The organism is Pseudomonas sp. JC1203 (assembly GCF_056175065.1).
Window position 1 is genome coordinate 115,344 of sequence record NZ_JBWCAM010000011.1, and the last position, 113,120, is coordinate 228,463.

Genomic DNA, 113,120 nt, shown 5'->3' on the forward strand with positions numbered 1-113,120 from the left:
TGAACGCCGGGCTGGACGTCACCGTGTGGAACCGCAGCCCGGAACGCGCCAGTGGCCTGGTGCACGAAGGGGCCCGCCAGGCGGCCAGTGCCAGTGAAGCGATCCAGGCCAGCCCCCTGACCATTGTCTGCATGATCGACAAAGCGGCGGCATTGAGTGTACTGCAGGCCCTCGAACCAGGCCTGAGCTTGAGTGGCAAGACCCTAGTCAACATGAGCACCGGCACGGTCGACGACGTGACCCTGAGCGCTGCCTGGGTGGACCGCCACGACGGCCACTACATTGACGGCGGCATCATGTGCTACCCCAAGGATATTGGCGGCGCGGCCACCACCATCCTTTATTCAGGCAACATCGACGCCTACCACACCCACGGCCAGACCCTGAAACTGCTGGCCGGCAACCCGAAATTCCTCGGCGCCGACCCTACGGCCTGCACGCCCGCCTACCTGGCGCTCTACGCGTTCTACTTCGGTGCCTTCGCCGCCTGGATCGAAGGCGCAGTGCTGGCCTCCACCGCTGGCGTGTCGGCTGAAGCGTTCAAGACCCTGTCGCCGATCATGACCGACATGCTGGTGGAGGGCATCAACACCGCTGCCGACCGCATCACCGCCGGCAACTACAGCGGTGAGCAGGCATCGGTGGATGTCCACGTGGCCGGACAGGAAGTGGTGCTGGATGCACTGGTGCGCGCTAAGGCGCCGCATGCCAGCACTGACGCCTATCTGACCTATTGCCGCCAGGCTCAGGCCGCCGGCATGGGTGACTGGGACATCGCCGCCCTGTTCAAAGCCATGCACCCCTGACCCACCCTGCGCCAGGAGCGCCCCATCCCCACCGCCCCTACACGCGTCGCCATCATCGGCCTGGATAACGTGGGCCGCACCATCGCCCGCACCCTGGCCAACCAGGGTTTCGAAGTGGCCGGCCTGGACCCGCTGCGGATCAACTAGGTGGCGCCTGCGAGCTGCTGTGCTCCGGGCCGTTGAAGGCCTACCAGCGCTTTGCCACTGTGCCGCAGCCTGAGCCCTGCCCTGACCTACCTGGGCAGCGACTGCGGCGCCACCCTGGGCGCTTGACTCTCCCGCCCGCCGTAACCCTGTAGCCGCTGCCGGCAGGCTGCGCGGGCCCTCCCCACCTGAAGATCTTCAGCGCGCGCCGGGGCCCGCGCAGCCTATCGGCAGCGGCTACAGCCGTTCATCGAAATAAAACAGGCGATCGAATATCTGTCACTTGACCTAGGTCGTACGACCGTATTTAATCGGTCATACGACCTAGCGAGTATAACAATATTTGTTTCGGCTCGTTTTAATGCATTGCCTACCTGATAGACCAACAACAAGAGAGGGCGCTCAATCGCAGCCCTGAAAAAGGTCAGGAGATAAAAATGAGGTCAAAGACCCGTCCCGGATCCGTGGTGGTGCCACGCCCGAACCTGCTGTGCATTGCCCTTGCCTGCTACCCGTCAAGATCACCCCCGGCCTGCCCACGCCACCCCTGAAGATTTGAATGAACCGACGCGGATGATCCGTAGCCACGGCGATCGTTCGCAGTCACATTGGCTTTGCTACACCGTGAGGGCAGTACGATGGGACAGATCGAAACCACACCTATAACCTTGGATGACAAGGTCTTTTCCACTGCGGAAATCCTCGCGGCAGCCGGCCTGCTGGAGAGTGAAACACAATTGGGCGAATGCCTGGCCGCAGGGGGCATATCCCTGGCTGACCTGGCCAATCCGCATAGCAAAATCTCGCTCAATCAGCAGTCCTCGATCCATGCTGCCTTCAATCGCGCCGCCGCCAACCCGCTGCTGAGCCTGCAGGTAGGCAAGCGCTTGCACCTCACGTCCTACGGCATTGTCGGTTTTGCCATGCTCAGCAGCGCCACCTTGCGCGAAGCACTGGAAACCGCCAGCCACTTCGGCCTGTTGATCAACCTGAAGATGAGCCTGCACCTGCAGGTGGAGAATGATGTTGCGCTGCTGCAGCTCAGTGACCAATACGGACTGATCAGCCCGGAGAACGCCTTCTGGTACCACCTGGAGGTGTCCAAGTTGCTGACCCTGCTGCAAGACATCCTTGGCCGCGAGTTCGCCTGCGAAGGCATCGAACTGGTGGTGCAAGCCAACGCTCAGGAGCAAGCCGATATTCAAGCCAGCTTCGGCGTTCCGGTCAGTTTCAACCGCGAGCGCACGGCCATTCGACTGGCCGCTCACTGGCTGGACAGTAAGCTGCCACAGTCCAACAGCATCACCCACAGCAGTTGCAGGGCCAACTGCCAGGCGCAACTGCGCGAGATCGTGCAGAAGTACGACATCAGCTATCAAGTGCAGAACCTGCTGCTCAATTCCGGTGACTGCATTGCCTCGCTGTCCGACATTGCCGACCACCTGCACCTGTCGCCGCGCACCCTGCGCCGTCGTCTCGACGCCTTGGGAACCTCGTACAACGCCCTGCTGGTGGAAGTGCGCAAGAAGCTCGCAATCCGCTACCTGCTGAACACGCCCATGACCACCGAAGCCATCTCCGAACAATTGAACTACAGCGATGCCGCCAATTTTCGCCATGCCTTCAAGCGCTGGACCGGCCGTTCACCACGTGAATACCGCGTACTGAACAACGGCGGCAAATACGCTTCGCGCTTTGCTCAGCCTGCCGCCTATGGCATGGCCTGAACACCCGAGCACCACCCCCGGCATCGACCCCTTCCACGAACAGGGGGTTGGATGCCGGTCTTATTCTGAAGCGCCCATTCAACCTGACGTGGAGCCATTAGATGGACATGAATCTGGCCGGAAAAGTGGTTATCATCACCGGTGCCAGCACCGGTCTAGGCCGTGGTATCGCCCTGCGTCTTGCCGAAGAGGGCGCCAGCCTGGTAATCGGCGACATCAACGAAGCCAGCCACCCTGGCGGGTACGATGAGCACCCCGACCTCACCACGGCCGCGCTGATTGCCGAGCGTGGCGGCCGGGCTCTGTTCCAGCATTGCGATGTCACCCGCAGTGGCGACCTGACTGCCTTGGTAGAGGCTGCCACCCGCGAATTCGGTCGTATCGACGTCATGATCAATAACGCCGGGGTTTATCGCGATGGCAAGCTGATCCATGATTTCAGCGAAGAGGAACTGGACCTGTGCCTGAACGTTAACGTCAAGGGCACTTTCTTCGGCGCCCAGGCTGCGGTTCGAGCATTCCTGCAACAGGGCGGTGGCGGCAACATCATCAACCTGGTTTCAACCGCAGGGCTTGGCGGCCACCCGTGGCAGTCGGTGTACAACATTTCCAAGGCCGCGCAGGCCAACATGACCCGTTGCCTGGCCATTGAATACGGCCATGAAGGCATCCGCGTCAACGGCATCTGCCCCACTTACGCGAAGACTGCACTGACCCGCGCCCTGCTGGAACAGCCAGGCTACGTGGACGACTTCAGCGAAAGTATCCCTCTCAAGCGCTGGGGCGAAATCAGCGACGTCGCCGACCTGGCCGTGTTCCTCGCCTCCGACCGTTCCAGCTACATCCACGGCGCGTTGGTGCGCATCGATGGCGGCGAAACCCTGTCGCGCTACTCCGTATGACCCAGTAGCTCAAGACAAGCACCCTGCAGCAGCTGCCGCCAGGCTGCGCGGGCCGGGGTGAACACTGGGGATTTTCAGTGAGCCATAGGGCCTGCGCAGCCTTCGGCAGCGGCTACAGGGTTGAGACCAGGTGGCCGCCGTCTACTGCCAGGGTGGCACCGGTCATGAAGTTGCCGGCCTCGCTGGCCAGCAGCAGCAAGGGCCCATCAAGCTGCGGTAGCTGCCCCAGTTTGCGCATGGGCACTGCCGATTTGATGTAGGCCTGGCCCTTCTCCGAGTTGAAGTAGCTGTCGTTCATCTCGGTCTGGAAATATCCGGGGGCGATGGCGTTGACGCGGATGTCGTATCGCGCCAACTCCAATGCCAAAGCCTTGCTCAACTGCAACACACCGGCCTTGGCCGCGCAGTAGTGGCTCAGGCCAGTGCCCACGCGCTCGCCCAGTATGGAAGCGATGTTGATGATACTTCCCCCCTGCCCGGCCTTCGCCAGACGCTGGGCCGCGCACTGGGCCACGCGCCAGACACCGTCGAGGTTGGTGGACAGCATGGTGCTCCACTCCGCCTCGCTGACCTCCAGCGCTTTCACCGCACCGCCAACACCCGCATTGTTGACCACCACATCGACCACGCCAAAGGCGCGCTGCGCCGCATCGAACGCCGCCTCAACGCTGCCGCGTGAGGTCACGTCCAGCGCCACCGCCAGCACCTCGCCGCCTTGCTCACGCAAGCGTGCGGCCAGTGCCTGCAAGCGCTCCTGGCGACGCGCGGCGATCACTACCCGCGCGCCGGCGGCGCTGATCACCTGGGCAAAGTGCTCGCCCAAACCGCTGGAAGCCCCTGTGACCAGCACCACCTTGCCCTGCAACGAAAACAGAGTATTCATCACAACACCTCGAACAGGCCGGCGGCACCCATGCCACCGCCCACACACATGGTAATGACGACGTACTTCACGCCGCGCCGTTGCCCTTCCAGCAGGGCGTGCCCGACCATCCGCGCGCCGCTCATGCCGTAAGGGTGGCCAATGGCGATAGCACCGCCGTTGACGTTGAGTCTTTCATTGGGGATGCCGAGCTTGTCCCGGCAGTAGATCACTTGGCAGGCAAACGCCTCGTTAAGCTCCCACAAGCCGATGTCTTCCACCCGCAAGCCATGCTGCTTGAGCAATCTGGGCACCGCCAGCACGGGCCCGATGCCCATTTCCTCCGGAGCCAGGCCGACCACTGCAATCCCACGGTATAGCCCAATAGGCTCTAGATTGCGCCGCTGCGCCAGGCGCCCGTCCATCAACACACAAGCACTGGCACCGTCGGACAACTGGCTGGCGTTGCCAGCGGTAATGCTGCCGCCCTCCACCACCGACTTGAGCTGGGCCAGGTCCGGCAACACCGTACTCGGACGGTTGCCCTCGTCCAGGTTGAGCGTCACCGGTTGCAGGGTAACCAGCCCGCTGGCCTTGTCCTGCACTGACTTCAGGTTGCTGACTGAAATGATCTCGTCGGCAAACAGCCCCTCCTGCTGAGCGGCTGCAGTACGCTGCTGGGATTGCAGCGCATAGGCGTCCTGCTGCTCCCGACTGATGCGGTAGCGTTTGGCCACCCACTCAGCCGTCTGCAGCATCGGCATGTAGGCATGAGCGGCATGCTGTTCCACCCGCGGGTCACGCTCGGCGAATGCCCACTCCATGTTGCGCGCCTGGACCGCGCTGATGTTCTCTTGCCCGGCGCCGATGGCCACGCGCATGCCGTCATGTATGATCTGCTTGGCCGCTGTGGCAATCGCCATCAGCCCCGAAGCGCACTGACGATCAATGGTCTGCCCGGCCACGCTTAGCGGTAAGCCCGCTGCCAGCGCACTCATGCGTCCCAGGTTCCAACCCGCCGTGCCGCCAGGCATGGCGGTGCCCATGACCAGGTCCTCGACTTCGCCCGGCTCGATACCAGCCCGCTCCACGGCGGCCGAAATGGCCAGCGCCGCCATGCTGGGTGACTTGAGGGCGTTGAAAGCACCCCGGTACGCCTTGGCGATCGGCGTGCGGGCGGTTGAAAGAATGACAGCGTCCGACATAAATGGATCTCCTGACTAGAACGATCAAAGACGCTGAATATGAGTGCGATGTTCAGCCACCAGACGCTGCAGCAAGGCAGCAGGCTGGAACCACATCTGGCCGTGATCGCCCAACTGCTCGCGATAGCGCTCGATACCGGCCAATACCCGCTCAAGACCTAGTTGCTCGGCATAGTGCAGCGGCCCGCCCAGCCAGGCGGGGAAGCCGTAACCGTTGATCCACACCAGGTCGATATCACCGCTGCGCTGGGCGATGCCTTCATCGAGCAACTGCACGCCCTCGTTGATCAACATGAACAGGCAGCGGTCATGGATCTCCTGGTTGGAGATCACCCGACGGGCAATGCCCAGTTCGCTGGCCAACACCTCGGCGCACGCCACCACTTCATAGTCCTCGATACGCTCGCGGCCGTTGTAGCGGTAAAAGCCGCGACCGGTCTTCTGCCCGTAATGCCCCTGGGCAAACAGCTCGTCCGCCAGCCTGCAGTAGCTGGGATCATGGGCAATGGCCTCGCGCCGTGACTCGCGCACGCGGTAGCCGACATCAATGCCGGCCAGGTCGTACATCGACAGCACGCCCATGGCCAACCCCAGATCGGTGAGCACACCGTCGACCTGGGCCGGGGTGGCACCTTCCAGCACCAGCCGATGGGCTTCCCGCGCGTAGGGTTCGAGCATGCGGTTGCCGATAAAACCGAAACACACCCCCGACACCACGGCAATCTTGTCGAGGCGCCGCGCCAGGTCCAGCGTCGTGGCGAGGACCTGGGCCGAGGTGTCACGGCCGCGCACCACTTCCAGCAGGCGCATGATGTTGGCCGGACTGAAAAAATGCAGGCCAATCACGTCCTGAGGCCGGCGAGTAACTCCCGCAATCAGGTCCACGTCCAGGGTTGATGTGTTGGTGGCCAGGATCGCCCCCGGCTTGCACACCTCGTCCAGAATGCGGAAAACGTTCTGCTTGATCGACAGGCTTTCGAACACCGCCTCGATCACCAGGTCAGCCTGGGCGATATCGGCGTATTCCAGGGTCCCAGTGATCAGCGCCATGCGCTCATCCAGTTGCCTGGCGTTGAGCTTGCCGCGCTTGACCGCGCCATCGTACTGCTGGCGGACATGGGCCAGCCCACGGTCCAGGGCTTCGCCCTTGAGTTCCAGCAAGGCCACGGGGATGCCGGCATTGGCGAAATTCATGGCAATGCCGGCACCCATGGTACCGGCGCCGATCACCGCCACGCTCGCCACTGTGCGACGCGGCGTGTGTTTGTCGACACCCGGCACCTTTAGGGCCTCGCGCTGGGCAAAGAATTGATGGCGCAGCGCTGCCGACTGGGGCGACGACTCCAGCTGGGCGAACAGCGCCTGTTCCTTGGCCAGGCCCTGGGCCAGGCTGCCCTCGCAGGCGCCGCGCACCGCTTCCAGCGCCAAAAGGGGTGCCAATTGCCCGCGCCAGCGATGGGCATTATTAGCGGCGTGTGCGCTGAAGAAATCTGCTGACAGGCCCTGGGCAGGGTTGGCATAGGGCCAAGGCCGCTGCGCGGGAGCGGAGGTTTGCAGCACATCGGTGGCAAAGTTCACCGCTGCGCCAAGCAGCTCATCGTCATTATCGACGACAACGTCTATAAGCCCCAGCGCCAGGGCCTTTGTCCCGCTCACCGGTTCGCCTGAGAGAATCATCTCCAGCGCTGCCTGAGCACCAATCAGGCGCGGCAGGCGCTGGGTGCCGCCGGCACCGGGCAACAGGCCGATGCGGGTTTCCGGCAAGCCCAGGGCAGCACTGGCCGTGGCCAGGCGATACCCGCAGGCCAAGGCCGTTTCCAGGCCGCCCCCCAGGGCTATGCCTGAGATCGCGGCGATCACCGGTTTGGGCGACTGCGCCAGCCGTTCCAGCAGCCCGGCCAATCCAGGCGTGGCAAAGGCCGCCGGGGTGCCGAACTCGCTGATGTCGGCGCCAGCGCTGAACGCCCGTCCTTGGCCATGGATGACCAGGGCCTGAACATGTGGGTCATCAATAGCGCGTTCTAAGGCCTCGGCCAACGCCTGGCGCAGCGCTTGGTCCAACGCATTCACGGGCGGCCGGGCCAGTCCGATCAGTACTACCGAGCCCTCGCAGCGGTAGTCAATCAATGCAGTCATGGGAAGGCTCCAACAAAAAGGTCAAAGGTCAGAACCAGTGGTTCTGCATGTCATGGCAACTACGGTTGCCCGCGCATAGCAGCTGGGCGATGCCCGGCAGTACGGCCAGTTCCCACTCCAGGTAGTAGCGCGCCGTGTGCAGCTTGCCGCGGTAAAAATCTGCCTCCGCGCCTTGCGCGCCCTGGCTCAGGGCGGCTTCAGCGAGCATGGCCTGGCGCAGCCACACCCAGCCCACCAGTACCCGACCGAATAGGTCCAGGTAGGCGGTGGCGTTAGCCAGGCCGCGGTCGACGTCCTCGGCCACCTGCTGCTGCAGTGCGGCGGTCACCTCGCGCAGCACCGCCAGGCCCGAGGCCAGGTGCCGCGCCAGGGGCTGGCAGTGTTCCAGCCGGGCGGCTTGGTGCAGGCTGTCCTGCACCTGCGTCAGAAACAGCGTGTAGCCCCGGCCGCCCTTGAGCCTCAGCTTGCGCCCCAGCAGGTCGAGGGCCTGAATGCCTTCAGTGCCTTCATGAATGGGGTTGAGGCGGTTGTCCCGGTACAGCTGCTCCAGGGGGTACTCACGGGTATACCCGGCGCCGCCAAGAATCTGGATGCCCAGGTCCGAGGCCACCAGGCCGTAGCGCGACGGCCAGGTCTTGACCATAGGCGTCAGCAAGTCCAGCAACTGCGCCGCGTCGTCGCGGGCCTGGGGCGTGGTGCCGGTGTGGAGATCCTCCACCAGGCTGCTGGCATACAGGCACAGCGCCAGGGAGCCCTCGGCATAGGCTTTCTGCGTCAGCAGCATGCGCCGCACATCGGCGTGCTCAATGATCGGCACCTGGCGGATGGCCGGGTCCTTGCAGCTGGCCAGGCGGCCCTGGGGCCGTTCGCGGGCGTAGTCCAGGGCATGCAGGTAACTCTGGTAGGCCAAGCTGGCCGCGCCCAAGCCCACGCCGATGCGCGCCTCGTTCATCATCTGGAACATGTAGCCCAGGCCCTTGTTGGCCTCGCCCACCAGATAGCCCACGGCGCCCGCGCCCTCGCCGAAACTCAACACAGTGGAGGTGGTATTGCGGTAACCCATCTTGTGCAGCAGGCCGGCCAGGGCCACGTCGTTGCGGGTGCCCAGCGCGCCATCGGCGTCGACGTTGAACTTGGGCACCACGAACAGCGAAATGCCTTTCACCCCCGCCAGGGCGCCCTCGATGCGGGCCAGCACCAGGTGCACGATGTTCTCAGTGAGTTCATGGTCCCCGCCGGAAATGAACATTTTCTGCCCGAACACCCGGTAGGTGCCGTCTTCAGCCGGCACCGCGCGGGTGCGCAGGTCGCCCAGCGCCGAGCCTTGGCCAGGTTCAGTCAACGCCATGGTGCCGCTGAAGCGCCCGGCGAACATCGCCGGCAGGAAGCGCTGCTGCACCTGCGGCGCAGCAAAGCTTTTGATCAGATTGGCCGCGCCAATGCTCAGGAACGGGTAACCGGTGGTGGCGATGTTGGCCGCGTTGAAATATGCCATGCAGGCGCGCAGCAGCACTTCGGGCAGTTGCAGTCCACCGTCGGCAAAGTCATGGTGTGCCGCCAGGAACCCGGCATCGGCGAAGGCATCCCAGGCGTGCCGGGTTTCGGGAATCAGAGTCACCCGCTCGCCATCGAAAGTGGGTTCGTGCTGATCGGCCTTGTGGTTGTGCGGGGCGAAAAATTCCGCCGCTACCTGGCGGGCCGTGGCCAGGGTGGCGTCGAACACCGACCGGTCGTGCACGGCGTACCGCTCACGCTCAAGCAAGGCCAGGGTATCGAGGAATTCGTACAGCAGAAAGCTCAGATCGCGTTCGTTGAGCAACATAAAGGTAAGTCCCGCCGAGAAAAGTCATGAGCGAAAACGACCATCATGTTGTAACAGCGCCCGCCCCCGGTTGCGTCGAACCGGGGGGTGGAGTTTGGGATGGATTTTGCCTGCAGGGAGGGTGGAGTGCCCTGCCCCGTCAGCTCAACAGCCCGACACTGCGGGCCTTGCGCAGGGCTTCATCGCGGTCGTTGACCTCAAGCTTGCGGAACAGGTTGTTGATGTGGGTCTTGACCGTACTCAGGCTGACGAACAGCGACTCGGCGATTTGCGCGTTGCCCTGGCCACGGGCCATGCGTTGCAGCACCTCGCGCTCGCGACGGGTGACCGGCTCGATCAGGCGTTGGGCGGCCTGCAATGGCTTCACCAGGCCAGGCAACCATTGTTGCAATAGCTGGGCATCGGGTAACGGGCGTTGCAGTTCATACTGCTTGCGAGCGTCCGGGGCCAGCAGTTGCTGAAACAGGTCGCTCAGGGCCACGCCTTCGTAGTGCAACAGCTGGCCGAACTGATGCTCGCAGGCCAGCGCAACGGCCTCGTCCAGCAGGTGCATGGCCTGTGGCTGGTCGTGCTGGTCCAGTGCCACACTGGCCTGCAACAGCACAATGTCCAGGCGCAGCCGGTGGTGTTGATGCTCCTGCGCCAGCTCACCGAGCGCCTGCACGTACTGGTTCACCACGGCCCGCTGCCCCAGGTGGCGCTGCACCCAGGCGTAGGCCAGCAACTCATCGGGTTGCAGGTCTTCACCGTACTGCCGGTTGCACCAGTGCCACTCGTGCAGCCAGCTCAGCAGGAAGGCCTGATCGCCATGACGCACCGCGTGGCGTACCCGCCATGCCCCGGCCAGGCGGTACACCCGCCATTGGCCAAAGTCCTGTGCAAGGCGTCGCGCCTGGTCCCACTTAGCCACGGCACGCAGTGCGTCGCCCAGCGCATCGAACAAGCAGGCTTGGTGATGGAAAATAAGTGCCAGCGCCGCGCCGTGGGGGAAGTCCATGGCAATCTTTTCGGCCCGGGCCAGGCTCAGGGAGGCGGCGCTCAAGGCGTTGCGCTGCATCAGCACGAGGCCTTGCCCCAAGTGCAGGAAGGCATCGTAGAAGTTCCCTGCGACCTTGCCTGCGCCCGACGCCAGGTCGCCTTCAAAGAACCGCTGGCGTGCCTGCTCGGTCTTGCCCTGGGCTAGTTCGATCAGCCCTGCCTGCAGATGCAGCCGGTGGGTATAGCCTTTGAAACCCAGCGCCGACAGCTGCAGCAGGGCCTGGTCATTCTGCAGCCGGGCATCCTCCAGGCGCCCCAGAGCGGCCAGGCAAGCGGCGCTGTTGGCATTCAGGATGGCGGTGGCCGCGTTGGCCTGCGGGTACCGCTCCAAGGCCATGCGCGCCACGTCCACGCCATGGCGCAGGTTGCCGCCCAGCCAAGCCAGGTGGCTGCGCAGGAAAGCGATGGTTTGCATGACCCGCTCGGCCGACGGGCCGCCCAACCGCTTCAACGCGCCGATACAGGCGCGGGTGCGCTGGATGTCATTGGTGACGATCAGCGCCGAGGCCTCGGTCATGGCCAGGTTGAGGTGGTCAGTTTCACTGTCGCGCAGCGCGTGGCCGAGGAAGTCGACGATGGCGTTGATCTCGCCCTCGCGCAGCAGGTCGAAGGTGTGCTGCTCCACCGTGCGCATCACCGCCTCGGTGTTTTTTGCCCGGCCATACTGGGACACCGCCTGGGCATAAAAGGCATTGGCCAGCAGCCAGTCGGCTGCACGCTGATGCAGCTGCAGCAGCCGATCGGGACGCCGCCTGCGCAACCGTTGCAGCGCCGTCAGACGCAAGGCCGGGTGGTATTGGTAGCGCAGGCGCTCGCCGATCCGATCCTCGATGAACAGGTCAAGTTGCAACAGCTTGCGCAGCGGCGCTTCGACCTGGGCATCGTCGGTCAGCACCGTGGCCAGCTCCAGGTCGAACGCGCTGACCACCGAGGTGTGTTCGATGAAACGCACCAGTGCCTGGGGCAAACAGCGCAGCACGTCTTCCTCGATGAACTCGCCGATGTGCTGGTAGGAGCCGAGCACCGCCTGCTCCAAATGCTCGGGCGACGGATCGAGAAAGGACAATTCCCGATACGCCGAACACCAGAACAGCACGCCGCTGATCCAGCCTTCACTGCCCGCCTGCAAGCGATAGACGAAGGCGGGTTCCAGTATTACGCCCTGGGCCAGCAGCACCTGCTGGGTTTCTTCAGCGTCCAGGGCCAGTTCCCGCGGGCCCAGCAGCCGCACACGGTTGTCGCGCCGCAGGTGGCTGAGGCCCAGCGCCGGTGCGCCCTCGCTGGCGACAACCAGGTGCAGGTGCCGGGGCGGCTGGTGCAGCAACGCCTCCAGGTAGCCTAGCACCCGCGCCGAGCGCAGCAGGTGCAGGTCATCCAGGCACAGGGTGAAGGGCGCGACCAGGCCGTCGAGGTGGCTGCGAATGGCGGCCCATGCCTGGTCTTTGTCCATGTCCACGGGCACCGCGCGCTTGAGCAGCAGGTGGTACAGGTGGCCGATGAAATGCACGGGGTCATTATCTGCGCGGTCGATGCGCAGGAACCCCAGGGTGGTGCCGCGTTGCTCGGCCAGTTGGCTGAGCAGCAGCGACTTGCCATAGCCCAGGGGCGCGCGCAGCAGTACCAAGGTGGCGTCGCCCTGCAACGCCGTAGCAATCTGGGCCATGGCCCGGGGCCTTGGGATCAGCGTGCGCGGCATGGGCGCAGGGCGGAACTTGCTGGTATCGATGGGTAACTTCACAGCGACTGCCTTGTACCACGGGTGGTGTTGAAACGATCTTACCCCGAAGGGTCAGAACTGCGCGCGAATCAGTTTTTTGTCCAGTTTGCCGACGCTGGTGCGTGGGATCGCGGCCACCACCCGCACCTCCGTGGGAATGGCCCATTTGGACAAGGCCCCCTGGGCGACGAAGCCGGTCAGGTGCAGTTTGAGCGCCTCGGCATCCAGGGGCGGCGATGCGGCGGCCTGCACCAGCAATGCCACCGGTCGTTCGCCCCAGCGTGGATCAGGCACGCCCACCACGGCGCATTCGCTGACATGGGGGTGACGGCTGATCAGGCTTTCGATGTCCAGGGACGAGATCCATTCACCACCGGTCTTGATCAGGTCCTTGAGGCGATCATGGATGTGCACCAGGCCGTGGGCGTCGATGCTGGCCACATCGCCGGTGTGCAACCAACCGCCTTCCCAGAGGGTTTCGCTGTTGACCGCGTCTTTGAGGTAGCCGGGGGTCAGCCAGGGGCTGCGGATCAGCAACTGGCCCACCTGCTGGCCGTCCTGGGCCACCAGCTGCTGGTGTTCGTCTACCAGCTTCATCTGCACCAGCGGCGCGATCACTCCAGCACTGCAACGCCAGTGCAGTTGTTGCTCGGCCTCCAACTCGGAAAACTCGGCCGGCAGGCAGGTGAGGGAAACGATGGGGCAAGTCTCGGACATGCCATACGCGCCACGCACGTCCACGTTCATGCCTTGCGCCCGGCGGGCCAGGCCTGCGGACAGCGCTGAACCACCGATCAGCACGTGCCAGCCGGACAGGTCGGCCCCACTGGCCTGGGCGGCATCCAGCACCATGGCCAGCAAGGTCGGCACGCAGTGGGAGTAGTCGACCCGTTCATCGACAATCATGGACGCCAGCAGCCCAGCCTCGTAACGGCCGGGGTACACCTGCTGGCAGCCCATCATAGTCGCAATGTAGGGCACACCCCAGGCGTGAACATGGAACATTGGCGTGATAGGCATGTAGACCTTGTCGCGGTTGAGCAGCGCGGCCCCGGTACTGGCATGGGCATGGCCCCCCGCCAGGGTGTGCAGCACCAGCTGCCGGTGGGTGAAGTACACGCCCTTGGGGTTGCCCGTGGTGCCAGTGGTGTAGAACAGCGTGGCCACGGCGTTCTCATCGAACTCGGAGAATGGGTAGCGGCCGGGCTGAGCGGCCAGCAGCGTTTCATATTCACCCAATACAGGTAATGAGGTGGGCACGGCGCCGCCCCCGTCCTCGCACAGCAGGTAGCCACGAACCATGGGCAACTGACCGGCGATGGTCTCCAGCAGTGGCAGAAAATCGGGGTGGGACAGCACCAGCGTGTCTTCGGCGTGGGCCATGGTGAACTGCACCTGCTCGGGCGCCAGGCGCACATTCACGGTATGCAGCACCGCGCCCAGCATGGGGATGGCAAAGAAGCATTCCAGGTAGCGATGGCTGTCCCAGTCCAGCACCGCCACCGTGTCCCCGGCCACAACGCCCAGCGCGCTAAGGGCATGGGCCAGCTGATGCACCCGGCGATTGAACGTGGTGTAGTCGTGACGCATCTGATTGCGATACACGATCTGGTTGTCGCCGGCGGCGCGCAGGCCGGTCTCCAGCAGCCCGCCAATCAGCAGCGGTGACGGTTTGCAGCTCGCGGTGGCGGGCAGAAACTTGGGTTGATGAGGCAGGTTCATCGGTCCTCCGGTGGCATCGGGTCTTGTAGTTATTGGCGATGTGTATAGCGCGTTGCCGTGGGGGCCATCTTCAACCTGCGGGTGGACATGCAACAGGTGCCGGGGGGACATTTTGCCGCTGCAACATTTTGCCCAACCCGCGTTCTCCACCCCGCCCCCCTGCAAATTCCACCCGCAGGTTGAAGCCCCGCCACCGCCACTCCCCTCTAATAGCCCCACACCCCTTGTAGCCGCTGCCGCAAGGTGGCCCTGCACATTTTCAGTGAAGCACAGGGCCCGAGCAGCCTGGCGGCAGCGGCTACACACCTCAGGAGCCGTACCCATGAGCATCTTCAAGCCCTTCACCTTTGATACCGTCGGCTCGATCGTCGCCGAATGGGGCGCCGCGCGTCGTCTGGGAGAGCTGCTGGGCGCCTGGACCGAGCAACGCAACCTGCTGATCGTCACCGACAAATTCCTGCACACCGCCGGCCTGCTCGATGCGGCCAAGGCCTCGCTGCAAGCGGCAGGCTTCAGCATCAGCGTGTTCGACGACGTGGTGGCCGATCCGCCCGAGGCGGTGCTGCACGACTGCGTGGGCCAAGCCCGCGCAGCGGGAGTGAACCTGGTGCTGGGCCTGGGCGGTGGTTCGTCCATGGACATCGCCAAGCTAGCCGCCGTGCTGATCCCGTCCAGCCAAGCGTTGTCCGAGCTGTATGGCATCGGCAAGGTCAAGGGCAGCCGCTTGCCGCTGGTGCAGATACCGACCACTGCGGGCACCGGCTCGGAGGTGACCAACATCACCATCCTGACCACCGGCGAGACCACCAAGATGGGTGTGGTGGCCAACCAGCTCTACGCCGACAAAGTCATCCTCGACGCCGAGCTGACCATCGGCCTGCCGCCGCTGACCACCGCCGCTACCGGCATCGACGCCATGGTGCACGCCATCGAGGCCTACACCAGCCGCCACCGCAAGAACCCGGTGTCCGACGCCTTGGCCCGTGAAGCCCTGCGGCTGTTGGCCGGCAACCTGATCTCAGCCTGTGAAGATGGCAAGAACCGCCTGGCCCGCGAGGCCATGCTGCTGGGGGCAACACTGGCCGGCCAGGCCTTCGCCAACGCCCCGGTGGCGGCGGTGCACGCCCTGGCCTACCCGCTGGGTGGCCACTATCACATCCCCCATGGTCTCTCCAATGCCCTGATGCTGGGCCCGGTGCTGCGCTTCAATCTCAGCGCTGCTGCCCCGCTGTATGCCGAATTGGCTGATGTGCTGCTGGGCGCCAGCAGCGCCACCATCACCAGCCGCGCCACACGGTTTGTGGAATACATGGAAGACCTGATGAACGCCTCCGGCGCACCTCGCCGCCTGCGCGACGTGCAGGTGACCGAGGGCAGCCTGGCGCTGCTGGCCAGCGATGCCATGAAGCAGGAACGCCTGCTGCAGAACAACCCGGTCGAGGTGCGTGCAGCAGACGCCCTGGCCCTATACAAAAAAGCCTTCTAAGCCGGCCATCTATCAAGGAACACGCGTATGTCCACTGCACAGAACACCTACGATATCGTCATCCTGGGCGCCGGTTTTGGCGGCCTGGGCATGGGTGCCCAGCTCAAGCGCCAGGGCATCGACAACTTCATCATCCTGGAGCGTGGCGCGCGCATCGGCGGCGTGTGGCGTGACAACGCCTACCCCGGCGCGGCGTGCGATACCGAGTCGCACCTGTACTGCTACAGTTTCCACCCGCACCTGCGGGTGAGCAAGATGTATGCCGACCGCGACGAGCTGCTGCGCTACATGGACTCCATGGCCGAGCGCTATGAGCTGATGCCGCACATTCTGCTCAACAGCGAATTGACCCAGGCACGCTGGAATGAACGGGCCAATACCTGGGGCTTCGAGCTGTCCAACGGCCGCCGCTTGAGCGGCCGTTTCTTCGTACCCGCCTGGGGGCAACTGAATAAACCCGCCATCCCGGCGTTCAAGGGGCTGGAGAGCTTCGCCGGACGCTCGTTCCATTCGGCCCAATGGCCTGCGGACGTGGACCTGAACGGCAAGAAGGTGGCCAGCATCGGCGCCGCCGCCAGCGCCGTGCAATACGTGCCCGAAGTGGCCCGCCAGGCACAGCACCTCACGGTGTTCCAGCGCAGCGCCAACTGGATCATGCCACGCAACCAGATCGTGTTCACTGCGGAGCAACTCGACGCCTACGCCGCAGACCCCGCGCTGTTCGAGGAAAGCCGCCGCAACCTGCACACGTTCCGCGAGAACGGCTTTGCGCGGACCCGCCACGGCACCGAGGCGCAACTGGAAGGCGTCGCCATGGCCACCGGTCACCTGGCCGCCCAAGTACCGGATGCAGCGCTGCGTGCCAAGCTAACTCCAGATTATGAGTTCGCGTGCAAACGCATCCTGCGCTCCGACGACTACTACCCGGCGCTGATGCGTGACAATGTCAGCCTGGAAACCTCGGCAGTCGACCATTTCGTGTCCCGGGGTATCATCGACAAGAACGGTACCCTGCATGAATTGGACGCCGTGATTTTCGGCACCGGCTTTGAAAGCCAGGCGTTCCATGGCGACCTTCAGGTGACCGGTATCAACGGCCAAACCCTGAGCCAGCGATGGGCGCAAGGCGCCGAGGCCTACCTGGGCATGAGCGTGCCGGGCTTCCCCAACCTGTTCATGATCTACGGGCCCAACACCAACCTGAACCACAACTCGATCATCACCATGCTGGAGATTCAGCAGCGCTATATCATCCAGGCCATTCAGGGCCTGGGCAAGCACCCGCGCGCCGCCGTGGACGTTAAGCTCGACACCTTCAACGCCTACAACGACAGCCTGCAAACCAATATGCAGTCCTCGGCATTTTCGTCAGACTGCTCCAGCTGGTACAAGAACGCCGCTGGCAAGGTGATCAACAACTGGTCGGGCACCGTGGACGAGTACAAGGCCCTGGCCGCCGACTGGAAGGTCAACGACTACCGCCTGCTGCAGGTCACGGAGGAGGCAGAGTGAGCGGCGACGCCACCGCGTACGCCGTGCCACTGAACGAGGTCGCCGCCGACGCGGTCGACCTGGTCCGGGCGTTTCGCGACAATGGCGAAATTTCTTTCCAGGACGTGCCCCTGGCAGCGGCGCGCGCCAACTACATCAAGGCCTGCGCCGCCAATGGCTTTCCGGCGCAGGCCGTGGCCGAGGTCTATACCCTGGACTACCCAGTGCCCGGTGGCACCGCTGCCCTGCGCGTCTACCGCCCCGCCGGCACACCGGCGCAGGCAGTGACTCCCCTGGTGGTGTTCATCCACGGTGGTGGCTGGGTGATTGGCGATCTGGACAGCCACGACGGGCTGTGCCGCGCACTGGCCAACCAGAGCGCAGCCACGGTGGTGGCCGTGGAGTACCGGCTGGCGCCGGAGCACCGTTTCCCGGTACCGCTGCAGGACTGTGCCGGAGCGCTACGCTATATAGCCACTCATGCCGAACAGCTTAAGGTGGACCCAGGCCGCACGCTGCTGGCCGGTGACAGCGCGGGCGGCAACATGGCCACGGTGCTGGCCAACGACCCGGACAGCCAGACGCTGGGCCTGAATATCAAGGGCCAAGTGCTGTTCTACCCAGTCACCGACCTCAGCGCCAGCGAGCCCTCGTACCGGCGCATCACCCGCGGCTTTCCCTTGACGGCCAACTCCATGCACTGGTTTCGGGAGCAGTACACCGGGCCGGTGGCTGATTTGAATGATGCCCGCCTGTCGCCGCTGCTGCATGCCGAAGGCCTTCGGCAGCCGCCGCTATTCATCCTCACCGTGGGGCATGACCCGTTGGCGGATGAAGGCATCGCCTACGCGGCGGCGGCCGCGCGGGCAGGCACGCTCGTGGAGCATGTGCACCTGCCTGCCCATGCCCACGGACTGCTGACCAGCGCAGGGAAGATCGCCACGGGCCAGCGCGTGCTGACCCAAGCCGCCCGCTTCGCTGCCCGAATACTGTCCTGACGGCCTGTAGCCGCTGCCGCCAGGCTGCGCTGGCCCTTGCGTACACTGGAAATCTGCAGCGATACACAGGGCCCGAGCAGCCTTCGGCAGCGGCTACAGGGCCTGTGCCAGTTTTTGGAGCGTGGCAGGTTGCCAGCGGCCAATCTCCACCACCCTGGCTGACCGCTGTCCCTTTCGAACCTGTTTTCGCCTGCGTCGGGTTCATAGACTGGCTTCAACACCGTTAAACCGGGGCTTACCCCCTTATTCACGACCGTCAACGCCGATGGAGGCGACTCAATGCGATTCCACAACAAAATAGCCATTGTCACGGGTTCGAGCTCAGGCAACGGCCGCGCAATTGCCCTGGCCCTGGCCGCCGAAGGCGCCTACCTGGTGTGTTCGGACCTATCCAAGAGCGCCCGCCCCGAAGGCTTCGAAAAAGACCTGCACATCGACACCGACGACTTGATCTGCCAGAACGGCGGCGAGGCCATCTTCGTCAAGGCCGACGTGTCGCGCTACGCCGACATGGACAACCTGGTGCAGGAAGCCGTGAGGCGCTTCGGCCGCCTGGACATCATGATCAACAACGCCGGCGTGGCAGTGGAGCTCAAAACCATCGTCGAGGAAACGGAGGCCGACTACGACCTGACCATGAATGTCAACACCAAGGGCACCTGGCTGGGCTGCAAGTTTGCCATTACCCAGATGATGAAGCAGGAGGTCAGCGCCACTGGCACCCGTGGCAAAATTGTCAACATCTCCTCCATCGGCGGCTTGGTGGGCCTGGCCCAGGAAGCGTCGTACTGCGCCTCCAAGGGTGCGGTCAACAACCTGACCCGCCAATTGGCCGTTGATTTCGCCCAGCACAAGATCAACGTCAACGCCGTGTGCCCAGGCTTTCTGGCCACTGCCATGGTGCGCCAGGAACTGGATAACCCGGAAATGAAGACCCTGCTCGAAGACCTGACCCCATGGCCGCGCATTGGCAACGTTGACGACGTGGCCAAGGCAGTGACCTTCCTGGCCTCGGAAGATGCGCAGTGGATGACCGGATCGCTGCTGACAGTGGATGGTGCTTACACCGCACAGTAAACAACGGTAGTAAAAAGGGGGGAGTGCCCGCAAGGCATTCCCCCCTTTTTATTCCCGCTAGCGTTACGCCTCGGCTACAGCCGCCTTCGCGGCGCGTTCGGTGGCGGCGATGAAGCCGTCCACATCCGCGTCAGTCATCACCGTGGACAAGAACGCCTTGCCGGTCTTGGCAATGTGGTACCCCTCCAGCACCAGGTGGCGCTGCAGTCGGGATACCCACTTGGCCTCTTCCTTGCTGGAATAACCGGAGCGGTAATCATGGATCTCGCGCTGGTGCCCAAATACCATGAACATCGACGAGAAACCGGTCACCTGCCCTGGGAACCCTGTGCTGGCAAAGGCCTGGGTCACGCCAGCACGCAGACGGTCACCCAGCACGTCCATGCGGTCGGATTCGGCCTGGGTGTACAGGTCCAGGGCAACCTTGCCAGCGGTCATGGTGATCGGATTGGCGGTGAACGTGCCGCTCCACGGCAACAGCGGCTTGCCCTCGCGGTGGTCGAACACTTGCATGAACTTGCGTGAACCCGCCACCGCGCCCACCGGGAAGCCGCCGCCGATGATCTTCGCCAGCACAGTCAGGTCCGGCTTGATGTTGAAGCGCGTCTGCGCGCCGCCGCTGTGCACGCGGAAGGTGATCACTTCGTCGAGGATGAACACGGCGCCGATTTCGGTGGCAACCCGGCGGATCATGCCGATGAATTCCTCGGTGACCGGCACGAAGCCGAAGTAGCTAGGTGCCGGGTCAATCAGGATGGCCGCAATGGCATCGCGGTTGGCGAGGATGATGCGTTCGGCCGCCTCGACGTCGTTGTAGGGAATCACCACCACATCGTTCTTGACGCCCTCAGGCACGCCCTTGGAATAACCCGTGGAGGTAGGGTCAACGCCCCAGTTCTCGGGCGAGGAGTCCAGGCTCACTTCGGCGTAGTCGTAGGAGCCGTGGTAAACACCTTCGCACTTGACGATCTTCGAACGCCCGGTGAGTGCACGCGCTGCCTTGATGGCGCACATCACCGCTTCGGTACCGGAGTTGGAAAAGCGAATCCATTCAAAGCTTTCGGCGCGGGCGCAGATGGTCTCGGCCAACACTACTTCAGGCTCGGTGGGCAGGGTGAAAGCCGTACCCTTGGTGACCTGCTCCTGAATGGCGGCAACGATGGCCGGGTGCGCGTGGCCGTGAATCAGCGACGCAAAGTTGTTCAGCAGGTCCAGCCGACGAGTGCCATCTACGTCAGTCACGTAGGCACCCGAGCCGCTGCCGGCATAGACAGGGAACGGTTCCTGCCACGGCAGGATACGCGTGATGCCGCCGGGCATGACCTTGCTGGCGCGGTCGTACAGGGCTTTGGATTGACTGTGGTTTTCGGGCCATTTGGCAGACATGGGGGTTCCTTGAAAAGGCAGTAGGCTGAAATCAGAGGTGACGCTTGAACCATTCGACGGCGGCAGTGCTGGAGGCCTCGAACTCGCTCAGGTAAGGGTCGAAGTGGCCGCAGTTCAGCAGCACCAGATTTTTCGGTTGCAATGCAGCCTCATAGGCTTTGAGGGCCGCGTCCGGCACAGTGACGGTATCTTTAAGCGCCACGATCATCTGCAACGGCGTGGGGCTGATGCGGTCCACTGCGTAGCCAGGTTCGTACTCGTTGAGCATCTCAATGCTCTTGAGAGTGACCTCGTTGCGCCAGGCCGGGGCCACATTGCGCTGGCTGCCGGTGAAGAAGTCGAAGCAGTCCTGGCCGGGCAGCGCACAGTCGGATTTCGGGTCTTCGTTGACTACTTCCATCACCAGCGCCTGGTTGCCGGCATAGCGCGCGGCGCGATCGGCCTCGAAGGCCTCGATCAAGCCAGGCATCAGGTCTGGGCGCACCGCCATGCGCACGTCAGCCGAGCCGCTGATGGCGGGCACCTGCGACGACACGCATTTGACCCGGCGGTCGAAGGCCGCCACTTGCAGCACGTGGCCGCCACTGTAGCTGGAGCCCCAGATACCGATCCGCGAGGCATCGACATTGTCCAGACTGCTGACGTAGGTGATCGCGTCGCGGTAGTCACGCACCTGCAACAGCGGGTCGGCCTCCTGGCGGGGCTGGCCGTCGCTGGCGCCAAAGTTACGGTTGTCGTACACCATCACGGCAAACCCCTGAGCGGCAAACAGCTCGGCGTAGCGGTCCAGGTACTGTTCTTTCACGGCTGTGAAGCCATGGGCCATGACGATTGCCGGATGGCGATCGGCGGCATTTTGCGGGGTGAACAGCCAGCCCTTCAAAGTCAGGCCATCGGTGGTCTTGAAGCTGATATCGGTACGCATGACGTCTCCTGCCAAGCCAGATTTTGCTGCCGCATATGCAGCGCTTGGGCCAATAGTGGCTGGGGATCGAGGGCAGGCACAGGTGCACAGTGGCCAAACTCCTGTGGTTGGAAGCCACGCGCTGGCATGGCCACGAAAGCGCGCATATTTGGCCCCCGCCCACCTGTTTGGGGATGCCCGTGCTGCCTATGATCCGGCCATGCTCCAGGCACTTCCCCGGAGCGCCAACAGTCCCGATACACTGGAGAACACCATGCTCGCCACTGCAATCAATGCCTCTGCCAAAATCACCGAAGTCCCAGCCGGCACGGCACCCGAGATAGTCAAGCGCATCATCGACGAGGAAGGTGGCGTTATCATCAAGGGCCTGTTCAAGGCCCAGGTCGATCGCTTCAACGCTGACATGGACGACATCGTCGCTGGTTGGGCCGCAGGCTACGATGGACCTGAGTGGATGAAGGAGTTCGCGGGCAAGAAGACCAAGCGCATTACCCAACTGATTCGCCGTAGCAAGACCTTCCGCGAGGAAATGCTGGACCACGAGATCATGCTGTCGTATGTCGACACCCTGATGCTCGACACCAGCGACGCCTATTGGATGAACGCTGCGCAGATCATCGAGATCCAGCCGGGCGAGAAGCAGCAGTTCCTGCACCGCGATTTGGAAAACTATCCAGTGTTCCGCAACCTGGGGCCTGCTGGGCCAGAAGTAATGTGCAACTGCCTGGTGGCATTGTCAGAATACACCGAGGAAATGGGCGCCACCCGCATCATCCCCGGCAGCCATGCCTGGCCGGACTTCAATGACCGCGACCGCATCGAGCAAACCCCGACCATCCCTGCCGTAATGGAAAAAGGCGACGCCATTCTCTACTCCGGCAAACTGGTGCATGGTGGCGGCGCCAATGTCTCCAACCGTCCTCGCCGTGCGCTTGCCCTGGCTTTCTGTCCGGGTTGGCTAGTGCCAGAGGAGGCCTACCCGTTCGCCGTGCCGCTGGAAATGGCACGTACCTTGAGTAAGCGCGGCCAGCAACTGACCGGCTTCCGTTCCATGCATAACCAGAAATTGGGCGGCGGCACCCTGTGGAGCCTGGACTACGTAGAGCTGGCCAAAGTCCTGGAACTGGACAACTAACCTATAGCCGCTGCCACCAGGCTGCGCGGGCCCCTGAGCACACTGGAAATTTTCAGCGAGGCACAGGGCCTGCGCAGCCTGCGGCAGCGGCTACAACGTCGTACCTGACGTAGGGATGCCCTGTCATGCCGCTCAATCCGCTGGCCCAGAAAGACATCAATTACCACCTGCACTCCTACACCGACGCCCGCGCCCATCAGGAAAAAGGCCCGCTAATCATCGAACGTGGCGAGGGCGTGTTCGTCATCGACGACCACGGCAATCGCTACCTGGAAGCAATGGCCGGGCTGTGGAGCACCGCCCTGGGTTTCAACGAACAGCGCCTGGTGGACGCCGCCCACCGGCAGTTGCAAACCCTGCCCTTCTACCACACCTTCAGCCATAAATCGCACCCGGCTAGCATCGCCCTGGCCGAGAAGCTGATTACCCTGGCGCCAGTACCGATGAGCAAGGTTTACTTCACCAACTCCGGCTCGGAAGCCAACGATGTGCTGGTCAAACTGGTGTGGTACCGAAACAACGCCATCGGCCAGCCGCTGCGCAAGAAATTCATCAGCCGCCTGGGCGCTTACCACGGCGTCACGGGCCTGAGCGCCAGCCTTACAGGCCTGGCCTCGGTTCACCAGGGTTTCGACCTGCCCCTCCCCGGCTTCCTGCATGTCAGCACCCCGCACTTTTACCGCCACGGCCTGCCCGGGGAAACCGAGGAGCGGTTCGCCGACCGCCTGGCCGCCGAGCTTGAGGCGCTGATCAACCACGAAGGGGCCCACACCATCGCCGCCTTCGTCGCGGAACCGTTGATGGGCGCCGGCGGCGTCATCGTGCCGCCGCGCACCTACTGGGAAAAAATCCAGCGAGTGTGTCGCCGTCATGACGTGCTGATCATCGCCGACGAGGTGATCTGCGGCTTCGGCCGTACCGGCAAGCTGTTCGGCTGCGAAACCTTTGGCATCGTGCCGGACGCGATGGTGCTGTCCAAGCAGCTGTCGTCGTCCTACCAACCCATCGCCGCGGTGCTGATCAACGAAGCGCTGTACCACGGCATTGCCGACCAGAGCCACGAGCTGGGCGCGTTGGGCACTGGGTTCACCGCCAGCGGCCACCCGGTGGCAGCCGCGGTGGCGTTGGAGAACCTGCGCATCATCGAAGCAGACCAACTGGTGGCGCATGCCGAGCGGATCGGTGCCCTGCTGCATGAAGGCCTGGCAGCCCTGCGCGCGCACCCGCTGGTAGGCGAAGTGCGCGGCTGTGGGCTGATCGCGGGTGTTGAACTAGTGGCCAACCCCATCAGCAAGGCCCCGTTCGAATCCGTGGGGCGCCTGGGCAAATACTTCACCGCGCAGGCCCAAGCCAATGGCCTGATCGTGCGAGGTATCGGCGACACCGTGGCGCTGTGCCCGCCGCTGATCATCAACGAGGCAGAAATCAACTTGCTGCTGGAGCGCTTCATCCTGACGCTTGAGCAAACCCGTGCCTGGGCCAATGTCGCCAACTGACCCGGCAAGCAAGCCCAGTATCCAGTCACGCCAACGACTCGGCCTGAATGTAGCCCCGAACGGCGTAGAAGCTGGGCTCAAACGACTCCGCCAGCCCGGCGGCCTGCGCGGTGGACTTGCGCACCGAGACCGGTTGCCAAAAGGTGTATGAAGGGGTGGCCGCACGCTTCGGGCGCTGCGACATCCTGGTGAATTCGGCGGGTGCTACGCGTGCCGGGGCCTTTCTCGAATGACCCGCAGACGCCTGGCAAGATGGCTTTGCGTTGAAGTTTTGCGGCTGCGTGAATCTGTGCCGGCTGTTCTGGCCGCTGCTGCGTGCTGCGGGTGGCCATGTGGTCAACATCATCGGCGGTGCGGCACGTACCCCCGATCCGGGGTTCCTGATCGGAGACTTGGCCAATGGCGCCATGCACAATTTCACCAAGGGGCTGTCCGGTCAAGGGAAGCTGGAAGGAGTGAACGTGAACGCCATTCTTCCTGGTTTGACCGAAACCGACCGGATTGAACAGCTGTTCCAGCAACGAGCCGCCGCCAGCGGCAAAAACGGTCGATCTGGAGCGCGCGGCACAGGTCGAACGGGAAGGCCTGGTGCGCCTGGGTAAACCCGAGGACGTGGCGCAGTTGGCGGTGGTTCTTTGCGGTGAACAGTCACGCCATATTCAAGGCACTGCGATCGCTGTCGACGGCGGTGGCACCCCAGGTGTCTATTGAGTCCGGACGGTGCCTCACGCCTTGCCAGAGATGGCAGGAGCTCGGCCACTCCAAGCACCGCGGGCGCGCCTGCCCCTATCAGTACAGATGGCCAATGCTGTCCCGAAGCAGGCTGAGGACGCAATACCTGTCATGCCCCTAGGTTTTCAGGACGGCCTAAATGACTTCATTTTCCAAGCCGTACCAAAGCTGCGACCTGGTTAAATCAACGAAGCGCTGCTCGTCCTCGATGAGTTCCTTGAGGGCTAACCGCCCTTCGGGTGTAGCCCGTGCGGCCAGGTGCGCGTCCAGGTCATCCCACCACAGTTCAGCGCACCCATCAAAGTCAGCCCTCTCGGTGCCTCTGCTTCGCTGCAAAGCAGTCTGGGCCACCGAGTCAGGTAGTGGGCTGGTCTGGACGTACTTTCGGATTCCCAATAGCGCCGCATGCCTGCGCACCAGCGGCGCGTGTCGATTTCGCCAGTGCTCATCGAACGCCTCTCGCGTCAGGTTGGATTGACGTTTCACACACATGATCAGCTTTAGCACCGATTTACCCTCACTTGTCTGGAAGGCCCTGATTTTGTAGTGTGACAGTACTGTCAGAGTCAAGGACTGCCATGAAGATCGGAGCGCTCGCCTCGCTCACCGGTGTCAGTATTCGCATGCTGCGCTATTACGAACAGGAAGGACTGCTCAAGCCCCAGCGGGCAGCGTCCGGATATCGCCTTTACGGGGCTGCGGAGGTAAAACTCATTGAAGCGATCATGTTGCTGAATGACGCCGGTCTCACGCTGTCTACAATCAAAGACGTGCTCGAATGCGCCCCGGCAGTGACAGCTGCTTCAGCTCCTCTGTGCGACATATTGAGGGACCGAATCTGGCAGCAAGTTGCAGTACTTGATCAAAAAGCCGAGGCTCTTGAACGAAGCCGCGAAATGCTGATCAGCCTGCTCGGCCCTGGGCGCATGGCATGACCACTTCCGGTGGTGTCTGACGTGGCATTCGAGCCTGATCTGAAACCCTTGGAGCATAAAAGGGAGGCCGCGTAGAAGGGTTAACTGCAACAAGCACCTCCAGAGGCTTCTCCCGAGTACAGGAAACGCGCAATGATCCCTAGGAGCTCGCACGCCAGCTCCCATGCCCCAACCGACCTCCCCTGAGTCCTACACAGAATTCAACACACCGTGAGGGAGTGTCCCCAGCAGAAATGCACCAGATGAATTTCCTGGCATTTGTGGACAACCGACTTGCAGTTGATCGCCTGGCACCTCTGGAATTCTGCTACGGGCGATAACTCAGTAGCCTGCTAATTAAATTCTATTCATAAACTGGGTCCCATGCGCGTGACGCGTACAATGCGCACCAGAGTAGCTCACTCGCTGTGTCCGTTATTCAACGCGCCTCACGATTTTCAACCCGAGATTGAGTTGCCCGGCATCGGCCACACGGAGGTACAGGCGAACTCATCTTCAGACCTGATGCGCACCGAAATTCAAAATGCCGAGCCCATTTTGAAAGCGTTGGACGCAACGCTCGAGGCGGTTGAATTCGACCCGCTTTTGGCATCCAGTGTGGATGCCGCATCTGCTGAGGTCGTTCAGGCTATCGATGAGTTGTTGGCGCCGTTCAGAAGTAATCCGATCCTTGGCCCGCCGGCCATGGACCTGAAGCGCCAGTACCTGGAGACGATTCAGTATCAAGTGCTGGAAGCCAAAGCACACGCGGTCGTTAACAACACCCACTGGCGACCATCTATCTGATGCGCTGGAGCGCCTGTCAAGGCCGGCCTCGGTTAGGACATAATGGAGTATTGAATGAACATAAAGATTGAAGTGAGCGAGAATGGCCGTCAGTGCAAAGTGTGGCTTGACGACCACGGTGTCTCATTTTCGGACGTCAAAAGTGCCGAAGCCTACGCAATCAAGCTTAAAGAAAGACTAGATGCAAAACCCGAAGCGTTCACTCAGCCCGGCTCCCGTTAGAGACTGGTTGTATCAACCAACCTCTTTAATCCAACCGACCGACAAACCAACATCAGCCAGAAGCGTACAAAAATGGACGCTTCCATCTGTGCAGTACCTGGCTTGGCCAACAGCAGACATTCAGGGCCTGAGTGCCACTTCTATCCCACAGGCGCCCACCCAAGGCATACCGGCCCAGGAAAGAGCAGCATCAACAGCCACCCTGCCCCAAAAAGCCCGATTCCGAACGTTAGATGAGCTATGACACCTCTGCGCCTTGCCACATTCGGTGCCGCTGTCTTCGACGCGGCGATGCCAAAACCGAACATAGGCTGCATGATGAAGAAAGGTGCCATCACACTGATCAAGCCGGTCACCAACGCGGGCATAAGGGAGGGGTTACAGATCCAGGCAAGCCCTTGGGCACCGATGAGCACCATCGCAAGACGCTGCCAATAATGAAATAGAACACCCAGCCAACCAGGCGCTCATTCCGGACACGTTGCGCAGTCACGATCGAGGCATGACGAAACCGCCCATGTACCATATGGCCCAACCAACGACCGACGAGCCTATAGTCAATCGACGCCAAGCCAAATACCCGCGTTTGAATAAAGGCCGATACGTCCATAATCAGCGTGGGTTCCGTTCCAACGAACAGAATGCCCAGTGCCGTCTCACCTACTCCCATGATATTTCCCCTTGCCTTCAGCCTGTTTTGGCGGTTTGATCCTGGCAGTCTGCAAGCTAAAGTCGACTTGAAGTCAAGCATGAAAGAGATGGATATCGGTGAAATGGCACGACGTTCCGGTCTGCCGTCTTCAACCCTGCGGTATTACGAAGAAAAAGGGCTTATCTGCTCGATAGGTCGTCGTGGCCTGAGCCGCGCATACCGGCTGCTCTGGAAGTCAGCCAGGGGGTTCGCGCGGAAGTAATGTGGTTAGACAGTCCACCATACGCTGGATAAGAGGGTCAGTCACCTGCTTGACAGAAGGGATGGGAGGAATAACCGGATGTTGGTGTAGATCCTCAAAGTCTTCGACCTGCTTCTTCACTTCAATTTCAATACTGTTATCAGCCTTCGTCGTGGCCACGGCAATAAAACCGTTATCCAGTGGATGGACGTATTCACCCGCCTGCACCCCCGGATAGTTAACGGCAGGCTGAAAATCACCCCAGACCGCTATCAGCCTGACCGAGGCGTCAATCCACGGCCGAGCATCCGGAACGAGCAGCCCATACAGGTTAATCAAAATAATGCCGCTTAACAGCGCGCCCACCGAATGCCCCTGCACATCGGTGAAGCTGAGCTTGGCTGGCGCTACAGTGTCCCACGCTTTGCGCAGGTACGGCAGCAGGTTGAAAATGTTCAACAGGCTCGCAATGACAGACAGCGGAATCAATAACAATGATCCTAGCCCTACACCGATCAACAGCACCAAGCCAAACAGGCAAAACAGGAAGGCCCCCAAGAGAATCCAGGCAGGAATATAGAAGGCAAGCACGAGAAATCCGACCGTGATATCAAACGATTGTGGTGGCAACCCCAGTGCGCCCGCTACAACCCATCTGGAAATGACGGTGGATATCAACAGCACCAATAGATGCAGCAGAATAACGGGCATTTTGGCAAACGGCTTATCCCATACAGAAATAAACCAGCGGTATAGACGCAAGCACACAAACACAAAGCCCGCGACAAACCCTATGGACGCAATTAAAATAGCGTTATTTAGTACTGAAAACCCCATGAACGCTGACAAGAACGCTCCAAGCACTGTGACAATGACGGAAAAACTGTAAAAACGCCCCGACCAGGTCATCGCCCGAAACTTGACCTTCAACTGCTCAACCTCCACCATCTTTTCCCTCCAATTTTTCAGCACTCTTATCTAAATCCGTTGGCTATTCGCAGGCATTCTGCCCCGAGCCTCGTTAGCCCTTGAAGTGGCAGGGCTTTTGCTAAAGTAGCACCTCAGCCTCAACGAGCCGGATATCGTGAAACTCCACCAAATCAAAGCCCTGGTCGCCATCAATCAATGCGGCAGTATCAATGAAGCGTCGCAAGTGCTGCACGTCACCCAACCAGCCCTGAGCCGCGCCATCAAGGAACTGGAACAGGAGCTGGGACTGACCCTGCTGCAACGTTCCTACAAGGGCATGTCGCTGACCGAGGAAGGAAGACGTGTGATCCGCCATGCACAGATGATGGTGGAGAGCATGCGGCGGCTGCAGGTGGAGGTCGATAACATCCACGACGTGGCCGTGGGCGAAGTGTCAGTCGGCGTGACCTCGCTGACGGCCATGCTGCCGGGGTTCGAGGCCTGCCTGAACGCGTTCCGCACCCGCAACCCCAGGGTGCGGCTCAAGATCGTCGAACAGCGCCCCAGCGTCATCGTGCAGCGCGTGCGCGACGGGACCCTGGACTTCGCCCTGACGTCGCAGCAGAACACCCAGCGCCTGAACCTGGATTGGGAAGCGGTGCAGCGCATCAAGGGCTCGGTGGTGTGCAGCGCCGACAACCCCTTGCGCCATGCACGGTCCCTGCGGCAGCTGCAGCACGCGCACTGGATCAGCCTGGATGAAGTGGATGACCGCTCTTCGCAGTTCTATCAGATGTTCGAGGTGAACGACATCCACACCCCACAGCGGGTGACCGAGTGCACGGCGGTGCTGCTGGCGCTGAACCTGGTGAAGAGCGCCGACGCCTTCATGACCCTCAGCCGGGTGGCCACTGCCGCTACCTCGGCGCAAAGTATCCACGACCTGGTATGGGTGGATGTTGATGAACTGGTCCCCGACTATCCGATTTACCTGGTATGCGTGGATCGGCACTCGCTGACTTCGCCCGCGAAGGATTTCTTTCTGAGCCTGAAAACCAGGCTGGCGGCGGAGGCCAGCCCGGAGTAACGCTGCGCGATCGCTGGACATCGTGGGCACCACGACGCAGCCTTCGGCAGCTGCTACAGGGGCGCGGTTGGATTTTAGAAATGGTAATACGTGCCGATGGCCAGGTTCTGGGGGTCATCGCCTGCCTCGTTCATTCGGATACCGGCGTAGGTAACCGATGAGTTGGGCTGGTTGCTGATGAAACCGATCCGGCCATAGACGGCCCAGTTGGGCTTGAGGAAGTGGTCGTAGCCCAACATCACGCCAAAGGCATCCTTGTCACCGAACTCGATCTCGCGCTTGACCACTGACAGCCGCGCCACGTCGGCCTTGCCGACCGGGGCAGAGAAGCCTGCCGACCAGGCGGTCATGCTGGGTGTGCCGCTGTAGTCCACGTCCTGGCGTTGCCAGCTGAGGCTGGCAGCCACCGGCCCGAAGTCATAGAAGGCCGACGCCGCCTTGATGTAGTTGTGGGTCTGGCGCTCGGTGCCGTCGTCATTCCAGGGGTCGCTGAGGTAATCGTTGTAGGACGCCAACAGAATCCACTTGGCATCGCTGTACTGCACGCTCATGCCTTTGCCGCGCACGGTACTGCCGGTGCTGGCAGCGTCATTGAAGCCAAAGCTGACCGCGGTGCCGACGCTGAATCCGCCGAACTTGGGCGTGGTGTAAGCCAGGGTATGCTTGGGGCGCAGGTCCAGGTAGTACGAGCCTTTGCCTGACGGCGGCGCCGTCAGGTAGGTATAGGGCGAGCCGTACACCGCCAGGAAGGGGTCGGCGAACGTGGGCGGCCCCATGCCGTAGGTCTTGCCGAACTCCAGCTTCCCGTATTGCCGCGAGCGCAGGGCCACGGTGGCCAGCCGCAAGGTGCCTACCTCTTTCCAGTGCTGGTCCAGGGAGTCGCCGTTAAGGTTGAAGCCTTCCTCCACGTCCGCCTCGAACACCGTGTCGGGGTTGATGGCCTTGCGCATGTACAGGCCAAGCTTGTTGGTCCAGGCGCCACCGCCCGCCAGGCGGTAGCCCGAGAAGTGGCCCGAATCCTGGTAGCTGACGAAGGCGTCCAGGGTGCCGTAGACCTTTAGCTTGTCGTCGTAGCCCTTGTCGACGTTGTAGTAGCCGAAACCGGGCGCAATGCGGGCGATGGCTGGAAAGCCGTCGGCCTGGGCTGCCAGCGGCAAACCGATGCCCAACACAAGTGACGCCATGGATGTTGCACACACGGGGGACCTGCTCATGCCAACGCTCCTGATACCAAAGGAAGAGGTGGCACCAGCGTTCCTTAAATTAAAAGCCAGCGGAAATTACCCTTGTGATAACGCTATGCCGTTTGGTTAAAACGTTTCCCGCAATCAGCCGGGCTTCAGCGGCCATGGAGCAGCCGTGAGCGGCACTTTCACCCGCCCTGCTGTGCCAACGGCTCCATATCACAACGTGAACGGCTACCTTTCGGTGCAGCAACCCCTGCTAGGGAAGTACCCTGCACTGCCATGAGGCAATTACACCTACCCGTCGCCTGCCAGCTATGCCGAATAGTTAACTTACTGCAAAACCGCTAAGTGATTCGTTGTCCCTGTTATTCGATAGTGCTCATCATCACGCATACCCCTTGGGAGACAGTCATGAGCACCCTGCATTCGGACACCCCACTGACAGCCGCCGTGCGTCAGCCTGATCGCATCACACGGGGGGCGCGCAAAGCGACCCTGGCCTGCGCGCTGGGCAATGCCCTGGAGATGTATGACTTCACCATCTACAGCTTCTTCGCCGTCATCATCGCCAAAAACTTTTTCCCCGCCCAATCGCCGATCGCCTCGTTGCTGATGTCGCTGACTGCCTTCGGCGCAGGCTTCCTGATGCGGCCGGTAGGCGCCCTGGTTATAGGCCGGCTGGCCGACCGCAAGGGCCGCAAGGCAGCCTTGAGCCTGACCATCTTCCTCATGACCCTGGGCACCGCCTTGATCGCCTTCGCCCCAAGCTACCAACAGATGGGCGTGTTCGGCACCTTGATGCTGGTGGCCGGGCGCTTGACTCAGGGCTTTTCCGCGGGCGGCGAAATAGGCACGTCCTCGGTGATGCTGATGGAGTCGACCTCCACCGCCAACCGCTGCCGCAACGTCAGCTGGCAGTCCGCCAGCCAGGGGTATGCCGCCCTCGTCGGTGCCAGCGTCGGTTTGCTGTTGACCAGCGTACTCAGCCCCGAACAGCTGGATAACTGGGGCTGGCGGTTGCCGTTCACCCTGGGCCTGCTGATTGGCCCGGTGGGCTGGTACATTCGCCGCTGCGTGCCCGAGACCTTCGAGCCCACGCCACAGGTCAAACAGCACTGGCGCCAGGCCATTGATGTGCGCAACATCGTCCTGTCCTCCGGCCTGCTGGCCAGCGGCACCATCGGCATGTACCTGTTCATCTTCTACATGCCCTCCTACCTCATCACCACCCTGCACTACCCACAACGCAGCGCGCTAGCCATTGCCTGCGTGGCCAGCGCCTGCCTGGCGGTGATTTCCCCTATCGCCGCGCGTTATGCCGATCGTCACCAGATGCGCAAGAAACTCCTGGCCTGGACCATTACCCTGCCGGTGCTGGCCGCCTGGCCTGCGCTGTACCTGTTGTCGCACACCACTAACCTCTACGCCGCCATGCTGATCGTCGCGCTGCTGGTACTGCCCGGCTGCGTGGGCTGCGGCGCGTTCCTGGCCATCATCATGGAAGCCTTCGCCAAGCATCAGCGTGGGTTGGGCATGTCGGTGAGCTACAGCATCGGCGTGACCCTGTTCGGTGGTTTCTCGCCCCTGATTGCCGCCTGGCTGACCTCAACCCTCAATGACCCACTGGCCCCAGCGTTCTATTTGCTGGCCGGTGGCGCCGTGAGCCTTGTTTGCCTGAAATTGTTCCCTGAAAACACTGGAAGAGCCTGACCGATGAATATTCAAGCCAAACACACCGCTGCTGAATACGACGTTGACAGTTTCATTGCCATTCGCCACCAGATCCATGCTGCGCCGGAGCTGGGGCTCGATACCCCGGCCACTGCCGAACTGGTCAGCTCGCTGCTGGAACAGTGGGGGTACAATGTACACCGTGGCATCGGCGGCCATGGCGTGGTGGGCGTGCTGAAGAAAGGCGACGGCCAACGCCGCATCGGCCTGCGCGCTGACATGGACGCCCTGCCCATGCAAGAGAAAAACCCCTTTGCCCACGCCAGCAAGATCCCCAACCGCATGCACGCCTGCGGCCATGACGGTCATACCGCGATTCTGCTGGCTGCCGCCCACCGACTCGCCACCAGTACCGACTTCGACGGCACCCTAAACCTGATTTTCCAGCCAGACGAAGAAGGCCTGTGCGGCGCCAAGGCGATGATGGATGACGGCCTGTTCACCCGCTTCCCGTGCGACGCCATTTTCGCCCTGCACAACATGCCTGGCTACCCGGTGGGCACCGCGGTGATTCAACCCGGCCCGAACATGGCCTCCTCGGAGCGCGTAAGCATTACCGTCACCGGCAAAGGCGGCCACGGCGCCATGCCGGAGCTGTCCATCGACCCGGTGCCGGTGGTGGCCAGCCTGATCAACGCGATTCAGACCATTAAGTCGCGCAACCTGGCGCCTGAGGAATTCGCGGTAATCAGCATCGGCATGATCCAGGCCGGCAGCGTGTACAACATCATCCCCAACGAAGCCTCGATGCTGATCAGCGTGCGCACCGATACCCTGGACACCCAGGCCAAGATCAACCAGCGGCTAGAAGAAATAGTGCAGGGCCACGAAGCCCTGTTCAATGTCAGCATTGATATGGAATTCACTCCGCTGGCCCCGGCACTGATCAACAGCGAGGCCGAAACCGCGTTCGTGCAAAAGAGCCTGGCGCCGCTGTTCGCAGACGGCAAGATCAATACCCGTGGGCGCAAGGTCATGGGCACCGAAGACTTCGCCTGGATGCTGACCCAGGTGCCGGGCTGCTATTTCATGCTGGGCAATGGCGAGGGCGAATTCCACGGCTGTTCGGTACACAACCCGCATTACGACTTCAATGACGAGTTGATCAGCCTGGGCACCCAGTGCTGGGAAAAGCTGGTGGGCGATTTTCTGCGTTGATCACTCGTAGCCCTGCCGAAGGCTGCGCGGTCCCGTATCCTCACTGAAGATATTCAGCGTCAGGGCCTGCGCAGCCCGCCGGCAGCGGCTGCAGCCGCCAGGCCACGTCCGCGGGCACACCGCCTTGGCAGGTGTAATGCTTGAGCCCCGGACGGTTCTTCCAAAAACCTACCACGACAACACCTGCTTCCCGACGTCACGCCGCAGCCTCGCTACGTCAATCAACGCCAACAGCCCGATCACCGCAATCCCCACGAACGCCCAGCGAAAATTGCTGACCTGAAGGCATCGCCGTTACCCTGCACTTTCATCGCCAACTGCAACAGCAATGCCGAAGCCACCATCCCCAGCGCCATGCCCAGCTGGGGAACAGGATGAACAAGGTAGACGCAAACGGCGATGGTGAAATTGTTCAAGGCACACGCGTGAATGGCTTACTCAATGGCCGCCAGCGCGTCCGCCACCACCTTCAAATCAAGCTCCCCGTCGGGAGTGCTGACGGCCACCGAACCAATCACCACGCCGTTGTGACGAATAGGCTCGCCCCCCGGCAGTGGCGCCATGCCGGGTACTGCCACGGTCACCAGCTTGTTCTGGTTGAGCATCTTGTAGAAGGTGTTGGTGGTTTCCTGGAACCGCGCCGCTGTCCTCACTTTGGCTTCGGCCGACTCCAGGCAATCGGGGGCCGAGCCTTCCTGACGCTGCATGAACAGCAATTGGCCGTCAGCATCGGCCACGGCAATGCAGCCCTTAGTGTGGTTCAGCGCCATGGACTTCTTCGCCGCGTCGACGATCTTCTGCACGTCGCTGTCCTGCAGCACCGGTACGTTGGTGATGGCGCTGGCCTGGGTGGCGAAGCCGGTGAGCAGGAGCGCAGCGGCCAGGGCTGCGGCGGTTTTTTTACACAGTGTTTTCATGGTCATCTCTTTCTAATCGATACGGTAACGTGTCACCGGGTGCAACGCGCAGGATCGTAAAGCAGTCACATCTGGCTGCAATTAAATAATTGACGGGTTTACGTCAGTGCGGCGCGGTTGGTGCAGCAGCGCACCAGCCATCCAGGCAGCACGCCTTTGGAAAGCAGCCAACCATCGATGGAAAACTTCCCCGCCCCCGTCATCATCACGGAGCCAAACACCACCAGCAGCATCATCACGTATTCCCAGCCACCGCCGCCCGGCGATGCCCAGGCGTACCCACGCGTCCACTCGCCGCCAAAGCCCAGGGTGGCGACCAGGAAATAAACCACGCTGAGCAGTGCACCCGCCCGGGCGAACAGACCCAGGCCAACGCTGATGGCCGAGGCCAGTTCGATCAGCCCGCCCAGCACCACGAACAACCCGGCGCCGTGGGTGATGCCAAACCCTTGGAAACCGTGCTCCAGGGTGTGGAACGAGCCCAGCCCGGCAAACAGTTTTTCCGTGGCATGGCCCAGCTCGTTCAAGCCGAAATACAGGCGCACCAGGGTCATCTGCCACAGCAGCGTCCCCAGCCAGGCGCCTTGCCGGGCTTGATTGCGACGCCAGTCACTGGCCAAGCAGTCCATGAACTGCAGCACTAGCACCACGGTGGCCAGGCTTGCCACCCACATCAACACCAGCGCGCCATTCATGGCCGCCACACGCCAGGTGATGAGAAAGCCCAGCATGGAAATCAGGTAGCCCAGGGTGAACACCCGTGGGGTCAGCCACACCGCCGACACCAGCGCCAGGCCTGACCACAGGGCGGCCGACCAGGCGGCAAAATCGGGCAACGAGCCGTTGCCCCAACCACAGTAAAGCGCTGCAAGCCAAGTGGCCGCCAAGACAAGGCGGGCCAGGGTAGACGGCACGTGAGACGGTGCTAGCACGCAATAGTCGCCGGCGCTGATGCCGTCGACAATGCCAGCGACCAGAAGAGGTTTGTTCATGACTGCACCTGTTTAAATATCAGCCGACGATGGTCGCCCGACAGTGCTGTCAGACGACCGTTGGCTCAGTTGAAAGTAGCGGAGACGTCTTCGGCGAGCTTCTGCTCGGTCAGGTCGGTGTCACCACTGATACCGACACTGCCCACCACCGCGCCCCCGTGCTTGAGCACCACCCCGCCCACTGCCGGCAAGATGCCAGGAATGGTGCCTATGGCCAGGTTTTCCTTGCGGGCCAGGTCGTAAAAGGTGATGGTGTTGATGGCGAAACGGGCCGCCGAGGTCGCCTTGGCAATCGAGGCCTTCACACACCCTGCGTAGGCTCCCTGCATGCGCGTGAACGCCAGCAAGTGCCCATCGGCGTCAGTGACTGCGATACAGATTTTCATGTGCCGTTCAAGAGCCAGTTGAGTCGTTTTTTCCGCCAGTTGCAGGGCAGCAGCAGTCGAGACGTTGGGTTGGGAGACCACCGAATCGGCGGTTGCTGCGTGGGCCAACGTTGACAACAGCATGGCAAGGGTCAAGGCGGTGCCAGGTATTATTGTTTTCATGGTCAAGCATCTCTTTTGGTTTGGTAAAGCCGCGTCTATCGCCTGGAATACCAGCCAAGGCCGCGTTCCAGGCGCGGTGAATTACAGGACAATCGAGACCGAAACTACGAGGCCGCAGCAGGGACTTTCTCGCGGGAGCCCAGCGCCGGCGGCAACTGCACCTTGAAAATCTTGAACGGCAGTTGCAGCGCACTCTTGCCGCCCGGCCCGCGGTTGGCGGCCATGCGCGCGCTTTGCGGCACGGGGATGTACAGCTCGCGCTGGTGGGAGATGAACAGCGCATCCGGGTTCCACAGCCGCGGATCCTCGACCACCACGCGCAGGGCGCCGTCAGGTGCCAGCACGGTCACCCGCGGCTTGTCGTATTCGGCTAGGTACAGGTTGCCGGCGCTGTCCATCCCCGTACCCGTCAGGGGGCCAGTGTCGTAGACGAACTGTACCTGCGTGCCAAGGGCTTGCTCGCTCAGCCGGGCGTCACGCAGCCCAGCAGTGGGCACCCGCCACAACGGGCCGCTCAGGGCCTGGTAGTACAACCACTGGCAGTCGGGGCTGATCTCGATGGGGTCTGAATGCACCTGGTGGTCGCTGCCATCGGGCATCAGCAGCGGCTGGCCGTCCTCGCCGAAAGGTCGGCGCTCGGGCAGCATCTTGGTGGAGGGGTGATCGGCCAGGCGGCGCAACGAAGCGCCCGTGCGCAGGTTGATGACAATGATCGCCCCCAACCCCGAATCGGTCACGTAGGCATGCTCGCTGTCCAGCCGCAGGTCATTGAGGTTGGCCCCGGCCGGCAGCACATGTTCGGGCAGCGTAATGCTGCGCAACAGCTTGCCGGTGCGGGTGTCGAACTGCAGGATCTTTTGCGCCGTGTTGATGCCCTTGGGGCCGGCGTCCTCGCCCTGGTCGATGGCCCACAAGGTGTCGTCGTCGAAGATATGAATGGTGTTGATCTTCACCAGCGCCTGGGCACTGGGCTTGCCCGGCGCCCAGGCGTTCCAGTCGCCACCGGGAAATGGCTTCAGGCTGCCATCCTTCAGCACCTCGGCAATGGACGGGGTGCGCTCGAAGCCGGGCCAGCGCGGCAGGCCCACGAACAGGCGCCCGTCGGTGGTCAATGCCACGGCGTTGCACAACCAGTCCAGGCTGGCCACCTCGGTCAGCGGCTGGCCAGCGCGCAGCAACGCAGCGGCCTGGGCCAAGGGGCCATCGGCCAGGGCAAAGGCGCCGCCGGCGAGCAGCGAGGCGCGGCAGAAATGTCGTCGATTCAGCATCTTTTTTATTTTCCTTGTGGGATGAAACGTGAAATCAGCGTGCCGGCGCTGGCTGCAGCCCCTCCTCGGGCGGCGCGGTGGGCGCAGGCTCGTCGGGCCGCTGCAACGGGCCGACGATAAACAGGTAACTGACGAACGCCCCCGCCGCGTTCAGCGCCACGTAGATCAACGCGCCGTTGAACGAGCCCATGGCCTGCACCATGTAGCCGATCACCACCGGGGTGACGATGCCGGCGAGGCTGCCGAAGGTGTTGAAGATGGCGCCGTTCATGCCCGCGCTGCGCTTGGGCGACACGTCGGCGATAATTGCCCAGCCCAGGGCGCCCATGCCCTTGCCGAAGAACGCCAGGGTCATGAACAGCACCACCAGCAGGTCGGTCTGCACGTAGTTGCAGAGGATCATGCTCATGGACAGGGCCATGCCGATGAAGATCGGCAGCTTGCGCGCCAGGGTCAGCGACAGGCCCTTGCGCAGCATCAAGTCCGAGACCAGCCCACCGCTGATGCCACCGATGAAGCCGAAGATCGCCGGCACCGCCGCCAGCAGGCCGGCGTTGAGGATCGACAGGCCACGCTGCTGCACCAGGTACACCGGAAACCAGGTCAGGAAGAAAAACGTCAGGGTGCTGATGCAGAACTGCGCCAGGTAAATGCCCAGGAACATGCGCTGGCCCAACAAGGCCCGGGCGCTGGCCCAGGTCTGGCGCCAACCGTCCGCCTTGTCGGCCTGCGCAGGCTTTTCCCGCAGGCTGGCGCCGCCATTACGCAAGGTGTCCAGCTCCACCGCGCTCAAGGCCGGGTGCTCAACGGGCGCCTTGATGCGGGCAATGAACACGATGCCAATGGCCACCCCGGCCACGCCCATCACATAGAAAATCCACGGCCAGCCCCAACGGGTAGAGATCCACGCCAGCAGCGGCGTGAACACCACGGCGGCGAAGTACTGCGAGGCGTTGAAGATCGACGTCGCCGTGCCGCGCTCGGCGGTGGGGAACCACATCGAGACAATTTTACTGTTGGCCGGAAAGCACGGCGCCTCGGCCACCCCGACCAGGAAACGCAGGGCAAACACCGCGAAGAACGCTATGCCCACGGGCATCACCGCGACACTGCCAATCGCGGCCGTCAGCACGGACCAGGCGATGATCGCCACGCCCAGCACCTTGATGCTGCCAAAGCGGTCGATGGCCAGGCCGCCCGGCAACTGCAGCAGCATGTAGGCCCAGGCGAAGGCCGAGAACAGCCAGCCCATCTCGCCGTGCCTCAGGCCCAGTTCCTGGGACACGCTGGCCCCGGCCACCGACAGCGTGGCGCGGTCGCCCTGGTTGACCAGCATCATGATGAACAGCAGCGCGATCACTTCGTAGCGGCGGTGCTGGGCGATGAAACGGCGAAGAGAATCTATTTTTTTCATTGTGTTCTCGATCCCGGAAAGTAGAGGTCAGGTCAGCGGCGGGTTTCCCGGATGATGGCGTCGGGACGCTGCTTGACCTCGGGGCGCAGCGCAGTGCCCAACCCCGGCCGGGTAGGCGCGGCGGCGAAACCGGCGGTGATCTGCGGCAAATGGGTGACCAACTCGCCGTACCAGGTGGACAGCGACGCCCGCACCACTTCCTGCAGCACCGCCGTGGGCGCATGCAGGCCCAGTTGCAGGCCGGCGAACAGCGCGACCGGGCCGGTGCAGTCGTGGGGTGCCAACGGCTTGTTGTAGGCCTGGGCCAGGGCGGCTATCTTGCGTGCTTCGGTGAAGCCGCCGCACCACACCAGGTCCAGCATCAGGTAATCCAGGCTGCCGGCGTTGAGCAGGTCGCGGTAGGCCACGCTGCCGCCCAGGGTTTCGCTGGCGCAGATCGGCACCCGCGTTCGACGGCGCAGGTCGGCCAGGGCCTGGGCGTCGTCCATCTTGCACAACGGGTCTTCGACCCAATACACGTCGAATGCGTCCAGCGCCTGGCAGATGCGCAAGGCCGCCGCGCTATCCCACAGACTGTGCAGCTCGCACATGATCTCGATGCGATCACCCACCGCCGCGCGGATCTGGCGGAAGGCTTCGCAGCCCTGGCGTACCTCAGCCAGGCTAATGCTGTTGGCGCCGGCCTGGCGCGCGAAGCGGTCGAACGGCCAGATTTTCATGGCCGTGTAGCCCTCTTCCACCAGGCTCGCCGCCAGGGCACCGGCGTCGCGGCTGAAGGCCAACTGATCGTCATAAGGGCCCTGAGCCGCATCGGCGGCCGTAATCTCGCGGCGGGCGCCTTGTTGGGTGTTGAACTCATAGCCGGCGCAGGTGTTGTAGACACGGATGCTGTCGCGGCAGGCACCGCCCAGGGCTTCATGGATGGGGATGCCATGGCGTTGGCCTTTGAGATCCCATAGGGCAATATCCACGGCGCTGGCCGCACGGATCTCGGCGCTGGCGCTGTGGTAGCCGACATAAGGGGTGGTCAGCTCCAGGGAGATGGCTTCGATCTGCCGTGAATTACGACCGATCAGTCCAGGGGCGATCAGTTCATGCACTGCCGCCTCCACAGTGGCGGCGCCACGAAAGGTTTCGCCGAGGCCGATCAGGCCTTCGTCGGTTTCGATCTCAAGCCAGATCAGCTTGGGGCGTTGGGGCAGGCGCAGCGTTCTTACACAGGTGATGGTCGACATTTGTTGTTATCCCAAGACTGCTTCAGGGGTAATGGTATCGTTACCATTTGTGCTTTAAACGCTAGGGCGCGCGGATTTCAAATACAAGCGCAGAATTCGAAAGTGACGGGAAAACGTCAAAATGATGAGATCGCCGATGCGGTTTCCCGGAGGCACCGTGGCGCGCCCGGACGCCGCCTGGCGGCAGCTGCTACAGGTGGTTCGCGCGCCGTAGAGCGGCCGCCAGGCCGCGTCCGAATACAGCGCGGTGGGTCAGGCGGTGGTGCTGTCGCGCTGTATCAGGGTGAAACCGATGTCGGTTACCTGACCACCGCCGCCCTGCCCCTGCAAGCGATCCAGCAGCATCTGCGCCGCCGTCTCGCCCATCAGCGCGCCATCGATGCGCACCGTCGACAGCGCCGGAAAGGTGTGGGCAGCAAAGCTCATGTCGCCAAACCCCATCACCGCCAGTTGCTCCGGCACCCGGACGCCGCGCGCCGCTGCTTCGGTAAGCACGCCGTGGGCAATGGTGTCCGAGGTGCAGACCACCGCCAACGGCTCGGCGGGCGTCGGTGGCTGCTGCCACAACGCATCCAGGCCCATCCGCCCCATGGCCAGGGTCGGCGTGCCGGGGTAGATCTGCCGCCTTACCGCACTCACGCCCTGCTCGGCCAGCGCGCGGGTGAAACTTTCGGCGCGGCGCAGCCCGCGCGGGTCGTCCACCGCCAGCAGGGCGAACTGCCGGTAGCCCTGGGCGAACAACTGCAACGCCACGGCCCTGCCCGCCTGTTCATGGGAAAAGCCCACCAGCATGTCGATAGGCTCGGACGTCAAGTCCCAGGTCTCCACTACCGGCACACGCGCCGCACGCAACCGGTTGCGGCTGGCCGGTGTGTGCAGCGTGCCGGTCAGGATGATGCCGTCGGGCCGGCGACTGAGGATCACCTCCAGCAGCTCCTGTTCGTGCTCGCGCTCATAGCCCGACACCCCCAGCAGCACCTGGTAACCGGCCTGGGCGAGGCGGTCGTTGATGGCCTGGAACGTGTCGGAAAAGATCGGGTTGGTGACCATCGGCATCACCACCGCCACCAGCCGGCTGCGGTTGGAACGCAGCGCGCCGGCCAGGCGGTTCTGCACATAGCCGGTCTGCTCGATGGCCCGCTGCACCTTGAGGCGCGTGGCGCTGCGCACGGTGTCGGGCTGGTTGAGGCAGCGCGACACGGTCATGGGCGCCACCCCCGCCAGCCGCGCCACGTCGCTGAGCGTCACCGCACCGCGAGGGGCGTCGTTATTGTCGGGTGGCAGGCCGGCCATGGTGTCCTCGCAGTGGGGGTGATGGGCCGGATGCTACCAGTGTGCCTGCCTCAGGGCGAGGCTGGTGGCGGGCGCAGCCCTTGAGGGGAAAGCGTCAAAGAGTTAGTGGCGTGGTGATATGCCGCACCCCTAGACTCGCCCGCCGTGGCTGTGCCAACCCTTCTAGGACGGGCCTTGCGCGCAGCCCCACCTGCAGCGGCGTACTGCACCGTGAGACCTGAGGATAGAGCACATGAAACGAAGAGAGGCCTTGATATCGCTCGTGCAGTTGACTGCCCTGGGCGTGGCCAGCAGCGCAGGCGCCAGCGTCATCAGTTCCCGCACACCGATGCCGGTAGGCACCCAGGCCGATGCCTTGCCCAGGTTGCCACGCAAAGGCGGCCTGGCCTACCTGACACCTGAGGAAGCCAAGGAGGTGGCGGCGATCTTCGACCGCCTGATCCCCGAGGACGAGCTGGGCATTGGCGCAAGCCAGGCGGGCTGCGTGGAATTTATCGACCGCGAGCTGGCCGGCGCCTTTGGCCAGGCGGCCAGCGTCTACCGCCTGGGGCCGATCGTGCCCGGCACCCCCGAACAAGGCCCGCAGTTCAAGCAGACACCGGCCGAGCGCTACCGCAGCGGGCTCAAGGACCTGGGCGCGTATTGCCAGGCCCGCTACGGCAAGCCCTTCAGCGGCCTGGACGGCGACACTCAGGACAGCCTGCTGCGCGACATGGAAAGCGGCGCGCTGAAGCTGCCCAACACCGGCACCGCCGACTTCTTCGCCCTGCTGCTGCAGAACGTGCGCGAAGGCTACCTCGCCGACCCAATGTACGGCGGCAACCGCGGCATGGTGGGCTGGAAGCTGATCGGCTTCCCCGGCGCACGCTATGACTATCGCCCCTACATCCAGAAAAAAGGCGTAGCGCTGAACCTGGAACCGGTGAGCCTGCTCGACCGCGCCTGACCTGTAGCCGCTGCCGAAGGCAGCGCTGGCCAGTGTGCACCCTGAGGATCTTCAGCGAGGCTCGGGGCCAGCGCAGCCTGGCGGCAGCGGCTACAACCCCTCATTTTTGCCAGCCGAGCACGGCGCCCGGCTGCGCGCGACAAAGGATTGACCCATGGCAAACGCAAGACCCAAAGCAGACGTGGTAGTGATCGGCCTGGGCTGGTCCGGCTCGGTCATCGCCGAAGAACTGGCTCGAGCAGGCCTCAAGGTTGTCGCCATCGAGCGCGGCGCCTGGCGCGACACCGCCACCGACTTCCCGCCGTCGGTGGACACCGACGAACTGCGCTGGTCCACCCGCAAGGAAATCCTCCAGCCGCCGAAGCTGGAGACCTACACCTTCCGCAACAACGCCTCGCAGCAGGCGCTGCCGGTGCGCGAGTGGAGCAACCTGACCCTGGGCTACAACGTCGGCGGCGCCGGCACCCACTGGGCGGCGGCCTCCTGGCGCTTCAACCCGTTCGACTTCCAGCCCTACAGCAAGACCGTGGAGCGTTACGGCAAGCAACAGCTGGTGCCCGGCCTGCAGGTGCAGGACTGGGGCATCACCTATGACGAGCTGGAGCCCTTCTACGACCGCTTCGAGCGCATTGCCGGCACCAGCGGCCAGGCCGGCGTGATCAATGGCAAGGTGATCCCCGGCGGCAACCCCTTTGAAGGTTCGCGCAGCCGCGACTTCCCCACCCCACCCCTGGTGCCCAGCCGCTGGAACGACATTTTCACCCAGAAGACCACCGAGATGGGCCTGCACCCCTTCCCCGTGCCGGCCGGCACCATCTCGCGCGCCTACGTCAACGCCCTGGGCGTGCACATGGGGCCGTGCACCTACTGCGGGTACTGCCAGCTGTTCGGTTGCGGCAACTGGTCCAAGAGCAGCCCCAACGCCTGCGTGGTGCCAGCGCTGATGCGCCAGCCCACCTTCGAGGTGATGACCGACACCGAAGTGCTGCACATCAACAAGGCCGCCGACGGCAAGACCGCCACCGGCGTCAGCTTCGTGGGCAAGGACGGCGTGGTCGGCGAACAGCCGGCCGATATCGTCATTGTCGCCGCCTACCAGCTGGACAACGTGCGGCTGATGCTGCTGTCGGGCATCGGCCAGCCCTACGACCCGCGCACCAAACAAGGCGTGATCGGCCGCAATTACAGTTTCCAGACCCTGTCCTACGCCTACCTGTGGTTCGAGAACGAGCACCTCAACCCGTTCATCAACACCGGTTGCCTGGCCATCCAGGTCGACGACTTCAACGCCGACAACTTTGACCATTCAGGGCTGGGCTTCATCGGCGGTGCGGGCATTCAGTCGCTGTCCAACAACGGCCTGCCCATCGGCATGGCCGGGGTGCTGCCCAAGGGCGCGCCCGGCTGGGGCAAGGGCTGGAAAAAGGCCTTCCAGCACAGCTACCAGAACTGGGCCATGGTGCAGGGCCAGGGCACCAGCTATTCCCACGAAGACGCGCATTTCGACCTCGACCCGGTGTACAAGGACAACTTCGGCCGGCCGTTGATGCGCATGACCTTCGACTACAACCTCAACGACAAGCGTTCCGGCGAGTTCGTGCGGCAAAAGTGCGAGGCCATCGCCAAGGCGGTGGGGGGCACCCACATCGAGTCCTACAACTTTGCCGCCGACCACTACACACCGTTCCGCGCCAACGACTCGTCGCACACCATCGGCGGCGTGGTGATGGGCACCGACCCGAAAACCAGCGCCCTGAACCGCTACCAGCAGAGCTGGGACGTGCACAACGTGTTCGTGCTGGGCGCCTCGTCGTTCCCCAACAACGGCGGCTTCAACCCCACCGTGACCATCGGCGCCCTGGCGCTGTGGACGGCCAAGGCGATCAAGGAACAGTACCTGCAAAACCCCGGCCCCCTGGTTCAGGCATAAGGACGCTCACCGATGAAAACCAAAATCATTGCAGGGCTGGTGATAGTTGCCGTGGCCGGTGTGGGCACGGCGCTGTACCTGAACGGCAGCACCCGTGCCGACGATGTCGCCGACAACCAGTTGCAAGCGGCAGACAGCGCCAGGCCCGAACCTGCCCAGGTCAAGCACGGCGCCTACATTGCCGTGCAGGGCGACTGCGCGGCTTGTCATACCGCCCCCGGCGGCCAGGCGTTTGCCGGCGGCTACGGCCTGCAGACCCCGTTCGGCACCATCAACTCCACCAACATCACCCCCGACCGCGAGACCGGCATCGGCAACTGGACCGAGCGCGACTTCTTCCGCGCCGTGCGCCACGGCAAACGCCAGGACGGCGCCCTGCTGTACCCGGCCATGCCCTACAACGCCTACGTGCAGATGAGCGACAGCGACGTGCACGACCTATGGGCGTACATGCGCTCGCTGGCGCCCGTGCACCAGCCGGCGCAGGCCAATACCCTGGGTTTCCCCTACAACATTCGTCTGGCCATGCTGGGCTGGAACCTGCTGTTCTTCAAGAATCAGGGCTACGTGCCGGTGGTAGCGCAATCGGCGCAATGGAACCGGGGCCGCTACCTGGTGGACGGCGCCGGCCACTGCGCTGCCTGCCACACGCCGAAAAACGCCCTGGGCGGCGACACCGGCGCCTATCTGCAAGGGGCCGACCTGCTGGGGGGGCATGCCCCGGAAATCACCAATGACCACCACCTGGGCCTGGGTAGCTGGAGCGCAGAGCAGATCCAGGGCTACCTCAAGGTCGGCAGCAACGACAAGGCTGTGGCCGCCGGTGCCATGGGTGAAGCGGTGGAGCACTCCACCCAGCACCTCGATGACGCCGACCTGGCCGACATCGCCCTGTACCTCAAGTCCCTCCCCGGCTCGGGCACCCAGGCGCCGGCGGCGCTGTCGGCCAGCGATCCGTTGATGCAACGCGGCGCCCAGGTGTACGAAAACAACTGCATGGCCTGCCACAACGTCCACGGCGAAGGCATCAACGGCATGGTGCCGGCGTTTGCCGACAACTCGGGCATGCGCGCCACCGGCGGTGCCAACCTGATCAGTGCAGTGCTCAAGGGCGGGCGCGCGGTGGCCACCGAAGGCAACATCACGGCGGCAGGCATGCCGTCCTTTGACTGGAAGCTCAACGACGACGACATCGCCGCCGTGCTCACCTACGTACGCAACAGCTGGGGCAACGCCGCGCCAGGCATCAGCGCCGCACAAGTCGCCAAGGCCCGCACAGCGCAACCCCTGGCCGCCAAGTAACCTGTAGCCGCTGCCGCCAGGCTGCGCGGGCCCAGAGTACACTGGAAATCTCCAGCGACGCGCAGGGCCCGCGCAGCCTGACGGCAGCGGCTACAGGTCACGACGTGCTAAATTCCCCTGCATATCCTTCACGGAAACGTTTTCGTTGGACAGCCTCACTCAAAAAAAACGCCTGGTCCATGTCGCCGAACTGGCCGGCGTCAGCCTCAGCACCGTCGACCGGGTGCTCAACGAACGCGGCAGCGTCTCTGACGCCAAGCGCCGCAAGGTGCTCAACGCCGCCCGGGCCCTGGACCTGCGTCGTGTGCTGCCCTCGCCGGTGCATGGCCTGCTGCGCTTCGACCTGCTGATGGTGGAAAGCAGCACCGACCACTATCGCCGGGTCGCCGCCGCCTTCACTCGCCAGGCGCAACTGCTGCGCTCGCGCCTGGTGCTGCAGCGCCAGACCTGGGACGAAGCCGACCCGCAGCAACTGCTGGATTTCATCGCCAAGCCCCGCACCGCGCGCCAGGGCCTGATCGTGGTAGCCCATGACTTGCCGGTAATCCGCGCAGCGTTGCAGGCGCAGATCGACCAGGGCGTGCCCGTGGTTCTGCTCACCAGCAGCTTGTCCGGGCTGACGGGCGCCACCTTCATCGGCATCGACAATCACATGGCCGGGCGCAGTGCCGGGCGCCTGCTGGCCCAGTGGGTGCTGCCCGAGCACGGCAGGGTGCTGCTGATCACCAACTCCCTGCTCTACCACGCCCACCAGGCGCGGGTGGGCGGTTTCCTGCAAGTGCTGCGCGAGCGCGCCCCGCACCTCGCCATCAGCCACCCGGTGGAATGCCACGACAACGACTACATGACCGCCCAGGCCGTGCGCGACGCCGTTGATGACGGGCAACCACTGGCGGCCATCTACAACACCGGCAGCGGTTCGGCGGGCATTCGCAAGGCCCTGCTGGAACTGGACCTGCGCCCGGTATGGATCACCCATGAGGCCAGCCAGCAGCACGCCGACTTCCTGCGCGAGGGCCTGCTGTCCCTGGTGCTGGACCAGGACCCGGAGTGCCAGGCCGAGGCCGCCATCCAGCACCTGCTGTACGCCAACGGTGACCTGCAAAGCCCCGCGCAGGCGGCCCCCCAGCTGCGTATCGTGATTGACGAGACCCTGCCCGATTGAGTGGTTTTTGACGTGAAAACGTCAAATAGTTAGTGGCGTGGTGACATGTCGCACCCCTAGACTCGCCCGCCGTGACCGCCTGGTCGCGCGCGTTCCGGCGCGCCTGCCCAGGGGTCCGACCTTCCTCATCGCCCACAGGACTCATCCATGCAGCGCAGAGATTTTCTTTCATCGGCCCTGGCCCTGGCGGCCGCGTCCACGTTGCCCGCTGCGCGCGCCGAAGTCGTCAGCGGCGGCCAGCCCTGGGAGCCCGGCAAGGCCAGCCTGCCGGCGTTGCCCGCCCCGCGCCAGGGTGGCCTGGCGTTCTTCACCCAGGCCGAATTCGACACCGCCGGCGCCCTGGCCGACCGCCTGATCCCGGCGGACGAGCTGAGCATTGGCGGCAAGGAAGCCGGTTGCGCGGTGTTTATCGACCGCCAGCTGGCCGGTGACTACGGCAAGGGCGCCACGCTCTACCGCCTGGGCCGCTTCGTCAAAGGCACCTTCGAGCAAGGCACGCAATCGCCCCTGACCCCGGCCGAGCGCTGGCGCAAGGGCCTGGCGGCCATCGACGGTCATTGCCAGCACGCGTTTTCCAAACCCTTCGTGCAACTGGACGGCACCCAGCAGGACAGCCTGCTGCGCAGCATGGAAGCCGGCCAGCTGGACCTTGGGCACGACGTGGAAACCAAGGAGCTGTTCGAGCAGATCCTGGCCAACGTACGCGAGGGCTTCTTCGCCGACCCGCTCTACGGCGGCAACAAGAACATGGCCAGCTGGAAAATGATCGGCTTCCCCGGCGCCCGCTACGACTTCCGCGACCTGATCGCGAAAAAGGGCCAGAAGCTGCACATCATCCCCACCAGCCTGATCGACAACACCCTTTAAACCAGAAAAATCGAGCAGTACAGCCCGCCTGATACCTGCCTTGTTTGCGTGATTACGCTGTATTGAAGAGGACCTGATTCATGGCCAATGTACGCCCCAAAGTCGACGCAGTGATCGTCGGCCTCGGTTGGTGCGGCTCCCTGATGGCTGAAGAGCTGACGCGCGCCGGCCTCAACGTGGTAGCGATCGAACGCGGTCCGTGGGTCGAGACCGCCACCGACTTCCCACCGTCGGTGGACACCGACGAATTGCGCTGGGACACCCGCCGCAGCCTGCTGCTGCCACCGGCCATCGAGACCACCACCTTTCGCAACAACCGCAGCCAGACCGCCCTGCCCACCCGTGACTGGAGCCTGAACGAGCTGGGCTACAACGTCGGCGGTTCGGGCACCCACTGGGCCGGCATGGCCTGGCGTTTCCTGCCGTTCGACTTCGAGCCCTACAGCTTCACGATGAAGCGCTATGGCCAACAGCAGCTCACCGAAGGCCTGATCGTGCAGGACTGGGGCGTGAGCTACGAGGACCTGGAACCCTTCTACGAGCGCTTTGAAAAGATCGCCGGTGTATCGGGCAAGGCCGGCGTGCTCAACGGCGAGAAGATCGACGGCGCCAACATCTTCGAAGGCAACCGCAAGAGCGAATTCCCCCTGCCGCCACTGGCCACCACCCGCCTCACCGACCTGTTCACCGAGGGCAGCAAGAAGCTGGGCCTGCACCCGTTCATGGTACCTGCCGGGCAAGCCTCCCAGGCCTACACCAACCCGCTGGGCGTGCGCATGGGCCCCTGCACCTACTGCGGCTACTGCCTGTACTACGGCTGTGGCAACTTCTCCAAGTCCAGCCCCAACGCCTGCGTGATCCCGGCGCTGATGCAGCGCAGCAACTTCACCGTGCTGACCGAATCGGCGGTACTGCGCGCCAACCTCGCCGAAGACGGCAAGACCGCCACCGGCGTGACCTACCTGGACCGCAACAAGCAGGAGTGGGAACAGCCGGCCGACCTGGTGATTTTCTCCGCCTTCCAGATGCAGAACGTGCGCTTGCTGTTGCTGTCGAAGATCGGCACGCCGTACAACCCCGAGACCCGCCAAGGCGTGGTGGGTCGCGCCTACAGCTTCCAGACCGTGTCGGGCGCCAACATCTTCTTCAAGGACGAACAGCTCAACCAGTACATCGGCGCCGGCGCCCTTTCCGCCCAGGTCGATGACTACAACGGCGACAACTTCGACCACAAGGGCCTGGGCTTCATCGGCGGTGCCGGCATCCTGGTGGTGGCCCGCGGCGCCCGCCCGATCGGCAACGCCGATGCCGTGCCACCGGGCACCCCGCGCTGGGGCAGCGACTGGAAGAAGGCCTACACCCACGCCTTCCAGAACGGCACCTTCATCTTCAACCAGGGCACCAGCTTCTCCCACGACGAGTGCTACCTGGACCTGGACCCGGAATACAAGGACGCCCACGGCGACCCGCTGATCCGGGTGACCTTCGACTACAACGAAAACGACCGGCGCATGGCGCGTTTCACCGAAGACAAGGCGGTGGAAATCGGCAAGGCCATGGGCGCGGAAATCGTCAACGGCTTCGACTCCGCGGCCGTCAACTACGGCCCGTACCTGCCCGGCAGCGACCACACCATCGGTGGCGCGGTGATGGGCAAGGACCCGAAAACCAGCGTGCTCAACCGCTACCAGCAGAGCTGGGACGTGCACAACGTGTTCGTGCTGGGCGCCTCGTCGTTCCCCAACAACGCCGGCTACAACCCCACGTCCACCATCGGCGCCCTGAGCCTGTGGACGGCCAAGGCAATCATTGAACAGTACCTGGGCAAACGTGGCCCCCTGGTGGAGGTACCCGCATGAAGCGCCGTCATGGATTAGCCAGCATGGCCTTGGGCGGCGTAGCCCTGGGCGGCGTCGTGGGCCTGGTGTTCGCGGCCCAGACCCTGGTCGCGCCCGGCCAGCAGACCGACAGCGCCCAAGGCGTCAAGGCCCCGGTCACCACCCAGGAAGACCCGGCCGTGACCCGCGGCCGCTACGTGGCCATCGCCGGCGACTGCGCCGCGTGCCATACCGACCCGCACGGCGGCAAGCCCTTCGCCGGTGGCTACGCCCTGCAAACGCCGTTCGGCAAACTGCTGGCCAGCAACATCACCTCGGACAAGGCCACCGGCATTGGCGCCTGGACCGAGGCCCAGTTCACCCGCGCCGTGCGCGAAGGCAAGGGCCGCGAGGGTGAAAACCTGTACCCGGCCATGCCCTACAACGCCTACGTGAAGGTCAGCGACCAGGACATGCACGACCTCTGGGCCTACATGCAGACGGTGCCGGCGGTGGACAACAAGGTGGTCTCCAACCAACTGCCCTTCCCGTTCAACATCCGCTTGATGATGATGGGCTGGAACCTGCTGTTCTTCGACAAGACGCCGTTCGTGCCGGTGGCCAGCGCCACCACGCAGGTCAACCGTGGCGCCTACCTGGTGCAGGGCCTGGGCCACTGCGCCGCCTGCCACACCGCCAAAAACTTCCTGGGCGGCGACAAGGGTGGCGCCTTCCTGCAGGGCGGCGACCTGGCCGGCTGGCATGCACCGGAGATCACCAGCAACCCCTACGTGGGCATCGGTGGCTGGACCCAGGCGCAAATCGTGCAATACCTGAAGACCGGCAGCAATGACGTGGCCGTCGCCTCGGGCCCCATGGCCGAAGCGGTGACCAACTCCACCCAGCACATGAGCGATGACGACCTGGTGGCCATTGCGGCCTACCTGCAAAGCATCCCCGGCTCCTCGGCCACCAAGCCACAGCCGTTGACCGCCACGCAAAGCGCCATGAAACAGGGCGCCAATGTGTACGCGGCCAACTGCTCGGCCTGCCACAACAGCGACGGCAAGGGCATCAGCGGCATCGCCGCCAGCCTGGCCAACAACCCGGCGCTGCAGTCGGCCAACGCCCAGACCTTGCTCACCACCGTGCTGCAGGGCGGCCGCGGCGCGGTCACGCAAAGCAACCCCACCAGCGGCGCCATGCCCAGCTTTGCCTGGAAGCTGTCGGACTCGCAGGTCGCCTCCCTGGCCACCTACATCCGCAACACCTGGGGCAATGCGGCACCCGCGGTGAACGCCGATCAGGTGGCACAGGTGCGCAAGGACCTCAACCTGCCGGCGCAACTGGGCTCAAGCAGCGCAGCCAACTAAAAAAAGTCAGGCGGCGGGGCTCTCCCGCCGCTTTCCAATGACACACAAAGGACTGAACACCATGCCGCACTCCACACACGGCCGGGCCCGCAAGCGCCAGGCCCTCACCCTGCTCGTCTCCGCCTGTGCGGCCTCCAGCTGGGGCATCAGCGCCCAGGCCGCCGACGCCTTCGCCGTCGACTCCCCCTGGATGACCGGCGACTGGGGCGGCCTGCGCACCGAGTTGCTGAACAAGGGCGTCGACATCCAGATGGGCTACACCGGCGAGTCGGCCTCCAACGTGCGCGGCGGCCACAGCAACCACCATGTCACCCGCTACGCCGACCAGTTCAACCTGGGCGCCAATATCGACCTGCAGAAGCTGCTGGGCTGGAATGACGCGGCCTTCAGCCTGTCCATCACCAACCGCAACGGCAGCAACATCAACGAAAAAATCGACGACCCGCGCGCTACTGGCCTGGGCTCCACCCAGGAAATCCAGGGTCGTGGCAGCGTCAGCCGCCTCAGCGAGCTATGGCTGAGCAAAGGCTGGTTCGACGATAAGCTCAACATCAAGGCCGGCCGTTTCGCCGTCAGCGATGACTTCGCCGTGGAAGACTGCTCGTTCCAGGGCCTGGCGTTCTGCGGCTCGCAGCCGGGCAACTACGTGGACACCATCTACAACGGCCCCATCAGCCAATGGGCAGCCCGCGTGCGCTACCGCGTGACCAGCGACGTGTACGCGCAGATCGGCGCGTTCAACATCAACCCCTCGGACCTGGAAAACGACAACGGCTTCAAGCTCAACGGCGCGGGCACCACCGGCACCTTCGTCCCGGTAGAGTTGGTGTGGGCACCGACCGTGAACACGCTGCCGGGCGAATACCGCGTGGGTTACTACCACAGCAGCGCCAACGGCACGGATGTCTACCGGGACGCCAACGGCCAACCCGCGGCCCTGACCGGCAACCCCTACCGCAGCGACAGCAGCCGCCACGGCTTCTGGGTGGTGGGCAAGCAGCAGCTGACTTCGGTGAACGGCGACACCTCGCGCGGCCTGACCATGACCGCCAGCGCCACGTTCCAGGACCGCGCCACCACGCCGGTGGACAGCTACCAGAAGGTCAGCTTCGTCTACAAAGGCATGTTCGACGCCCGCCCCACCGACACCCTGGGCTTTGGCGTGGCGCGCATTCACGCCAGCTCGCTGTTCCTGCGCAACGCCAAGACCGCCAACGAACAAAGCGGTTTGAGCTATGACGACGCCGGCTACGTGCCCGAGCAGCACACCGAGTACGCATCGGAGCTGAACTACGGCATCCAGGCGACCAAATGGCTGAACATCATGCCCAACATTCAGTACATCAAGCACCCGGATGGCGTACGGCAAGTGGACAATGCCTTGGTACTGGGCTTGCAGGTGCAGTCGCAGTTCTGACCACCGCCACCAGACGCACTCCCTGTAGCCGCTGCCGAAGGCTGCGCCGGCCCGGAAGTACGCTGAAGATTTCCAGCGAACCTGACGGCCAGCGCAGCCTGGCGGCAGCGGCTACAGGCGGGTTTGTTACCGGACCTGGAAAACACCCTTTCATTATGTTAGCTAGCTAACTATCCGCCACACCTGCTACCGTTTGCCGCACCTGAGCCGTTGCTTAGCCGGCCCGAAACGCCCGGTCTACAGGGCGCCTGACGTGATGAGGTAGATATGGAACCTGGCAGCTACCAACTGAGCATGAGCGTGCTCATGACCCCCGACAAAGCCAACTTCTCCGGCAACGTGCATGGCGGCGCCCTGCTGAAAATGCTCGATGAAGTGGCCTTCGCCTGCGCCAAGCGCTACGCCGGCCGCTACGTGGTCACCCTGTCGGTTGACCAGGTGATCTTCAAGGAGCCCATCCACGTGGGCGAGTTGGTCACCTTCCTGGCCTCGGTCAACTACACCGGGCGCACCTTGCTGGAAGTAGGCGTGAAGGTCATGACCGAGAACATCCACGAGCGCACCGTGCGCCACACCAACAGCTGTTACTTCACCATGGTGGCGGTGGACACCGACGGCCGCCCCTGCCCCGTGCGCCCGCTGCAGCCTGACACCCTCACCGAGCGCCGGCGCTATGCCCAGGGGCAGTTGCGCAAGCAACAGCGGCAAGAGTTGCAGGCCAAGTACGCGCAGATCCGCGAAGTGGGTGCCGTGTAGCGCCGTTGCCGTTAGCCCTCGATCACGAATCGCAGGCCCGCGTGTGCGCTCAACCGCGCCATCAATGCCGTGTTCAGGGCAGCTGCCGGCGTCCAGCAGCCACCGGGCGTCTGGTCGCGGTCAACGTCATACGCCAGGGCCAACGCTGCTTCGCAGAGCATTTTCGATGTGGACAGGTAGCCGGGGTCTTCATCACAGCTGACCGAGGTTTTAACCACGTGGCCGTCGCCCAGTTCGGCAATGAACATCACGTCGTAGAACCCTGCCTCCATCTCCGCTTGCGTAGGCCCCTGCCCTGGCTGCGGCTGCCCGCCTTCGTTGAACGAGAAACCGGCCAGGCTGGGCGCATCATCGGCGGACGGCGCGGCGGCCAGCATCAGCATTTCGTCATACTGGAAGTGCTCGCCCCAGGCATGCCCTTGCAGGTAGTTGGTGCGGTGCACGGCCTTGGTGTTGATCGGCGACATAATGAACGGCCCTACCCAACTGCCGGCCAGCGCATCCACGTAAGGGGTCTGCCCGTCCGGTTGTTCGACGCCCTTGAAGCCGGGGGTGTAGGCAAAGGGATCGTTCACCACAGCGGCCAGCGACGGATCCTTGGCTGCAGCCGCCTCCACGGCGCCGACGCTGGCGAAGGTGCCGCCCGACAGCACGCCCTGCATCCTGCGCATGCGCGCCCGCACGCGGGGGGCGTAACGGCCATGTTCGCGCATGGCCTGTTGCTGGGTGAACCACACGCCCAGGTCGAAGGGCACCGAATCGAAGCCGCAGGAAAACACCAGCCGCGCGCCCGATGCGTGTGCCGTGGCCTGATGCTGGGCGATCATCTGGGCAATCCAGGGGATCTCCCCGCACAGGTCGACATAATCGGTGCCCAGCTCGGCGCAGGCCGCCACCAAGTCAGAGCCATACAGCGAGAACGGCCCCGCCGTGCTGATCATCACCCGGGTGGCGGCCGCCATGTCACGCACCGTGGCCGGCTGCGCGGCATCGGCCAGGATCAGCGGCAACCCGGCAGCGTTTGTCCAGCTGTCACGAATGGCTTGCAGCTTCCCGAGGTTGCGGCCGGCCAGCGCCCACTTCACCGGCCCATCGACCCCGTGGGTGGCGTAGAAGTATTCGGCGACCAGGCGTCCGGTATAACCGCTCGCGCCGAAAATGATCACATCAAAGGGCCGATTGCTCATGGGGCGGGGTACTCCGTGGATGATTGAAAACGAAGGAGCCACTCTAGCAACGCCGGACAATGATGATTAGCGGGTATGATAGGAATGGACCTATACCCTAAAGACATTAATCATGCGCGATACCGTGACCGACCTGATGGCCTTCCTGCGGGTGGCCCGCGAGGGCAGCTTCACCAAGGCCGCCGCCCAGCTGGGTGTCTCGCAACCCGCCCTGAGCCGCACCATCAGAAAGCTTGAAGAGCGCTTGGGCGTACAGCTGCTCACCCGCAGCACCCGCAGCGTCGCCCCCACCGAAGCCGGGGTACGCCTGATGGACACCATCGGCCCGCACTTCGACGGTATCGAAGCGGGGCTCGGGGAACTGAGCGAGTCAAGCGGCCGGCCCACGGGCCATCTGCGTATCACCTCCCTGGAGCACGCCAGCCCCTGGGCCCTGGCCCCGGCCGTCAGCCAACTGATGGCCGAGCACCCGGGCATCACGGTCGAGATCAATGACAGCTATGCGCTGGTGGACATCGTCGCCGAACGCTTTGACGCCGGTATCCGCATGGGCGAACAACTGGCCAAGGACATGATCAGCGTGCGCATCGGCCCGGCGTTCCGCCTGGCGCTGGTGGGCGCCCCGGCGTACTTCGAAAAACGCGCGCACCCCGTGGCACCCGAAGACCTCACCCACCACACCTGCCTCAACCTGCGCCTGCCCACCTCAGGCGGCCTGTGGGCCTGGCCGTTCGCCAACAAGGGCCGTGACATCAAGGTGCGCGGTGACGGGCACCTGGTGTGCAACACCCTGGGGCTGATGCTGGATTTCGCCCGCGCCGGTTGCGGGCTGGCGTACGTGCCGGAGCATGTGGTCGAGCAGGACCTGGCCCAGGGCCGGCTGCTGCGGGTAATGGCCGACTGGTGCGACACGCCCCTGCACTATCACGTGTACTACCCAAACCGTCGCCAGCACAAGCCGGCGTTCCGGCTGTTGCTGGACGTGTTGCGGCAGCAGCGAACCCTGGGCAGCCCCGGGCAATTCACTTGAACTAAAGCCGTCGCGAGGCTCTCCATCAATACATTCAACGCTTGCTTGCCGTCAGCACAGGATGAATCTGATGAACCTCAAACACACTGCCGGACAGGAAATAATCGCCGTCGACAAACAGGGCCAGCAGGTCCTGTTCCTGAACCCCGGGGACCTCTCAGTCCGCGCCGCCATCACCGACCTGCCATCACGGCCCCACGAATTGCTCGTGCTTGAGCACCTGCGCAAGGCCTACGTGCCCATCTACGGTGACGGCGTCCACGGCGATAACCCCCACCCCAACCACCAGGTCGCCGTGATCGACCTTGATAGCCGCCGCCTGAGCGGGTTCATCGACACCCTGCCCTATGTGTCACCCCACACCGGACGCCTGGGCCGTGATGGCCGGGTGTACCTGTGCTGTGAAAACAGCGCGACGATCCTCGTCATAGACCCTGCCCAGGACCAGATCGTGGACCATATCCACGTCCCCTCGAAGAATGTGCACCGCCTCACGCCGCTACCGCACGCCGACCAGCTATGGGCCGAAAGCGAAGAGGATGGCCAACTCTATGCCGTCGACCTGCGCGAACCTGGCCAGGCGCCTGCAGCCCTGGCTATGCCAGGTCCCTTGAACGGCATCGACGCATCACCACGCCATCCGTGGGTAGTGGCCACCGCACAGGATCGGCCGGTGCTGTACGTCGTCGACACCGAGCAGCACCGCCTGCTGCGCACCCTCGAACTGCCTGGGCACCAGCGCCCCGGGCAGGTGGTGCACTTCAGTGCCGATGGCCGAATACTGGCGGTGATGGGTGACTTTGAACCGGTGGTGAGTTTTTTCGATGAGCATCTGCAATGGCTGTTCAACGCCGAGCTGGGTGACAAGCCGTTGGACGGGTGCTTCAGCCCGGCGCAGGATTACTTGCTGGTTGCCAATGAAAACGACGCCACTGTGAGTGTGGTGGACATTGGCAAGCGCAGCACGGTTGGGCATGTGCCGGTGGGCGATGGGTGTGAAATTCTTGCTTACTTCCAGCGCTAGGGCCAGGGACGAGGGAGCGGTTGGGCTGGATCAAGGTGGCTGGCCGCCCCCCATAGAGGCAAACATTGCCTTTCACCGATTACCGTGGCCCCTCCACTTGAGTGGCAGTCGATAGGCGGGGACTTTAGATAAACAAGGTCACGAGCGCTCCCGCAATCATGCGCTCCTCTCCATCAACGCCGCGTCAGGAGTACACTGGATACCACCCACTGCCACGCAGGCATTCTGTCAGAAATCGCCATTCTCGATCCCGGATCCACGCGGTGCGACTGGGGGTACAAGTGGGGGTACAACTTCGATTTTTTCAGCGGAAACCCGCGTGCTAGAGACTAGTCCAAATGTTTTTTGGCGATCCCGATAGTCTTTAGACATGATCGTGTCCCAGGAAGTGGCGTAGCATCGCCCCAACCAGGCGAGTGATGGCCGGATCGCTGGGTAAGAGCCCAAGACCTAGGTGCGACACTTGACCTCGGCATTCAACCGCTCCAGCGGACTGGTGCCTTGCAGCTGCTGCCGGTGCGCCTTGGCGAATCACCGCCACGCCGATTATCAGGAGCTTGCGATGCGTAAGGACTACCTCGCGTTTTTTACGTCCCTTTTCCTATCGAGGCTGGCGGATCAGATTCTGCTCTTCATCGTGCCACTGGTTGTGTTCCAGGCCACCAACAGCGCGTCTTGGGCGGGGCTCGCGTTTTTCGTCGAATCCCTGCCACGGTTCCTCGCCTTCCCACTCTGCGGCGCCCTGTGCGACAAATTTTCGCCCATCCGGATCCTGCATATCAGTCAAATCTGCCGGGCATCGCTCTGCGTGTTGGCGATGTCGTTCTTTGCGGTCTTCGGTGGTATCGGCTGGGTGATAGCACTGTCGGCGCTGTGCGGCGTGCTGACCACGCAAGGCATCATGGCTCGTGAGGTGCTGATGCCGCATATTTTCCAGCACTACAGTTACACCAAAACCTTGTCCTACTCGCAGATCGCCGATCAGACAGGACTGGTGCTGGGGCCTTTGCTTGCGGCACTGATGTTGGAGGTCTGGGCGTGGCACTGGGTGGTGTTGTGGACCGCCGGACTGTTTCTGCTGGCAGACCTGAGCATGCTGGTATGGCAACGTTTTAGCCGAATCACGCTGGCGACGTTCGAGCAGCATCAGGACATCTGGCTGCAGCCCTTGAAGATCGCGTTCGGTCATATCCGCAACCTGAGCGAGCTGCAAAAGATCATCACGCTAGCGGCGGGTGTCAACTTGATCGTTGGCGTCACATTGGCGACCTCGGCGGCCATGGTTATTGGCCAGTACGGCGCCGCCAAGGACAGTTACGCAGCGCTGCAGGCGGCGGGTGCGGCAACGACATTTGTGATTTTGTTCGTGCTCGCTCGGGTCACGCTGCCGCTGCGAATTCTCGGCGGTGTCGGATACTCGATGATCGCAGTTGGCGCGTTCATTACCGCGCTGAGCCAGAGCCTGCAAGGTTATGCATTGGGTTTTCTGTTAATCGTCGCCTTCGATAAAATGTTCAACGTCTACATGCGCACGATCCGGCAGCGGGTAATACCGCCCCAGGATTTCGGCAAGACAGTCGGCGTGATCACTCTTCTAAATAACATGTCCCAGCCGCTGGCAGGTTTGTGGGTGGCCGTGTTGGCCGCGCCTATTGGCACACAGTACGTCATTCTGATTTTAGCTGTGCTGACTGCTCTGCTAGGGGCACTCGCAACGTGGGGCTTTGCCCCAGGCGGCAGCCGTGCCCAGCTCTCGAGCCTTGAAGTAGAGCAAAAGGCTGGAAAGTAAATTGCGTGCCCATTTGTCGAGGATTTTCAGTGTGGCTGGATCTGCTGGAGGGGCACAAACTGCGCCGCAGTCACTGACCATGCCCCCGTAGCAGCTGCCGCAGGCCGCGTCCCTGGCGCCACCACTCGGCAGGCACACCGCTAAATGCCCGGATACGTAAGCCGCCACTCTTCCGAAAACCGCGAACACATGCGTAAATACGCATATACGCACCACAACCTACGGAAGCGGCAACATGAGCATTTCCCCCCCCGCCGTATTCAAATGCCTTGGCGACGAAACCCGGGCGCGCATCATGCTGTTGGTGCGCGCCGAAGGCGAGCTTTGCGTGTGCGAGTTGATCGCCGCCCTTGAGGACAGCCAACCGAAAATTTCCCGGCACCTGGCGCAGTTGCGGGCCTGCGGGCTGCTGGCAGATCGTCGGCAGGGCCAGTGGGTCTACTACCGCTTGCACCCGGAATTGCCACAGTGGGTGCTGGAGGTCTTGCAACTGACACTGGACGCCAATCTGGCCTGGGTCCACGGCGACCGTAGTCGCCTGGAGTCCATGGAGGGCCGCCCGGTTCGCCAGCAGGCTTGCTGCTAAGGGCCTGCAACTGACAGCCGTACATCAGGACCGTGGGCTTTATCGTATATATGGTTATACGTATATCCGTATAATAATATTCAACCCCTGCCCCGGTACCTCGCATGTTGCCCGCGCTGCTCATCTTCACCCTCACCATCATCCTGGTCATCTGGCAGCCAAAAGGCCTCGGTGTCGGCTGGAGCGCCACCTTTGGCGCGGTGCTGGCACTGCTCTGTGGCGTGGTGAACCTGGGCGATATTGCGCTGGTGTGGCACATCGTCTGGAACGCCACCGCAACCTTTATCGCGGTCATTATCATCAGCCTGCTGCTTGACGAAGCCGGGTTCTTTGAATGGACCGCGCTGCATGTCGCGCGCTGGGGGGGTGGCAGCAGCCGGCGGCTGTTCGCCTTTATCATTCTGCTCGGCGCCGCTGTATCGGCGCTGTTCGCAAACGACGGTGCCGCGCTGATTCTCACCCCGATCGTCATCGCCATGCTGCTTGCCCTGCGCTTCTCGCCCGCCGCCACCCTGGCGTTCGTCATGGCCGCAGGTTTCATCGCCGATACCGCGAGCTTGCCGCTGGTGGTGTCGAACCTGGTGAACATCGTCTCGGCTGACTATTTCGACCTTGGCTTCGCCCATTATGCCGCCGTGATGGTGCCGGTCACCCTGGTGAGCATCGCCACCACGCTGGGCATGCTGCTGTGGTTTTTTCGCGCCGATCTGCCCCAGGTCTATGACCTGGCGCAACTGAAAGCCCCACGGGAAGCCATCCGCGACCGCGGGACGTTTCGCGCCGGGTGGTGGGTGTTGGCCGCGCTGCTGATCGGCTTCTTTGTCATGGAGCCAATGGGTGTTCCCATCAGCGCGATCGCTGCCGCGTGTGCGTTGGTGCTGTACCTGATTGCCGCCAAGGGCCACGCCATCGATACCGGCAAGGTGCTCAAGGGCGCGCCGTGGCAGGTGGTGATTTTCTCCCTGGGCATGTACCTGGTGGTCTACGGCCTCAAGAACGCCGGCCTCACTGACCACATCGCGCAGCTGCTTAACGTGTTCGCCCAGCACGGTGTATGGGGGGCTGCACTGGGCACCGGGCTGCTGAGCGCAGCGCTGTCTTCGGTCATGAACAACATGCCCAGCGTGCTGGTGGGTGCGCTGGCGATTCATGCCACCGACGCGTCTGGCGTGGTGCATCAGGCCATGGTGTACGCCAATGTCATTGGCTGCGACCTGGGCCCCAAGATCACCCCCATCGGCAGCCTGGCCACCCTGCTATGGCTGCATGTGCTGGCGAAAAAAGGCATCACCGTCAGCTGGGGCTACTACTTCAAAACCGGAATCGTGCTCACGCTTCCCATCCTTGTCGCCACGCTGTGCGCACTCGCCTTGCGCCTCAGCCTTTGAACCCAGGACGCCCGTCATGAAAGTGCTGTTCATGTGTACCCACAACAGCTGCCGCAGCATCCTCTCCGAGGCGTTGTTCAACCACCTGGCGCCGGCTGGCACGGTGGCCGTCAGCTCCGGCAGTTTCCCCAGTGGCCAGGTCAACGCCCGGGCGCTGCGCACCCTGGCTGCCGCCGGCATCGCTAGCGACGGCCTGTACAGCAAGGCCTCGGGTGCCTTCGAAGGCGCGCCACCGGACATCGTCATTACCGTCTGCGACCGCGCCGCCGGCGAAGCCTGCCCGGTGTACTTCGGCCCCTCGCTCAAGGCCCATTGGGGGCTGGCCGACCCCTCTGCGGTGAGTGGCACCGAGCAGCAGATTGAACGGGCGTTCCAGGAGACCGTGGCCAAGATCCGCGAACGGGTAGGCGCCTTGCTTGCCCTGCCCCTCGGGACCTTGAACCGTGATCAGCTGAGCGCGGAGCTGGCGCGCATAGGCAGGCTGTAAGCCTGAAGCGCCGGCCGGGGCAGCCCGTCAAGCAGCGCCCAACCCCTTGCGGCCAATGTCATTGAGCTGGCCCACGGTGAAGCGGTCTTTCCAGCTCACCTCGTAATCCTCGGGCGGGAAGTCGTACGGCGAAGCCCCCTCCTTGAACGCCTTGAACACGTCTCGTGCGTAGCGCTGGTTCTTCGGGCACATGGGCGCTGCGGGCACGTACATCACGTTGCCCCAGCCTTGCTGATCCTCGACGGGGGCAACGCTGTGGATCACGTCGCAGTGCCACCACACCGAGTCGCCCGCGCAAACATCGGGAATCGCCGTCAGGCCCTTGACCAGCAAAGGATGCCACTTCTCCGACACCGGCAGCACCTTGCCCGGCGCCACGCCACACAGCTCATCCTCGGGCACGTCACTCAGCAGTGGGCGCAGCAGCATATAGGCCATGGCGGCGGGAATCGGCAGCGTGTGCAGCACCCCCTGGTCCGCCTGCATGTCCGACAGCGCCGTCCAGCCCTGGAACGTGCGGAACGCCGAGCACTTGACCGTGTCCTTGTAGGCGTACTCCTCGACTTCGGTGCGGTAGGCCGCATCCCACGGGTCGTAGGCGCTGAAGTTGTTGTGGTAGATCTTGTCGAACACCTTCAGGTACGCCGGGTGCAGCCAGCGTTCCAGCGCGCCGGAATCGGTATGCGGCCCCAGCCCTTTGGAGCGGGTACCCGGCGGGCGGCGGCGCACCCGGTCCGGGTACAAGGCGTTGACGTCGGGGTTGAACCAGGCCTGGCCCTGGGACTGGGTCTTCCACAGGCGGTTCAAGAACGATTGCGCCGTGGCCATGCGTTCATGCTGGCGCAACTGCATCTGCGACGGCGACCAGTAGATGGGAAAGATCTCGGGCCTGGAGGCTTCCAGGCTGCCGAAGAACTGGTCGACCGGCCCGCGATAGGTGGCGTCGAACGCATTGGTGTCCAGGTAATCCAGCAAGGCCTGGTCCCAGCCCAGCACCTGTTCGCGCGGGAAATGGTTCCTGACCACCAGGCATCCGCGCCGCTTGATCAGCGCCAACTGCTCGGGGGTTACCTCGCCACGGGCGATGGCGTCGTATTCCAGCACCGCCCAGCCGCAACCGGTAGTGGCTTCCTGCTCGCGGATGGAAGCGATTTCGCCTTCGATAAACGCACTGACTTCAGCGAACAGTGCCTCCACATCACCGATCTGCGCGCGCAGCACGCGCTTCATGGTGATCACGTTGTCTTTGTAATTGTCGGGAAGGTCAGCGCTCTCGAACGCCTGATAGTTTTTCATGGGTTTGACTGACTCGGGTCGTTGCGGTGTAAAGCCCCTCGGCATGCAGGGGCCAGCGTGTTTCCAGCGCCTGTATAGATACACTCGCCTCCGAGCAGGCGGGAGTCAGGATTGGCGCGTCTTCCAGTACAATTGTCGCGCCGGGAGCGTCTCAGGCGCCCTGAAGAAAACGTCGGCCATGCTGACGACGAAATTCAGTCGGGGTCATGCCCTTGTGCGCCTTGAACTGGCGGTTGAAAAACACCACCGAGGAATAACCCACCGCCTCGGCGACCGTGGCGATGTTGGTCTCGGTTGCCAGCAGTAGCGCGCACGCGCGGCCTATACGCAAACGCGCAATGTACTCCAGCACCGTGCCGCGGGTGTGGCGCCGGAACATGCGGTGGAACGCCGAGACACTGACGCAGGCCATCTCGGCCAGCGCCGGCACCGTCAGCGGTTTGGTGTAGTGCACATGGATATGGTCCAGAACCCGATGAAGACGCGCGTCCTCGCCCTGAGTGCTGGCAACCGCCGTCCACTGGTCAGGGGCAATAGGCTGCGCGTCGCTGTCGTGAAGCAGACGGGTCAACACCTGCAGCAACGAGACCAGGCGCTGTGGGTCATCCTGCGCGGCCATCCCCTCGATGACCGGCCGCAACTCCCGGGCAAAGCCGGGGCTGAACGTCAGGGCGCACTGGGCAGCCGTCAGCAGGTTGCGCAACCGGCTCAACTCCGGAAACAGCCCCATCAACGACTGGGCCCACGCCTCGGAAAACCAGATGACGAAGGCCACGTGCGGCTGGCCGGGGTCGACCCCTTCGGCAGAGCACCAGCTATGGGGAACGTTGGGCCCCACCAGCGTCAGGTCGCAATCGTCATAGGGCTGCACGTCGCTGCCGATGTAGCGGTGGCCGCGGCTGTTGAGGGTCAGGGTCAGTTCATATTCGGGATGGTGATGCCATTCGAACGGAATTTCGTCGCTCAGCCGCCGGTGCAACAGCGTCCACGACGCGTTGGCGGGGGTGGGGACCTTTTCAAAGCTGGGTTTCATGCAACGTGATTCCGCACAAACATCGACTGAAAACGCCACAATTGTACCAGCTAACCGGGTTCCCGCCCCGGTGGGTGCTCGGCTTTACTCCAGCGGCACGGTCAGGCGATCAATCACCGGGCGGGTTTCGGGGCGCACACCACGCCACCATTCAAACGCCTCGGCGGCCTGTTCCACCAGCATCCCAACGCCATCGGCCAGGTGCCCTACCCCAGCTTCGCGTGCCAGGCGCAAGAACGGCGTCAGGCCCTTGCCGTAGGCTAACTCATAAGCCAGCAGCGCGCCGTCGAATACCTCGGCGGTCACCGGCGGCAACTCGCCCGTGAGGCTGGCCGACGTGGCGTTGATTACCAGGTCGAAGCGTTGACCGGCCAGCGCTGGGTAGCCGCTGACATGCACACGCTCATCATTCACTTCAGCGGCCAGGGCATGGGCCTTGGCCACATGGCGGTTGGCGATGACCACCTGCGCAGGCCCCGCCGCCAGGAACGGCAGCAACGCCCCACGCACCGCACCGCCGGCGCCCAGCACCAGCACGCGGCGGCCGGCCAACGGCACTTGCAGGTTGTGTTCGATGTCACGCAGCAGGCCGATGCCGTCGAAGTTCTCGGCGTAGACCTTGCCGTGCTCGAACTTCAGCGCGTTGGAGGCCTTGGCCAGGGTGGCGCGCTCGCTGCGCGCATCGGCCAGCTCATAGGCGCGCAATTTGAACGGCGCGGTGATGTTCATACCGCGCCCGCCACTGTCACGAAAGCCCAGCACCTGGGCTTCGAAGCCTTCCAGTTCGCCTTCGATGGCGCCGTATTCGAGGTCTTGTTGGGTCACCTCGGCAAACAGGCCATGAATCAGCGGCGACTTGGTGTGGTTGATCGGGCGCCCGATCACGCTGTAACGGTCTGTCATTGTTCACCTCCATGAGAAAACAGCACGCCGTCGGCCTGCATCGCCGCGATCTCGTCCGCGCTGAAGCCCAGTTCGGCCGCCACCTGGGCGTTGTGCTCGCCCAGGTCAGGGGCCACCTGATGAATCGTGGTGTCGCAGTCGGAGAAACGGAACGGCAGGTTGGGCATGCGCAAGGTACCGTAACGTGGGTGCTGTTGCTCTACGACCATATTCCGCGCCTTGATCTGCGGGTCGGCGATGACCTCGTCGATACGCTGCACCTTGGCGCTGGGCACGTCGATCTCGTCCAGCAGCGACAGGATGCGCGCCACTGGGTTGGCCGCGACCCAGGCCTTCACCGCCGTGAGAATCTCTACCCGGTGGGTGTTGCGCCCGTTTAGGCTGTGGAACCGCGTGTCACTGCCAAAGCCCGCCGGGCCGCCATTGGCCTCCAGCATCACCGCGAAGCGCTTCCAGGCATCGTCCACCTGCGCGGCGATCACCAGGTCACCGTCGGCGGCACGGAACACGCCGTACAAGGTGGAAGTGGGCATGTCGTGGCCGGTCTGCTGCGGCACGATCTCGCCGTTGGAAAGGGTGTAGCACTGCACCGCGTACTCGTGCATGGACACCAGGGTGTCGTACAGCGCCATGTCGATGTGTTGGCCGCGGCCGCTGTTGACCCGCCCCAGCAAGGCGGCGTTGATGGCCGCCACCGCGTGGATGCCGGTGTACATGTCGCCCAGCGAAATACGCAGCAGCGGCGGCGCTTCGCCGGGGTTGCCGACCATCTGCATGATGCCGCTCTTGGCCTCGGCGATCAGGCCGAAGCCGGCGCGGTGGGCGTCGGGGCCGGTGTGGCCGTAGGCTGATATCGAGCAATAGACCAGCTTGGGGTTGCGCGCCGACAGCTCTGCATAGCCCAGGCCCAGCTTTTCCAGGGCGCCGGGGCGGTAGTTCTCGATGAACACGTCGGCCGAGTCACACAACTTCTGCATGAAGGCCTTGCCGCGTGGGTCCTTCATGTTGACGCTGACGCCCTGCTTGCCCATGTTCAGCTGCAGGAAGTAGCCGCTCTGATGCTCGTCCAGGGTGAAGGCGTGCTGGCGGCCGGCGTCGCCGCTACCGGGGCGTTCCACCTTGATCACCTCGGCGCCCAGGGCAGCGAGGCAGCGGCCCACGTAGGGGCCGGCGAGGAAGTGGCTGTAGTCGATGACTCGAATGCCTTTCAGGGGCAGTGGCTGGCTCATGCGTGCGGTCTCCGTGGCACCATCAGGCGGTGTTCACCGCGTTGCACGACCTGGCCGTGCTGGTTGATCAGTTCCGAGGGCAGGACGACGATGCCCCAGCCCGGCTTGCTGTTGCTGGCGCGAATGCTGCCCACGCGGAACTTCACGTGGAGCACGTCGTTGACCTTGATCGGCAGCACAAAGTCCCAGGTCCAGCCCAGGCTCATGCCCGGCAGGAAGCGGTAGTCGCTCTGGGTCTTGAGGCCATCGGCGATGCTCTGGCCGAACAGCCCGTGGGCCACCAGGCAGCCGAAGTGGCTGGCGTTGGCGTAGGCCTCGTCGACGTGCACCGGGGTGTGGTCACCGGTGAGGTCGGCGTAGGCCAGGATGCGTTCCTTGGTGACGGTGTATTCAGGGCTGGTGCATTCGTCGCCTTCACGGGCGTCGTCCCAGTATTTTTCTTGGAGGGTCATAGGGCAGCTCACGAACGAGGGTTAATGGCCAAAGCCTGTGCCACGCAGGCAACCGGCGAGGCTTGAATGAATTCCACCGCCAGGCCGTCGGGCAGGCGCAGCCAGTTGCGACCTTGGGGCATGACGGTGACGTCAAACTTATGGGCCGCGGCCAGGGCGTATTCCAGGTCTTCGCACATCACGCCCAGGTGGCCGAGGCGGCCTTCGGGTGCGTCATGGTCGGGCTTGCTCATGAACTGCATGCCGCCCAGGGTCCAGTACTGGATGGGCTGCTCGACGGTGCCCTGCACTTCGCGCAGGGTCATGCCGAACACCTCATGGAAGAAATGGATGTGCCAGTGGATGTCCTTGACCCAGACGGCCACATGTTCGACATAAGCTTTGGGGATGCTCATGATTTGGCTTCCTCTTGTTGATGTTGATCGGTCATCGCCCGCTCGATGCCCTTGATGCAGGCCACCAGGGTCTCGTTGACGGGCGTGGGCACACCGTGGCGCTGGCCCCAGCGCACGACGGAGCCGTTGATGAAATCGATTTCGGTGACCGAGCCCTTTTCCAGGCTCTGCAGCATTGAGGTCTTGAAGGCAGCGGGCAGGCCCTCGGCGGCCAGGTTCCAGGCGGCGCCGGGGTTGGTCAGGCTCAGTTGCACGCCGGCGGCGGTGGCCACGGCGATGGCTTCGGCCACCGCCGCCAGCGACACGGCCTTGAGCAGCGGCTCGCTGTAGAGCTGGCCGTAGGTCAGCCGGGTGATGCCAGTGAGCGCGCCGGTGGCGACGTTGACCAGCAGCTTGTCCCACATGGTGCCGACGATGTTTTCGCTGACGGTGGTGGCCAGGCCGGCGCCATTGAAGGCGTCGGCGATGGCCTGCACGCGGTCGCTGAGGCTGCCGTCCAGTTCGCCGATGTAGGTGTGCTTGCCGGCCACGCCGGCACGGATCACGCCGGGGGCCAGCAGCACGCCACCGACGTAGGTCTTGCCGGCCAGCACCTTCTCGCGCCCTACGGCGTCGGCGAGGATGTCTTCGTGGCCCAGGCCGTTCTGCAGCGACAGCACCAGGGTGTCGGGCCCGATCAGCGCTTGGGCGCCGGCAATGGCCTGGGCGGTGTGGAAGGACTTGACCAGCACCACCACCAGGTCCACCGCGCCGATCTGCTCGGCGCGGGTACTGGCGTTGATCTGAACCGCGCGTTCACCGCGCTGGTCCAGGACTTTGAGGCCGTGTTCATTGATGGCGTGGACATGCCCCGCGTTGCGGTTGAGCAGCCAGGTCTCGTGGCCGGCCTCGCTCAGGGCCGCGCCGATGGCGCAGCCCAGCGCGCCTGCGCCCAGAATGCATACTTTCAAGGGGTGGCCTCCTGTTGTTGTGGGGCCACTCTATGCGCGGGGGCATTGTTGAGCTATACAATGACCGCAATAGCTCTATTGCGAATTTTAATAATGGTCGATTTCCTCGCGCTTCCCGAACCCAAGCTGCTGCAGCTGTTCAGTGTGCTCTACGACACACGCAGCGTGACCCGCGCCGCCGAACAACTGGGCCAAAGCCAGCCCACCATCAGCATCTGGCTGGGCCGGCTGCGCGAGCAGCTGCATGACCCGCTGTTCGTGCGCACGCCCGCCGGGATGGCTCCCACGCCACGGGCAGAAGCCTTGATCGGACCCTGCCGTGAAGTGCTGGAATCCTTGCGCAGGCTGACCAGCCACGCGCCGGACTTCGACCCGGCCACCGCGCAACGACGTTTCCGCCTGTGCATCAGTGACGCCAGCCACATCACCCTGCTGCCGCGGCTGCTGGAGCATCTGCGCCAGGTCGCGCCCGGCATTCGCCTGGAAGCCGCGCGCATCGATGGCAACACCGAGCGCGCCCTGGAGTCTGGCGAGGCCGACCTGGCCGTGGGCTTCGTGCCCTGGCTGGGCGGGGGCATGTACCAGCAGGTGCTGTTCCCCCAGGACTGGGTCTGCCTGAGCAACGCGGCCCACCCCCGCCTGGGCACGCCCCTTGATCTGCCGCGTTACCAGGCCGAAGGCCACGTGCTGGTCACCGCTGGCACCGGCCAGAAGCTGCTGGAAGCCGCCCTGGCCCGTCAGGGCATCGAGCGCCAGATCATCCTGGAACTCCCAGGTTTCCTGGGCCTGGGCGCCATCATTGGCACCACCGACCTGATCGCCACCCTGCCCCGGCACATCGGTGAAACCCTGGCCGCCGCCCATGGCCTGCGCGTGCATGATTGCCCGGTGGCGATAGAGGGCTTTTCAGTGAAGCAGCACTGGCATGCGCGGTATCACCTGGACACGGGGAACCGCTGGCTGCGCACAGTGATGGTGAAACTGTTCAAGACAAATACGCTCGGCAACCCCGGGCAATCCACTTGAACTAAAGCCCTCGCGAGGCTCTCCATCACTACATTCAACGCTTGCTTGCCATCAGCACAGGATGAATCTGATGAACCTCAACCACAGTGCCGGACATGAAATAATCGCCGTCGACAAACAGGGCCAGCAGGTCCTGTTCCTGAACCCCGCGAACCTCTCAGTCCTCGCCGCCATCACCGACCTGCCATCGCGCCCCCATGAATTGCTCGTGCTTGAGCAGCTGCGCAAAGCCTACGTACCCATCTACGGCGATGGCATCCACGGTGACAACCCTCACCCCAACCACCAGGTCGCCGTGATCGACCTTGATACCCGCCGCCTGAGCGGGTTCATCGACACCCTGCCCTACGTGTCACCCCATACCGGGCGCCTGGGCCGTGACGGCCTGGTGTACCTGTGCTGTGAAAACAGCGCGACGATCCTCGTCATAGACCCTGCCCACGACAAGATCGTGCGCCATATCCACGTCCCCTCGAAGAATGTGCACCGCCTTGCGCCGCTACGCCACGCAGACCAGCTTTGGGCTGAAAGCGAAGAGGATGGCCAACTGTATGCCGTCGACCTGCGCGAGCCCGACCAGGCTCCCAAAGCCCTGGCAATGCCAGGCCCTTTAAATGGTATCGACGCATCGCCTTTGCATCCCTGGGTGGTAGCCACCGCACAGGATCGGCCGGTGCTGTACGTGGTGGACACCGAGCAGCACCGCTTGCTGCGCACCGTCGAACTGCCCGGGCACCAGCGCCCCGGGCAGGTGGTGCGCTTCAGTCCCGATGGCCGAATACTGGCGGTCATCGGCGACTTTGAGCCGGTAGTGAGTTTTTTCGATGAAAACCTGCAGTGGCTGTTCAATGCCGAGCTGGGTGACAAGCCGTTGGACGGGTGCTTCAGCCCCGCGGAGGATTATTTGCTGGTGGCCAACGAAAACGCCGCCACTGTCAGTGTGGTGGACGTTGGCAAGCGGAAAACCATTGCGCAGGTACCGGTAGGCAATGGTTGTGAGATTCTCGCGTACTTCCAGCGCTAGGATAACGGCTGCGGATGGCGGTAGTTGGAAGCTTCTGCCGCTGCCCTGCGCGCTCTTGTGGGCGATGATTGCTGCCACGCCACTTGCTGCTGCACACCACTGGCGGCCTCCAGGACTTTGCGCGCCCAGTGCTCATCCCTCGGGCACACGACCGCCACGCGAAAGCCGTGGTCATCGCCTTCCATCAGCACGCCCTCGGAATCATCCACGTGCAGGTCGATATCGAATGCCGGGGGAAACTTCGACGGCGCATTCGCCAGCCCGCGCAGTGCCACCACGTGCTGGTGCCGGTCACGGTTGACCACCCCGTCCACGTGGATGCCGTAAAGCAACAGCCAGCGCCTGATATAGGACGGTGTTCTGCCCGACGATGTGTAGATCCAGATGCTGCAACCCTGACGGCGCAAATCGCGGAACAGCGAGCGCGCCCCACTACGCAGGGGTTCGCCCAGCCAGCGATGAATAAACGCAGGCAGCCTGCTGGGCTCGGCGGCGCTGTGGTGAGGCAGGCAGGCCAGCGTGTCATCGATGTCGAACGAGATGCGTATGCGCGGGTACCTGCCCATCAGCGGCCCTCCTGGCAGATGGGCACGGGCGTGCCGCTCAGGAAGAACGTCGCAGGGTCCGGCGCCTTCGCTTCGAGGAAGGCTGCGTATTTTTTCTTGATCTTCGGCAATTCGTACAACGCCTTGACGCCATGCTTGGCAGAGTTGCGGATGACCGAGGACGGGTTGAAATAGCCCTCGGCGTTGTCCAGCGTCAGCACGAACGGTGGCTGCCCTGCCCGCATCAGCAGGTAGCTGACAATCAGTGACCCCGTTCGGTTGTTACCCTCGATAAACAGCTGCGGCTTGCTGAGAATTCGCACGTAGACACCAGCGGCCCGTTTCCATACCGAATCGCTGCGGTACGCGCAGTACCAACTGTGCAAGCCCTTGATGCCGCCCTCGACGTTGTTGAAGAAGTGCGCCTCGGTGGCCACCAGGTGCTGGGCAAACTCCAGGCGGCGTGCCGGGTCACGGCCACACAATACCGTGGCGTTGAGCTCCAGCATCAGGTCCAGGTGCTGCAGGTCGAACAGGTCGATATCCCGTGCCACATAGTCGTCAATCAAGGCATAGCCTTCAACCACATTGAGCAGCACTTCGTCGGTAAACGGGTCTCGCGGTTCGGTGAAGTGCTGGCTGAGTTCGCCGAAGCGCTGCTGCACATCGCGCAATGCACGCGTTACCGCGTGCAGGTCAAGACGACGCGTTGCTGGCATTCACACCCCCACACATTCTGCACGCCTCAGCTGAACTTGCCGCTGATGTAGTCGCTGGTCAGTTGCTCGCGCGGGCTCTGGAAAATCTGCGTGGTCGGGCCCATTTCGACCAGATAGCCGGTGCGCGTGCCTTGCGAGATGTCCACCGAGAAGAACGCGGTGGTGTCGGCGACCCTGATCGCCTGCTGCATGTTGTGGGTCACCAGGGCGATGGTGTACTGCTTCTTCAATTCCACCATCAACTCCTCCACCCGCCGGGTGGCAATGGGGTCGAGCGCCGAGCACGGCTCATCCAGCAGCAACACCTGTGGCTCGGTGGCAATGGCCCGGGCAATGCACAGCCGCTGCTGTTGGCCACCTGACAAGGCCAGCCCGCTGACCTTGAGCTTGTCCTTGACCTCGTCCCACAGCGCGGCGCCCTGCAACGCGTGCTTGACGCGGTCGCCCAGGTCGCCCTTGTAGCGGTTGAGGCGCAGGCCGAAGGCAACGTTGTCGAAAATGCTCATCGAGAACGGGTTGGGCTGCTGGAACACCATGCCGATGTAACGGCGCACCACCACGGGGTCGACGCCCTTGCCATACACATCCTGCCCGAGGAAATGCACGTGGCCTTCGAAGCGAAAGCCTTTTACCAGGTCGTTCATCCGGTTGAGGCTGCGCAGCACGGTGCTTTTGCCGCAGCCCGAAGGCCCGATGAAACCGGTGATCTTGTTTTTTTCGATCGGCACATGGCTGTCACGTACCGCCATGAAGTTACCGTAGAAAATCTTGTCCAGCTTGCAGTCCATGACCACTGGCGCCTGGCTGACCAAGGGAACGGCTTTTTGCGCAGTCGGTACGTTCATGTTCAGGTGCTCCGGCTCTCAATACTTGGGCTTGCCGAAAATACGGCTCACGATGTTCACCACCAACACGATCATCACCAACACCAGCGAGGCCGCCCAGGCCAGCTCAAGCTGGTTGTCGAAGGGCATGCCGGAGAAGTTGTAGATCAGCACGGCAAGCGACGCCGTAGGGTTCATGACCGCCAGGCTGCCGTCGTGGTAGATCCAGTAGTTGCTGAACAGCGCGGTGAACAGCAGCGGCGCCGTTTCACCGGCGGCGCGCGCCACGGCCAGCATGACGCCGGTAAGGATTGCCGGCATGCCGGTTGGCAGCACAATTTTCCAGATCACCTGTGCCCGCGTGCAGCCCATGCCGTAGGCGGCGTCTTTCATGATTTTGGGCACCATCTTCATCGCCTCCTCGGCGGTGAGCACGACAATCGGCAGCATCAGCACCGCCAACGCCACACCCCCCGCCGGCGCCGAGTAGGTACCCGTGGTCATGACCACCAGCGCATAGGCAAACACGCCCGCCAGGATCGACGGCAACCCGGTGAGCATGCGGGCGGCAAAGCGCGAGGCGTTCGCCAGCTTGCTGTCCGGCCCAAGCTCTGCGAGGAACACCGCCGCCAGGATGCCGACCGGCACCGCGATGGCCGCCGCAATGCCGACCATGACGAAGGTGCCGACCAAGGCGTTGCCAAAACCGCCGCCAGTCTCGAAGCCGGTGGGCGGCAGCTCGGTGAACACTTCCAGGCTCAGGCGCGCACCGCCGCGGGTGATCAGCATGTACAGCACGGAGATCAGCGGCACGCTGGCCACCAGGGCCCCGCACCACACCAGCGTGGTCAGCACCAGGCTGCGCAAGGCGCGCCCTTCGAATCTGCGCTGCAGGCTGGGCAGCGCGGTGGCTGGGCTCGTGAGGTCGGTCATTGGCGGTTCCCCCGCTGGGCGTAGAGCATGATCATCGACCCGAAGACGTTCACCAGCAGCGTGATCAACATCAACACCAACGCGGCGTACATCAGTGCCTCGACCTCGTTAGGCCCCGCTTCCGGGAAGTTCAAGGCCAGCAAGGCGGCCAGGGTGTTGGCCGGGGCAAACAAGGACAGCGAGATGGTATTTGCGTTGCCGACCAGCATGGCCAGGGCCATGGTTTCGCCCAGCGCGCGGCCCAGGCCCAGCACCAGCGAGCCGAAGATACCGGTGGCCGCCGATGGCACCATCACCTTGAGGATGGCCTCCCAATGCGTGGTCCCCATGCCATAGGCCGCTTGCTTGGTTTTCATCGGCACGCTGGCCAGCGCATCCTGCGAAACGGCGGCAATGGTCGGCAGAATCATGATGGCCAGCACCAGCGCCGCCGGCAGCAGCCCAGGCCCACTCAATGTGGTGCCAAAAAAAGGAATCCAGCCCAGCTCGCTGTTCAACCAGGCAGTCAGCGGGCGAATGGCCGGGATCACCACATAGATGCCCCACAGGCCGTACACCACGCTGGGAATAGCGGCCAGCAGTTCGACGATGGTACGAAACACCGCGGCAAGCTTCGCCGGCAGGAAGTCCTGGGTCAGGAAGATGGCCATGCTGACGCCAAAGACCCCGGCCACCAGCAAGGCGATCAGCGCGCTGTATAGCGTGCCCCAGATCGCGGGAAGAATGCCGTACTTGCCCTGGTTGACGTCCCACACGCTGCCCAGCAGTTCGTCCAGGCCATGCTTCTCGATGCCTGGAAGTGCCTTGCGGCCCACTTCATAGATAATGGCGAAGACCAATGCCAGCACCAGCACCACGCCGATGCGGGCAAGCGCACGGAACGTGCGGTCAACCAGGTAATCTTTCGCGGACGGTGGCCGGCAAGCGGAACCGGGGCTGTCCGGTATGGCAAAAGGCGTGTTCATAGGCGAATTCCGAAGCTGGGAATAAACGCGCCAGGCATGGCTGACCTGCCACGCCTGGCGTTGCCTGGCAGGTGTTACTGGATGTTGGCGGACGCTTTGCGCACCTGGTCGACAACCGGCTGTGGCAGCGGGATGTAGCCCATGGAGTCGGCGATTTTCTGGCCGTGGGTCAGGCTGTACTCAACCATCTCGCGCATGGCCTTGGCCTTGGCCGGGTTGGCGTTGTCCTTGCGGAAGATCAACCAGGTGTAGGACGTGATCGGGTAGGACTTGGCGCCTTCCGGGTCGGGCAGCCAGGCCACCAGGTTCTCCGGCATGTTCACCGCCGCCAGCGCCTCGGCGCCACTTTCGGCGTTCGGCACCACGTACTGGCCAGCCTTGTTCTGCAACTCGGCAAAGTCGACCTTGGCCAACTTGGCGAAGCCGTATTCGATATAACCGACGGCGCCCGGGGTCTGACGCACAGTGGCGGTTACACCATCGTTCTTGGGCGACTTGATGAACTTGTCGGTGGCCGGCCAGTTGACGGTATTGCCTTCACCCAGCGCTTCCTTGAAGCCAGGGTTGATGGCCGACAAGTGCTTGGTGAACACCGCAGTGGTACCGCTGGAGTCCGCACGCACGACCACGGTAATAGGCGTGGCAGGCAACTTCAGCTCAGGGTTCGCCGCAACAATCTGTGGGTCATTCCATTGGGTGATCTTGCCGAGGAAGATGTTGGAATACACATCGCGTGGCAACTTCAGCCCCTTGGGGTTGCCCGGCAGGTTATAGGCCAACACGATTTCACCGGCGGTCATGGGTAACAGCTGCACGCCCTCGCCCACCTTGGCGATGTCTTCAGCCTTCATGGCCGAGTCACTGGCAGCAAAATCGACCGTCTTGTTCAGAAAGTCCTGGACACCCGCGCCACTGCCCTTGGACTGGTAGTCAACCGTGACGCCAGCACTGTTCTTGCTGAAGTCCTTGAACCAGGCGAGATAGATCGGGGCCGGGAAACTGGCGCCGGAACCTGTCAGACGGATGCTTTCTGTGGCGAAAGACGCCGAGGTAGCACACAGAGAAATCGTAACGGCGAGTGCGGCAGACTTCATCAGGCTGATCATCGAAAAGCGCTCCGTTTGATGGTCTTCATAGTTTGCATCAGCGCCGTTACGCATTTGTGACGGTCAGGCTACAAAGCGGGTGTTTGGCGGCTATTCCGCCGATCTGGGGTGTGCGGGGCAAAGGTTGGCGCTGGGTCAGGGTTTGCCGGACAAGGATGCTTGACGCAGAAACCTCCTTTCCATCCGACGGCTACGGCCCAGCCACGCGCTGTAGCCGCTGCCGACAGACTGCGCTGGCCTATGGGTACGCTGAAAATTTCCAGTGTGGTTGAGGGCCAGCGCAGCCTGCGGCAGCGGCTTCGGCGTTGGGGCTGGCCGTCCACCGGTTAAAGCCATAGCCAAAAGCGGGCATTCAGGCCTCGAACGCTCCGCGCCCTGCCCTTTGCACAACCGCCACAATCACCGCCGCCGGTTCCTGCTTGGGGATTTCTTCGCGCGCAGCGGTGGCAGACAGTGCAGCGATCACATTCGCGATTTCCTGGCCTTGCAATAGGCAGCCTCCTGGAGCAGGTCACTTCCCCCAACGGCACACCATCAGATATGCCCTACCCTGCCAAACCTGACGGTGTAAACATTGCGAGAATGGAGTTGCAACTTAGTTAGCCACACAACTAAAAAACACCTGCCATTCTCGTAATAACTGCTCACTAATGAATGCCACCAGCAACTTCCTAAATACCCAAATACCCGCACCGCCCAGCCGCTAATACGAAAATACAATAACCGTCCCGCCATTTAAGTTTGACACTCGCCGGCAACGGGAGTCCCATTCAATACTCGTTATTGCGTAGAGCTGCCATCTCGATGGCGGAGAATAAAACCGAAGCCGGCCATAACGGATCCAACACCCAGCGCAGATGATAGCCATAACTGCCAGCCTATTAACGGCACGCCGATCTGGATTCTGTTTCAACCGCTTTACAAGTTCGCCCTCGTTGTCTTTATTACGCCCGGTCTTCCCCTGGAGGGTTACCGGTGGGAGTAATTAAAATGAGAAGAACAGGCTTACCCGCACTCGCTACTTCATTCACCTTGTTAGCCCTTGCCGTCGCCCAAGTGTGCACACAACAGGCGTGGGCGCGCACCTTGCAGCAGGCGAATGCGCTGGCACAACAAACCCTCAATCAAATGACCCTGGCGGAGAAACTCGACTATATCGGCGGTACCGGCGGCTGGGACGTCAAACCCCTGCCTCGCTTCAACCTGCCGCAGATCCTGGGCGCCGATGGCGGGCTTGGGCTGCGCTACACCAACCAGGGCAACGACCAGGGCGTGGTCTACCCCAGCGGCCCCAGCCTGGCAGCCTCGTTCAACCTGCAGCGGGCGCTGGATTTCGGCCGCGCCCTGGGTTATGACACGGCGAGCGGCGGCTACCACTACATTACCGGCCCGGGCATGAACATGTACCGCATGCCGTATGGCGGGCGGAACTTCGAGTATGTAAGCGGCGAAGACCCCTTCCTCGGGGCCAGCATGGCGCCGGCGGTCATCAACGGCATCCAGTCCCGGGGAATATGGGCCGACGCCAAGCACTATGCCGCCAATGACCAGGAAACCAACCGCTTTACCCTCAATGAAACTATTCCCGAACGCGTGTTGCGGGAAATCACCCTGCCGCCGTTTGAGTCAGCTTCAAAGAACGGCAAAGTGGCGTTGATGATGTGCTCGTTCCAAGAGGTAAATGGCGACCACGTGTGTGAAAACTCGCACCTGATACGGGAGATACTCAAAAACCAATGGGGCTTCACCGGGTTCGTGCAAACTGACTACGGTGCCATTATCGATGGGTTGAAAGCCGCCCAGGCCGGTACGGACATCGACATGCTGTTTGGCTTGCAGATGAACGCCACGGTGTTGACGCCTTATCTGGACAGCAATGTGTTGGCCGTTGCCACCATCAATGACAAAGTCCGGCGTATTCTGCGGCAAATCTACCTGTACGACTTTGACACTTATGTGCCGCCCACTGTTCATGACACCAATAGCCTGGCCAGTAATCAGGCGTCGCTTAATACGGCGCGTGAAGGGATTGTGCTGTTGAAGAACCAGGGTAACTTCCTGCCGCTCAATGCCGCCACCGTACAGAAAATCGCCGTGGTGGGGGTACTTGGCAAATATGCGCCGCCCAGTGGTTTCGGCAGCGCGTTTTCCTCGCCGCTCAATTACATCAGCGAGGCGAGTGGCCTGGCGCAAGCGGCCCCGCAGGCGCAAGTCACCTTCCTTGACGGCTTGTCCCTGGACCCCGCCGCCGCCACTTGGACGCATACCGAGGGCGGCAGCGAAGTGCCCGGCCTGACCGCCGAATACTTCACCAATGCCAACTGGACCGGCGACGCCGCGGTGACCCGCACCGACACCTTCGTCAATCTGAATTGGGACAGTGACGAAAACCTGCCCACCAACGGCGACACGGCCAATACCTCGATTCGCTGGACGGGCAGCTTCACGCCCACCACCAGTGGCGAGCATGTATTCAAGGTGCGTGCCGATGGCCTGGTGCGCCTGACCGTCGATGGTGAGCCGCTCCTCAACAACGGTGACGGCACACCACTGCCCGACAACCAGATACCGCCGACCATTCCGGTGTACGCCAAGGTCAACCTGGATGCCGGCGTGGCGCACACCGTGGTGCTGGAATACTCGCGCCGGCCGGGCTATATCGCCAGCCTGGGTGGCTTGACCGGCGTGCAGCTGAGCTGGGCCTCGCTGGTAGCGCCCAGCGACATAGGCAGCTACGACGCGGTGCTGGTGGCTGCGGGCAACAGCAACGAGTACGAGGGCGAAGGGTTTGACCACATGTGGGAATTGCCGGAGTTCCAGGGGCAATTGATCCAGGACATCGCCAGCAAGAACCCGCACACCATCGTCGCCCTGCATGGCGGCACCGGGCTCAAGGTCAACGACTGGGTCGACCAGGTTGCTGGGCTGCTGCATGCCTTCTACCCGGGCCAGAACGGCGGCCAGGCACTGGCGGAAATCCTCTTCGGGCAGGTCAACCCATCAGCCAAGTTGCCCATCAGCCTGGAGCGCAATCTGCAGGACAACCCCCTGTACAACTTCTTCCCGACGTTTGACAACAACGGCACGCTCACCGAGATCAGCTACGCCGGTGACCTGCTGCTGGGCTACCGTGGGTACGAAAAACTGGGGACCACGCCGCTCTACCCGTTCGGCTACGGGTTGTCGTACACGCGGTTCCGCTATTCGGACATCCGGGTCAACCCGCCGGTGGCATTCGGCAACTCGCCCATCAAGGTGTCGTTCAACGTCACCAATACCGGGCAGCGCGCCGGGGCCGAGGTGGCAGAGCTGTACGTTGGCCAGCGTAACCCACGCCTGACGCGGCCGGACAAGGAGCTCAAGGGCTTCCAGAAAGTGACGCTGCAACCTGGGCAAACGCAACGCGTGACCATCGAGCTCAATGGGCGCTCGCTCGCCTATTACAACCCCAACCGCAATGCCTGGGTGGTGGACTCGGATGTGTTCAACATCGCCGTGGGCGGCGCTTCCAACGATATCCGCCTGCGTACCCGGGTGCTGAGCCCGTTCCGGCAGCAGCTGTCGGTCAGCGACAGCAACCCGTTGCCGCGGGCAGTGCAGCGCGCCGTACGCAACACCGCCACCGGCCAGGGGCCGGACCAGACGGACGACGTGCTGTTCACGCAAACCGTCTCGGATGCGCCGCAGGTGCCGCCGGGAGCGGGGTCGGGAGGTGGTGCACCGGGCAGTACGCCGTAACCGCTAGCTGAATGCACCTGGGGGGCCTCGTCAGGGCCCCCCAGGTGCATGGTTGCAGCGTCAGTACCCGGCGCTGCTATTGGCTGGAAGGCAACGCATAGGCAATCAGGTAGTCGCCCATTTTGGTACCGAACGACCCGTGGCCGCCGGCCATGATCACCACGTATTGCTTGCCATTGGCCTCATAGGTCATCGGTGTGGCCTGGCCGCCGGCCGGCAAGCGCGCTTCCCACACCAGGTCGCCATTGGTGACGTTGTAGGCGCGCAGGTAGTTGTCCTGGGTGCCGGCGATGAACATCAGGTTACCTGCGGTCGAGATAGGCCCGCCCAGCATCGGCACGCCGATCTTGAGCGGTGGCAATTGAATGCCGGGCAAGCTGTCGCGCACCGTGCCGATCCGTTTGCGCCATGCCACCTGGTGGGTCTTCAGGTCCACCCCGGCCACATAGCCCCAGGCAGGCGCCTTGCACGGCAAGCCCAGTGGCGACAGAAACGCATTGATTTCCACGCCGAAGGGCACGCCATACTGCGGTTGGATACCCATCTCGGTGCCCGAACTGCCACCGTTTTCGCCATCTTTAGGCCACAGCGGGTTGTTGGGGCCGCGAGGGATCAGCTTGGACACGAACGGCAAGGCCATCGGGTTCATCAGCGCCACTTGGCGGTCCGGGTTGACCGAGATGCCACCCCATTCGAACACGCCCAGGTTGCCCGGGAACACCAAAGTGCCCTTCTCCGACGGCGGCGTGTACTGGCCCGCGTAGGACAGGCGCTTGAAGATCACCCGGCACATCAGCTGGTCGAACATAGTGGCGCCCCACATGTTCTTGTCGGTCAGCGTCTGCACCGATGTCAGGTTCAGCGCCGAGCGAGGCTGGGTGGGGCTGGCACGGTCACCGGGCGCCGCATCGGTCGAGGGCACCGGCACTTCGGTGACCGGCACGATGGGCTTGCCATCACGACGGTCGAGCACGAACAGGTTGCCGGCCTTGGTCGGCACGTAGACGGCGGGTACTGCTTCGCCTGAACCGACCTTCACGTCAGCCAGGGTTGGCTGGGAAGGTACGTCCATGTCCCAGAGGTCATGGTGGGTGGTCTGGAAGCTCCACACCAGCTTGCCCGTGGAGGCGTTCAACGCAACCACCGAACTGGCGTACCGCTCCATGACCGGGGTGCGGTTGCCGCCCCAGATGTCCGGCGTCGGGTTACCCGTAGGGATGTAGACCACGTCGGTCTTGGCGTCGTACGCCAGCGGCGCCCAGGCGTTGGGTGAGTTGTTCACCAGGGTGTGGCCGTCGCCCGGCACGGCATTGGGGTTTTCCGCGCCGGTATCGAACACCCAGCGCAGCGCACCGGTATTGACGTCGTAGCCGCGCAGGGCACCCGAAGGCTCATGAATGGACAGGTTGTCCGTCACCGAGCCGCCGATCACCACCGTGGTGCCGGTGACCACCGGCGGCGAAGTAGGCTCCAGGCCACCCGGGTAGGTGTAGGGGTGCATGTGTTTGAGGTCCAGCTCGCCCTTGTTGGCGAAGTCAGTGCAGGCCTTGCCAGTGTCGGCATTGATGGCGAACAGGCGGCCATCGTTGACCGGCAGGAACACTTTGCGCGGGCATTCGCTTTGGACCGGCGCGGCGCTGGCGAGGCTGGTGGCGAATTCGGCAGTGTTGGCGCTGTCGTAGTAAGCCACCCCGCGGCAGGTCAGGTGCTGGAACGAGGGGTCAGCCTGCAGCTTGGGATCGAAGCGCCACTTTTCCTTGCCGGTCGCAGGATCCAGCGCGACCAGGATCTGGTGGGTGGTGCAGATGAACATGTTGTCGCCGATCTTGATCGGCGTGAGCTCGTTGGTGGTCTCGCCCGAGTCGTTCGCCGTCTTGCTTTCGCCGCTGCGGAAGGTCCACGCCACTTCCAGCTTCGCCACGTTTTTCTCATTGATCTGGCTCAGCGGCGAGTAGCGGGTGCCTGCCTGGGTCCTGCCGTAAGCCGGCCAATCGCCCGGCGCCACACCGTCGATGGCCTGGGCTTCTGCCGGCTGGGTGGCGGCAAGGGTGCCGTTGATTTCCTGCGGGTCGTTGAAGATCGAGTACACCAGCACGGCAATCGCAAAGGCCAGTGTTACCACCAGGAATGTCCTGCCGGCCTTGAGGTCGACACCAAACCCCCGGGTTACGGCAGGCACCAGCAGCCAGATGCCCAGCACCCCGAGGATATCCAGGCGCGGCACCAGTGCCCAGAAGTCCGAGCCGGCCTCCCACAGGCCCCACACGGTGGTCACCAGCATCAGCGCGCCGTACAGCCACGGCGCCGCGCTGGAGCGCCGCCGCAGCAGCAGCGCGAACACCAGCAGCGCCAGGCCTGCGATCACGTAGTAGAAGGAGCCGCCCAGGGCTATCAGCCATACCCCACCGGCCAGCAGGACCAACCCGATCAGGGCGGCGACAATCACGGTAAACGTTTTCAGACCTGACTCTGTAGCGGGAGTGTTCATGTTCGTATTTTCTCCAGTCCGCGGGCCAAGGGTTGCAGACGTGATCAACGCTAATGACTCAGTGATCGTAGTTGAACGCCCCCTTCTGTCCAGTTTGGCTGACTGTCGATTGCAGCCGGCGGCGCCCACGTTGGGGCCACCGATGCGGCCCATGACGTTGCGCACACCACGCGGTTGCCGTGCTCGAACAACGGGCGCCATTCATCTCTGAAAACGATTAATCGTTGCTATTAATGCATTGGATATTGTTCCGGGGATCCCCGAGGCTAGCAACGCACCTCAACGCTTCGCCACCATCACAATAATAAGAGTGAACGAGACATGAACCCCATCAACGTCAAAACGTCTGGTGCGCTGTTTGCTGCGCTGGTTTCAACCGGTTGCATGGCCGCCGACGCCGCTCAATCCCCACCTGAAGGCACGGCGGTTCGCAGCATGTTCGGGGACACGCTCGAAAAGGATTATGGAATTATCGTTTCCGGGCTGCTGGACGTCGGCGCTTCGCTGAACAACAACTCGTCAAGCAAGGATCGGCAATCGGGGCTTACCAACTCGCCGCTCACAGGCTTTGCCGACGAAGGTTTCGAGATGGAAGGGCTACACCTGTTCGCCGACAAGGCGATAAAGACCACCGAATTCCTACGGTTGACGCCATTGCCAGGGCCGGCACCTACCGAAGCGTCCTTCGGCTTCACCATGGAAACGCTGTACGGACGCAACGCGCAAAACTCCCGCCTGTATGGCTGGGATTATCACTGGGGCATCAATTCACCCGGTGACAAGGATGCCGCCAAAGCCACACGTGACCGGCAGAACTTCCTGTCCACGCCGAACCTTGCGGCAACCGCCTACCTGCCAGTCGCAGGTGGGGTGACGGTAATGGCAGGCATTTTCGGCGGAGGCATTGGTTACGAGATACCTTCCAATTTGCGGCTGGCCCGCAACCCGTTCGCCTCCCACTCCTACGCCTTGATCGCTGAAGGCGGCCCACTGGCAGGCGTGCTGGTGGGCACACGCCTGATCAATAACAGGGACATGTTGCTGGGGGTGGAGTTGGGCGTCGTTCAGGGCCAGGCGAACGTGCGTGACAACAACGACGAGAAATCGCTACTGGGGGCAGTGCGTTGGCGAACCGCGGACATGAACACCTGGATCGACTATGAGTTCCTGCTCGGGGATTCACAGAACGACAGCTTCAGCGATGTCCAGACACCCAAGGGGCGCGTCACTTCCCCGGACGGTCAGTTCAAACAGATGCACTCCTTGAACGGCTGGCACACTTTCGACCAGCACTGGTCCATGGGCGCTGAGGTGCTGTATGGACGCCAGGATGGCGACGGCAAGCCGGACACGGTTGACGTGATTACCGGCCCGGGTTTCAACGGCGCCAGTTGGTGGGGCGCCAACGCGGTGGTGACTTATCAGCTGCAGAAGAACCTGTCGTTCTCGACCCGCCTTGAACACTTCGATGATAAAGACGGCTTCATCCAGTTTCCCGCTTCCACCGCCCGTGGTGCTTACGATGCAATCACTACCGGCCTTCGCTACGACGTCAATAAGTACCTGGCATTGCGCCCCGAGCTGCGTTACGACACATTCGAGGCAAAAGAACATGATCGTCCGTTCGGCAACGGCGACGCCCGCAATCAATTGACCGGTACCGTAGAGGCACTGTTCTACTTCTAGATGGCTGAGGCACGGCGCGGCGAAAAGCCGTGCCGTCGCCGATCGTTCAATGAGGGCTTTCGATGGAGCTGCGCCACCTGCGTTACTTTCTTGCCGTGGCGGAGGAAGGCCACTTCGGTCGCGCGGCCGAACGCCTGAATATCGTCCAGTCGGCACTGAGCGTGCAAATCAAGGCGCTGGAAGATGAACTGGGAGGCCCGTTGTTTATCCGCACCACCCGGAAGGTCGCACTGACCCAGGCGGGCGAAGTGCTGCGGCGCGAGGCGCAGCATACGGTCGATCAGGCGGACCATGCGCGACGCGCGGTCAAGCGTTCGTTGAACGGTGGCTCTGGCATCGTCCGGGTGGGTTTCGCTGGAAACGCAGTGTTCAGCGGCCGCTTGATGGACGATGTCAACGCCTTCCACCTGGAACATGCCGATGTGGAGTTGCAGCTGCAGGAAATGCCGCCGTTGTTGCAAGGCGCCGCGATTTTGTCCGGCCGCATCGATGTCGGGTATACCTCAGGGCACAGCTTGAGCCGCGACTCCATGCTGCGACGTACCTGCATCGGCGAGTGGCCGGTGATAGCGGCAATGCGCAGTGACCACATCCTTGCAGGCCAGGCCCACCTGATTCCCGCTTCACTGATCGATCACCCGATCATTCTCTACACGGCAGACGAACGCTACAAAACCCTGGAACCTGCCTTGGAAAAATCCATGGGCTGCAGCCCCTACATTGCCTATCGTGCGGCCAGCACGCTGACCGTCCTGGCATTGGCTGCGTCGGGCCTGGGCGTTGCACTGGTACCCGAGCCACTGACGCAGGTACAGATTCCCGGCCTGGTGTACAAGAAGGTCAAGTCACGGGACCTCACGGCCCACCTGTTTCTGCTCAGCCGCAGCGCAGAAACCACCGGCGCGGTGAGGGCCTACCTGGATATCGCGCTGAAAGCGAAGGCCTGACCCGCGCCATCACCTTTGCAAGGCTTGCATCAAGGCTCTATCACGTCCAGCCGATCATAGATGTCGATCAGTATTTCCTTCAACAACTCGCGCTTTTCCCGAGGCAGGTGGGCAATCGCGACATCCTCGAAATGCTTGGCCATTGGCATGAGTTCATCGATCAACGCTTCCCCCTTCGCCGTCAGGTTGATTTCAACGCTGCGGGCGTTGTTCTCGACGCGGCTGCGTGACACCAGCTCCAGCTTTTCCATGGCGCCGACCAGTCGCGAGAGCGTCGAGATTTCGATGCTGGTCATGCCCGCCAGGTCATTGAGTCGCTGGTACTGCGCCTCCCGCAAAGCGCTCATCACGCGGTACATCGGCACCGTGACGCCATAACCGGCGATACGCCGGGAAAACAGCTCACCGAATCGCACGCCGACACGGTTGAGCAGAAAAGGATACGAATCGGTCAGTTTGAACACTGCACAAGGCCTCTTGAATGACGGGCTCACTATACCAAAAAAAGCGGAAACTATTTCTTTGACAACATTTGCATTTGCAAATATTGTTATCGCAACAGATCTTCCTGATAACAATAAGGAGTCACCATGGAAGCCGCCGTTGCATCACCCACCGTTGAACAGTCGTTTCGCAGCGCCATGCGTCGCTACGCCGCCAGCGTCACCATCGTGACCGCCGCCGATGCTTCGCGGCGCCATGGCATGACCATGACGGCTGTCAGTTCGCTGTCCATGTCCCCGCCGTCGATGATCATCTGCGTGAACCAGTCAACGCTGCTCAATGACATCCTGCATTCGGGCCGCGAGTTCTGCGTCAACGTGCTGCGTCACGACCAGGCGGACCTGTGCAGCGCCTTCAGCGGCGGCGTGCCTGCGCAAGAGCGCTTTACCGACAAGTACTGGCGCAATTGCCACGACGGTCTTCCGTACCTGCGTGATGCCCAGTCCGTCATCGTCTGCCGAAAAGCAGCGGCCATCCCCTATGCCACCCACACCATTTTCGTCGGCACTGTCGTGGACGTTTTCCTCGAAGACGACGTCAAGCCCCTGCTGTACCGGAACGCGACATTCGGTTGAGCCCCTTTCAACAGCGGACGGGCGATACGGTTTTATACCGGCTTCGCGTCGTCTCCCCAGCCCCTTTCGGGAGCAAGCATGAACACCATCGAAATTCCAACCCAGCGCACCTCCCTGCCTGTGTCTCATCGCCCGCTACTCGGCGAATTGCAGGCGCGCATCAGCGAACTGTGCCCGGCGCTCGCCGCGCGGGCCGGCCAGATTGAAGCAGACCGCAGGGTCTCGATGCAGAACATCGAGGCGTTGCGCGACATCGGCTTCTTCAACGTGGTCAAGCCCAAGGCATTTGGTGGTTACGAGTTCGACTTTTCAGCGCTGGTGGAGTTGAACATCGGCCTGGCCAAAGGCTGTGCATCGACGGCGTGGGTAGCCGGCCTGCTCGCTGCCCATCAATGGCTGCTGGGCACGTTTAGCGAGCAGGCACAGAAAGATGTCTGGGATGACAACCCCGACGCCCTGGTATGCGGTTCCTACGCCCCGGCCTGCAAGGCAGAAAGCGCCACGCACGGTTACACCATCAGCGGGCGCTGGAGCTTTGCCAGCGGTAGCGCCTGTGCCCAGTGGGCGATGTGTGCCGCCATCCTGCCTGCCGACGAAAAACGTGCTGCGGGGCCTGCCTTCCTGCTCGTGCCAGCCAAGGACTACGTCATCGAGGACACCTGGAATGTCGTGGGGCTGGCCGGCACGGGCAGTAACACACTGGTAATGAGCAATGTCTTTGTCCCTGCGCATCGGGTGCTGACCTTTGCCGAGGCCAGCAACGGCGCAGGCCCGGGTGCCGGCGTTTACGCCGGCAATCCTGCGTTCAGGATGCCAATGCTGTGCAACATCCCCTCTTGCCTGGCCTCCGTGGCCATCGGGGCGGCCAAGGGTGCGCTGCAGGACTACCTGGAGCGCACGGCCACCCGGGTTACCCGCGGCGCGGTAGCCGGCGGGCAAAACCGCATGGCCGAGTTCGCCACCGTGCAGTTGCGGGTCGCCGATGCCCAGGCCAGTTGCACGGCCGCCCACCGCACGCTGATCGCAGACCTCAAGGAACGGCAGGCAACCATTGAAAGCGGGCAAACCCTGTCAGCCAGTGAACGTATCGAAAGCCGGCTTGGCCAGGCGTTCTCCGTGGCACTGGCCGTCCGCGCCACCGAAGCCTTGAACGCCGCCACCGGCGGTCAAGGCCTGGACACCTCCCACCCGGTTCAACGCGCCTGGCGCGATGTGAATGCCGTGTCACGGCACATCAGCATGAACTGGGATGCCGTCGGCACCATGTATGGCCAGCTGGCACTGGGGCTGGAGCCCAAGGGCCAATATTGATCGCCTGCACACCCGCGCTCACACCCACAATAACAACCCATAGAGCCCATCATGTTTAAAGTCACCGGAAAAATCGCCCTCGAAGAACATTTTGCCACCGAGGAAACGTTGCACGACTCCCTGGGCCAGATGCCGGATGCCGTAGGGCCGGAACTCAAGGCCCGGCTGTTGGACATTCAGCAGCGGCGCATCGCGGAAATGGACCGTCATGGCATTGCACTGATGATCCTCTCGCTCAACGCCCCAGCCGTACAGGCCGTGCCCGATATCCAGGAGGCCAACGACCTGGCGCGCCGTTCCAACGATTATCTCGCCGAACAGATCGCCCAGAACCCGACCCGTTTCAAAGGCTTCGCTGCGCTGCCAATGCAAGACCCGGAACTGGCCGCGCTGGAGCTGGAGCGCTGCGTCAACGAACTGGGCTTTGTAGGTGCCCTGGTCAATGGTTTTTCCCAGGTCGGCGACGCCAATACCGTGCGCTATTACGACTTGCCACAGTACCGTCCATTCTGGCGCAAGGTGGAAGAGCTGGATGTACCGTTCTACCTGCACCCCCGCAACCCGCTGCCGGCCCACGCCCCTATCTACGACGGGCACCCCTGGTTACTGGGCCCCACCTGGGCCTTCGGCCAGGAAACCGCCGTGCACGCATTGCGCCTGATGGGCTCCGGCCTGTTCGACGACTTCCCGAAGCTTAAAATCATTCTGGGGCACATGGGCGAAGGCCTGCCCTACAGCATGTGGCGTGTCGATAACCGCAACGGCTGGATGAACATCCCGGCCAACTACCCGGCCAAGCGCAAGATCGCCGAGTACTTCCACCAGAACTTCTACCTGACGACCTCCGGCAACTTCCATGACCAGACCCTGATCGATGCGATGCTGGAAATTGGTTCCGACCGCCTGCTGTTCTCCGCCGACTGGCCCTTCGAAAACATCGACCACGCCTCTGATTGGCTCGATAGCGCGTCGATCAGCGACAACGACCGCGTGAAAATCGGCCGCAGCAACGCAGCCCGGCTGTTCAAGCTGGGCAAGTAAGCCCGGCAAGACCCACCGCAGCACTGCAGATCATCGTCACTGGCAGGAGAACAATAATGCACGCGCAATTGGCAAGACACTGGATCAACGGTGAGTGGGTAGGCTCGCAGACCGTGGGGGAATCCATCGATCCGGCAACCGGCAACGTCATCGGTCATTTCGCCGACGGCGGCGCCGCTGAAGCCCAGTTGGCCATTCAGGCGGCCGCGACAGCCTTTACCCACAACCGCTGGCGCGAGGATAAAAACCTGCGCGCCGACGTGCTGGAGAAGCTGGCCGCCTGCTTCGAGCACCACACCGAAACACTGGTCGCGGCCCTGTGCCTGGAAAACGGCAAGATTCGCGAAGAAGCGCTGTTCGAAATCACCATGCTGGCGCCCAAGCTGCGCTACAACGGCGCACTGGCCCGGTCACTCAAAGGCGAAAGCGGTAGCGCACGCTCTGGTTCCCTGTCGATGATCGTCCGTGAGCCGGTGGGCGTGGTTGGGGTGATCGTGCCGTGGAATTCGCCAGTGGTGCTGATGATTCGCTCGGTCGCACCGGCTCTGGCAGCGGGCAACGCGGTCGTGGTGAAAATGCCCGCACAAACCGCCGTCCTCAACGCCCTGGTAGCCAGCATTTTTGCGCAGGTGCCCGAGCTGCCAAAGGGCATCGTCAACTTCTTCACCGAATCCGCAGGCGAAGGGGCGAAGTTGCTGGTGGCATCGCCTGATGTGCCGGTGCTCAGCTACACCGGATCAACCCAGGTGGGCGCCATGATCGCGTCGCAGGCCGGGCACCACCTCAAGCGTTGCAGCCTGGAACTGGGCGGCAAGACGCCTCACCTGATTTTCGCCGACGCCGACCTGCAGCGGCTGATTCCAACCGTGGCGGCATCCGTCACGGTTTTCGCCGGCCAGTTCTGCATGGCAGGCTCGCGCGTCATCGTGCACACAGACCTTGCTGAACGCGTGGTGGAAGGCATCAAGCAGCGCTTCAGCGAACTACGCCTGGGCCCCGCCGCCGATCTGCAGAGCCAGATGGGCCCCATGATCGACAAGGCCAACGTCGCCCGTGTAGACCGAGTGGTCGAGCAGGCCATCAGGGACGGCGCGCAGGTGGTGTTGCGCGGTGGGCCGGTGGTAGAGGGGCCATTGGCCAGCGGTGCGTTCTACCGCCCTACTCTGCTCAGGGTCAGTGATGGTTCCCTGAGCATCGTTCAGCAGGAAACCTTCGGCCCGGTGATGACCGTGCAGACCTTCGAAACAGAAGAAGAAGGCATCGCGTTGGCCAATGACAGCGAGTTCGGCCTGGCAGCGGCCATCTGGACCCGCGACACAGCACGGGCTTTCCGTGTTGCAGGGCGCATGGAAGCAGGCACCGTGTGGCTGAACGACTGGGCGCAGGTCCACGATGAGTTCGAGGAAGGCGGTTACAAGAAATCAGGCATGGGGCGCCTCAATGGCAGCTCCGGCATCGACGACTTCCTGGAGATAAAACACATCACCTTCAGTACCGCCGACGACCATTCCGCGCCCTGATCGGAGGCAGGTTGGTTCGTTTGCAAGCAAGGCAATCAATACCAGGCGCGGCTCCGCGCCTGGGTACCTCGGCTTTCGTGTTGCTCGATAATAAACCTAATAAAAGAGACGATACCCATGACCACCCAGATCGACGTTACCCAAGTGGTAGCCAACAGCCGCCTAGGCCCCTATCAGATGCTGGTTCTGCTCATGTGCTTTGCATGCATGACCATCGATGGCTTCGACATTCAGTCAATGTCGTACGTCGCACCCGAAATCATCAGTCAATGGGGCATTGCCAAGGCCAGCCTGGGGCCGGTTTTCGGCGCCAGCCTGGTGGGCATGCTAATGGGCTCACTGTTGTTTGGCCCCATCGCCGACGCAATCGGTCGGCGCCCCGTGCTGGTCGCCGCTCATCTCATGCTGGCGCTGACGATGTACGCAACATCGTATGTGGAGTCGATAACCGGCCTGATGCTCATGCGCCTGCTGAGTGGCTTGGCCATGGGTGCGATCGTGCCCAACGCCATCGCGATGTCGACCGAGTTCGCGCCCAACCGCCACAAGGTCACCCTCCTGATGCTGGTGTCTTCGGGCATGGTGTGCGGCGGTATCGTCGGTGGGCTGATCGCCGCCTGGCTGATCCCGCTCCATGGCTGGCATAGCGTGTTCTACGCCGGCGCACTCGCACCGTTGGTGTTGGCCATTGCCATGTTCGCGCTCATGCCGGAGTCGTTGCAGTGGCTGACCGCGACGGGCAAATCGCCGTTGCGTGTGGCCCGCACGCTGTCACGAATCGCCCCGGCACTGGTCATCACTGAAGTCAGCACGTTCATCACCAGCCCGCCCAGGCAATCCGGCCTTTCGGTAAAAGGCTTGTTCGCTGCCGAACATGCTCGTGGGACGGTGCTGCTCTGGCTGATGAATTTCATGAACATGCTGTGCGTGTACTTTCTGGCATCGTGGATTCCGGTGCTGATGAGCGACGCCGGGCACACTGCCTCCGAGTCGGTGCTGGCAGGCGCAATGTTATGGCTTGGAGGGCTTGGCGGCACCTGGTTGCTGGGATGGTGCGTGGACCGCAAAGGCTATGTCGCGGTGCTCTTGCCCACCTTCGCTGTAGCAGGCGTGGCGATTGTGCTCTTCAGCCGCTACTACAGCGGCATACACGTGGCCTACCTGTTCATTGCCGTGGCCGGCTTCGGGGTTATGGGTGGCCAGGCCCTGCTCAACACGATGGCCTCGACCTATTACCCTACTGCGTTGCGCTCCACCGGCCTGGGCTGGGCACTGGGGCTGGGCAGACTGGGCGGCATCATGGGCCCGATCCTCGGCGGCAGCCTGTTGACGCTGCAATGGCCCACCGCCGACCTGCTGCTGCTTTCTGCCCTGCCTATAGGGGTCACCGTCATTGCTGTTTTGATTTTCTCGAAAAGCAGCGATAAAACATGGTCAATGTCCGGCGGCGCCCGTCAACCCAGGTCGCGAATCAGCCGTTGATGCCGCTGCTGCGCGGCGTACGCAACCTGCGGCCACACATGCACCGTGTCCCCCGGCAAACATTGCGCCAGGCGCGCCAGCGCCAACGGGCTCAGCGCCCCCAGCCGTGGGTAGCCACCAATGGTCTGGCGGTCGTTCAGCAGAATGATCGGCTGGCCATCGGGCGGCACCTGCACGGCCCCCAGCGGAATGCCTTCGGACACCAGCCCCGGGCCGTCGTAGCGCAGCGCCGTGCCGGTGAGGCGCAGCCCCATGCGGTCGCTGCGGGTGTCCAAGGTCCAGGCCTGGTTGAAGGCATCGAACAGGCTCTGGCCACTGAAGCCGCTGGCTTGCGCCCCCAGTATCAGCTCCAGTTGCGCCGGGGCGTGCAGGTCGGGGATCAGCGCCGGCGGCACGGCACGCACCAGGCAGGCTTCGCCCGCCCACGCCAGGCGGTCATCGGCCTTGAGGCCACTGCCCCGGCCATCCAGGCCACCGAGCCCTTCGCGGGCCACGGTGGCGCAACTGCCGGCCAGCAACGGCGCCTGCACCCCGCCCGGCACCGCCAGGTAGGCACGCACCCCCAGCCGGGGGCTGGCGAAGCACAGCTGCTGCCCGGCGCGCACCTTGAACGGCCGCCACACGTCCAGCAACTGGCCGTCCAGGGTGGCGCCCAGGTCCGCACCGGCCAGGGCCAGCCAGCCCTCACCCTCGCAGCGCAGCTGCAGGCCGCCCAGGGTCACCTCCACCACGGCGGCGTCCAGGCGGTTGCCCAGCATCCAGTTGGCCCAATGCTGCGCCAGCCAGTCCAGGGCGCCGCCCTGGGTCAGGCCCAGGTGGCGCACGCCGAAGCGCCCGCCATCCTGCACGCTGGCCTGGGGGCCGGTTTTTTCCACGATTAAAGCGTTCATGCCTGTGCCTCCATGGGCGTGTCATCGCCACCCAGGCGAAGGAATTCGTCACGTTGCACGGGCACGAAGCGCACCCGATCACCGGGGCGCAGCAGGCTGAAGCCTTCCAATGCCGGATCAAACAGGCGCGCCGGGCTACGCCCCACCAGGTTCCAGCCACCGGGCGAGACTGCCGGGTAGATCGCCGTCTGCCGTTCGGCAATACCGACGCTGCCAGCCGCCACGCGTTGGCGCGGCGTGGCCAGGCGCGGGCTGGCCAGCCGCGGGTCCACCAGGCCCATGAAGCCGAACCCCGGGGCAAAGCCCAGGGCGAACACCGAGTAGGTGCGGCCAGTATGCAGGGCAATCACTTCATCCACGGGCAGCCCCCGCTGGCCCGCCAACGCCGCCAGGTCCGGGCCAACGCTTGGGTGGTACCACACCGGCAAGGCCAACTCGCGACCGCCGTCCGCAGCGGCGGGCTCAAGCCCGGCCAGGGCCTGCTCGCACAGCGCCCGCGCCTGGGCGTCGTCCAGCTGGGCCAGGTCATACTGCAGCATCAGCGTGGTATAGGACGGCACCAGCTCCACCAGCGCGCCGGCGAACGTGGCCCGCACGCGCTCGGCCGCCGCCAGCAACCAGGGCACGTTGGCCTCGTCGATCACCTCGAACAGGCGCAAGGTCAGGCAATCGATGGCCGCGACTTCGATGCGCGCCTTCATGCCGGCAGGCCATCCAGTGCCTGGCGGATCTGCCGCACCGCCGCCACCGACGCCGGGTTGTCGCCGTGCACGCACAGGGTGTCGACGTGCAGGCGCAGAGCGCTGCCGTCACGGGTGGTCAGCGGTTCGCCGCGGGCCAGGCCCAGCGCCTGGGCCACCACCTGCGCCGGGTCGTGGTGCACCGCACCGGGCAGGCGCCGGCTGACCAGTTGGCCGTCGGGCTCGTAGGCGCGGTCGGCGAAAGCCTCGAACCACAATTGCAGGCCCAGCTCGCCCGCCAGCGCCTGGCTGGCGCCAGTGTCGGCGGTGGCCATCAGCATCAGCGGCAGGTGCGGGTCGTAGGCGTGCACGGCGCGCATTACCGCGCCCAGGCGCACCGGGTCGGCCATCATGTCGTTGTACAGCGCGCCATGGGGCTTGACGTATTGCACGCGGCTGCCCTCGGCGCGGCACATGGCGTCCAGGGCGCCGATCTGGTAGAGCACCAGGTCCTCGACCTCCTGCGCCGAGCAGGCCATGCTGCGGCGGCCAAAGCCGACCAGGTCGGGGTACGCCGGGTGGGCGCCGATGCGCACCTGATGGCTCACCGCCAGGGCCACGGTACGGCGCATGGTGCCCGGATCACCGGCATGGAAGCCGCAGGCGATGTTGGCGCAGTCGATCAGCGGCATCACCTCGGCGTCCAGGCCCATGGACCAGGCGCCAAAGCTTTCGCCGATATCGCAGTTGAGCAAGGGACGTTTCATGGGGGGCTCCGTAGGTGGCTGATGAGCAAATAGCTGATAGCCAAATTGTTCCCCTGCAAGCCGCGCAAGGTCCAACGGATTATTCGCGGTACAGGTGATAAGCAAAGTCGATCACCGTTATGATGAAGTCTCGCCCGCCGGAAGCCGTCGCCATGAACCTCAAGTTTCTCGAAACCTTCATCTGGGTCGCGCGCCTGGGCAGCTTCCGGTTGGCCGCGCAGAAGCTCTTCAGCACCCAGGCAGCGGTGTCCAACCGCATCGCCGCGCTGGAGGACGAACTGGGGGTACGGCTGTTCGAGCGCGACGCCCGCGGCGCCACCGTGACCCCGCGTGGCCAGGCCCTGCTGAGCTACGCCGAGCAGGTGCTGGACAGCACCCAGGCGCTGCGCCAGGCGGTGGACGCCGGCCACCCCGGGCGGGTGCGGGTGGGCGTGATGGAGAGCGTGATCCATACGTGGCTGGGGCCGTTCATCCAGCGCATCGATGCCCTGCGCCCGGCCCTGGAGCTGGACCTGCAGGCCGATACCGCGCGCAACCTGGCCGAGCAACTGCGCCGCGGCCAGCTGGACCTGGTGCTGCAGACCGACCCGCTACCCGACGAGGGCCTGCGCAACGCCCACCTCGCCAGCTACCCCATGGCTTGGCTGGCGCGCACCGGCAGCGCCCACCAGGCCGACAGCCTGGCCCTGCTGGCCAGCGAGCGGCTGATCACCTTTTCTCGTCACTCACGCCCCCATCAGGACCTGCTGGGCCTGCTGCACGCCCATGGCCTGCGCGCGCCACGACTGTGTTGCATCAATTCGGTAGCGGCCATGGAGCGCCTGCTTGCCGAGGACTTCGGCATCGCTGCCCTGCCCCCGGCGCTGGTCAGCGACGCGCTGGCCAGCGGCAACCTGCAGTGCCTGGACGTGCAGCCGATACCGGCGGACCTGGAGATGTTCGCCAGCTGGCGCGCCGGGGTTGGCCTGGAAACCGTGGAAAGCCTGGTCGGCCTGGCCCGCGAAGCCGCCGCCGAGCACGCCCGAGGGTTGCGCCCCGGTCAGGTGCACCTGCACTAAACAAGCGCACCACAACAACCCATGCAACAGCAACTGTCTTGTGGGAGCTGGCGTTCCAGCGAGCTTTTATGGCCCCAACAGCTCGCGGGCACGCCCGCTCCCCCACGGGCATGGACGCGGCCTGCGGCCACTGCTACAGGCTTCTGGCACGAGTATTGATTACTCACTCCGCAAGGATTGTTGAACAATCATCTCTCAGCGGAGCTTCCCGATGTCCAGACGTGCCAGCCTTACCCGTTCGCTTCTTGCCCTGTCCCTGCTCGCCACCGCTCAAGCCCAGGCCGACGAGGCCACCCTGCAGCCGCAACGCCTGAGCATCGGCTCGGACCTCACCTACCCGCCCTACACCTACCTTGCGCAAGGCAAGCCCGCCGGTTTCGACCCAGCGTTCATGACCCTGCTGGGCAGCCACCTGCAATTGCAGCCGCAGTTCGTCGACACGCGCTTCGCCAACCTGGTGATGGGCGTCAACGCGCGGCGCTTCGACCTGGTGGCCTCGGCGCTGTACGTGACGCCCGAGCGCGCCGCCCAAGTGGACTTTCTGCCCTACCTGAAAAGCGGCGCGTCGCTGATGGTGCGCAGCGACGACAGCTTCCGCCCCCTGCAGCCGCAGGACCTGTGCGGCAAGCGCGTAGCCTCGATCAAGGGCGGCTCGTGGATTCCCAAGCTGGCGGCGCTGTCGAAGGATTACTGCCAGGCCAACGGCCAGGGGCCGATCGACTCGCGTGAATTCCCCACCTCGCCGGAAGCTGCCCAGGCCTTGCTGGCCAAGGCCGTTGACGTGCAGTTCGAGGACGCCGCGGTGGCGCGCATCACCACCGACAAGCTCAAGGGCCGGGTCACCATCAGCTCCAGCGCACTGATCTACCCCGTGGTCATCGGCCTGGCCGTGCGCAAGGGCAATGACGCCCTGCTGAACGAGTTGCGCCAGGGCTTCAGCGCCATGAAAGCCAGCGGCGAGTACCAGACCCTGCTCAGCCAATACAACCTGGCTGAACCCAGCGCCGCCGAGATCGCCCAGGCCCTGGGCCAGAACCCGCAAGCCGCGCAGTAAACCGGAGTACACCCCATGCAATTCGATTGGCATTACGCCGCCAGCCTGCTGGTCAACGGCGACTTCTGGAAAGCCGTGGGTACGGTGGTCGAGCTGAGCCTGGAAACCTGGGTGCTGGGCATCGTGCTGGGCTTCGTCCTGGCCCTGGCCCGGCAATCGCCACGCCGCAGCCTCAACCGCGCCGCCGCCCTGTACATCTGGTTCTTCCGCAGCCTGCCATTGCTGGTGCTGCTGATTTTCGTCTACAACCTGCCCCAGGTGTTCCCGGCAACCAGTGTGCTGCTGTCCAACCCTTACGCCGCCGGCCTCATCGCCTTGGTACTGAGCGAGGCCGCCTACATCGCCGAGATCCACCGCGGCGGCCTGCTGGCGGTGCACAAGGGGCAGCTGGAGGCTGGCAAGGCCCTGGGCATCCGCTACAGCGGCGTGCAGCGGCTGATCGTCATCCCGCAGGCGCTGCGGGTGGCGCTGCCCACGTTGGCCAACGAATACATCACCATCGTCAAGCTGACGTCGCTGGTGTCGGTGATTTCGCTGTCGGAGATTCTGCTGGTGGGCCAACAGCTCTACACGCAGAACTTCCTGGTGATGGAAACCATGCTCGCGGTGGCCTTCTACTACGTGCTGATCGTAACCGTCTTCAGCTACCTGCTGCGCCGCCTGGAGCGCTACCTGGACGTCAGCCAGCGCACGCCCCGGGCGGTGGCCGACAGCGCCGCCGGCACCGCTGCAACCCCGCAAGCCGCACCGGCGCGCCAGGGTGAACACGCGCTGCGGCTGCGGGGTGCGCGCAAGCACTATGGCCCGCTGGAAGTGCTGAAGGGCATCGACCTGGACGTGCGCTTCGGCGAGGTGGTGTCGATCATCGGCCCGTCGGGCTCAGGCAAGACCACGCTGATCCGCACCCTCAACGGCCTGGAAGGCCTGGACGCCGGCACCGTGGAACTGTGTGGCGCGCCCTTCCTGCGCGGTAGCGGCGAGGCTGGCGGCGGGCTGGGGCCAAGGGTGCACATGGCGGGCATTGTCCAGGTGGGCATGGTGTTCCAGGGTTTCAACCTGTTCCCGCACAAGACCGTGCTCGACAACGTGCTGCTCGCCCCGCGCCACCACGGCCACGGCGCCGACACCGACCTGCGCGCGCTGGGCCTGGCCCTGCTGGGCAAGGTCGGCCTGCGCGAGCACGCCGGCAAATACCCCCACCAGTTGTCCGGCGGCCAGCAGCAGCGCGTGGCCATTGCCCGGGCCCTGGCCATGCGCCCGCAGGTGATGCTGTTCGACGAGCCGACCTCGGCGCTGGACCCCGAGCTGGTGGGCGATGTGCTCAAGGTCATCGAAGACCTGGCCCGCGACGGCATGACCATGATCATTGTCACCCACGAAATGAAGTTTGCCTTCCAGGTCTCCGACCGGGTGGTGTTCATGGAGCGCGGGCAGATCGTCCAGGCCGGCGCGCCGCGCGAATTGCTGGATAACCGCAGCGAACGCATGGGCCGCTTCCTCAAGGATGTACAGCTGGCATGACCGACAAACTTCCCCCACATGCCGCCGAAGGCCTGTCCCTGGCTGACCAGGTGGCCCAGGAACTGCGCGAAGACATCATCGGTGGCCGCCTGCTGTCCGGCATGGCCCTGGTCGAAGCCGACCTGGTGAACCGCTACAACGCCTCGCGCAACACCGTGCGTGAAGCCCTGCACCAGCTGGGCCGCGAGGGCCTGGCCACCTACGTGCGCAACAAGGGCGTGATGGTGCGCCGCCTGGGCGTGGCCGAAGTGCGCGACCTGTTCCTGGTGCGCCGCACCCTGGAGATCCAGGCCATCCTCGGCAGCCAGCCGCTGCGCGAATACCAGTCCGACCGCATGCTGGACGCCATCGAAGCGGCCGAGCTGGCCCGCGACCGCGAGGACTGGCAAGCCTTCGGCACCCACAGCCTGCGCTTCCACCAGCACATCGTGGGCTTGCTGCGCAGCCCGCTGCTGGATGCCTTTTTCACCAATATCGCGGCGCAGATGCGCCTGGTGTTCGCCGTCGCCCCCGACGAGGAGAACTTCCAGCGCCCCTGGCTTGAGCGCGACCATGAGATCCATGACCTGCTGGCCGCCGGCCACCGCCAGGCGGCCGCGGAAACCATGAACCGTTACCTCGACGATTCCGAGCATGCCCTGCTCGACCTGTTGAGCCACCCTACCCGCACTTAGCCCCGCAGGCATGACTGCGCGCAACCCAACGGAGAACCCCATGAAACCGACTCCTGTTACCCAGGCACCCACCGACGCCGCACAGCGCAAGGCCATCAAGCCAGTGCTCTGTTACCCGGTGGAAACCTTGCCGCGCCCCGACATTGGCGCTTACCGTGTCGTGCGCGACGGGCTCAAGCACGTCCGCACCGTGGTAGTACCCGCCCGCGACGCGGCCACCTTCACCGTACCAGCCGGCAGTTTCTTCCGCATTGTCTCCACCGAGGGGCCGCAGGTCGGCGACCTGAACCTGTTCAACCAGCATGACCTGACCGAGCGCTTCTACACCGGCAAGACCCGGGCACTGAACGGCACGCACCTGGGTGTCGGCGACCAGCTGTTCTCAAGCTTCCCCACCCTGCGGCCCATGGCGACCATCACCCATGACACGCTCGACTGGTATGGCTTCGACGAGTTCGGCGGTTCGGTGCACGACGTGATCGGCACGCGTTGCGACCCCTACACGCACAACCTGCTCAGTGCCGGCGGCCAGTACCACCACTGCTGCCATTCGAACCTGACGCGCGCCCTGTCGACCTCCACCGGGCTGGCACTGCATGACGCCGAGCCGTATGTGCATGACGTGCTGAACGTGTTCATGTGCACCGGTTTCACCCGCGACACCGGCCAGTACTTCATGAAGGCCAGCCCTGTGCAGCCCGGCGACTATCTTGAGTTCTTCGCCGAGATCGACCTGTTGGGCTGCCTGTCCGCGTGCCCAGGCGGTGACTGCTCCGCCGAACACTCCTCCGACACCGCCAAGTGCTATCCGCTGCTGGTGGAAATCTACCAAGCCGCGCAGCAACCCGAAGGCTGGGTTGCGCCGCAGGTGAATGGTTACGACCGCAGCCACGGGGTGTAGAGCAGCAACTGTTTTGAAACCGCGTCGTCTGCATCGCGACTAAAGTCGGCTCCTACGCCTTACGTGGTAGGAGCCGGCCTTGGCCGCGAAGCAGGCGACGCGATCGACGAGGTACACGGGGCCCCGTTGCAGCGGCCGTAGGCCGCGTCCGCACACACCGCGTATCCCCCGGCATATCGCGGCGTTGCCGGACGCAGCCTCGCGGCAGCTGCTACGGAGGGGTGAGGTGGTTGATCGCAGCGCAGTTTACTGCGCTTCGTCTATCGTGGAGTGGTCGGCGGCGCCAGCAGAGCGCGTACGCCTACCCACATCGCCTGTGCACGCCAGCTTGTTCCTCGGACATCGGAAGTCGTCATGCCCAAACGTCGCCATTCCCACCCCGAAGCACCGGCTGCACCGCGCGCGCGCAACGTTCTTTATGGCCTGGTGGCAGCGGCGGCCGTGGTCGCACTCGTGGCCCTGTGGTGGTTTATCCAGGCGCCGCCACCAGCGCCTGCACCTGCGTTACCCGCTGCCACCCAGCTTCCGCCCCCAGCCCCTCCGCCCGCGCAACTGGTGGATGAAAGCACCTGCCAGGGCTGCCACGTGGCCCAAGTGAAGGACTGGCAAGGCTCCCACCACCAGCTGGCCATGCAGGCCGCTGCCCCCGCCACCGTGCTGGGCGACTTCAACAAGGTGACCTTCAAGGGTGACAAGGAAACCGTGCGTTTCTTCCGCCAGGGCCAGGAGTACTGGGTAAACACCCCGGGCGCCGACGGCCAGCCCGCGGATTTCAAGGTGGCCTATACCTTTGGCGTGGCGCCGCTGCAGCAATACTTGCTGGAGGCACCCGGTGGGCGCCTGCAGGCCCTGGGTGTGGCCTGGGATACCGAACACAAGCGCTGGTTCCACCTGTACCCGGGCCAGGGCGTGAACTTCAAGAACCCGCTGCACTGGAGCAAGCCCTCGCAGAACGCCAACTTCATGTGCGTGGAGTGCCACACCACCGGCTTCAAGCGCAACTTCGATGCCGCCAGCAATACCTTCGCCAGCCACTGGAACAGCCTGGGCGTGGGCTGCCAGGCCTGTCACGGGCCCGCTTCCAACCACCTGGCGTGGGCGGCCGCGCAATCGCCGCTGGCCAATGCCGGCTTCGAGGTAAACCTTGCCGGCAAGGCTGCCACCACCGAGATCGAGACCTGTGCGCGCTGCCACGCCCGCCGCGCACCGCTAAGCGATGGCTATAGCAACAAGCAGCGGTTGATGGACGACTACCTGCCCGCCACGCTGACCCGCGAGCTGTATGCCCTGGACGGCAAGATCAAGGAGGAAGTGTTCGAGGCCGGCTCGTTCCAGCAAAGCAAAATGTTCGACAAGGGCGTGCGCTGCAGCAATTGCCATAACCCCCACAGCAGTGGATTGAAAGTCGCCGGCAATGGCGTGTGCCTGCAATGCCACAACAGCGCCGGTAAAACCCCTTACGCGACCGTCGACGGCAGCGGCCTGCAGGCCAAGGACTACACCGCGCCCGAACACACCCACCACACGCCCGGCCAACCAGGCTCGCAGTGCGTGGATTGCCACATGCCCGGCAAGTTCTACATGGTCAACGACTACCGCCACGACCACGGCTTCAGCCTGCCCAACCCCGAGCGCGCCGCCAGGCTGGGCACCCCGGACGCCTGCCTGGGCTGCCACCAGGACACCGCCGCGAGCAAGGTCAGCGAGCAGTTTCGCCTGTGGTACGGCGCCGACAAACCCCAGCCGCCCCGCTACGACGAAGGCCTGTGGCTGATACGCGCCGGCAAGCCCGATGCGGCCAACGCCCTGGCGACGTTGCTGCAACAGAACAACCTGCCCGCCATCCGCCGCGCCACCCTGCTTGGCGAAGTGCCGGGCTACCCTTCCGCGCAGTCGTTGAAACAGGCCACACGCGACCTGCAGCACCCGGACCCGCAAGTACGCGAGATTGCGGTGCATGCGTTCAGCGGCCTGGTTGACCCGCAGCAGAACAACGCGGCGCTGCTACCCCTGCTGAACGACCCCGTGCGCGCCGTGCGCATCGCCACCGCCCGCGAACTGCTGCAAGCCGGCGCCAGCGGCAACCTGGGCGCCGCGCAACCGGCGTGGGCCAGCGCTATCGGCGAATACGAAAGTGTGCAGCACAGCCTGGCCGAACGTGCCGAGGCGAACCTCAACCTGGCGATGCTGTACCAGGCCACTGGCCGGGCCGGCGAAGTGGAGCCTGCGCTGCGGACGGCGCTGGTGCGCGACCCGGACTTCCTGCCCGCCGTGGTGACCCTGGCCCAGTGGCTGGACAACCAGCAGCGCGGCGACGAAGCCGCGGCCCTGATCGACATGGCCGCGACGGCCCACCCCGAATCCGGCCTACTTGCCCATACCCAGGGCCTGCGGCTGATTCGCGCCCGGCAGATGCCTGCGGCCATTGCCGCCCTGCGCCGAGCCGTCGCCCTGGCGCCGGAGAACCCACGCTACAGCTTCGTACTTGGGGTTGCGCTGCACGACAGCGGCCAGTTGCAGCAGGCCAACAGCGCGCTACAGGCGGGCCTCGACCGGCATCCAGCCAGTCGGGAGCTGCGCTTGACGCTGGCGCAATACCTGCGCCAGCAAGGGGATGCGCAAGGCGCCCAGCAACGGATGCTGGAGTTGCAACAGATCAATCCCCAGGACCCGATCTTCGCGACGCCGCCGCGTCAATGACGGCAAAAAAAAGGCGCCACCAAGGGCGCCGTGTTTCTTCGCGCTCTACCTGCCGGCTGTCACTTGGCACTGGCCTTGAGCTTATCGAAGGTAAGGTGGACATCAGAGGCCCAACCGTCCAGTACCGCTTTTGCATCCGCGACCGTCATGACCGATTTGTCGGTTTCCAGGTTGGCGCCCGCCCCTTTGCGCACCACCTCGGCAACGACCTGGTGGGTGTCGGCGTCCAGGAAGGCGACCTCGGTAGCGATACTGGTTTCCTGGTCGCGCCCACCGGCGGCCGTGTTCACCGCTGCCGCGACCAGGGCAATGGGCAGGATCTCATAAGGTTGGAAGCCTTCGGTCTTGCTGCTCACGGCAGTAATGGCCGGGCGCACCACTAAAACACCGGGGCCGGGGCCATTGGCCAGTGGCAGCGACTTGCCCAGCTCGCGCTTGAGTGCCTGGTCAAAGTACGCGGTGATGCCTTTCAGGGTGGCTTGCGGAATTTGCGCGGTAGGTTTGGGCTGCGGGTATAACTGGCTGGGCTCGATATAAACACTGCTGAACTTGCGTATATCCACCTTGGGGTCAATCCAGCGCATCACCGGCACACCGCTCGCCGACTTGCCTTCTTCCAATCGGCTGTAATCCTTTAAAAACCCGGAATACTCCCCAGGCGACGGCGCCTTGGAAGCGCACCCCGCCAGGATCGCGGCGGAAATACATAGCGAACTAACCAGTATCGGAAACTTCATGTGCAGCTCCTTAGTGTGTCAAGAGTGGCGGTAGCCTTGAGCACAAGTAGGTATAGACCACGTTTTCACCCTTCCACGAAAACATGGATGACCGATGTGAATAACCTTTAAAGCGAAAGGCTCTTTTGAAAAAAAATAATCATGTTGTCAGGCATAGTTAATAGGGGCACATGCGCAGCAACCGCTCTACATTAACTTTCGGCAGCTACTTTCGTGCTATTTCAGCAGCCCTTTTTACAAGCAGCAACGCGGGGTTTGCGACGCAAGCCAGGGCTGATATCAGCCGGCGTGATGCCATGGATAACAAATAGCGATTGGCGTTATTTCTTGGCACGGCTCATTCTTCACTCACTTTTTAAACGTCACCACACAGGACTTCCGCATGCAAAACGCTATCTACTGGCCAGAAGGCTTCATCCCCGGCCTCACCGACAACTACGTCTCCAACGAAGTCATCGTCGCCGGGCTCAGTGCCGCCGACGTCTGGCCGCTGCTGGCTGTGCCGGCACAATGGCCAACCTATTACAGCAACTCCGCCAACACCCGCTTCCACGACAACCAAGGCCCGGCGTTGGCCGACGGCGTGCGCTTCTACTTCGAGACCTTCGGTTTTCCGGTGGAAGCCCAGTGCAACGAATTCATCGCACCTACTGCCACCCAGCCAGGGCGCGTGGCCTGGCATGGCTGGGCAGGTGAAGGCGATACCCGCCTGGACGTGCATCACGCCTGGTTGGTCGAGAACCTGGACGGCGGCCGCGTGCGCATTCTCACCCAGGAAACCCAGGTGGGTAAGCCCGCCGAAGAACTGCGCACGGCCAAGCCCAACCCCATGCTCAACGGGCATCAGGACTGGCTGGACGGCCTGGTGGCCGCAGCGTTCAAGGCACGCGCCTGACCGCTTCTGTAGCAGCTGCCGCCAGGCGGCGTCCGGGCCACCGAAGCATTCGCATACCGCCGATAAAAAACTAAAACCGCATGTTCAAACACCAACGGTTAGTTGCTTCATTCCACGCTGAAGCAACTAAGCGAATGCAGTCAATTGGCATGCCAAAGATACTGACGGTTGCCTTTAGCGCCTTTAATCAGCTGGCCGGTAAATAACCTGCACTTCTCCAGGCATGAGAAAGTCCGACGTTGTGCATGGTGTCATTTCATGCGAACAACCAGAGGTAACTATCATGGCTGACAATCAACAAGGCCGCGGCAACCAGGGCGGCACGCAACAGGACAATCCCGGCAACTTTGCCAATGATCGGGAAAAAGCCTCCGAGGCCGGCAAGAAAGGTGGCCAGGCCTCCACCGGCAACGTCCCCACCGACAAGGAAAAAGCCTCGCAGGCCGGCCGCATGGGCGGCCAGCACAGCGAGGGTGGACGCGGCAGCAGCGGCACCGGCGGCACTGGCGGAACCAGCGGTTCCAACCAGGACAACGAATGATCCTGACAGTGCGCCATGGCGCTTTTAACCGCACTTCCCAGCGAGGTATTCAACGATAAACATTACACCTGCAGAAAGCGTGGTCTGGCTGCGGCTGCTTCGCGGCCAAGGCTGGGTCCTACCACGAATAGTGTAGGAGCCAACTTTAGTCGCGATGTAGACGACACCATTTCAAGACAGTTGCTGCTAGATACTGTGGGAGCTGGCTTGCCAGCGAGCTGTTGGGGCCATAAAAGCTCGCTGGCAAGCCCGCTCCCACAAGACAGCTGCTGCTACGGAAGATGGTTGGCGATGCCGCGCAGCACGGCGGCGAAATCATCCGGGGCTTCGGCGCAGGAGGTGTGGCCGGTTTCCAGTACGTGCAGCGTTGCCCCGGCGATTCCATTGGCCATTTCCTGCGCGTGGCCGAGGGTGCGGGCGGGGTCGTGTTGGCCATGGACGATAGCGGTCGGCACGCGCGGCAAGTTGGCCAGCAGCGGCGCGCAATCAATCGCCTGCTGGCTGAGCAGAGCCTCGACCACCGCATGGCGATCGAGCCGGGACGGGTAACTGCGCAGCGCCTGCAGCAGCGGCTCCGCCGGCAACTGCCGAAAACAGCGGGCAATGAACGCCTCCTGAAACCCCTCTGACCAATCCCGCTCGACACGCTTTACCAGGCTGGCGATATCGCCGTGGCCGCGGGTGTTGGCGCCGCTGTTGGCAAGCACCAGCCCCTTGATTGGCGAAGCACCCCGCCGCGCACTCAGCAACGCGGCCAGCACGGCAATCGGCGTACCCATGGAATGGCCGACCAGGATGACCGCGGGCAGCGCTGAAATCACCTCGCTGACGCGGGCGGCGACAGACCGCAGGTCGTGCGCGCCGTCGCCCTCCAGCCAGCCGAGCCCCACCGCAGGAAGGCCACTGCGCAACGCAGCCTGTGCAAATACCTGCGGCGAACACATCGCGCCTGGCAGGCAAACCAGGGTGGGCCCTGGTACCTGCCCGTCGCTCAACCGTATGCTGTGCATCCTGCTCAATACCCCATCCCTTGCCGTTCACTAAAGCCGAAAAAGTGCCTGCGCATTTTTATACGCAATTTTCTCCCGGTCCAGCTCGCTGATGGCAAGCCCCTGCAAAAATTCACGCGCTCCCGTGTGCGTGAGGTAGGGATAGTCGACGGCGTAGATGATGCGGTCGGCGCCCATCACTTTGTGGATGAACTCGAAGTGCGGCTCGTTGAACATGCCACTTGGGGTGACATAGACGTGCTCTTTATAGGTCTGCGAAACGCTGCGCGACAGCCCCGTTACCTGCTGGGGCAACATGTCGTCCATGCGCTGCAGGTAGAACGGCACCATCTCGCCCCAGTGGCCGCTGATGACCTGCAGCTTGGGAAACCGGTCGAATACGCCGGCCAGGATCATGCGGATCACCTGGATACCCGCCTCGTGGTGCCAGCCCCAGCCAAACAGCGACAGCCGTGCGCTGACCTCCTGCTGAAGCCCGCCGTAGTACGGCGCTTGCACTTGCGGAAGCACGAAGCCTGGGTGCGCGTAGAGCGGCACCTCCAGCTCGTTGAGCTTCGCCAGCACGGGTTCATAGCGCGGGTCGTCGAGGAACGTCTGGCCTGGGCGGCCGGTCAGCAAGGTCCCGACCATGCCCAGCTGGGTAACCGCCCGCTCAAGCTCGGCTGCGGCAGCTTCAGGGTCACTCCAGGGCAAGGCAGCGAAGCCGCCGAAGCGGCTGGGGTGGGCCCGCACGGCCTCGGCAAGGCGGTCATTGGCGGCACGCGTCAGCTCGACGGCCTGCGGGCCCTCGATGAGCTGCGGGGCATTACTGTAGGACAGCACCTGCATGTCGATGCCGTGCTGGTCCATCTCGGCGATGCGCCCAGCGCCAAGGTCGCCGGCCAGTGCCATCGCGGTCCGGGGCGCCTGCAGGTGCGGCCGGTTGTCGTTGAAGCTGCCTGGTTGGTCGGGGATACCGTTTACCCAGTCGGCCATGTAGCCCGCCTCAAGGGCCTGCGCCGGGTAGCTGGCGGCAGCGATGGCGGCGTCGGTGACGTGTTCTTCAATACAGATGATCTTCACGAGTGCGGTCCTGAAAGGTGGCGGGTCAGGCCTGCGCCTTGGGCGGCAGGTTTCGCGAAGCATCCGCTGGTCGCTGCATGAGCACAAATATATAGATATGACTGATTGATCAGTAAAAGTGATGGATGTGTATTGAACAACGACGCGGCCTAGTGGCCGCTGCTACGTACTCTCTGTAGCAGCGGCCGCCAGGCCGCGTCCGGGCCTACTCACACGCCGTTCTTGACCTTGCTCCAGATGCGCGTGCGCAGCCGGTCGATGTTCAACGGCATGGCTTCGAGGATGAACATCTTGTCCATCACCTCCTGCGGTGGGTAAGCAGCGGGGTCAGCCTTGAGTTTCGGGTCCACCAGGCTGTCGGCCGCAGCGTTGCCGTTGGCGTAGCGCACCGCGTTGCTGATGCTGGCCGCCACGTTGGGCTCCATCATGTAGTTGATGAACGCGTAACCGGCCGCCTCGTTGGGGGCGTCGACGGGCATGGTCATCAGGTCGATCCAGAACGGCGCGCCCTCCTTGGGAATTTCGTATTTCACCTTCACGCCGTTGCCCGCCTCGGTAGCGCGGTTGGCGGCCTGCATCACGTCGCCGGACCAGCCCACGGCCAGGCAGATATCGCCGTTGGCCAGGTCGCCGATGTATTTGGCGCTGTGGAAGTAGGTGACGTTCTTGCGCATTTGCAGCAGCAGCGCCTCGGCCTTTTTGTAATCGGCGGGGTCCTTGCTGTGGGGGGGCAGGCCCAGGTAGCGCAAGGCGATTGGCAACAGCTCGGGGCCGTTGTCCAGCACCGCCACGCCGCAACCGTGCAGCTTGGCCAGGATCTCCGGCTTGAACAGCACGTCCCAGGTGTTCATGGGAATGTCCTTGCCCAGCGCGGCGCGCACCTTGTCGACGTTGTAGCCGATGCCCGTGGTGCCCCACAGGTACGGCACGCCATGCAGGTTGCCCGGGTCGTCGGCCTCCAGGGCCTTCATCAGCATGGGGTTGAGGTTTTTCCAGTTCGGCAGCTTGCTGCGGTCCAGGGTCTTCAGCGCGCCGCTCTGCACCTGGTGGGCCATGAAGTGCGCCGACGGGAACACCACGTCATAGCCCGAATGGCCAGCCGCAAGCTTGGCGTCCAGGGTTTCATTGCTGTCGTACACATCGTACTGGGTGCCGATCCCGGTGCTGCCCTGGAAGTTCTGCAAGGTATCGGGGGCAATGTATTCACCCCAGTTGTAGATGTGCACGACTTCAGCGGCTTGGGTGGTACAAGCCACGAACATCAGCGGCAACAGTTTCTTGAGCATGAGCACCTCGATTACCAGACCTAAGGGGGGCGGCAGTTCAGAAGATAAGCACGTACGTTTTTCTTGTTGTTTCCTGCACATCCCAGATGCCATGGGTGTTGGCGGGCATCATCAGGGCGTCGCCGGCGACGATTTCGATCGTTTCGCCGCCGTCCGGGGTAAAGGTGCAGCGCCCAGTGGTGAAGTGGCAGAACTCCTGCTGTGGAATCTGCCGGCGCCAGCGGCCGGGGGTGCATTCCCACACGCCGGTCTCGACGCCGTCGATGCGTTCGACACTGGTGACCGACACCGTGGCCACCGGGTCGCCCAAAGGCACGGCCACCGGGAAGCTCTCTTCCAGCGCCAGGGTGTGGCTGCCTTTCAAATGCGTGATGTTCATGTTGCGCTCCGTTTATTAGTGAGGAATCAGCCGACTTTCCAGGCCATCAGGCCTTCCATGCGGGTCGCCAGGGCTTGCGCCAGGCGGCGCCGCCACGCGGGGGTATGGGGGTTGGCCAGCAGCGCATCCTCACTGCTGAAGCTACGGATGATGGCGTTGTAGCCCAGCCAGCGGCAGGGTTCGGGTTCCCAGCTGCGCAGGCTGCCCACCGGGCTGTCGGTGAACACCCAGGGCTGTTGCAGCAAGGCGCTGTCCTGGCCCAGGATCAGGTCAGCCAGGGTGCGCCCGGCCAGGTTGCTGGCCCCCACCCCTTCGCCGCCGTAACCGCCGGCCAGGGCGATGCGGTTCTTCGCGTCGCGCAGCATGTGTGGCCGGAAGCGCCGGGCCATGCCCAGGTTGCCGCCCCAGGCGTGGGTCAGGCGCACCTTGCGCAGCGCCGGGAACAAATCGCCCATCAGCGCCTGGCGCAGGCCGCGCTCGTCGGCATTCAGGTTGAAGTCGGTGCGCAGGCGGCCGCCAAAGCGGTAGCCGCCGCGGGCGCCGAACACCAGGCGGTCATCGCAAGTGCGTTGGCCATAAGTGACCTGGCGGCTGAACTCGCTGAAGGCCTGGCCCTGGTTCAGGCCGATCTGTTCCCACACCGACGCCGGCAGCGGTTCGGTGGCCACCATCAGGCTTTGCACCGGCAACTGGTGCCGGCCCAGCGGCGGCAGTTCGGCCGCGTAGCCCTCCACGGCGGGCACCACCCAGTCAGCGCGCACGCTGCCCTGGGCGGTGGTGACCAGGCCCGGCTGCCAGTCCAGCGCGCGGGTGCCTTCGTAGATCTCCACGCCCAGCGCCTCGACGCTACGGGCCAGGCCACGCGCCAGCCGGGCCGGGTGAATGGTGGCGCAGTGCGGACTGTAGACCGCGCCATAGGCGTTGGCCATGCGCACCTGGCCGGCCAGTTCGCCAGGCTCAAGCCAACGGTAGTCGCCTTCGCCCAGGCCCAGCTCGCGCAGGTGCTGCAGGTAGCCGCGCAGGCTGGTCAGTTGTTCGGGGTAGCGCGCGGCGCAGTACAGCACGCCGCCCTTGCGCAGGTTGCAGTCGATGCCCTCGCGGGCCACCACCTGGGCCACTTCATCGGGAATGCCATGCAGCAGGTCGAAGGCCTGCCGGCGAAGCGCTGCGGGCAGTGGCGCCAGCATGCGGTCCTCGCCCAGCAGGTTGCCCATCAGCCAGCCGCCGTTGCGCCCCGAGGCGCCGAACCCGGCCACCTCGGCCTCGACGATGACCACGCGCAACTGCGGCGCCAGGCGCTTGAGGTAGTAAGCCGTCCACAGCCCCGTGTAGCCTGCGCCGATAATCGCCACGTCGGCCTGCACCTGCGCGGTCAGCGCCGGGCGCGCGCTGCGCGGCTCTTCGAGCTGGTCCATCCACAGACTGATCTCACCCCACGACTTCATCGAAGCCTCCTGTCATCAAACGATGGGCGCAGGCTAATGGGCTGGCGGGGGCGGCGTCGTTCGTGCGGGCACGCGTGGAAAAAATCGGCGGTTCAAGGTGGATTGCCCTGGCCGCACCTGCCAGGTTGGCATAACCTGACCACGACCTTCTTTGCCAAAGCCATCATGACGCCTGATATCAAGCATTTGGACTTCAACCTGCTCAAAGCGCTGGACGCCCTGCTGGACGAGCGCAGCGTGACCCGTGCAGCCCAGCGCCTGGCGCTGACCCAGCCGGCCGTCAGCGGCATGCTCGTGCGCCTGCGGGACAGCTTCGGTGACCCGCTGTTCGTGCGCGCCCAGCGCGGCATCGTGCCTACCCCCCGCGCGCAGGCCTTGGCCAGGCCGGTCAAGCAGCTGCTGGGGGAGATCGAGGCCATGCTGCGCCCGGCGGCGTTCGAGCCTGCCACTGCTGCCATGACCCTGACCCTGGCGTCCACCGACTACGCCCTGCGCGCGGTGGTGGTGCCGTTCCTCAGCGCTTTGCGCCAGCAGGCGCCCAACATTCGCGTGGCGGTGCGCCCCCTCGACAGCCAGGCGCTGGAGGGGCAGATGGAACGCGGTGAAGTCGACCTGGCGCTGGTCACGCCCGACAGCCTGGCGCCCGGCACGCACGCGGCCGCCTTGTTCGACGAGCGCTACGTGTGCGTGCTGCGTGCCGGCCACCCGGACGCCGCCGACGGGGTATTGGCGCTGGAGCGCTTCTGCGCGCTCGACCATGTGCTGGTGTCGCCAGCGGGCGGCGGGTTCAGCGGCGTCACCGACAGCGCGCTGGCCAGCATTGGCCATGCCCGCCGGGTGGTCACTTCGGTCACCAGCTTCCTGGTGTTGCCGGAGATACTGCTGGCCAGTGACCTGGTCGCCGTGGTGCCCCTGCGCCTGGCGCTGCACCAGCCGGGGCTGGCATTAATGGACCCGCCGGTGGCCATCCCGGGGTTCAGCAAGACGCTGGCCTGGCATGAGCGCACCCACCATGACCCGGCGCAGCGCTGGGTGCGTGAGCTGCTGGTGCAGACCTGCCAGGACCTCACCCCACCCCCGTAGCAGCTGCCGCAGACTGCGTCCGGGCTCACTGCGGTGTGCCGGGAACAGCGCGGCGCCTTGGACGCGGCCTGCGGCCGCTGCTACAGAACCCGCGTTGCAAAACGCTCGTGTAGCAGCTGCCGCAGGCGGCGTCAGGCGGCCGGCCGCCAAGGGTGCAATCCTGCCCTTGAGGTGCTAGCGTAATTGCATCGAGCATTCGATCGCCGTGCTCTGTGTGACTTCTGCCCCCATCAAGGTGACCCCATGCCGCGCCCGAACAACGAATACCGCTCGCTCAGCAACCTTGCCCACGAAGCCAGGCGTGCCCTGGAAGCGCCGGAAGGCCTGGACCGCGCCAACCTGGTGATGCGCATCCTCTGCGCCAAGTTCAGGGAAGAGAACCGCGAGGCGCTCAAGCGCGACAAGCGCGAGTGAGCCTGGCATGAACCGTTTCAGGAAACTGCCGCCCCGCCGATAACACAGTGAGTGGGTTCCGCACAGGGAGCGCCAATGTACGCAAGCAGCTACAACAGCCTGTACGTCCTTTTTTCACTGGTTGTCGCCATCCTGGCGTCCTATACCGCGCTGAACATGACCGGCCGCGTCGCGCGCGCCAGGGGCCATGCCGCCGCACTGTGGCTGGCCGGCGGTTCGTTCGCCATGGGCACCGGCATCTGGGCCATGCACTTCATCGGCATGCTGGCCTTCCAGCTGCCCATCGACCTGGGCTACGACCTGCGCCTGACCGGCCTGTCGCTGCTGATCGCGGTCGCCTCCTCGGCGTTTGCGCTATGGCTGGCGTGCCAGAAGGAAATGCCGCTGCCGCGCCTGCTGCTGGGCGCCGTGCTGATGGGCATCGGCATAGCCGCCATGCACTACACCGGCATGGCCGCGCTGCTGATGAACCCCGACGTGCAGTACAGCCCTGCCCTGTTCGCGCTGTCGGTGGTCATCGCCATCCTGGCCTCGGGCGCGGCATTGTGGATAGCCTTCCGGCTACGCAATGAAGGCAAGTTCATCAACCGCGCGCGCCTGGGCGCCTCGCTGGTGATGGGCTGCGCCATCGTCGGCATGCACTACACCGGCATGGCCGCCGCGCAATTCCCCTTGGGCAGCGTGTGTGGCGCAGTGAACGACGGCCTCGACAGCAAATGGTTGGTGGTAGTGGTGATCGTCGTCACCCTGGCGGTGTGCGCCATTGCCCTGGTGATCTCCATGCTCGACATCCGCACCAGCTTGCTGGCCAATTCCCTGGACCGCGCCAACACCGAGCTGGTGAAGCTGGCGCTGCACGACAGCCTCACCCACCTGCCCAACCGTACGCTGCTCAACGACCGCCTGGAACAGGCGATTCACAAGGCCACCCGGCAGAAAACCCGCTTCGCCATGCTGTTCATGGACCTGGACGGGTTCAAGGCGGTCAACGACACCTACGGCCACCACACCGGCGACCAGTTGCTGATAGAGGTGGGCCGGCGTATCAGCCTCAACCAGCACGACGAAGGCACCGTGGCACGCCTGGGCGGTGATGAATTCGTGATACTCACCGACAGTTGTGAGCCCGAGGATGCCGCCGTGCTGGCCCAGCGCGTGGTGGAGGTGATCAAGCAGCCCTACGTGCTCGGGCAGCAAACGGTGCACATTTCCACCAGCATCGGCATCGCCGTGTTCCCGGCCGACGGCGCCAACGACCATGAGCTGATGGTGAATGCCGACGCGGCCATGTACCACGCCAAGGAACAGGGCCGCGACGGCTACTGCTTCTTTGAAAAAGCCATGAACATCAACGCCCACCAGCAATTGCAGCTGCAGCAAGACCTGCGCAAGGCGCTCGAACGCAACGAATTCGTGCTGTTTTTCCAGCCCAAGATCGTCGCCCCCGCCGGCCCCATGACCGGTGTCGAGGCGTTGCTGCGCTGGAACAAGCCGGACATGGGCCTGGTGCCGCCCGACCGCTTCCTGCCCTTGGCCGAGCGCAGCGGGCTGATCGTGCCCATCGGCAATTGGGTGATCAACGAGGCGTGCCGGCAGATGGCCGAGTGGCACGCCCAGGGCCGGCGTGACTGGACCATCGCGGTCAACCTGTCGACGGTGCAACTGGCCAACGCCGGGCTGGTGGATGTGGTGCGCTCGGCGCTGCAGCGCAATGGCCTGCCGCCCCGCTACCTGACCCTGGAAATTACCGAGACCACCGCCATGCGCGACGCCGAGGCAGCGCTGGTGGTGCTCGACCAACTGGCGGCGCTGGGCGTGGGTATTTCCATCGACGACTTCGGCACCGGCTACTCCAGCCTGCTGTACCTCAAGCGCCTGCCCGCCAATGAATTGAAGATCGACCGCGGGTTCATCACCGAGCTGTCCCAGGGCAACGAGGACGAAGCCATCGTCTCGGCCATCGTCGCGCTGGGCAAGACCCTTGGCCTGAAGGTGGTGGCCGAGGGCGTGGAAACGATCGAGCAGCGCGAAATGCTCACCGAGCTTGGCTGCGATATCCTGCAGGGGTACCTGCTGGGCAAACCAATGAGTGCGCTGAAGCTGGCAGAGCAGTTCAGCGTCGAAACGGCGCGCGCGTGACCCACCCTGTGGGAGCTGGCTTGCCAGCGAGTTTTTCAGGGCCCCAAAAACTCGCTGGCAAGCCCGCTCCCACAGGATGTAACCGCTGCTAGGCGTGGCGGCGCTCGGCGGCCGGTACCGGGCGGCCGAAGTAGTAGCCCTGGAAGTGCGAACAGCCTTCGCTGATCAGTTGCTGCATCTGTTCGGCAGTCTCCACGCCTTCGGCGGTGGTCTTGATCAGCAGGCTGTTGCTCATGCCGGTAATGGCCCGGATGATCGCCAACGCCTCCTTGCTGTCCGCCATCTCGCGCACGAACGACATGTCGATCTTGATGCGGTCGAACGGGAATGAGCGCAGGTAACCCAGCGACGAATAGCCGGTGCCGAAGTCGTCCAGGGAAATGGCCACGCCCAGCGCCTTGATGGCCCGCAGGGTCGCCACGTTGCCCTCGCTGTCTTCCAGCAGCACCGACTCGGTGATCTCCAGCTCCAGGCGCTCGGGCTCAAGCCCCGAATCACTCAGCGCCAGCGCCACGGTGTCCACCAGCCCGGGGTTCTTGAATTGCACCGCAGACAGGTTCACCGCCACGGTCTGGCGCGTGCCCCAACTGGCCGCCTCCTGGCACGCCAGGTTCAGCGCCCGGTTGCCCACCTCGTGAATCAGCCCGGTTTCCTCGGCCATGGTGATGAAGTCCATGGGCATGATGGTGCCCTTGGTGGGGTGGCGCCAGCGCAACAGCGCCTCGTACCCGGAGATCTCATCGCCGCCGTGGGTGACGATGGGCTGGTAGTGCAATTGCAGGTGGCCCTGGTGCAGGGCGGTGCGCAGGTCGGTCTCCATGGTACGGCGGTGGCGCGCCGCTTCATCGAGCTGGAACTTGAACCGCTCGAAGCGGTTGCGGCCATTGCGCTTGGCCTCGTACAACGCCATGTCGGCGTAGCCCATCAGTTGCTCGGGGCTGTCATGGTCGTGGGGCGCCAGGGCGATGCCGATGCTGATGCCCACCGAGCAACTGTGCCCCTCGATCAGGAACGGCGGCCGCACCGCATGAATCAGGCGCTGCGCGGCCAGCTCAGCGGCCTCTGCCGTGTCCAGTTCGGGCAGGATCACCGCGTACTCATCGCCGCCCAGCCGCGCCAAAGTATCAACCTCGCGCAGTTCTTCCTGCAGGCGGCTGCTCAGGGCGCGCAGCAACTTGTCGCCGATGCCGTGGCCCAGGGAATCGTTGACGTTCTTGAAGTCGTCCAGGTCCAGGCACAGCGTGCCGGTGATCTTCCCAGTGCCCTCGGACAGCAGCAACGCCTCCTTGAGTTTTTCGTGGAACAGCACGCGGTTGGGCAGCCCGGTCAGCGCGTCATGGTGCGCCATGTGGTGAATGCGCGCGTTGGCGGCCAGCTCCACGGTGACGTCCTCGGCCACGAACAGCACATATTCCGAAGCATTGCCCGGGTCCTGGTTCAACACCGTGCGGCTCCTGAGCGTGCGCGGCCCGCGGTTGGTGGCCACCAGGGTTTCCACCGTCTTGATCGCACCGATATTCAGGTCCTGGCTCATCTGCTGCTCGATATAGGCCGCCGTGTCCGGCGCCAGCGCCTCGCTCATCAGCCGGCCAACCATGCTCGCGCCGTTGGGCACGAACAGCGCCTCGGCCTGGTGGTTGGCGAGCAGGATACGGTCGGTCTGCACGTCCTTGACGATGACGCTGGCCGGAATATTGGAAATCACCGAATCGAGGAACTGCGACAGCGAGGTCATCTCAGCACTGTACTGCTCGGCCAGCACCTTGGCGTCCAGCAGCTGCAATTCAGTCTGGCGCCGCTCGGTGATGTCACGGGTCAGCTTGGCGAAACCGACTACCTGGCCGTGGTCATCATGCACGGGGTCGATCACCACGCTGGTCCAGAAGTGCGAGCCGTCCTTGCGCTGCCGCACCCCTTCGGCATGGAAACGCCCTTCGCGCCGCGCGGCCGCAAGGCTGTGCTCGGGCAAATTGGCGGCGCGGTCTTCCTCGGTATAGAACACCGAGAAGTGCCGGCCGACGATTTCCTCTTCCTTGTAGCCTTTTGCCCGCTCTGCCCCCGGGTTCCAGTTGGTGACGATGCCCTCGGGTGAAAGCATGTAGATGGCATAGTCCGCCACACCCTGAAGCAATAGGCGATACATGGCATCCGAGTCGACATTGAACTGCATGCGTTGCAAACCTCAGGGGCGGTTGAAGAAGGCGGCGGTATGGCATTATGCCTTCTTCGTAATGGCGAGGGATACTGCCCGAAAGGAGGAAGAATCAGAATGAATCGGCATGGTAGGACGGAGGCGCCTGGGACGCGGCCTCGCGGCCGCTGCTACGGAGTATTGGGGGCGCGTAGCAGCGTGCCGCCAGGCCGCGTCAAAGGCCCACGCGGTGCCTGATCAGAAGTAATACAACGCCTCCACCATCGCCGTCAGCTGCGTACGGTCGCGGCCGTTGCCGAACGGGCGCTGGTCTTCGCCGCCCTTGAACCAGTCGTAGCGCAGCTCGGGGCGCAGCGACAGGTGCTTGTTCACCTCATAGCGAACGCCGGTGGTCACGGCATTGAAGCTGCCACGCGCGGTGGTGGTCGGGAACAGCGCAAAGCCCTCGGGGTCGCTGAAATGCTCACCGCGCAACGACCAGGCAAGGTCCTTGCGCACCTGGTAGGTGACCACCGCATTGGCGCCCCACCACGACGCCCCGTCGAAGCCGGGGCCGGTCAGCACGTCCACCGTCGACGCTTTGCCATCCCCCGC

At 63.6% G+C, this 113,120-nt stretch carries 100 protein-coding genes and 3 pseudogenes (2 of these 103 cut by a window edge); 54 read left to right on the top strand and 49 right to left on the bottom strand.

All coding sequences use genetic code 11. The annotated features are described in order from the left end of the window. The 3 genes from AC0SZ7_RS17645 to AC0SZ7_RS17655 form a co-directional block, all read left to right on the top strand. Positions 1–806, top strand: partial view of an NAD(P)-dependent oxidoreductase gene (locus AC0SZ7_RS17645; protein WP_475505583.1) — the 3' portion only. 76 nt of this gene lie to the left of the window's left edge; 806 of the gene's 882 nt are visible here — the last part of the coding sequence; the start codon falls outside the window, past its left edge; the stop codon is at positions 804–806. Positions 807–1,588: 782 nt separating this feature from the next. Continuing rightward, positions 1,589–2,677: an AraC family transcriptional regulator gene (locus AC0SZ7_RS17650; protein WP_475505584.1), complete on the top strand. Its 1,089-nt coding sequence runs from the start codon at positions 1,589–1,591 to the stop codon at positions 2,675–2,677. Between the two features lie 101 nt (positions 2,678–2,778). Further along, positions 2,779–3,579: an SDR family NAD(P)-dependent oxidoreductase gene (locus AC0SZ7_RS17655; RefSeq protein WP_475505585.1), complete on the top strand. Its 801-nt coding sequence runs from the start codon at positions 2,779–2,781 to the stop codon at positions 3,577–3,579. 112 nt (positions 3,580–3,691) lie between these two features. On the opposite strand, the gene AC0SZ7_RS17660 is transcribed toward AC0SZ7_RS17655, so the two are convergent. The 6 genes from AC0SZ7_RS17660 to AC0SZ7_RS17685 form a co-directional block, all read right to left on the bottom strand. Next, positions 3,692–4,462, bottom strand: a complete 771-nt coding sequence (locus tag AC0SZ7_RS17660; protein WP_475505586.1) for an SDR family NAD(P)-dependent oxidoreductase — start codon at positions 4,460–4,462, stop codon at positions 3,692–3,694. Further along, a complete protein-coding gene (locus AC0SZ7_RS17665; protein WP_475505587.1) occupies positions 4,462–5,646 on the bottom strand; it encodes an acetyl-CoA C-acyltransferase in 1,185 nt (394 codons plus the stop codon). Before AC0SZ7_RS17665 ends, AC0SZ7_RS17660 begins: the two co-directional genes overlap by 1 nt. Positions 5,647–5,670: 24 nt before the next feature. After that, complete coding sequence (locus tag AC0SZ7_RS17670; protein ID WP_475505588.1) at positions 5,671–7,782, bottom strand: 3-hydroxyacyl-CoA dehydrogenase NAD-binding domain-containing protein; 2,112 nt, start codon at positions 7,780–7,782, stop codon at positions 5,671–5,673. A gap of 28 nt (positions 7,783–7,810) precedes the next feature. Further along, the gene (locus tag AC0SZ7_RS17675) at positions 7,811–9,604 is read right to left on the bottom strand and encodes an acyl-CoA dehydrogenase (protein ID WP_475505589.1); all 1,794 of its coding nucleotides are present in this window, start codon (positions 9,602–9,604) and stop codon (positions 7,811–7,813) included. Positions 9,605–9,743: 139 nt separating this feature from the next. After that, positions 9,744–12,305 (bottom strand): LuxR C-terminal-related transcriptional regulator, encoded by a 2,562-nt coding sequence (locus AC0SZ7_RS17680; protein ID WP_475505590.1) that lies wholly within the window; start codon positions 12,303–12,305, stop codon positions 9,744–9,746. Positions 12,306–12,431: 126 nt separating this feature from the next. Beyond that, a complete protein-coding gene (locus AC0SZ7_RS17685) occupies positions 12,432–14,081 on the bottom strand; it encodes a fatty acid--CoA ligase (RefSeq protein WP_475505591.1) in 1,650 nt (549 codons plus the stop codon). Positions 14,082–14,403: 322 nt separating this feature from the next. Between AC0SZ7_RS17685 and AC0SZ7_RS17690 the strand changes: the two genes are divergently transcribed. The 4 genes from AC0SZ7_RS17690 (at position 14,404) to AC0SZ7_RS17705 (ending at position 19,133) form a co-directional block, all read left to right on the top strand. Beyond that, positions 14,404–15,567, top strand: a complete 1,164-nt coding sequence (locus AC0SZ7_RS17690) for an iron-containing alcohol dehydrogenase (protein WP_475505592.1) — start codon at positions 14,404–14,406, stop codon at positions 15,565–15,567. Between the two features lie 27 nt (positions 15,568–15,594). Continuing rightward, positions 15,595–17,079 (top strand): flavin-containing monooxygenase, encoded by a 1,485-nt coding sequence (locus tag AC0SZ7_RS17695; protein WP_475505593.1) that lies wholly within the window; start codon positions 15,595–15,597, stop codon positions 17,077–17,079. Continuing rightward, positions 17,076–18,056, top strand: a complete 981-nt coding sequence (locus AC0SZ7_RS17700; RefSeq protein ID WP_475505594.1) for an alpha/beta hydrolase — start codon at positions 17,076–17,078, stop codon at positions 18,054–18,056. Before AC0SZ7_RS17695 ends, AC0SZ7_RS17700 begins: the two co-directional genes overlap by 4 nt. Before the next feature lie 279 nt (positions 18,057–18,335). Then, positions 18,336–19,133, top strand: a complete 798-nt coding sequence (locus AC0SZ7_RS17705; RefSeq protein ID WP_475505595.1) for an SDR family NAD(P)-dependent oxidoreductase — start codon at positions 18,336–18,338, stop codon at positions 19,131–19,133. Between the two features lie 63 nt (positions 19,134–19,196). Here AC0SZ7_RS17705 and AC0SZ7_RS17710 read toward each other — a convergent pair whose 3' ends face one another. Beyond that, entirely contained in the window at positions 19,197–20,519 is a 1,323-nt protein-coding gene (locus tag AC0SZ7_RS17710; RefSeq protein WP_475505596.1) for an aspartate aminotransferase family protein, read from the bottom strand. Between the two features lie 31 nt (positions 20,520–20,550). Next, complete coding sequence (locus tag AC0SZ7_RS17715) at positions 20,551–21,534, bottom strand: alpha/beta hydrolase (RefSeq protein ID WP_475505683.1); 984 nt, start codon at positions 21,532–21,534, stop codon at positions 20,551–20,553. A 163-nt stretch (positions 21,535–21,697) separates the two neighbouring features. On the opposite strand from AC0SZ7_RS17715, the gene AC0SZ7_RS17720 reads away from it, so the two are divergent. The 4 genes and pseudogenes from AC0SZ7_RS17720 (at position 21,698) to AC0SZ7_RS17735 (ending at position 24,786) form a co-directional block, all read left to right on the top strand. Next, a complete protein-coding gene (locus AC0SZ7_RS17720; RefSeq protein WP_475505597.1) occupies positions 21,698–22,579 on the top strand; it encodes a phytanoyl-CoA dioxygenase family protein in 882 nt (293 codons plus the stop codon). 125 nt (positions 22,580–22,704) lie between these two features. Then, positions 22,705–24,075 (top strand): aspartate aminotransferase family protein, encoded by a 1,371-nt coding sequence (locus AC0SZ7_RS17725; protein WP_475505598.1) that lies wholly within the window; start codon positions 22,705–22,707, stop codon positions 24,073–24,075. Positions 24,076–24,146: 71 nt separating this feature from the next. Beyond that, positions 24,147–24,677: pseudogene (locus AC0SZ7_RS17730) on the top strand (SDR family NAD(P)-dependent oxidoreductase). A 10-nt stretch (positions 24,678–24,687) separates the two neighbouring features. Continuing rightward, positions 24,688–24,786, top strand: coding sequence for a hypothetical protein (locus AC0SZ7_RS17735; protein WP_475505684.1), 99 nt, complete (start codon positions 24,688–24,690; stop codon positions 24,784–24,786). 156 nt (positions 24,787–24,942) lie between these two features. Here AC0SZ7_RS17735 and AC0SZ7_RS17740 read toward each other — a convergent pair whose 3' ends face one another. Beyond that, a complete protein-coding gene (locus AC0SZ7_RS17740) occupies positions 24,943–25,314 on the bottom strand; it encodes an EthD domain-containing protein (protein ID WP_475505599.1) in 372 nt (123 codons plus the stop codon). Between the two features lie 71 nt (positions 25,315–25,385). On the opposite strand from AC0SZ7_RS17740, the gene AC0SZ7_RS17745 reads away from it, so the two are divergent. The 3 genes from AC0SZ7_RS17745 to AC0SZ7_RS17755 all read left to right on the top strand — a co-directional run bounded on the left by AC0SZ7_RS17745 (position 25,386) and on the right by AC0SZ7_RS17755 (position 26,750). Continuing rightward, entirely contained in the window at positions 25,386–25,742 is a 357-nt protein-coding gene (locus AC0SZ7_RS17745) for a MerR family transcriptional regulator (protein ID WP_475505600.1), read from the top strand. A 381-nt stretch (positions 25,743–26,123) separates the two neighbouring features. Next, positions 26,124–26,528, top strand: a complete 405-nt coding sequence (locus AC0SZ7_RS17750; protein WP_475505601.1) for a hypothetical protein — start codon at positions 26,124–26,126, stop codon at positions 26,526–26,528. Between the two features lie 54 nt (positions 26,529–26,582). Continuing rightward, positions 26,583–26,750, top strand: a complete 168-nt coding sequence (locus AC0SZ7_RS17755) for a hypothetical protein (RefSeq protein ID WP_475505602.1) — start codon at positions 26,583–26,585, stop codon at positions 26,748–26,750. A gap of 140 nt (positions 26,751–26,890) precedes the next feature. Here the strand turns inward: AC0SZ7_RS17755 and AC0SZ7_RS17760 are convergent, their stop codons facing one another. Together AC0SZ7_RS17760 and AC0SZ7_RS17765 are read right to left on the bottom strand one after the other, a co-directional pair. After that, a complete protein-coding gene (locus AC0SZ7_RS17760; RefSeq protein WP_475505603.1) occupies positions 26,891–27,169 on the bottom strand; it encodes a DUF2938 family protein in 279 nt (92 codons plus the stop codon). Then, on the bottom strand, positions 27,103–27,501 hold the full coding sequence (locus AC0SZ7_RS17765; RefSeq protein ID WP_475505604.1) for a DUF2938 family protein: 399 nt from the start codon (positions 27,499–27,501) through the stop codon (positions 27,103–27,105). Before AC0SZ7_RS17765 ends, AC0SZ7_RS17760 begins: the two co-directional genes overlap by 67 nt. Between AC0SZ7_RS17765 and AC0SZ7_RS17770 the strand changes: the two are divergent. Then, positions 27,500–27,622, top strand: a pseudogene (locus tag AC0SZ7_RS17770) (MerR family DNA-binding transcriptional regulator); the annotation flags it as partial. The gene AC0SZ7_RS17765 and the pseudogene AC0SZ7_RS17770 overlap by 2 nt on opposite strands. Positions 27,623–27,637: 15 nt before the next feature. Here AC0SZ7_RS17770 and AC0SZ7_RS17775 read toward each other — a convergent pair. Next, the gene (locus AC0SZ7_RS17775; RefSeq protein ID WP_475505605.1) at positions 27,638–28,591 is read right to left on the bottom strand and encodes a hypothetical protein; all 954 of its coding nucleotides are present in this window, start codon (positions 28,589–28,591) and stop codon (positions 27,638–27,640) included. 136 nt (positions 28,592–28,727) lie between these two features. On the opposite strand from AC0SZ7_RS17775, the gene AC0SZ7_RS17780 reads away from it, so the two are divergent. Next, a complete protein-coding gene (locus AC0SZ7_RS17780; protein WP_475505606.1) occupies positions 28,728–29,639 on the top strand; it encodes a LysR family transcriptional regulator in 912 nt (303 codons plus the stop codon). 74 nt (positions 29,640–29,713) lie between these two features. Here the strand turns inward: AC0SZ7_RS17780 and AC0SZ7_RS17785 are convergent, their stop codons facing one another. Continuing rightward, complete coding sequence (locus AC0SZ7_RS17785) at positions 29,714–30,823, bottom strand: porin (RefSeq protein WP_475505685.1); 1,110 nt, start codon at positions 30,821–30,823, stop codon at positions 29,714–29,716. 414 nt (positions 30,824–31,237) lie between these two features. Here AC0SZ7_RS17785 and AC0SZ7_RS17790 point away from each other — a divergent pair, with 414 nt between their 5' ends. Then, the gene (locus AC0SZ7_RS17790) at positions 31,238–32,536 is read left to right on the top strand and encodes an MFS transporter (protein WP_475505607.1); all 1,299 of its coding nucleotides are present in this window, start codon (positions 31,238–31,240) and stop codon (positions 32,534–32,536) included. A 3-nt stretch (positions 32,537–32,539) separates the two neighbouring features. After that, a complete protein-coding gene (locus AC0SZ7_RS17795; RefSeq protein WP_475505608.1) occupies positions 32,540–33,715 on the top strand; it encodes a M20 aminoacylase family protein in 1,176 nt (391 codons plus the stop codon). Between the two features lie 239 nt (positions 33,716–33,954). On the opposite strand, the gene AC0SZ7_RS17800 is transcribed toward AC0SZ7_RS17795, so the two are convergent. From AC0SZ7_RS17800 to AC0SZ7_RS17835, 8 genes are all read right to left on the bottom strand, one after another. Then, complete coding sequence (locus AC0SZ7_RS17800; RefSeq protein ID WP_475505609.1) at positions 33,955–34,131, bottom strand: hypothetical protein; 177 nt, start codon at positions 34,129–34,131, stop codon at positions 33,955–33,957. An 18-nt stretch (positions 34,132–34,149) separates the two neighbouring features. Beyond that, a complete protein-coding gene (locus tag AC0SZ7_RS17805) occupies positions 34,150–34,632 on the bottom strand; it encodes a GlcG/HbpS family heme-binding protein (protein ID WP_475505610.1) in 483 nt (160 codons plus the stop codon). Positions 34,633–34,730: 98 nt separating this feature from the next. Further along, positions 34,731–35,624 (bottom strand): DoxX family protein, encoded by an 894-nt coding sequence (locus AC0SZ7_RS17810; protein ID WP_475505611.1) that lies wholly within the window; start codon positions 35,622–35,624, stop codon positions 34,731–34,733. Between the two features lie 65 nt (positions 35,625–35,689). Next, entirely contained in the window at positions 35,690–36,172 is a 483-nt protein-coding gene (locus AC0SZ7_RS17815) for a GlcG/HbpS family heme-binding protein (protein ID WP_475505686.1), read from the bottom strand. A 104-nt stretch (positions 36,173–36,276) separates the two neighbouring features. Then, positions 36,277–37,440 (bottom strand): L-dopachrome tautomerase-related protein, encoded by a 1,164-nt coding sequence (locus AC0SZ7_RS17820; RefSeq protein ID WP_475505612.1) that lies wholly within the window; start codon positions 37,438–37,440, stop codon positions 36,277–36,279. A gap of 34 nt (positions 37,441–37,474) precedes the next feature. Next, entirely contained in the window at positions 37,475–38,854 is a 1,380-nt protein-coding gene (locus tag AC0SZ7_RS17825; protein ID WP_475505613.1) for an MFS transporter, read from the bottom strand. 32 nt (positions 38,855–38,886) lie between these two features. Then, entirely contained in the window at positions 38,887–40,089 is a 1,203-nt protein-coding gene (locus AC0SZ7_RS17830; protein ID WP_475505614.1) for a mandelate racemase/muconate lactonizing enzyme family protein, read from the bottom strand. A gap of 252 nt (positions 40,090–40,341) precedes the next feature. Next, the gene (locus AC0SZ7_RS17835; RefSeq protein ID WP_475505615.1) at positions 40,342–41,382 is read right to left on the bottom strand and encodes a LacI family DNA-binding transcriptional regulator; all 1,041 of its coding nucleotides are present in this window, start codon (positions 41,380–41,382) and stop codon (positions 40,342–40,344) included. Between the two features lie 232 nt (positions 41,383–41,614). On the opposite strand from AC0SZ7_RS17835, the gene AC0SZ7_RS17840 reads away from it, so the two are divergent. The 9 genes from AC0SZ7_RS17840 to AC0SZ7_RS17880 all read left to right on the top strand — a co-directional run bounded on the left by AC0SZ7_RS17840 (position 41,615) and on the right by AC0SZ7_RS17880 (position 52,955). After that, positions 41,615–42,328: a gluconate 2-dehydrogenase subunit 3 family protein gene (locus tag AC0SZ7_RS17840; protein ID WP_475505616.1), complete on the top strand. Its 714-nt coding sequence runs from the start codon at positions 41,615–41,617 to the stop codon at positions 42,326–42,328. A 154-nt stretch (positions 42,329–42,482) separates the two neighbouring features. After that, the gene (locus tag AC0SZ7_RS17845) at positions 42,483–44,258 is read left to right on the top strand and encodes a GMC family oxidoreductase (RefSeq protein ID WP_475505617.1); all 1,776 of its coding nucleotides are present in this window, start codon (positions 42,483–42,485) and stop codon (positions 44,256–44,258) included. A gap of 12 nt (positions 44,259–44,270) precedes the next feature. Next, positions 44,271–45,560, top strand: coding sequence for a c-type cytochrome (locus AC0SZ7_RS17850; protein ID WP_475505618.1), 1,290 nt, complete (start codon positions 44,271–44,273; stop codon positions 45,558–45,560). Between the two features lie 145 nt (positions 45,561–45,705). Further along, the gene (locus tag AC0SZ7_RS17855) at positions 45,706–46,725 is read left to right on the top strand and encodes a LacI family DNA-binding transcriptional regulator (protein ID WP_475505619.1); all 1,020 of its coding nucleotides are present in this window, start codon (positions 45,706–45,708) and stop codon (positions 46,723–46,725) included. 147 nt (positions 46,726–46,872) lie between these two features. Next, positions 46,873–47,592, top strand: a complete 720-nt coding sequence (locus AC0SZ7_RS17860) for a gluconate 2-dehydrogenase subunit 3 family protein (RefSeq protein ID WP_475505620.1) — start codon at positions 46,873–46,875, stop codon at positions 47,590–47,592. Between the two features lie 80 nt (positions 47,593–47,672). Beyond that, complete coding sequence (locus tag AC0SZ7_RS17865; RefSeq protein WP_475505621.1) at positions 47,673–49,451, top strand: GMC family oxidoreductase; 1,779 nt, start codon at positions 47,673–47,675, stop codon at positions 49,449–49,451. After that, the gene (locus AC0SZ7_RS17870) at positions 49,448–50,782 is read left to right on the top strand and encodes a c-type cytochrome (protein ID WP_475505622.1); all 1,335 of its coding nucleotides are present in this window, start codon (positions 49,448–49,450) and stop codon (positions 50,780–50,782) included. Before AC0SZ7_RS17865 ends, AC0SZ7_RS17870 begins: the two co-directional genes overlap by 4 nt. A 61-nt stretch (positions 50,783–50,843) precedes the next feature. Beyond that, positions 50,844–52,199: a carbohydrate porin gene (locus AC0SZ7_RS17875; RefSeq protein ID WP_475505623.1), complete on the top strand. Its 1,356-nt coding sequence runs from the start codon at positions 50,844–50,846 to the stop codon at positions 52,197–52,199. A 267-nt stretch (positions 52,200–52,466) separates the two neighbouring features. Continuing rightward, complete coding sequence (locus tag AC0SZ7_RS17880; protein ID WP_475505624.1) at positions 52,467–52,955, top strand: acyl-CoA thioesterase; 489 nt, start codon at positions 52,467–52,469, stop codon at positions 52,953–52,955. A gap of 11 nt (positions 52,956–52,966) precedes the next feature. Here the strand turns inward: AC0SZ7_RS17880 and AC0SZ7_RS17885 are convergent, their stop codons facing one another. Then, positions 52,967–54,142 (bottom strand): saccharopine dehydrogenase family protein, encoded by a 1,176-nt coding sequence (locus AC0SZ7_RS17885; RefSeq protein ID WP_475505625.1) that lies wholly within the window; start codon positions 54,140–54,142, stop codon positions 52,967–52,969. A 112-nt stretch (positions 54,143–54,254) separates the two neighbouring features. On the opposite strand from AC0SZ7_RS17885, the gene AC0SZ7_RS17890 reads away from it, so the two are divergent. After that, positions 54,255–55,172, top strand: a complete 918-nt coding sequence (locus tag AC0SZ7_RS17890; RefSeq protein WP_475505626.1) for a LysR family transcriptional regulator — start codon at positions 54,255–54,257, stop codon at positions 55,170–55,172. Positions 55,173–55,242: 70 nt separating this feature from the next. Further along, entirely contained in the window at positions 55,243–56,196 is a 954-nt protein-coding gene (locus tag AC0SZ7_RS17895; RefSeq protein ID WP_475505627.1) for a YncE family protein, read from the top strand. Positions 56,197–56,590: 394 nt separating this feature from the next. Here AC0SZ7_RS17895 and AC0SZ7_RS17900 read toward each other — a convergent pair. Continuing rightward, positions 56,591–56,727: pseudogene (locus tag AC0SZ7_RS17900) on the bottom strand (transposase); the annotation flags it as partial. A 31-nt stretch (positions 56,728–56,758) separates the two neighbouring features. Here AC0SZ7_RS17900 and AC0SZ7_RS17905 point away from each other — a divergent pair. The 4 genes from AC0SZ7_RS17905 to AC0SZ7_RS17920 all read left to right on the top strand — a co-directional run bounded on the left by AC0SZ7_RS17905 (position 56,759) and on the right by AC0SZ7_RS17920 (position 60,446). After that, positions 56,759–57,985, top strand: coding sequence for an MFS transporter (locus tag AC0SZ7_RS17905; RefSeq protein ID WP_475505628.1), 1,227 nt, complete (start codon positions 56,759–56,761; stop codon positions 57,983–57,985). A gap of 235 nt (positions 57,986–58,220) precedes the next feature. Next, entirely contained in the window at positions 58,221–58,571 is a 351-nt protein-coding gene (locus AC0SZ7_RS17910; RefSeq protein ID WP_475505629.1) for a metalloregulator ArsR/SmtB family transcription factor, read from the top strand. 104 nt (positions 58,572–58,675) lie between these two features. After that, the gene (locus AC0SZ7_RS17915) at positions 58,676–59,959 is read left to right on the top strand and encodes an arsenic transporter (RefSeq protein WP_475505630.1); all 1,284 of its coding nucleotides are present in this window, start codon (positions 58,676–58,678) and stop codon (positions 59,957–59,959) included. 16 nt (positions 59,960–59,975) lie between these two features. After that, on the top strand, positions 59,976–60,446 hold the full coding sequence (locus tag AC0SZ7_RS17920; RefSeq protein ID WP_475505631.1) for an arsenate reductase ArsC: 471 nt from the start codon (positions 59,976–59,978) through the stop codon (positions 60,444–60,446). A 27-nt stretch (positions 60,447–60,473) separates the two neighbouring features. Here the strand turns inward: AC0SZ7_RS17920 and AC0SZ7_RS17925 are convergent, their stop codons facing one another. The 7 genes from AC0SZ7_RS17925 to AC0SZ7_RS17955 all read right to left on the bottom strand — a co-directional run bounded on the left by AC0SZ7_RS17925 (position 60,474) and on the right by AC0SZ7_RS17955 (position 66,704). Then, on the bottom strand, positions 60,474–61,742 hold the full coding sequence (locus AC0SZ7_RS17925) for a YbiU family protein (protein WP_475505632.1): 1,269 nt from the start codon (positions 61,740–61,742) through the stop codon (positions 60,474–60,476). Positions 61,743–61,893: 151 nt separating this feature from the next. Then, the gene (locus tag AC0SZ7_RS17930; RefSeq protein WP_475505633.1) at positions 61,894–62,775 is read right to left on the bottom strand and encodes a helix-turn-helix domain-containing protein; all 882 of its coding nucleotides are present in this window, start codon (positions 62,773–62,775) and stop codon (positions 61,894–61,896) included. Between the two features lie 84 nt (positions 62,776–62,859). Continuing rightward, entirely contained in the window at positions 62,860–63,678 is an 819-nt protein-coding gene (gene aroE, locus AC0SZ7_RS17935; protein ID WP_475505634.1) for a shikimate dehydrogenase, read from the bottom strand. After that, complete coding sequence (locus AC0SZ7_RS17940) at positions 63,675–64,907, bottom strand: CoA transferase (RefSeq protein WP_473006623.1); 1,233 nt, start codon at positions 64,905–64,907, stop codon at positions 63,675–63,677. The genes aroE and AC0SZ7_RS17940 overlap by 4 nt, the downstream gene beginning before the upstream one ends. Further along, positions 64,904–65,359 carry a MaoC family dehydratase gene (locus AC0SZ7_RS17945; RefSeq protein ID WP_475505635.1) on the bottom strand — a complete coding sequence of 152 codons (456 nt, stop codon included), beginning with the start codon at positions 65,357–65,359 and terminating at the stop codon, positions 64,904–64,906. Before AC0SZ7_RS17945 ends, AC0SZ7_RS17940 begins: the two co-directional genes overlap by 4 nt. 8 nt (positions 65,360–65,367) lie before the next feature. Further along, positions 65,368–65,754 carry a VOC family protein gene (locus AC0SZ7_RS17950; RefSeq protein WP_475505636.1) on the bottom strand — a complete coding sequence of 129 codons (387 nt, stop codon included), beginning with the start codon at positions 65,752–65,754 and terminating at the stop codon, positions 65,368–65,370. Beyond that, positions 65,751–66,704 carry a ketopantoate reductase family protein gene (locus AC0SZ7_RS17955; RefSeq protein ID WP_475505637.1) on the bottom strand — a complete coding sequence of 318 codons (954 nt, stop codon included), beginning with the start codon at positions 66,702–66,704 and terminating at the stop codon, positions 65,751–65,753. Before AC0SZ7_RS17955 ends, AC0SZ7_RS17950 begins: the two co-directional genes overlap by 4 nt. A 93-nt stretch (positions 66,705–66,797) precedes the next feature. Between AC0SZ7_RS17955 and AC0SZ7_RS17960 the strand changes: the two genes are divergently transcribed. Both AC0SZ7_RS17960 and AC0SZ7_RS17965 read left to right on the top strand, forming a co-directional pair. Continuing rightward, positions 66,798–67,730 carry a LysR family transcriptional regulator gene (locus AC0SZ7_RS17960; RefSeq protein ID WP_475505638.1) on the top strand — a complete coding sequence of 311 codons (933 nt, stop codon included), beginning with the start codon at positions 66,798–66,800 and terminating at the stop codon, positions 67,728–67,730. A gap of 70 nt (positions 67,731–67,800) precedes the next feature. Further along, entirely contained in the window at positions 67,801–68,754 is a 954-nt protein-coding gene (locus AC0SZ7_RS17965; RefSeq protein ID WP_475505639.1) for a WD40 repeat domain-containing protein, read from the top strand. Here AC0SZ7_RS17965 and AC0SZ7_RS17970 read toward each other — a convergent pair. The 6 genes from AC0SZ7_RS17970 to pstS all read right to left on the bottom strand — a co-directional run bounded on the left by AC0SZ7_RS17970 (position 68,751) and on the right by pstS (position 73,846). Next, positions 68,751–69,320, bottom strand: a complete 570-nt coding sequence (locus tag AC0SZ7_RS17970; RefSeq protein WP_475505640.1) for a hypothetical protein — start codon at positions 69,318–69,320, stop codon at positions 68,751–68,753. The two genes, AC0SZ7_RS17965 and AC0SZ7_RS17970, sit on opposite strands and share 4 nt — an antisense overlap. Next, positions 69,320–70,018, bottom strand: coding sequence for a hypothetical protein (locus AC0SZ7_RS17975; protein ID WP_475505641.1), 699 nt, complete (start codon positions 70,016–70,018; stop codon positions 69,320–69,322). Before AC0SZ7_RS17975 ends, AC0SZ7_RS17970 begins: the two co-directional genes overlap by 1 nt. Positions 70,019–70,044: 26 nt before the next feature. Next, positions 70,045–70,863 carry a phosphate ABC transporter ATP-binding protein PstB gene (gene pstB / locus AC0SZ7_RS17980; protein WP_475505642.1) on the bottom strand — a complete coding sequence of 273 codons (819 nt, stop codon included), beginning with the start codon at positions 70,861–70,863 and terminating at the stop codon, positions 70,045–70,047. A gap of 18 nt (positions 70,864–70,881) precedes the next feature. Continuing rightward, positions 70,882–71,775, bottom strand: coding sequence for a phosphate ABC transporter permease PstA (gene pstA / locus AC0SZ7_RS17985; protein WP_455924486.1), 894 nt, complete (start codon positions 71,773–71,775; stop codon positions 70,882–70,884). After that, complete coding sequence (gene pstC / locus AC0SZ7_RS17990) at positions 71,772–72,740, bottom strand: phosphate ABC transporter permease subunit PstC (protein ID WP_475505643.1); 969 nt, start codon at positions 72,738–72,740, stop codon at positions 71,772–71,774. Before pstC ends, pstA begins: the two co-directional genes overlap by 4 nt. A 74-nt stretch (positions 72,741–72,814) precedes the next feature. Then, the gene (gene pstS, locus AC0SZ7_RS17995) at positions 72,815–73,846 is read right to left on the bottom strand and encodes a phosphate ABC transporter substrate-binding protein PstS (RefSeq protein WP_475505644.1); all 1,032 of its coding nucleotides are present in this window, start codon (positions 73,844–73,846) and stop codon (positions 72,815–72,817) included. 990 nt (positions 73,847–74,836) lie between these two features. Here pstS and AC0SZ7_RS18000 point away from each other — a divergent pair. Next, positions 74,837–77,584: a beta-glucosidase gene (locus tag AC0SZ7_RS18000; protein ID WP_475505645.1), complete on the top strand. Its 2,748-nt coding sequence runs from the start codon at positions 74,837–74,839 to the stop codon at positions 77,582–77,584. A 76-nt stretch (positions 77,585–77,660) separates the two neighbouring features. Here AC0SZ7_RS18000 and AC0SZ7_RS18005 read toward each other — a convergent pair whose 3' ends face one another. Further along, positions 77,661–80,072 (bottom strand): glucose/quinate/shikimate family membrane-bound PQQ-dependent dehydrogenase, encoded by a 2,412-nt coding sequence (locus tag AC0SZ7_RS18005; RefSeq protein WP_475505646.1) that lies wholly within the window; start codon positions 80,070–80,072, stop codon positions 77,661–77,663. Between the two features lie 321 nt (positions 80,073–80,393). Between AC0SZ7_RS18005 and AC0SZ7_RS18010 the strand changes: the two genes are divergently transcribed. Together AC0SZ7_RS18010 and AC0SZ7_RS18015 are read left to right on the top strand one after the other, a co-directional pair. Next, complete coding sequence (locus tag AC0SZ7_RS18010) at positions 80,394–81,758, top strand: outer membrane beta-barrel protein (protein WP_475505647.1); 1,365 nt, start codon at positions 80,394–80,396, stop codon at positions 81,756–81,758. A 62-nt stretch (positions 81,759–81,820) separates the two neighbouring features. Then, positions 81,821–82,705, top strand: a complete 885-nt coding sequence (locus tag AC0SZ7_RS18015; protein WP_475505648.1) for a LysR substrate-binding domain-containing protein — start codon at positions 81,821–81,823, stop codon at positions 82,703–82,705. A gap of 29 nt (positions 82,706–82,734) precedes the next feature. Here the strand turns inward: AC0SZ7_RS18015 and AC0SZ7_RS18020 are convergent, their stop codons facing one another. Then, entirely contained in the window at positions 82,735–83,169 is a 435-nt protein-coding gene (locus tag AC0SZ7_RS18020) for a MarR family winged helix-turn-helix transcriptional regulator (protein ID WP_475505649.1), read from the bottom strand. A 126-nt stretch (positions 83,170–83,295) separates the two neighbouring features. On the opposite strand from AC0SZ7_RS18020, the gene AC0SZ7_RS18025 reads away from it, so the two are divergent. From AC0SZ7_RS18025 to AC0SZ7_RS18045, 5 genes are all read left to right on the top strand, one after another. Continuing rightward, the gene (locus AC0SZ7_RS18025; protein ID WP_475505650.1) at positions 83,296–83,784 is read left to right on the top strand and encodes a flavin reductase family protein; all 489 of its coding nucleotides are present in this window, start codon (positions 83,296–83,298) and stop codon (positions 83,782–83,784) included. A 78-nt stretch (positions 83,785–83,862) separates the two neighbouring features. Next, the gene (locus AC0SZ7_RS18030; protein ID WP_475505651.1) at positions 83,863–85,095 is read left to right on the top strand and encodes an acyl-CoA dehydrogenase family protein; all 1,233 of its coding nucleotides are present in this window, start codon (positions 83,863–83,865) and stop codon (positions 85,093–85,095) included. A 51-nt stretch (positions 85,096–85,146) separates the two neighbouring features. After that, a complete protein-coding gene (locus AC0SZ7_RS18035; protein WP_475505652.1) occupies positions 85,147–86,136 on the top strand; it encodes an amidohydrolase family protein in 990 nt (329 codons plus the stop codon). Positions 86,137–86,192: 56 nt separating this feature from the next. After that, the gene (locus tag AC0SZ7_RS18040; RefSeq protein WP_475505653.1) at positions 86,193–87,656 is read left to right on the top strand and encodes an aldehyde dehydrogenase family protein; all 1,464 of its coding nucleotides are present in this window, start codon (positions 86,193–86,195) and stop codon (positions 87,654–87,656) included. Positions 87,657–87,773: 117 nt separating this feature from the next. Beyond that, positions 87,774–89,138 (top strand): MFS transporter, encoded by a 1,365-nt coding sequence (locus AC0SZ7_RS18045; RefSeq protein ID WP_475505654.1) that lies wholly within the window; start codon positions 87,774–87,776, stop codon positions 89,136–89,138. On the opposite strand, the gene AC0SZ7_RS18050 is transcribed toward AC0SZ7_RS18045, so the two are convergent. Genes AC0SZ7_RS18050 through AC0SZ7_RS18060 form a run of 3 tightly spaced genes read right to left on the bottom strand, consistent with a single transcriptional unit; the run spans position 89,111 to position 91,475 of the window. Further along, positions 89,111–90,028 (bottom strand): 5-oxoprolinase subunit C family protein, encoded by a 918-nt coding sequence (locus AC0SZ7_RS18050; protein WP_475505655.1) that lies wholly within the window; start codon positions 90,026–90,028, stop codon positions 89,111–89,113. The genes AC0SZ7_RS18045 and AC0SZ7_RS18050 overlap by 28 nt on opposite strands. After that, entirely contained in the window at positions 90,025–90,729 is a 705-nt protein-coding gene (pxpB, locus tag AC0SZ7_RS18055) for a 5-oxoprolinase subunit PxpB (protein ID WP_475505656.1), read from the bottom strand. Before pxpB ends, AC0SZ7_RS18050 begins: the two co-directional genes overlap by 4 nt. Next, positions 90,726–91,475, bottom strand: coding sequence for a 5-oxoprolinase subunit PxpA (locus AC0SZ7_RS18060; protein ID WP_475505657.1), 750 nt, complete (start codon positions 91,473–91,475; stop codon positions 90,726–90,728). The genes pxpB and AC0SZ7_RS18060 overlap by 4 nt, the downstream gene beginning before the upstream one ends. A 152-nt stretch (positions 91,476–91,627) precedes the next feature. Between AC0SZ7_RS18060 and AC0SZ7_RS18065 the strand changes: the two genes are divergently transcribed. The 6 genes from AC0SZ7_RS18065 to AC0SZ7_RS18090 all read left to right on the top strand — a co-directional run bounded on the left by AC0SZ7_RS18065 (position 91,628) and on the right by AC0SZ7_RS18090 (position 99,383). Continuing rightward, positions 91,628–92,533: a LysR family transcriptional regulator gene (locus AC0SZ7_RS18065; RefSeq protein ID WP_475505687.1), complete on the top strand. Its 906-nt coding sequence runs from the start codon at positions 91,628–91,630 to the stop codon at positions 92,531–92,533. A 211-nt stretch (positions 92,534–92,744) separates the two neighbouring features. Continuing rightward, the gene (locus AC0SZ7_RS18070; protein ID WP_475505658.1) at positions 92,745–93,587 is read left to right on the top strand and encodes a transporter substrate-binding domain-containing protein; all 843 of its coding nucleotides are present in this window, start codon (positions 92,745–92,747) and stop codon (positions 93,585–93,587) included. 15 nt (positions 93,588–93,602) lie between these two features. Beyond that, positions 93,603–95,108: an amino acid ABC transporter permease/ATP-binding protein gene (locus tag AC0SZ7_RS18075; RefSeq protein ID WP_475505659.1), complete on the top strand. Its 1,506-nt coding sequence runs from the start codon at positions 93,603–93,605 to the stop codon at positions 95,106–95,108. Then, on the top strand, positions 95,105–95,782 hold the full coding sequence (locus AC0SZ7_RS18080) for a GntR family transcriptional regulator (protein WP_475505660.1): 678 nt from the start codon (positions 95,105–95,107) through the stop codon (positions 95,780–95,782). Before AC0SZ7_RS18075 ends, AC0SZ7_RS18080 begins: the two co-directional genes overlap by 4 nt. A gap of 40 nt (positions 95,783–95,822) precedes the next feature. Next, the gene (locus AC0SZ7_RS18085) at positions 95,823–96,683 is read left to right on the top strand and encodes an urea carboxylase-associated family protein (RefSeq protein WP_475505661.1); all 861 of its coding nucleotides are present in this window, start codon (positions 95,823–95,825) and stop codon (positions 96,681–96,683) included. A 354-nt stretch (positions 96,684–97,037) separates the two neighbouring features. Continuing rightward, complete coding sequence (locus AC0SZ7_RS18090) at positions 97,038–99,383, top strand: HEAT repeat domain-containing protein (RefSeq protein ID WP_475505662.1); 2,346 nt, start codon at positions 97,038–97,040, stop codon at positions 99,381–99,383. Positions 99,384–99,442: 59 nt separating this feature from the next. Here AC0SZ7_RS18090 and AC0SZ7_RS18095 read toward each other — a convergent pair whose 3' ends face one another. Then, entirely contained in the window at positions 99,443–100,120 is a 678-nt protein-coding gene (locus tag AC0SZ7_RS18095) for a DUF3313 domain-containing protein (RefSeq protein WP_475505663.1), read from the bottom strand. A 382-nt stretch (positions 100,121–100,502) separates the two neighbouring features. On the opposite strand from AC0SZ7_RS18095, the gene AC0SZ7_RS18100 reads away from it, so the two are divergent. Beyond that, positions 100,503–101,015, top strand: coding sequence for an SRPBCC family protein (locus AC0SZ7_RS18100; RefSeq protein WP_475505664.1), 513 nt, complete (start codon positions 100,503–100,505; stop codon positions 101,013–101,015). Positions 101,016–101,298: 283 nt separating this feature from the next. Continuing rightward, complete coding sequence (locus AC0SZ7_RS18105; RefSeq protein ID WP_475505665.1) at positions 101,299–101,556, top strand: con-10 family general stress protein; 258 nt, start codon at positions 101,299–101,301, stop codon at positions 101,554–101,556. Between the two features lie 272 nt (positions 101,557–101,828). On the opposite strand, the gene AC0SZ7_RS18110 is transcribed toward AC0SZ7_RS18105, so the two are convergent. The 5 genes from AC0SZ7_RS18110 to AC0SZ7_RS18130 form a co-directional block, all read right to left on the bottom strand. Beyond that, complete coding sequence (locus AC0SZ7_RS18110; protein WP_475505688.1) at positions 101,829–102,566, bottom strand: alpha/beta fold hydrolase; 738 nt, start codon at positions 102,564–102,566, stop codon at positions 101,829–101,831. A 30-nt stretch (positions 102,567–102,596) separates the two neighbouring features. Then, on the bottom strand, positions 102,597–103,628 hold the full coding sequence (locus tag AC0SZ7_RS18115) for an amidohydrolase family protein (RefSeq protein ID WP_475505666.1): 1,032 nt from the start codon (positions 103,626–103,628) through the stop codon (positions 102,597–102,599). A gap of 209 nt (positions 103,629–103,837) precedes the next feature. Next, positions 103,838–104,914, bottom strand: coding sequence for a polyamine ABC transporter substrate-binding protein (locus AC0SZ7_RS18120; RefSeq protein ID WP_475505667.1), 1,077 nt, complete (start codon positions 104,912–104,914; stop codon positions 103,838–103,840). A 37-nt stretch (positions 104,915–104,951) separates the two neighbouring features. Beyond that, entirely contained in the window at positions 104,952–105,293 is a 342-nt protein-coding gene (locus AC0SZ7_RS18125; RefSeq protein ID WP_475505668.1) for a cupin domain-containing protein, read from the bottom strand. Between the two features lie 26 nt (positions 105,294–105,319). Next, a complete protein-coding gene (locus tag AC0SZ7_RS18130; RefSeq protein ID WP_475505669.1) occupies positions 105,320–106,738 on the bottom strand; it encodes an NAD(P)/FAD-dependent oxidoreductase in 1,419 nt (472 codons plus the stop codon). Positions 106,739–106,903: 165 nt separating this feature from the next. On the opposite strand from AC0SZ7_RS18130, the gene AC0SZ7_RS18135 reads away from it, so the two are divergent. From AC0SZ7_RS18135 to AC0SZ7_RS18145, 3 genes are all read left to right on the top strand, one after another. After that, positions 106,904–107,821 carry a LysR family transcriptional regulator gene (locus tag AC0SZ7_RS18135; RefSeq protein ID WP_475505670.1) on the top strand — a complete coding sequence of 306 codons (918 nt, stop codon included), beginning with the start codon at positions 106,904–106,906 and terminating at the stop codon, positions 107,819–107,821. Between the two features lie 243 nt (positions 107,822–108,064). Next, positions 108,065–108,235, top strand: a complete 171-nt coding sequence (locus AC0SZ7_RS18140) for a hypothetical protein (RefSeq protein ID WP_475505671.1) — start codon at positions 108,065–108,067, stop codon at positions 108,233–108,235. Between the two features lie 75 nt (positions 108,236–108,310). Continuing rightward, the gene (locus tag AC0SZ7_RS18145) at positions 108,311–110,374 is read left to right on the top strand and encodes a putative bifunctional diguanylate cyclase/phosphodiesterase (RefSeq protein WP_475505672.1); all 2,064 of its coding nucleotides are present in this window, start codon (positions 108,311–108,313) and stop codon (positions 110,372–110,374) included. Positions 110,375–110,462: 88 nt separating this feature from the next. On the opposite strand, the gene AC0SZ7_RS18150 is transcribed toward AC0SZ7_RS18145, so the two are convergent. Further along, complete coding sequence (locus AC0SZ7_RS18150; RefSeq protein WP_475505673.1) at positions 110,463–112,544, bottom strand: sensor domain-containing protein; 2,082 nt, start codon at positions 112,542–112,544, stop codon at positions 110,463–110,465. A gap of 219 nt (positions 112,545–112,763) precedes the next feature. Further along, positions 112,764–113,120 carry the 3' portion of an outer membrane beta-barrel protein gene (locus AC0SZ7_RS18155; RefSeq protein ID WP_475505674.1) on the bottom strand. The gene runs 996 nt beyond the window's last position, so the window shows 357 of its 1,353 coding nt (coding positions 997–1,353); its start codon lies beyond the right edge, outside the window — the gene reads right to left on this strand; the stop codon is at positions 112,764–112,766.

What these genes read in the sequence shown, in the direction of transcription:
- AC0SZ7_RS17650 (WP_475505584.1), top strand. Translation starts at nt 1,589, where the DNA reads ATGGGACAGATCGAAACCACACCTATAACCTTGGATGACAAGGTCTTT.
- AC0SZ7_RS17655 (WP_475505585.1), top strand. Translation starts at nt 2,779, where the DNA reads ATGGACATGAATCTGGCCGGAAAAGTGGTTATCATCACCGGTGCCAGC.
- AC0SZ7_RS17660 (WP_475505586.1), bottom strand. Translation starts at nt 4,462, where the DNA reads ATGAATACTCTGTTTTCGTTGCAGGGCAAGGTGGTGCTGGTCACAGGG.
- AC0SZ7_RS17665 (WP_475505587.1), bottom strand. Translation starts at nt 5,646, where the DNA reads ATGTCGGACGCTGTCATTCTTTCAACCGCCCGCACGCCGATCGCCAAG.
- AC0SZ7_RS17670 (WP_475505588.1), bottom strand. Translation starts at nt 7,782, where the DNA reads ATGACTGCATTGATTGACTACCGCTGCGAGGGCTCGGTAGTACTGATC.
- AC0SZ7_RS17675 (WP_475505589.1), bottom strand. Translation starts at nt 9,604, where the DNA reads ATGTTGCTCAACGAACGCGATCTGAGCTTTCTGCTGTACGAATTCCTC.
- AC0SZ7_RS17680 (WP_475505590.1), bottom strand. Translation starts at nt 12,305, where the DNA reads ATGGCCCAGATTGCTACGGCGTTGCAGGGCGACGCCACCTTGGTACTG.
- AC0SZ7_RS17685 (WP_475505591.1), bottom strand. Translation starts at nt 14,081, where the DNA reads ATGAACCTGCCTCATCAACCCAAGTTTCTGCCCGCCACCGCGAGCTGC.
- AC0SZ7_RS17690 (WP_475505592.1), top strand. Translation starts at nt 14,404, where the DNA reads ATGAGCATCTTCAAGCCCTTCACCTTTGATACCGTCGGCTCGATCGTC.
- AC0SZ7_RS17695 (WP_475505593.1), top strand. Translation starts at nt 15,595, where the DNA reads ATGTCCACTGCACAGAACACCTACGATATCGTCATCCTGGGCGCCGGT.
- AC0SZ7_RS17705 (WP_475505595.1), top strand. Translation starts at nt 18,336, where the DNA reads ATGCGATTCCACAACAAAATAGCCATTGTCACGGGTTCGAGCTCAGGC.
- AC0SZ7_RS17710 (WP_475505596.1), bottom strand. Translation starts at nt 20,519, where the DNA reads ATGTCTGCCAAATGGCCCGAAAACCACAGTCAATCCAAAGCCCTGTAC.
- AC0SZ7_RS17720 (WP_475505597.1), top strand. Translation starts at nt 21,698, where the DNA reads ATGCTCGCCACTGCAATCAATGCCTCTGCCAAAATCACCGAAGTCCCA.
- AC0SZ7_RS17725 (WP_475505598.1), top strand. Translation starts at nt 22,705, where the DNA reads ATGCCGCTCAATCCGCTGGCCCAGAAAGACATCAATTACCACCTGCAC.
- AC0SZ7_RS17745 (WP_475505600.1), top strand. Translation starts at nt 25,386, where the DNA reads ATGAAGATCGGAGCGCTCGCCTCGCTCACCGGTGTCAGTATTCGCATG.
- AC0SZ7_RS17750 (WP_475505601.1), top strand. Translation starts at nt 26,124, where the DNA reads ATGCGCACCAGAGTAGCTCACTCGCTGTGTCCGTTATTCAACGCGCCT.
- AC0SZ7_RS17755 (WP_475505602.1), top strand. Translation starts at nt 26,583, where the DNA reads ATGAACATAAAGATTGAAGTGAGCGAGAATGGCCGTCAGTGCAAAGTG.
- AC0SZ7_RS17760 (WP_475505603.1), bottom strand. Translation starts at nt 27,169, where the DNA reads ATGGTGCTCATCGGTGCCCAAGGGCTTGCCTGGATCTGTAACCCCTCC.
- AC0SZ7_RS17765 (WP_475505604.1), bottom strand. Translation starts at nt 27,501, where the DNA reads ATGCTTGACTTCAAGTCGACTTTAGCTTGCAGACTGCCAGGATCAAAC.
- AC0SZ7_RS17775 (WP_475505605.1), bottom strand. Translation starts at nt 28,591, where the DNA reads ATGGTGGAGGTTGAGCAGTTGAAGGTCAAGTTTCGGGCGATGACCTGG.
- AC0SZ7_RS17785 (WP_475505685.1), bottom strand. Translation starts at nt 30,823, where the DNA reads ATGGCGTCACTTGTGTTGGGCATCGGTTTGCCGCTGGCAGCCCAGGCC.
- AC0SZ7_RS17790 (WP_475505607.1), top strand. Translation starts at nt 31,238, where the DNA reads ATGAGCACCCTGCATTCGGACACCCCACTGACAGCCGCCGTGCGTCAG.
- AC0SZ7_RS17795 (WP_475505608.1), top strand. Translation starts at nt 32,540, where the DNA reads ATGAATATTCAAGCCAAACACACCGCTGCTGAATACGACGTTGACAGT.
- AC0SZ7_RS17805 (WP_475505610.1), bottom strand. Translation starts at nt 34,632, where the DNA reads ATGAAAACACTGTGTAAAAAAACCGCCGCAGCCCTGGCCGCTGCGCTC.
- AC0SZ7_RS17810 (WP_475505611.1), bottom strand. Translation starts at nt 35,624, where the DNA reads ATGAACAAACCTCTTCTGGTCGCTGGCATTGTCGACGGCATCAGCGCC.
- AC0SZ7_RS17815 (WP_475505686.1), bottom strand. Translation starts at nt 36,172, where the DNA reads ATGAAAACAATAATACCTGGCACCGCCTTGACCCTTGCCATGCTGTTG.
- AC0SZ7_RS17820 (WP_475505612.1), bottom strand. Translation starts at nt 37,440, where the DNA reads ATGCTGAATCGACGACATTTCTGCCGCGCCTCGCTGCTCGCCGGCGGC.
- AC0SZ7_RS17825 (WP_475505613.1), bottom strand. Translation starts at nt 38,854, where the DNA reads ATGAAAAAAATAGATTCTCTTCGCCGTTTCATCGCCCAGCACCGCCGC.
- AC0SZ7_RS17830 (WP_475505614.1), bottom strand. Translation starts at nt 40,089, where the DNA reads ATGTCGACCATCACCTGTGTAAGAACGCTGCGCCTGCCCCAACGCCCC.
- AC0SZ7_RS17835 (WP_475505615.1), bottom strand. Translation starts at nt 41,382, where the DNA reads ATGGCCGGCCTGCCACCCGACAATAACGACGCCCCTCGCGGTGCGGTG.
- AC0SZ7_RS17840 (WP_475505616.1), top strand. Translation starts at nt 41,615, where the DNA reads ATGAAACGAAGAGAGGCCTTGATATCGCTCGTGCAGTTGACTGCCCTG.
- AC0SZ7_RS17845 (WP_475505617.1), top strand. Translation starts at nt 42,483, where the DNA reads ATGGCAAACGCAAGACCCAAAGCAGACGTGGTAGTGATCGGCCTGGGC.
- AC0SZ7_RS17850 (WP_475505618.1), top strand. Translation starts at nt 44,271, where the DNA reads ATGAAAACCAAAATCATTGCAGGGCTGGTGATAGTTGCCGTGGCCGGT.
- AC0SZ7_RS17860 (WP_475505620.1), top strand. Translation starts at nt 46,873, where the DNA reads ATGCAGCGCAGAGATTTTCTTTCATCGGCCCTGGCCCTGGCGGCCGCG.
- AC0SZ7_RS17865 (WP_475505621.1), top strand. Translation starts at nt 47,673, where the DNA reads ATGGCCAATGTACGCCCCAAAGTCGACGCAGTGATCGTCGGCCTCGGT.
- AC0SZ7_RS17870 (WP_475505622.1), top strand. Translation starts at nt 49,448, where the DNA reads ATGAAGCGCCGTCATGGATTAGCCAGCATGGCCTTGGGCGGCGTAGCC.
- AC0SZ7_RS17875 (WP_475505623.1), top strand. Translation starts at nt 50,844, where the DNA reads ATGCCGCACTCCACACACGGCCGGGCCCGCAAGCGCCAGGCCCTCACC.
- AC0SZ7_RS17880 (WP_475505624.1), top strand. Translation starts at nt 52,467, where the DNA reads ATGGAACCTGGCAGCTACCAACTGAGCATGAGCGTGCTCATGACCCCC.
- AC0SZ7_RS17885 (WP_475505625.1), bottom strand. Translation starts at nt 54,142, where the DNA reads ATGAGCAATCGGCCCTTTGATGTGATCATTTTCGGCGCGAGCGGTTAT.
- AC0SZ7_RS17890 (WP_475505626.1), top strand. Translation starts at nt 54,255, where the DNA reads ATGCGCGATACCGTGACCGACCTGATGGCCTTCCTGCGGGTGGCCCGC.
- AC0SZ7_RS17895 (WP_475505627.1), top strand. Translation starts at nt 55,243, where the DNA reads ATGAACCTCAAACACACTGCCGGACAGGAAATAATCGCCGTCGACAAA.
- AC0SZ7_RS17905 (WP_475505628.1), top strand. Translation starts at nt 56,759, where the DNA reads ATGCGTAAGGACTACCTCGCGTTTTTTACGTCCCTTTTCCTATCGAGG.
- AC0SZ7_RS17910 (WP_475505629.1), top strand. Translation starts at nt 58,221, where the DNA reads ATGAGCATTTCCCCCCCCGCCGTATTCAAATGCCTTGGCGACGAAACC.
- AC0SZ7_RS17915 (WP_475505630.1), top strand. Translation starts at nt 58,676, where the DNA reads ATGTTGCCCGCGCTGCTCATCTTCACCCTCACCATCATCCTGGTCATC.
- AC0SZ7_RS17920 (WP_475505631.1), top strand. Translation starts at nt 59,976, where the DNA reads ATGAAAGTGCTGTTCATGTGTACCCACAACAGCTGCCGCAGCATCCTC.
- AC0SZ7_RS17925 (WP_475505632.1), bottom strand. Translation starts at nt 61,742, where the DNA reads ATGAAAAACTATCAGGCGTTCGAGAGCGCTGACCTTCCCGACAATTAC.
- AC0SZ7_RS17930 (WP_475505633.1), bottom strand. Translation starts at nt 62,775, where the DNA reads ATGAAACCCAGCTTTGAAAAGGTCCCCACCCCCGCCAACGCGTCGTGG.
- aroE (WP_475505634.1), bottom strand. Translation starts at nt 63,678, where the DNA reads ATGACAGACCGTTACAGCGTGATCGGGCGCCCGATCAACCACACCAAG.
- AC0SZ7_RS17940 (WP_473006623.1), bottom strand. Translation starts at nt 64,907, where the DNA reads ATGAGCCAGCCACTGCCCCTGAAAGGCATTCGAGTCATCGACTACAGC.
- AC0SZ7_RS17945 (WP_475505635.1), bottom strand. Translation starts at nt 65,359, where the DNA reads ATGACCCTCCAAGAAAAATACTGGGACGACGCCCGTGAAGGCGACGAA.
- AC0SZ7_RS17950 (WP_475505636.1), bottom strand. Translation starts at nt 65,754, where the DNA reads ATGAGCATCCCCAAAGCTTATGTCGAACATGTGGCCGTCTGGGTCAAG.
- AC0SZ7_RS17960 (WP_475505638.1), top strand. Translation starts at nt 66,798, where the DNA reads ATGGTCGATTTCCTCGCGCTTCCCGAACCCAAGCTGCTGCAGCTGTTC.
- AC0SZ7_RS17965 (WP_475505639.1), top strand. Translation starts at nt 67,801, where the DNA reads ATGAACCTCAACCACAGTGCCGGACATGAAATAATCGCCGTCGACAAA.
- AC0SZ7_RS17970 (WP_475505640.1), bottom strand. Translation starts at nt 69,320, where the DNA reads ATGGGCAGGTACCCGCGCATACGCATCTCGTTCGACATCGATGACACG.
- AC0SZ7_RS17975 (WP_475505641.1), bottom strand. Translation starts at nt 70,018, where the DNA reads ATGCCAGCAACGCGTCGTCTTGACCTGCACGCGGTAACGCGTGCATTG.
- pstB (WP_475505642.1), bottom strand. Translation starts at nt 70,863, where the DNA reads ATGAACGTACCGACTGCGCAAAAAGCCGTTCCCTTGGTCAGCCAGGCG.
- pstA (WP_455924486.1), bottom strand. Translation starts at nt 71,775, where the DNA reads ATGACCGACCTCACGAGCCCAGCCACCGCGCTGCCCAGCCTGCAGCGC.
- pstC (WP_475505643.1), bottom strand. Translation starts at nt 72,740, where the DNA reads ATGAACACGCCTTTTGCCATACCGGACAGCCCCGGTTCCGCTTGCCGG.
- pstS (WP_475505644.1), bottom strand. Translation starts at nt 73,846, where the DNA reads ATGATCAGCCTGATGAAGTCTGCCGCACTCGCCGTTACGATTTCTCTG.
- AC0SZ7_RS18000 (WP_475505645.1), top strand. Translation starts at nt 74,837, where the DNA reads ATGAGAAGAACAGGCTTACCCGCACTCGCTACTTCATTCACCTTGTTA.
- AC0SZ7_RS18005 (WP_475505646.1), bottom strand. Translation starts at nt 80,072, where the DNA reads ATGAACACTCCCGCTACAGAGTCAGGTCTGAAAACGTTTACCGTGATT.
- AC0SZ7_RS18010 (WP_475505647.1), top strand. Translation starts at nt 80,394, where the DNA reads ATGAACCCCATCAACGTCAAAACGTCTGGTGCGCTGTTTGCTGCGCTG.
- AC0SZ7_RS18015 (WP_475505648.1), top strand. Translation starts at nt 81,821, where the DNA reads ATGGAGCTGCGCCACCTGCGTTACTTTCTTGCCGTGGCGGAGGAAGGC.
- AC0SZ7_RS18025 (WP_475505650.1), top strand. Translation starts at nt 83,296, where the DNA reads ATGGAAGCCGCCGTTGCATCACCCACCGTTGAACAGTCGTTTCGCAGC.
- AC0SZ7_RS18030 (WP_475505651.1), top strand. Translation starts at nt 83,863, where the DNA reads ATGAACACCATCGAAATTCCAACCCAGCGCACCTCCCTGCCTGTGTCT.
- AC0SZ7_RS18035 (WP_475505652.1), top strand. Translation starts at nt 85,147, where the DNA reads ATGTTTAAAGTCACCGGAAAAATCGCCCTCGAAGAACATTTTGCCACC.
- AC0SZ7_RS18040 (WP_475505653.1), top strand. Translation starts at nt 86,193, where the DNA reads ATGCACGCGCAATTGGCAAGACACTGGATCAACGGTGAGTGGGTAGGC.
- AC0SZ7_RS18045 (WP_475505654.1), top strand. Translation starts at nt 87,774, where the DNA reads ATGACCACCCAGATCGACGTTACCCAAGTGGTAGCCAACAGCCGCCTA.
- AC0SZ7_RS18050 (WP_475505655.1), bottom strand. Translation starts at nt 90,028, where the DNA reads ATGAACGCTTTAATCGTGGAAAAAACCGGCCCCCAGGCCAGCGTGCAG.
- pxpB (WP_475505656.1), bottom strand. Translation starts at nt 90,729, where the DNA reads ATGAAGGCGCGCATCGAAGTCGCGGCCATCGATTGCCTGACCTTGCGC.
- AC0SZ7_RS18060 (WP_475505657.1), bottom strand. Translation starts at nt 91,475, where the DNA reads ATGAAACGTCCCTTGCTCAACTGCGATATCGGCGAAAGCTTTGGCGCC.
- AC0SZ7_RS18065 (WP_475505687.1), top strand. Translation starts at nt 91,628, where the DNA reads ATGAACCTCAAGTTTCTCGAAACCTTCATCTGGGTCGCGCGCCTGGGC.
- AC0SZ7_RS18070 (WP_475505658.1), top strand. Translation starts at nt 92,745, where the DNA reads ATGTCCAGACGTGCCAGCCTTACCCGTTCGCTTCTTGCCCTGTCCCTG.
- AC0SZ7_RS18075 (WP_475505659.1), top strand. Translation starts at nt 93,603, where the DNA reads ATGCAATTCGATTGGCATTACGCCGCCAGCCTGCTGGTCAACGGCGAC.
- AC0SZ7_RS18080 (WP_475505660.1), top strand. Translation starts at nt 95,105, where the DNA reads ATGACCGACAAACTTCCCCCACATGCCGCCGAAGGCCTGTCCCTGGCT.
- AC0SZ7_RS18085 (WP_475505661.1), top strand. Translation starts at nt 95,823, where the DNA reads ATGAAACCGACTCCTGTTACCCAGGCACCCACCGACGCCGCACAGCGC.
- AC0SZ7_RS18090 (WP_475505662.1), top strand. Translation starts at nt 97,038, where the DNA reads ATGCCCAAACGTCGCCATTCCCACCCCGAAGCACCGGCTGCACCGCGC.
- AC0SZ7_RS18095 (WP_475505663.1), bottom strand. Translation starts at nt 100,120, where the DNA reads ATGAAGTTTCCGATACTGGTTAGTTCGCTATGTATTTCCGCCGCGATC.
- AC0SZ7_RS18100 (WP_475505664.1), top strand. Translation starts at nt 100,503, where the DNA reads ATGCAAAACGCTATCTACTGGCCAGAAGGCTTCATCCCCGGCCTCACC.
- AC0SZ7_RS18105 (WP_475505665.1), top strand. Translation starts at nt 101,299, where the DNA reads ATGGCTGACAATCAACAAGGCCGCGGCAACCAGGGCGGCACGCAACAG.
- AC0SZ7_RS18110 (WP_475505688.1), bottom strand. Translation starts at nt 102,566, where the DNA reads ATGCACAGCATACGGTTGAGCGACGGGCAGGTACCAGGGCCCACCCTG.
- AC0SZ7_RS18120 (WP_475505667.1), bottom strand. Translation starts at nt 104,914, where the DNA reads ATGCTCAAGAAACTGTTGCCGCTGATGTTCGTGGCTTGTACCACCCAA.
- AC0SZ7_RS18125 (WP_475505668.1), bottom strand. Translation starts at nt 105,293, where the DNA reads ATGAACATCACGCATTTGAAAGGCAGCCACACCCTGGCGCTGGAAGAG.
- AC0SZ7_RS18130 (WP_475505669.1), bottom strand. Translation starts at nt 106,738, where the DNA reads ATGAAGTCGTGGGGTGAGATCAGTCTGTGGATGGACCAGCTCGAAGAG.
- AC0SZ7_RS18135 (WP_475505670.1), top strand. Translation starts at nt 106,904, where the DNA reads ATGACGCCTGATATCAAGCATTTGGACTTCAACCTGCTCAAAGCGCTG.
- AC0SZ7_RS18140 (WP_475505671.1), top strand. Translation starts at nt 108,065, where the DNA reads ATGCCGCGCCCGAACAACGAATACCGCTCGCTCAGCAACCTTGCCCAC.
- AC0SZ7_RS18145 (WP_475505672.1), top strand. Translation starts at nt 108,311, where the DNA reads ATGTACGCAAGCAGCTACAACAGCCTGTACGTCCTTTTTTCACTGGTT.
- AC0SZ7_RS18150 (WP_475505673.1), bottom strand. Translation starts at nt 112,544, where the DNA reads ATGCAGTTCAATGTCGACTCGGATGCCATGTATCGCCTATTGCTTCAG.